Here is a 115,343-nt window from a genome sequence, read left to right as displayed (position 1 = left end):
GAAAAGATGGCTGATCACGAACGGATATTTCGCGACCATGGACGATACTCGTCCGCTGTTCAAAGGCTGGATGGCGGTTGAAGGATCGCGCATCGCGGACATGGGAGAAGGGGAGGCGCCTGCGGAGTGGCTGGAGGCTGCCGCCGAAACGGTGGACGGCCAAGACTTGCTGTTCCTGCCCGGGCTGGTCAACACGCACGGACACGCCGCGATGTCCCTTCTTCGCGGCTATGCGGACGATCTGGCGCTGCAGGACTGGCTGCAGAACCATATGTGGCCGATGGAAGCCAAGTTCACCGGTGACGACGTATACTGGGGCAGCGCCTTGGCCGCGGCGGAAATGATCAAAACCGGAACGACGACGTTCCTGGATATGTACGACCACATGCACCGGGTCGGCGAAGTCGTGGACCAGTCCGGCTTGCGCGCCGTGCTGACGCGCGGCATGATCGGCATGGTGCCGGAGGACGTCCAGAAGGCGAAACTGCAGGACGCCGTCACCTTCGCCCGCGAATGGCACGGCGCCGCCGACGGGCGCATTACGGTCATGATGTGTCCGCACGCGCCTTACACGTGCCCGCCCGATTTCATCGTGAAAGTCGTGGAAGCCGCGCATGAATTGAACCTTTCCCTGCACACGCACATGTCGGAAACGAGGTTCGAAGTCGAGCAAAACGTCCGAGATTACGGGGTGCGCCCGCCGGAGCATTTGGACCGTCTCGGCTTCTTCAGCCGTCCCGCGCTCGTCGCCCACGCCGTCCATCTGACGGACGAGGAGATCGCCCTTCTGGCGGAACGGAACGTCGCCGTCTCGCATAACCCGGTCAGCAACCTGAAGCTGGCTAGCGGAGTGGCGCGCGTGCCGGAACTTCTCGCGGCTGGCGTGACCGTGGGTCTCGGGACGGACAGCGTGGCAAGCAACAACAATCTGGACCTGTTCGAGGAGATCCGCCTTGCCGCCCTGCTTCATAAAGGCGTCACCGGGGACCCGACCGTCATTCCGGCCGCGGAGGCTCTCCGCCTCGGCACGACTTACGGTGCCCGCGCGCTCGGCTTGGAAGGGCAGACCGGCATCTTGAAGCCCGGCATGAAGGCCGACTTCATCGCGGTATCGACGGCGCAAACCCATTTCGTGCCCCGCACCGACTTGATTTCCCATCTTGTTTATGCAGCGTCGGGCTCCGACGTGAAGCACGTTTGGGCGGACGGCCGGCAGCTATTGCGGGGCGGCGAGCTGCTTACGCTCGATGAGGAAAGGATTCGCTACGAAGCGCAAGCCTGCTTCGAGAGGCTCAGGGGATGAGCCTCAGCCGAACGGAAAGCAGGCGCAGGCTGACTTCCCTCTCCATGGGAAAGTGGGTCGCCGCGGGCATCGTTTTCGTCGCGCTGCTCGTCCTGGCGTTCGTCCTTTACGTCCGAACGGCGGATTCGAGTTATCGCGCGGATGAACGGAGAGCGGTCACCATCGCCAAAGTCCAAGGCGGGTTGACCGATATCGACCAGGCCGTCTGGTATACCTGGGATGACTCGCTGTGGATCGTATCCGGCCAAGACAAGGACGGCCAGTCGTGGATCCTGTGGGAACGCAGCGACGGCATCGTCAAAGAGAAGGCGTCCGACGGCTATACCGAATCGCGAATCCGGGAACGATTCGCCGCCGATCGGCCCGCGGCGGTGCCGCTTCGCGTCCAGCCGGGCTGGTTCGGCGGTATGCCGGCGTGGGAAATCCGCTATCGCAAATCGCCCGCTTCGGATCAGCAGGGCATCGATTTTTATTCGTTTAAAGAAGGTGCTTTACTGAAAGCCTACGATCTCCCCGGCAATTAAAGGGGAAAGAGGCCGTATGATGCTGAGATTGCCGCATTTCACCCTTTCGAAGGGAGCGAAATGCGGCTTTTTTGCATACGGATATGCTTGCTAACTATCTATCAAATCGTCTATCAAACTTTATAGCAAAAATGAGAATACTTTCATGACACCGGACGTTTAAGATGACGTATAATAGGTTATACAAACGATCTGCCGCCGGCCGTAACCGATATCCGCCCCTCCTTTCGACGGGGCGTTTTTCATTGGCGTTCTTGCCAAGCTTTTGATCACCAAACCGGCGGTTAAAACTGATATACTCGTTGCTATACGCTTGCGTTTCTATTCGTCATTTAACCATGATCGTACTTTCCTATAAATACAGCAAAAATATGAAGGAGGACAACGCGATATGAAAATCAAAATGGTGCCGCTTGCGATTACGGCCGCGCTGTCGGCGTCGCTCTTGTTCGGCGGATGGATCACGTACCGGCATTACGGCGTCGAGCAGCCGCTGGACCGCGTGGCGGAATCGGTTAACGGCGTCCAATCGGCCGCGGCTTCCATGACGTCCGGCCAAATCGTCCTTAACGTGAAGTTGAAACCCGACGCGGACCTCGCCGAAGTCTACCGCAAGGTCAAGGAAGAAGGCGCCGGCCAAATCGGCGGCAAAAAGCTCGAGTTCAACGTGGAATCGGAAACGTCCGATCAGCTCGAGAAAGCCTGGAGCTATTCGCTGTTCGATGTGGCGCAGGCCATGGAAACGCGCCATTATTCCGAGATTCGGGATGCCATGGACAAGCTGTCCGCACGTTTTCCGGGCGTGACCGCGACGACCGACATGGACGATGACAACGTATATATCCGGCTCGTGGACGGGAAAACGGCGAAGTTCGTCGTGCTCCCTCGCGAGGCGGCAAGTTTGGGGGTATGGCCGAATGCGTAAGCTGAAAACATACGGGAAAGAAATCGCCATCGGCTTCGTTCCCGTTTTCCTGTTATTCCTGATGTACGTCGGGGTTTCCCCGATGCCCATCATCACCTTATTGCTCGTTTCCACTGCGCTGTTCTTCCTTACGAAGGCGCGCGGAGGCATCGCCGTCGGCGCGATGAACAAGAAAAGCGCCGCCAAGGTGCCGACTTTCCTCTCCTTCGACGATATCGGCGGACAGGAACAAGCGAAGAAAGAATTGACGGAAGCGCTCGAATTCATGGTCAAACGCGAGGAAATCAAGAAGCTGGGCATCCGCCCGCTGAAGGGCATTCTGCTGACCGGGCCTCCAGGGACCGGCAAAACGCTGCTCGCGAAGGCGGCGGCGCATTTCACGAAGTCCGCGTTCGTGGCCGCATCCGGCAGCGAATTCGTTGAAATGTACGTCGGCGTCGGCGCCAGCCGGATCCGGGACCTGTTCAAGGAAGCCCGCGCCCAGGCCGCGAAGCTGAAGCTCAATTCCGCCGTCGTCTTCATTGACGAAATCGACGGCATCGGCGGCAAACGCGACGGCGGTCAGCATCGGGAATACGACCAAACGCTGAACCAGCTGCTTACCGAGATGGACGGCATCCAAGGCAACGAAAACATCCGTATTCTGCTCATCGCGGCGACGAACCGGAAAGAGCTGCTGGATCCCGCATTGCTCCGTCCCGGCCGTTTCGACCGTCATATCCAAGTCGATCTGCCGGACAAGAAAGGCCGCGAGCATATTCTGCAGCTTCATGCCCGCAACAAGCCTCTCGAAGAGGGCGTATCGCTCGACCGGGTGGCGGAGGAAACGTTCGGCTTCTCCGGCGCCCAATTGGAGAGCGTCATGAACGAAGCGGCCATCTATGCGCTGCGTGAAGAACGCGAGCAGTTGAGCCAGACGGATTTGACGCAAGCGATCGACAAAGTCATGATGGGCGAGCGGACGGACCGGGAGACGACCCGGGAAGAACGCGAGCGCGTCGCCATGCACGAGCTCGGGCACGCCATCATGGCGGAGGTTCTCCGTCCCGGCAGCGTCGCGCAAGTGTCGCTTACGCCGAGGGGCCAGGCGCTGGGCTATGTGCGCCACCACCCCCGCAAGGACAGCTACCTGTACACGAAACAGACGCTGGAGGATCAAATCATGATCGCCCTGGGCGGAGCCGCGGCCGAGGAATTGATTTACGGCGGACGCAGCACCGGCTCGAGGGGGGACTTCGAGCAGGCGACCGGCATCGTGAAGACGCTGATCGAATCCGGCATGTCGGAGCTCGGCATCATCCATCCGCAAGCGTTGACGCAGGTAGAATGGGCGAAGGAGAACGCCAACATTTTGAACGGGTTGATGGACCGTACGCGCAAGCATCTGGGAGAGAACCGCGCGAAGTTCGACCAGTTGCTGTCCATCCTTGTGAAGGAAGAGACGCTGTCGGGAGACCGGCTTCGCGAATGTTTGGCCGTCTCTCCGGCGAATCCCGTCGCCTCTTAAATTTTGCCTAAAGGGCCTTCCCAAACCGATGGGAAAGGCCCTTTTTTTCGCGGATTTCAGGTATAGTATCGAAAGGACGGCAACTTTCCCGCTTGGCATGCGTCCGAATGATTGAACCGGATCCGATTTCGGATCGTCTAAGGAATTGAGGTGCTGGGCTTTGAACTCCGAGACGAATATGGACTACTTGAAATACATGGTGGAAACGGACGACCCGAAGGCGCTGCTGGAAGAGCTGATGACCGCCTACGGCAAGGAAGTTTGGAATTACGCGTACAGCATCACCCGCAAATGGGATATGGCCGACGACATCAGCCAGGAAGTGTTCATCAAGGTTTACCGGCACATTCACGCTTTCCGGCGGGACGCCTCCGTCAAAACTTGGCTGCTTACGATAACGCGCAATACCGCGATCGATTTTCAGCGTTCCGCATTTTTACGCAAGGTGACGTTATCCGATTGGCTGGAGGAGAGGGGAGAGAACCGTTCGGTCGAGCAGGAATCGATGGAAAAATGGGCCATGAGCGAAATGTGGGACATGGTGCTTCAACTTCCGGCGAAATACCGGGAAGCGATCATCCTGTTCGCCCACCATCAACTTTCCATGAAGGAAATGGCCGACGTTCTCGGAGTCACGGAAGGAACCGTTAAATCCCGGTTGTTCCACGCCCGCCAAAAACTAGCCAAGATGAAGGAGCAGAGCGAACATGGACCTAAGTGACAAGGAACTGAAGGAACAGCTGGGACGTGACCCGTTCGCGCGGGCCGGATTCGATGAAGAGCTGAAAAAGAAGATCCGGGAGCGCATCGACGCGGAACGGGGCGGACGAAGGTCTCCGCGCCGGTTCGCTTGGCGCCTGCCCGCGGCGGCATTCGCATCGTTCGCTTTGATCCTTCTCGGGATTTGGCTGTGGAACGGCCCGTTGGAGCGGGGGCGGCAGTCGGAAGAAGCGATCGCGTCGCCGGTACAGGCAAGCACGCCGGTGCCTACTGCGCTCGCGTCGCCCAAAGCTACGCCATATGCTCTCCTCATCGGACTTCGGACCGACCGCAAGGAATCGGGGTCCTTCCCGACGAGCCGCTACCGGACGGTGCTGGTGGCCCCGAAGGGCAGCGATCCCGACGAGCTTGGCTTGATGGCGAACACCGCCGGATTGTACATGCCGTATGGGCAAAATTTTTGGCATATCGCCGCGGTGGAATCGGCGGACGGCCGGCAAACGCTGCAAGCGACCCAGGCAACGAACCGGAAATCGACCAAGCTCGATGCCGCGGTCGCGGTGCCCGATTATCTGCTCTCCGAACGGGTTCTCTACGCCGGCAACGCCTACTTGGCCGTGGAATCTACCGTCAAAGACGGACAGGGAGCACCCGCCGTCAACTGGTGGGTCAAACATATCAACCAGATCAACTTGAAGGCGAAGACGGCTGCTTCGGAACCGCATACCGCCCTCCGCGACTTGTTTCCGAATGCCGAGCCTTCGGTCGCCGGCGTTCAGCAATGGAGCGTGAGCAGGAATCCGGGACAATGGGTAGCGGTATCCAAGACGGTCGACGGTCTGCCCTCGGCATTGCCGTCGCAGCTTGTCCAGCACGACGTGCTTACGATGTCCTGGGAGGATATCCAGGCGATCGAGCCCGGCGCACAGGACGCGTTCACTTACGGCAACGTGCTGGGCGTCGTGACGGGCCGTGAAATCCGCGTTCATGCCGTGCGGGAAGGGAAGTCCGTTTCGCCGGACACGGTCAGCATTCCTCTCGGGGCAGGAGAATCCGTAGTGATGGTCCAGTGGGCGCAAGACGGGTACGTCCAGCGCTGGATTACCTACATGAGAGGGCTTTAGGTCCATCATTTCGCATGTCAAAGAATCGTCCGGGGCTTGCTTGGCCTCCGGACGATTTTTGTCGTTGAACCGCCGCGCGCTCCATTACCGTGTGACTTCCCGTTATGATAAGATGGGAATATCCCGTTTACGGAATGGTTTAACGTCGCAGGGGGAGGACGAACAACATGTTTCGCACGATCGGAGTCGTAGGCGCGGGCACGATGGGCCGGAGCATCGCCGAGATGCTGGCCGTCAAGGGATTGGACGTGCTTCTCGTCGAGAAGTCCCAGGAGCATCTGGAATCGGCGCTGGAGATGCTGGAAGCGAGCCTGGACCGCCAAATGGAAAGATGGGCGATCACGGCCGCGGAGAAGAAGCTGATCCTGAACCGCATACATAAGCAAAAATCTCTGCAGGATCTCGGAGAATGCGATCTGGTCATCGAGACCGTCAGCGAGGATTTGGATCTGAAAAAACAAGTGTTCGAAGAGCTCGACCGCTTTTTGCCGGAGACGTCGGTGCTCGCCAGCAACACGTCGACGCTTAGTTTAACGGAGCTGGCCGGCGTCACGCAGCATCCCGAGCGGGTCATCGGCATGCATTTCGTCTATCCGGCGTTCCGGGTCGACGTGGTGGAAATCATCCGGGGGCTGCAAACGTCGGACGACACGTTCGACAGAACGAAAAGCTTTACCGAAATGGTCCTCGACAAAAAAGGGGTCATGGTGTACGAGTCCCCGGGCTTCGTCACGACCCGGCTCATCTGTCTGTTGATCAACGAAGCGCTGCATCTGATGGAGGAAGGCGTCGCGTCGCCGGAAGACATCGACACCGCGATGCGGATCGGCTATCAGTTCGAGCGCGGCCCGCTCGAGATGGCGGACCGGTTCGGCCTTGATTCCGTTTTGGCCGCGCTGGAACGGATGTTCCGGGAATACGGGGAGCTCAAATACCGTCCGTCATTCCTGCTTAAGAAGAAGGTGCGCGCCGGCCAGCTCGGCGTCAAAACCGGGGTCGGCTTTTTCCAATACGGCAAGGACGGTGACAGGCTCCCATGAAGGTATTGGTCATCAACTCGGGAAGCTCCTCCTTGAAATACCAGCTCTATGACATGGAAGACGAGTCCGTCATGGCGAAGGGCCGGGTGGAACGGATCGGCATGGAATCGTCCATCTTGTCCCACGAGGTGGAGAACAAGCCGGAGATCCGCGAAGTCAGCGAAATCCTCGACCACACGACGGCCGTCCGGAAAGTGCTCGACATGCTGACGCACCGGGATTTCGGCGTGCTCGGTTCGATCCGCGAAATCCAAGCCGTCGGGCACCGGGTCGTGCACGGAGGCGAGTCGTTCGGCGAGTCGGCATTGGTGACGCAGGAAGTGAAGCTGGAGATCCGCCGGCTGTTCGATTTGGCGCCGCTGCACAATCCGGCTCACATGACGGGGATCACCGCCGTTGAGGCGAACCTCCCGGACGTCCCTCAGGCCGTCGTATTCGATACGGCGTTTCACCAATCGATGCCGCCGACCTCGTATTTGTACGCGATCCCCACGGTACTCTACAGGAAGCACAAAATCCGCCGTTACGGCTTCCACGGCACCTCCGTGGATTACGTCGTCCGAGGCGCGGCGGAGCTGCTCGGCCGGCCGCTCGCGGACCTGAAGCTGGTCGTCTGCCACATCGGCAACGGCGCCAGCTGCACGGCCGTGCTCCACGGCAAATCGTACGACACGAGCATGGGCATGACGCCGCTTGAAGGCTTGATGATGGGGACCCGCAGCGGCGACCTGGATCCGGCCGTCGTTCCGTTCACGATCAACAAGGAAGACCTGACGCTGAACGAAGTGAATTCGATGCTGAACAAGCACAGCGGCCTGCTCGCGGTTTCCGGCGTCAGCAGCGACATGCGCGAGGTCGTGCAGGCGATGAACGAAGGCAACGAGAGTGCGAGGCTCGCCTTCGAGATGTACGCCTACCGCATTCGCAAATACATCGGCGCATACGCCGCCGCCATGAACGGCTTGGACGCCGTCGTGTTTACCGCGGGCGTCGGGGAAAATTCCGACGTGCTCCGCAAGCGGGTATGCGAAGGCCTGTCTTTCTTCGGTCTCGCGCTCGACGAACAGCGCAATGCGGAACGTTCCGGCGAGCCGAGGAAGATCACGACCGATGACTCTAAGGTGGCTGCGCTGGTCGTGCCCACGAACGAGGAACTGCTGATCGCCCGCGACACCTACCGTCTGGTGCGGCAATCCTGAGGCGGTTTCGCGAAACGACATTACGGGAAGGGGAAAATGAATATGCAAAATAAAGTCACGATTTCGGAAGTCGGCCAACACGTCGGAGAATCGGTGACGTTCGGCGGCTGGCTGACGCGCCGGCGGTCCAGCGGCAAAATCCAGTTTTTGCAGCTTCGCGACGGAACCGGCTTCATCCAGGGCGTTCTGGTCAAAGAAGAGGTATCCGAGGAAGCCTGGGAGAACGCGGGCAAGCTGACGCAGGAAAGCTCCCTGTACGTGACCGGCGTTGTCCGCGAAGATCCGCGGAGCAAATCCGGGTACGAGCTGTCCGTCACGGGAATCGAAATCATCCAGATCACGCAGGATTATCCGATTACGCCCAAGGAGCACGGCGTCGATTTCCTGATGGACCATCGCCACCTGTGGCTGCGCGCGCCGAGGCAGCGGGCGATCATGCGCATCCGCGCCCAAATCATTTCCGCCATTCAGGAGTTTTTCGACCGGAATGGCTTCACGCTCGTCGATCCGCCGATTCTGACGCCATCGTCTGCGGAAGGGACGACCGAGCTGTTCCATATCAAATATTTCGACGAGGACGCCTACCTGACGCAGAGCGGCCAGCTTTACATGGAAGCCGCGGCGATGGCGCTCGGCAAGGTGTATTCGTTCGGCCCGACGTTCCGCGCGGAAAAGTCCAAAACCCGCCGCCACTTGATCGAGTTTTGGATGATCGAACCGGAAATGGCTTTCGTGGACCACGAAGAGAACTTGAGGGTGCAGGAGCAGTTCGTCTCGCACGTGGTCGGCAAGGTGCTCGAGAACTGCCGTCCCGAGCTGGAGACGCTGGAGCGGGACATCTCCGCGCTCGAACGCGTGAAGCCGCCGTTCCCCCGCATCACGTACGACGAAGCGATCAAGATGCTCGGGGAGCTCGGCATGGAGCTGCCTTGGGGCGAAGATTTCGGCGCGCCGCACGAAACGGCGCTGGCCGAGAAATTCGACCGGCCGCTCTTCATCACGCACTATCCGACGGGCATCAAGGCGTTCTATATGAAGCCCGATCCGTCCAGGCCGGAAGTGGTCCTGTGCGCCGACATGATCGCGCCCGAAGGCTACGGGGAAATCATCGGAGGCTCGCAGCGGATCGACGATCCGGGATTGATGGAGGAACGCTTCAAGGAGCATGAACTGTCTCCGGAAGCCTACCAATGGTATTTGGACCTGCGCCGTTACGGCACCGTGCCGCACTCCGGATTCGGATTGGGCTTGGAAAGAACCGTATCCTGGATTTGCGGCTTGGAGCACGTGCGGGAAACGATCGCGTTTCCTCGGATGCTTTACCGCTTGTATCCGTAATAAATTCCCAACGAACACGAATAAGACAAAGGAGGCGGAACAATGGACGATCGGGGAGGTATCGCGCGCGGCTTGGCCGAAGCCTATATGGACGGCGCGGCCAGCATTCCGTATGCGCTGCTCAGGACATACCGGGCTCTCAAACTGAGCGACACGGAAGTGATGCTGCTGATTCAGCTCCTGGCTTTCCGCCAATTGGAGCAGATCGAATTTCCGACGATGGAACAGCTGCAGGAGCGTCTCGGATCCTCGCCGTCCGTCGTCGGCCAAGCGATGCAGAAGCTCGTGAAACAAGGGCTCGTCGGCATCGACGAAATGGTCGACCCGGTGACAGGCGTCCAGTCCGACCGCTATAACCTGTCCGGCCTGTTCCAGAAGATCGGCGCGCTCCTCGCGGCGGGAGAGTTCCCGCTGCGTACGGGCGGGGGCGACGCCTCCGCGTCGCCGGATTCTCTTGATGCCCGCCATGCCGCGCGTCCTCCCGTGTCGAAGACATCCGTCTTCGGGGGAGCGACGAACCTGTTCGCGGTGTTCGAGCAGGAATTCGGCCGGCCGTTGTCGCCAATGGAGGTCGAGACGATCAACGGGTGGCTGGACAAGGACGGCTACGACGAAGATCTGGTGCTGTTCGCGCTGAAAGAATCGGTGTTCGCCGGCAAGCTCCATTTTCGGTATATCGACCGGATTTTGCTGGAATGGAGCCGCAACCGCGTCTCCAACGTCGAGGAAGCCCGCGCCCATACGCAGAAATTCAGAACGGGCAAATAAGCCCTCAGACAACGAATTCCTTGCTCCGAGCGAGCAAGGAATTTTTTTGCGGGACGGACGTAACATTTGGACGGGTGCGTCGTATTTATTGTAAGAGGATTCCAACTCAAGGCGAAAGAGGCGGGTGGGCGCATGTTCGGTAACGATCCGGGTTTCGGCGGCTTTGACGGCGGTTTCGGAGCGATGGGGACGATCATTCCTTTGTTTTTCATTGTCGTGCTCGGGATTATCGCGTTCAGCGCGATCCGGGGAATCGCCCAGTGGAACCGGAATAACGCGCAGCCGGTGTTGACCGTGGATGCCCGATTGGTCAGCAAAAGGACGCATGTGTCCCATCACCACCATAGCGACGGAAACGATTCCTTTCAGCATTCGACGACCTCCAGCACGACGTACTACGCGACGTTCGAAGTGCAGAGCGGGGACCGTATGGAATTCCGCATAAACGGAGCCGAGTTCGGCATGCTGGCCGAAGGCGACAACGGCAAGCTTTCGTTTCAGGGAACGCGTTATCTGGGGTTCAGCCGAGCGCAGCGAAGCGAAGCCTATTGAAATGTAAATGAAAAAACCGCCCTTTCGCCATGCGGCGAGGGGCGGTTTCGTTGTTTTACAGGGCTTTGCCGGATTTCAGCAGCTCCCAGCGGTACGCATACTCGAACAGGAACTCGAACGCTTCGAGATGGCGTTTGGCGGCGAAGGCGTCTTCGCCCCAGGCGTAGATCCCGTGTTTGCGCAGGAGAATGCCGGGAATCCGCGGATCGAGCTTTTCGGTGATTTCGGGTACGATGCGGGGAACGTCCGCGAAGTTGCTGACGATCGGTATCTGGATGACGGCTTCTTCGTCCCAAATGTTGAACGCCTTGATCAGCTCGACACCTTCCACGGGCACGTGGCGGCGTTCCCAGAACCATTCGGAGACGAGGTTGTTGAACACCGTGTGCGTATGGAAAATGGCGCCGCAGCCCGTTTTGCGGTAAATCTCGCAATGGATGACCGTTTCCGCGGACGGCTTCAGGCGCGTCGTCTCGCAAGGCTTGCCTGCCTGGTCGACGAACAGGAAATCTTCCGGCGTCGACTTTGATTTGTCTTTGCCGCTGGCGGTGACGGCGAAATGGAACGCGTCCGGGCGGTATTCGCCGACGCGCATCGACAGGTTGCCGCTCGTGCCGGCGAACCAGCCGCGGGAGGCGAAGTCGGCCTTGATGGCCGACAATTCGCCGATCACGCGCTGCTTCTCTTCGAGCGGGATGTCCGCGAAGCTCATGAGGACAGGCCTCCTTGGTCCAAATGTCGGATGATGTCGTGGAACGTTTCGAACGCGATATGCGGAAGGCCCAGTTCGCGGCACTTCTCCGTCAGGTGCGAACGCGAGAAGACGAGATCCGCCAGCTTCGCGCCGGCGAAATCGGTAATGCTGTCGCCGATGAGGATCCGGTAGTACTCATCCCGCGGGAACCGGCGGATGACCGTCGTTTTGCACATGCCGCAGTCGTTAGCGCATTCGTCGTCGCACGCGTGCGGCCACAGGATTTCGATATTATCGCCTTCGAAGCTGCTGCCGTTGCAATAAATGTGGTCCGCCGGAATGCCGAACGGCTCCAGCAGCGGATACACGAAGAAGTCGATGCCGCCGCTCGTCACGTAGAAGGGCACGTCGTGCTCCTTGCACCAGGCCAGCAGCTCGGGAAATCCGGGACGGATGCCCGCCGTCTCGAGGACGAAGGAACGGATTTCCTCTTTCTTGGAGGAGGGCAGCAGGGCGAACATTTCCCCGACACCTTGGCGGATGGACTTGGTCCCGCTGACGATGTCGTCGATGATGGGCTTCACCCCGGGCGGTTCGAACTTCTGCATGATCGCGACGATGTTGTCGCTTAACGTGATCGTGCCGTCGAAATCGCAAAATAAGACCGGCGGGCGGGGGAACAAGGTGATCTTCGATGTCGATCCGTTCAAGATGTGCGTACCCCCCAGCGCTCGATGGCGGCTTTCAGTTCCTCATGGCCGGTTTCGGCCGCATAATCTTCGAGCGAGGTTCCGCGCAAGACGGCGTCGACCGCCTGCCGGAACGCTTTGCCTCCCGCGGCCGCGCCGCCGGGATGGCCGTGCACGCCGCCTCCGGCATTCACGACGACCTCCGGTCCGAAGTCCTTCAGGATGAGAGGGACGAGACCCGGATGGATGCCCGCGGACGGAACCGGGAACGCCTTCTTATGCGGAAGCTTGTCGCTGAGCAGGGCGTCGCGAACGGCCAGGTTTTCTTCCTTCGGCATGACGACGGAGCCGTAGGGCGAAGGGAAGAGGGATAAGTCCGCTCCCGCCATGCGTACCAATTTGCCGAGCAGCAGAGGCGCGGAGATGCCGTAATGCGGCGACGGATACATGGCGCCGGCCATCGCCGGATGCGCGGCGATCGGCACGGGAATGTCCGGATCGGCGGCCAGTCCCGCGAGCGCGTCGAAGCCGTAGGCGAGCACGTTGAACAGAAGGCCGTTGGCCCCGGCTTCGACGGCCCGTTTGGCGTTGTCGCGCAGTTCGTACGTCGGTCCCGTAAGGTTCGTGAAGTAGATGAGCTTCTGGCCGGTTTGCTGCTCCGCTTCACTCGCGGCGCCGATACAGGCGGGAACGCGTTTCTCCAGCGGGGACAGCGGGTTCTCGAACAGGATTTCGTCGTCCTTGATCAGATCGACGCCGCCGAGCGCTTGCTGCAGGAATTGCTCCCGCAGGTTGGGCAGGTCGTATCCGATGACGGATTTGAAAATGCTCATGACGAGCGGCCGGTCATGGACGCCGAGGAGGTCCCGGACGCCGGCCGCGCCGAATTTCGGTCCCGGCAGCGCCTGCAGGAATTCGGCGGACGGCTGCACGTCGAGCAGCTTGATCCGTCCGTCCATCGACAGCTTGCCGAAGACGGTCACGAGAAACGCCGGCAGGTCGCGGCTGAAATTCAGGTCAGGGTAAGCGATCGTGATGTCCGCATAACGCGTGCCCGGTTCGCCGCTGCCGTCATGAACGTCCACGGAGACGACTTTGCCGAGATACTTCTCCATTTGCTGCTTCGCGACTTCCGGCAATTCGGTCCAGCTGCCGACCGTCAGGCCGACGGCGATGCCCGTCGCTTTCTTGTCGAAATCGGCCTTATCGTCATACAGACGGTAGGTCGCGGTGCTGTAAGCACTGTTGCTCATCGGAATCCCTGCTTTCTTATTCGCTGCGGGCGAGGGGGAGGGCGGCTTCCATGCGGATCGCTTCGCCCATTTCTTTGGCCCTTTCCGCGCAGCGGAGAATGGCGGCATTCATGCCTTCCTGATAATGGAACCGTTCCAGCGTTTCGATGGCGGCTTGGGTCGTGCCGCCGGGCGAGGTGACCTTCCGGCGCAGGTCCGCCGGGTTTTCCCCGGTGCGGCGCACCATTTCCGCGGCGCCGAGCACGGTTTGCACCGTCAACTCTTTGGCGGCTTCCGCGGTAAGACCCAGATCGATTCCGGCGTCAATCATCGCTTCCATCAGATAATACACGTACGCGGGGCCGCTGCCCGATACGCCGTTGACGGCCTCGATCAGCGGTTCCTCCACGACGGCGGTAATGCCGATCGCTTCGAACATGGCGAGCGCGAGCTCTCGCTGGTCCGCCGTAACGGCGGGGGAGAAGCTGATTCCCGTGGCGCCGAGGCTGATCATGCTCGACGTGTTCGGCATCGTACGGACGATAGCCCTGCTGCCGCCGAGCAGCGATTCCATCGTGCCGATCGACAGTCCGGCGATGGCGGATACGATCAGCTGCTCCGGCCGGAGCAGCGGGGCGAGCGCGCGCAGGGCATTCGCCGAGTCTTTCGGCTTCATGCCGAGCACGATGACGTCGGCGTTATGCAGGGCGTCATGTTTCGCCTGCTCCTGCACGGCCGGAATCACGCCGTAACGGCGATGAAGCTCCTGGAGCCGCTCCGCGTTTTGGCGGTTCATGACGGTGATGCGGTCCGGGCTCGCGAGGCGGGCCTCCGTCAATCCGCGAAGGATCGCTTCGGCCATGGAGCCGGCTCCGTAGAAACACAGGTTTACGTTCCCCAGCGGGGAGGCGGAAGTTCCGTTCAATTTGTCCAATCTCCTTAGTTGCGGATCTGGCCGTTGCCCACGATCCGGTACTTGGTCGAAGTCAGCGCCGGCAAGCCCATCGGACCGCGGACGTGAAGCTTCTGCGTGCTGATGCCGATCTCGGCCCCGAAGCCGAATTCGAAGCCGTCGGTGAAGCGGGTCGAGACGTTATGGTAGACGGCCGCCGCGTCGACTTCCTGCAGGAAGCGTTCGGCGTTCGCCTTCGTTTCGGTGACGATGCATTCCGAATGTTTCGTGCCGAACCGGCGGATGTGGGCGAGAGCTTCTTCCAGGCCGTTCACGATTTTAACGTTCAGGATGTAGTCGTTGTATTCCGTGGCGTAGTCTTGCTCGGTCGCTTCGGCGATGCCCGGCACAAGCTCGCGCGTCTTGTCGCAGCCGCGCAGCTCGGCTCCGGCATCCCGGAACTTGGCGGCGAGCGAAGGAAGATGGTCGCGGGCGAAGGTTTCGTGCACGAGCAGCGTCTCCATGGAATTGCAGACGGACGGGCGCTGCATTTTGGCGTTCAGCGAGATCGCTTCCGACATGGCGGGCTCGGCCGTATCGTCCAGGAACGTGTGGCAAATGCCCGCTCCCGTCTCGATCACGGGCACCGTCGCGTTCTGTACGACGTTCTGGATGAGGGAAGCGCCGCCTCTCGGAATGACGACGTCGAGCAGACCGTTCAGCTTCAGCATTTCGTCCACGGAGCTGCGGTTCGGGTCCTCGATCAGTTGGACCGCGTCCGAAGGGATCTCGGTTTTCTCCAGCGTCTCCCGCATGATCCGTACGATGCTGCGGTTGGAGGAGAGGGCGGAGGAGCCGCCGCGCAGCACGACCGTATTGCCGGTTTTCAGGCACAGGGCGGCGGCGTCGACCGTGACGTTCGGGCGGGCTTCGTAGATCATGCCGACGACTCCGAGCGGAACGCGCCGTTTCTCGATCTGCATGCCGTTCGGCCGGTCGAAGCTTTCGAGCACGTCGCCGACCGGATCCGGCAGCGCGATCACTTGGCGTACGCCTTCCGCGATGCCGGCGATTCGCTCCTCCGTCAGCTTGAGCCGATCGAGCAGCGAAGCGGAGGTGCCTTGCTCGCGGCCGCGGGCCAAATCTTCCTCGTTGCTCTCTATGATCTCCCGAGAGCGGGCAATCAGCGCATCGGCGATTGCGGCGAGAGCTTCGTTTTTCGCCTCGGTGGTCAAACGGGCCAGTGCGGCCGCCGTATCTTGCGCCGCCTGCGCTTTGGTACGGACTTCACTCATGGGAACCAGCCTCCTTCAAAATAGGGGTCGCGACCCATTCGTCGCGGTGGATGACTTCCACGCGGGTCACCTCGACCCGCTTCATCGCTTCTTCGGTGCCCAGCCGGGCGACCGCGGTAATTTGCCAAGCGGCGTAGTGCGTGACGCCCCGCCCGAGCGTGCGGCCGTCCGGGCCCGCGACCTCGACGACGTCGCCCGGATGGAAGTCGCCTTCGACGCCGACGATGCCGGCGGGGAGCAAGCTCTTCCCGCCTCGGAGCAAAGCCGTTTGGGCGCCTTCGTCGACGATGATCCGACCTTGGGGCACGGAGAGGAACCCGATCCAGTGCTTCTTCGCCGAGAGCGAGTGCAGGGAAGAGGAGAAATACGTGCCTTTGCCATCCCCGCGGACGGCTGCGGCCAGGTCGCCCGGCTCGGCGACTTTGCCGACGAACGTCGGGATGCCGCCTTGCATGGCGATCCTCGCGGCTTCGATTTTGGAACGCATGCCGCCGGTGCCGACGGAGGAGCCCGCTCCGCTCGCGATGCGGTAAAGTTCGTCGGAAATGACGTCGACCCGGCCGATTTTGACCGCGTCCGGCGCTTTCCGGGGATCCGCGGAATACAGGCCGTCCATATCCGTCAGGATATACAGCCCGTCGGCCTTCACGAGATTCGCGACGAGCGCGGACAGCGTGTCGTTCTCTCCGAATTTGAGTTCGTCCACGGCGACCGTGTCGTTTTCGTTGAAAATCGGAATCACGCGCTGTTTCAGGAGCTCCTCGATCGTCCGCTGGGCGTTTTGCGCCCGGCCCCGGTTGCCGAAATCCGGCCGGGTGAGGAGAATTTGAGCTACCGAGATGTCTTGCTTGCCGAAAGCTTCGTGGTAGGCTTGCATCAGCAAGGCTTGACCGACGGCGGCCGCCGCTTGTTTCTCGTGCACGAGCTTCGGCCGCGCCGCGTAGCCGATTCGCCGGAACCCGGCTGCTACTGCGCCCGAAGTGACGAGCAGCACATGGTGTCCCGCCTCATGCAACGCTGCCAGCTCATCCGCGAGAAAGCGGACCTTGCCGTTTTCCAATCCGCCTTCTTCGGCCGTCAGCGAGCTGCTTCCGATTTTGACCACGATCCGTTGCCCCATAACCGTAAACCGCCTTCCGTCAGACAATATAAAAAGCCCCCGTCCGATAAAGGACGGAAGCTCGGCTTCCGCGGTACCACCTTCATTGACGGCCGGCGCGATCCGCGCGCGTAAAGCCGTCCTCTCGAACCCTGGTAACAGCAGGGACTGTCCGGTTTATCGCCGGCCGCTCGGGGGTGGGGGAGGCGGGGGTCAACGTAAATTCTCTCAGCCTTCGGAATTTACTCTCTGATTTTGCCCGGATCCGCTTGTTGGTCCCGTCAACGCGTTTTCCTCAGAATACCATGCGCCGCAAGCCTTGTAAAGAAACAGGCTGGCCTATTGCGTTGACGGCATTCCATCCTGCTTAATTTACGAATATCTTGTAGAGTTTTGTCTAAAGAAATCAAGTATAATTCGATAATAAATGGTTTTATGAAGCGAGGCCCTGATGGAATCCATGAAAAAATACCAGGATGCGTTATTCCGAAACATAGAAACTCAACTTGCCGAGTGGTTGGAGAGGGACGGCGGTACCGCGGCGGGTACGGAAGTGAGGCGGTTCCTCCATTCGGTGGCGGGGACCGCCGGCACGATCGGGCTGCCGGAATTGTCCGAGACGGCGGCGGCCCTGATGCGCCAATGCGAGGAAGAGGACCGGGAAGTTTGGCCCCCCTCGCAGCTCCGGCCTTTTTTAAGGGCAATCGCCGAGTTCGTCTATCGTGCCCGGGAAGCGGAGGATACGGCCGATTCGTCGGACGGCAAGCCTTCGAAGCCGTTGGACCCGGACGCTCCCCTTGTCTTGGTTCTGGACGACGATTATGCCTTCGTCGCCTTCCTGAAAGACGGGCTGGAGCAGCAAGGTTACATGGTCATGAACGCCTCCCGCTCGGAGGAAGCCGTCCGCTGCATGCATCAATATCAGCCGGACGCCTTGATCGTGGATCTTCACCTTCGGGAGGGGAGCGGCTTCGAGGTGCTTCGGGAGCTGGAAGAGAAGATTTCTTCCCTGTTCATCCCGGTCACGGTCGTCAGCGCGGACGATACGCGGTCGAACCGTCTGGAAGCTTTCCGGCTCGGAGCCGACGATTTCGTGGCCAAGCCTTTGGATTTCGAAGAGTTGACCGGACGGCTATCGCGTCAACTCAAAAAGAAAGCCGCCATCGATCGCCTTGCCGTTCGGGACGAATTGACGGGAGCTTACCGCCGGGCCGAAGCGGAAAATATCTACCGGGAATTTCTCGAAGAAGCGATAAACCGTTCCGGCACGTTTCAACTGGCGGTCTTGGACATCGTCGGTTTGGGGCAAATCAACGCGGAAAGCGGGTTCCGGCAAGGAGACCGGCTTCTGGCTTCGTTGTCGGACATGCTGTTCTCCCGCTTGAGCAGCCGGGACCGGCTGATCCGTTACGGAGGAGGAAGGTTTCTCGTCGTATTCGACGGATCCGCCGAGCGGGGACAACCGTTCGAACCGGAAAGCTGGCTGAGGGATTTCGAGAGAGGGAGCGAGATTCCCGTGCGGTTAGCTTCCGGCCGGATGACCGTTACCCAAGCGGACGCATCCTTTGAGAGGTCCGTTACGGAAGCGATGAGGATCATGCAAGCAGCCCAGTCGGAAAGGATTCCGGCAGGCGAAGGCCATCCCGGGAGCGGCCTTGGTGCGCATGCGTCAGCCGTCAGGGCGGTGATCGTGGACGATGACGCGATCGTCCGTACGATGCTGGCGGAACACGTCAAGCCTTGCTTTCCGCCGGAACTGACCGTGGACATCCGCGTGTTCAAGGACGGGGAGGAATTCATGAACGACCCTTGGTCCAGGGATTCCGTGCCGTGTTTGGTCATTCTGGACCGCATGATGCCGAGAATGGACGGCATCGAAGTCCTGCAGCGGCTGCGGCAGTCTCCGGACTCCGGCCGTTTCACCGTTCTTATGCTCACGAACAGGAAGTCGGATTCCGATATCGTCCGCGCCCTCGAGCTCGGGGCCGACGACTACGTTACGAAACCGTTCAGCCTGAAAGAATTGGAGGCGAGAATCCGGCGTCTCTCGGGGAGGATGGTTTCCAGATGAACCTCACCGTCGCTTTGCTTCTTCGGGCAGTCCTTTTCCTAGCGGCATTGCTCCTCCTGACCTTCGGGTATCTGGTGGTAAGGAAAGTGTTCGAGAACTTCAAGGCGAAAAGGATTGCCGAAATGAAAGAAACCTACATGCAGCCCGTTTACGGCTATATACGGACCGGAAACGAGTCGAGGATGGTCCATTTCAACGGCGGACGCTGGAAAGAGGAAGCCATCGAGGAGATTCTCCTGCAATGTTCGAGGTTATTCCGCGATGAGGAAACCGGAGACCGCATTCGGGAGTACGCGGAACTGCATTTGATGCGGCGTTACGCCAAACGCTTGTCGAGCCGGCTCTGGAGTCATCGCGTCAATACGCTTCACCGGCTCGAGAGATTCGATTTGAAATCCTCCGCGCCCGTACTGACGGACATGTACCTCCTGCCTCGCACGACGATGCAAGAAAAATACGCGATTTTGAAATTGTTGGCCTGCTGGGGAGTGGAAGGAACGGTTGACTTGCTTGGGAGACTTGACGGTAAACTTCCCGATTTCGAGCAGCGGCTGATCCTCTCGCGAATGTCGGATCGCCTGTTCCGACAGACGGTTTTAAGGCTGGGCGAGCTGCCCGTTTCCTGGAGATACACGGCGATTGACGTGATCGGGTTATTCCGGAGAACGGAATACGGACCGGAATTGGACGGGTTCGCGGATTCGGCGGACGGGGAAACGAGAGTCCGGGCGCTGAAGGCGTTGAGCCAATTCGACGTCATCCGGCCGAAAAAAGAATATTTGATCCATGCGGCTGCCGAAAGCTGGCAGGAGAGAATGATGGCGGCCAAGCTGTTCGGAGCCATCCGAAACCGGCAGTTCGAGGACGTCCTCGTCGGTCTGATGGGGGATCCCGTTTGGTTCGTGAGATCGCAGGCCGCGCAATCCCTCGCTTCTTATCCGCAGGGGGCTGAGGTATTGAGGGAAACCGCGGCGTCTTCGGACGATCGGTTCGCCCGCGAGATGGCGCTGGAGTGGCTTGAGAGGGGAGGAGACCGAGGGTGAGCTGGGGAAACGCGCTCAGGGATTTGGTGGTCTTTTCCGGTTATGTCGTCATGATTTATATGGCGGTCGTATTGTTGTGCTATACGGCGTTTTTCGCGATTTCCTTCTTCCATCTTCTTCGGATCCGCCACTTGGACGAGAGCATGGCCTATGAGGAGATGCTGAACCTGAGTTATACCCGTCCGGTTTCCATCCTCGTACCGGCGTACAATGAGGAAGCCGGCATCTACGGCAGCGTTCGTTCGCTGCTCGGAATCGAATATCCGGAATTCGAGATCATCGTCATCAACGACGGCTCCAAAGACGGCACTTTACAAACGATGATCGAGGGTTTCCGGATGGAACCCGTACACCGGGCCGTCCGCATGAGACTGCAGACGGAGAAAGTCCGGGCCGTCTACCGCTCCGCGCTGTACGACAATTTGTATTTGATCGATAAGGACAACGGCGGGAAGGCGGATGCCCTCAACGCGGGAATCAATTATGGTTCCTATCCGTATTTTTGTTCCCTGGACGGCGATTCCGTTCTCGAACGGCACTCTTTCTTGAAAGTCATGAAGCCGATCCTCGAATCCGGAGAGGAAGTGATCGCGTCCGGAGGCAGCATCCGCATCGCCAACGGCTGCAAAATCGAAAGCGGCGAGGTCGTCGAGGTCGGCCTCTCCAATCGACCGCTGGTCGTGATGCAGGTCATCGAGTATCTCCGGGCGTTTCTGCTGGGACGGATCGGCATGAGCCGCCACAATCTCCTGCTCATCATTTCGGGGGCGTTCGGCGTTTTCAATAAGCATTGGGTCATCGAGGCCGGAGGTTACCGGCGGCATACCGTCGGCGAGGATATGGAACTGATCATCCGGCTTCACCGGTTGAATAAAGACCGGAAGCTGAACAAGCAAATCATTTACGTGCCGGATCCGGTGTGCTGGACGGAAGCGCCGGAATCGGCCACGTACTTGAGGAGACAGAGAAATCGTTGGCATCGCGGACTTCTGGAAAGCTTGCTGCTGCACAAAAGCATGCTGTTCAATCCGAAATACGGCATGGTCGGCTGGTTTTCTTTGCCGTATTTCCTTTTCGTCGAGCTGCTGGGGCCGATCGTGGAGGCGCTCGCTTACGTCGTGCTGGTCGTGACCTTGTTCATTTCGGAAGTGTACTGGGAGTTTACGGCTCTTCTGTTGCTGCTCGCGTTGTTGTATGGGTCCATGTTCTCGATGGGGGCGGTTCTGATGGAAGAGTGGAGCTTGCGCAAATATCCGAAAGTGCGCGATTTGCTTCGTCTCTTCCTGTATGCGGTGACCGAATCGTTCTGGTACCGTCCGCTGACGGTCTGGTGGCGGTGCGAAGGCTTGTTCCAGTGGGCGGTCGGCCGAAGAGGATGGGGTGACATGAAGAGGAAAGGGGTGTCCTCATGAGAGCTTCCCGGCCCAAGGGGGTCCGATTGCGGTTTCGCTATCTCATCCTGGCGGCAGTCGCGGCCGGTGCGGTCGCGATACTTGCGATTGTTTGGTGGCTTGCCTTTCCGTCGGGAAAAGGACAAATCGCCGAAATCTGGAGTGACGGACACGTCAAGATGCCGGCCCGTGCCGATAAAGATTATTTGCAGGTTTACCGTCAGGGGAAGTGGGAGAATTTCCTGATCAAGGGCGTGAACATGGGCATCTCCAAACCCGGTTATTTTCCCGGGGAAGCAGCGATCACCAGAGAAGAATACGCCAGGTGGTTCGAACAAATCGGCTCCATGCACGCCAATACCATCCGGGTGTATACGATCCATCCGCCGGATTTTTACGAAGCACTCGCAGCCTATAACCGAAAAGCGAAGGAACCGCTCTACTTACTGCAAGGCGTTTGGACGGAAGAAGAAGCGTTGGCCGCATCCGGCGACGCTTTCGATGCCAAAGTCCAGGAAGATTTCCACGCGGAAATCAAACGGACCGTTGATCTTATTCACGGAAACGCGGACCTGCCGGCGCGTCCCGGACATGCTTCCGGAGCTTACCGGGCGGACGTGTCGGCCTACGTGCTCGGTTGGGTGCTGGGGGTGGAATGGGATCCGGACATGGTCGCTTCGACGGATGACAGCCATGTGAGCGCGGAGCCTTATCAGGGACGTTATTTCCGCACGGAGAACGCAACGGCTTTCGAACGCTGGCTGGCGGACGCGATGGAAACGACCGCTGCCTACGAGAAAGACCGATACGGCTGGGAACGGCCGATCAGCTTCACGAATTGGGTGACCACGGATTTGTTGAAGCATCCGTCCGAACCTTCTCCCCATGAGGATATGGTTTCCGTCGATCCGAACCACATCGAATCGATGCCGGCTTTTGCCGCAGGGGAATTCGCTTCCTATCACGTCTATCCTTATTATCCCGATTTTTTCAATTTCGACCGAACCCTGAACGCTTACGTCGATTTCAGGGGAGAGAAGAACGGTTATGCAGGGTATCTGAACCGACTTCGGAAGGCACATGGAATGCCGGTTTTGATCGCCGAATTCGGAGTTCCTTCCTCGCGCGGAATGACCCACCGCAACGTGAACGGCCTGAACCAGGGGTTTCTGAACGAAAAGGAACAGGGCGAAATCGACGCCCGGTTATGGCAGGACATCGTCCATGAACGCATGGCCGGGGGACTCGTATTCACTTGGCAGGACGAGTGGTTCAAACGGACTTGGAACACGATGGATCTGGACGATCCGGACCGAAGGCCGTTCTGGTCCAATGCCCAAACGAGCGAGCAGCAATACGGACTGATGGCGTTCGATCCGGGCGAAGAGCCGGCTATCGTGTTGGATGGGGACTCATCGGAGTGGAAGAAAGCGGGGATCCCTTCCTACCCGGCTGGGGGAAACGACCGCGGGGTCCAAAGCTTCTCGGTAACGAGCGACGAGCGGTATGTCTACTTCTTGCTGAATTTCAATCCTGAAGCCGCGGGCAAAGCCGATGCCGCCATTTTGATCGATTCCGTCGCTGGACAGGGACAGAACGTATTGCCGAACGGCAGCGCCCTTTGGCCGGATGCGGGTATCGATTTCGCCATCGATATCCGGCAGGCGGGCGAAAGCCGTGTATGGGTCGACAGCTATTATGATCCGTTCGAATACCAATACGGCCATCTGCTCCATCTGATCGACGAACCCAAGGATGCCGGCCAACCCGGTAACGGGAGGTGGAACCCGATCCGCTTGGCCTTGAACAAACCTCTCGAAATCCCGGACCGCGAAGGCACCGACCGATATGTCCCGTTCGAAGCCTATGAAACCGGCAAGCTGAGATTCGGAAACGGAGATCCGAATGGCGCGGACTACGACTCGCTCGCGGACATTGCCGTCCGAGGCGGCACCATGGAAGTCCGGATTCCTTGGCAACTTCTGAACGTGAAGGATCCGAGTACGCGGCTGGTCATGGCGGATTTATGGAAAGAGGGGCTGGAAGGCAGCCGGAAGACGGACGGTTTCCGATTGGCGGTGGTGGACGGGAATGAGGTGCCGGCTGAGCGGAAGCCTGTCCTGTACCGTTGGGATACATGGGAACAGCCCCGGTACCATGAAAGATTGAAAACGTCTTACGGCATCCTGAAGGGCGAATTCGAAAGATCCGAAGCGGGGGAATGAAAGATGGCGAAATTGCTTGTAGCGGAAGACGAGCCCGTGCTGAGAATGCTGATCTTGGACACGCTGGAGGACGAAGGACACGACATCGATGTGGCCCATGACGGTCAGGAAGCGCTGGACAAACTCCTAGCGTCGGCTTACGATCTTGTCATTCTGGACAACATGATGCCGATCATGACCGGCATGGAGGTAATCGAACATCTTCGGGCACAGCCGGCCGGTTCCTCCACGCGAGTGCTGATGCTGTCCGCCAAAAATCAGGTAAGCGATAGAGAAAGAGTGTTATCCGCGGGAGCCGACGGTTTCATGCCGAAGCCGTTCAGCCCGATGGATCTAATCTCGAAGGTGGAGGAGCTGCTGGATGGCTAGCCTGTACCGTTGGATCCGGCAAAAAATCAACCGGCGGATCCAGGCGCTTTCTTATACGGGGATCGGATTGATCCTGATCGGGGCCGTCATGGCGCTGTGGAACACCTACCACACTTACAGCAGTTACGATTCGAAGATCCGGGATATCCGCGAGAGGCTTTCCCTGATGACGGAATTGGCTGCGGACTCGGAAGAAATCATCCTGCATTCCCGGGGTTATTACGTCTACCTCGATCCCAAGGAATACGACGCGATTTTCCAGTCCCGCACCCGGATGGAGCAAGACTTGGCTGGGTTGGAAAGCAAGAACCTTACGCCTGCGGAAGCCGATGCGGCAGCCCGGGTAAAGGCTTTTTTCAATAACTATTTTAAAGACACGCTGCCGCGGGCGGCGGAGTTCGCCCAGAATAGGGATTTCGAAGCCATAAAGAATCTGATTTATGCCAGCGGTTCCAATCCGGTCAACGAAATCTTGATGAGCGTCAAAAGTGCCCAAAACGCGTCTGAAACGCTGCTGGCTTCCGAAAGCGACAAACTGATGCGGCAGCTTGTCGACCAAGGCATTTTCCTGATCGCGTTCATTTTGTTGATTTTGGTGCTTTTGATCCTCGGCTCCCGGCAGCTGGGCAAGGATATCAGCCGTCCCTTGGCGGCTTTGTCCCAAGTGGCGGTACGGCATTCGGACGGTTCCGACATTCCCGATCCGCTGATCCGCAGAATGGATGAAATCGGCTCCCTCTCGCGCGTCCTGAAGGAGATGCTCCATCAAAACCGCGAGAACGAAGAGGAGTTAACGGCCCAGAACGAGGAGCTTTCCGCGCAGCAGGACGAACTTCAAGCCCAGCAATCGGAGCTGCAGGACGCGATTTCGAAAATGCAAGAGAACGAGGCATTCCTTCGCAAGTTGAACCGGTTTACCCGTTCCTTGTCCCAATCGTTCGACAAAAAAGAACTGTTGGCCAACATCATTCGCCAGCTAACCCAGTTGACCGGCATGGAGAAAGGTTTATTCGTGTCCATGGACGGCTCGGGTTCCTACGCCTCGTTCGGCATGGACGAAGAAGACGCGGAGTCGGCCGCACGGAAAGCGGCTTCCGGAGGTTTGGCACGTGCGTTCGAGACCAAGCTTCCTTACGCCAGGGAAAGGGATGCGCTGGAAGAGGAGCGGATTTCGCACAAGGGGCGGATGATCAGCTGCGATCTGTTTCTGCCGATCCTGAACGAGGAAAACGAGCCCGCAGCCGGCATCGTATTGACTCGGGTCGGGCGGGTCATCGAACCGAAGGAAATCGAGGATTTCATCGGTTATGCCACGCAAATCGCGCTCTCTTTAAGCAATCTGGCGTTGTATGAAACGGCTGAAGGGCAGCGGCGGATGATCAACAACATCCTCGATACGATCCATGAGGGCGTGCAAGTGATGGATGTATCCGGCAAAATCGTGCAAATCAACGCGACGATGTGCGAGCTGTTCGGCGTGAATCCGGCTGAAGTGGACTTGTCGACTTCCACGCCGGATACCTATCGGGCTTTCTTGTCGCGTCACGTGGAAGATCCGGATGCCCTTATCGGTTTTATCAGACAGGCTGCGGCGGGAGCCACGCCGGAGAAGTCGACGCGATACCGGATACTCGGCGAGCCCGGCAAGATCATCGAAATCTATGGCGAAAATCTGGTTCGCGGCGGCCGCATGACGGGGACGTTGTTCGTGCATCGGGACATTACCAAAGAGTACGAAGTCGACCGGATGAAATCGGAGTTCGTCAGCACGGTCAGCCATGAACTGCGGACCCCGCTCGCCGGCATACTCGGGTTCGCGGAGCTGATGCTTCACCGGGAGTTGAGCCCGGATCGGCAGCGGAAGTACGTCTCGACCATACACCTGGAAGCGCAGCGGCTTACGGATCTGATTAACGACTTCCTGGATTTGCAGAGGATTGAATCCGGCAAACAGGTTTATGACATGAAGCCCGTCGATTTGCCCGACCTTCTGAATGAAATCGTCCAAGTTCAGCAGGCATTGACGGATAAACACCGGCTGTCGTTCCGGGAGTCGGGCGGCACGGCTTTGGTGTCGGGGGACGCGGATAAGCTTCGCCAGGCGTTCGTCAATCTGGTCGGCAACGCGGTGAAATATTCGCCGGATGGCGGGTCCGTCGAAGTCTCGTGCCTCAGGCAGGGGAGCAGCGTCCGGGTGACCGTCCGCGACGAAGGCTTGGGAATCCCCGAGGAAGCGAAAGCGGACTTGTTCGCCAAGTTTTTCCGCGTGGACAACAGCGACCGGAGAAAAATCGGAGGGACCGGACTCGGATTGGCCATCGTGAAGGAGATCGTCGACGGGCACGGCGGCAAGGTGGAGGTCGAATCCGTCTTGGGCGAAGGAAGCACGTTCGCCGTAACGCTTCCCGCGGTATCGTGACATGAAAAAAGCTCCGCGCATTCAGAAAGAATGCGGCGGAGCTTTTATTTTAACGAGTGAACAGGCCTAACCGGCCGATGCGGGCAACTGCTTCTTGGAGTCTTTCCTCCGGCGCGAGAAGGCCCAGGCGAACGTAACCTTCGCCGCTCGAACCGAAGCCGGAGCCCGGGGCGACGACGACGTCCGCTTCCTCGAGCAGCAGGTTGGCGAACGACACGGAAGTGTAGCCTTCCGGTACGGGGAGCCAGCAGAAGAAGGAGCCGGCCGGCTTCTCCGCGCGCCAGCCGATCCGGTCGAGGGCCGCGTACAGGGCGTCCCGGCGACGCTCGTAGGTCGCCACCAGTTCTTTGACCGGCTGCTGGGTGCCTGTCAGCGCTTCGGCCGCCGCTTCCTGGATGCCGCCGAACAGGCTGCAGTAGTAATGGTCCTGGATCAGGTTCAGCATTTCGACGACCGCGGCGTTGCCGAGCGCGAAGCCGACGCGCCATCCCGCCATGTTGTACGTTTTCGAAGCGGTGTAGAACTCGACTCCGACTTCCTTGGCGCCCGGCGTTTCGAGGAAACTGACGGGCCGCTTGCCGTCGAAGCCGATCGCGCCATAGGCGAAATCGCTTGCGACTACGATGCCGTGTTTGCGTGCGAACGCCACCGTTTCTTCATAGAACTCGGGCGTCGCCGTCGCGGCTGTCGGATTGTTCGGGTAGTTGAGGAACATGAGCTTGGCGCGGCGAAGCGTCTCGGCATCCAGTAGTCCGTAGTCGGGCAGGAAACGGTTGGCCGCGGTCAGCGGCATGAACGCCATTTCGGCTTCGGCCAGCGCGACGCCGGACCAGTAATCGGGATATCCCGGATCGGGGACGAGGCAGACGTCGCCGGGGTTGAGCAGGCATTGGCTGATCTCGACGAGGCCGGTTTTGCCGCCGAAGAGAACGGCGACTTCCGTTGCCGGGTCGAGCTTCACGCCGTAATCTTCTTCATAGCGTTTCGCGACGGCTTCCTTGAGAAAAGGAAAGCCCCGGAACGGCGGGTATTTGTGATAAGCCGGATTGGCTGCGGCTTTCTGCAGCGTCTCCACGATGTGGGGCGGCGTCGGCAGGTCGGGATTGCCTTGACCGAGGTTAATGACGTCGCGGCCTTGCGCGATGCGCGCGTTCGCTCTGCCTACGAGAGCGGCGAAAAATTGTTCGGGCAGCGTCCGGAGACGGTCTGCCGGCTGAATGCGGAAAGACATGGGATGAAGTCACGCTCCGTTTGAACAGGTAATAGGTTGACTGTAGCATAACGGGTCCGGCGAGGGCAATGGATGCGTATTGCCGATCCGGTCCCGATGGGGTAGGATGTTAACATCTCAAGAAGTGTGACGGAGGGATGCGCAATGTCCGCAAACATACGTCTGGCGTTGATCCAGATGAACATAGAAGCGGGGAACCCGGAAGAAAATTTCGCCCGCATGGAGCGGTGGATGAAAGAGGCGGTCTCCCGCATGCCGAAGCCGGACGTGCTCGTGCTGCCGGAAATGTGGAACACCGGTTACGCGCTCGATCGGATCGGGGAGCTGGCCGACCCTTCGGGCGAACGGACGAAGGCCTTCTTTTCGGCGTTTTGCCGCGAGCATCAAGTGAACGTGCTGGCGGGATCCGTGGCCGAAAAACGCGGAGACGGGGTCACGAACACGATCCATGTGTTTGGACGGGATGGGGCGGAGCTCGGGGAGTATTCGAAAATCCACCTTTTCCAGCTCATGGACGAGCACCTGCATCTCCAAGCGGGCGATCAGCCCGGCCGGTTTGAGCTCGAAGGGATTCCGGCCGCCGCGATGATCTGCTACGACATCCGGTTCCCGGAGCTGGCTCGCAAGCTCGCGCTCGGCGGGGCCAAAATTCTGTTCGTGCCGGCGGAATGGCCGCATCCCCGCCTTCACCATTGGCGGACGCTGCTGCAGGCGCGGGCGATCGAAAACCAAATGTTCGTCGTATCCTGCAATACGGTGGGGATGAGCGGCGGCTCCTCGTTTTTCGGTCATTCGATGGTCATCGATCCATGGGGCGAAGTGCTGGCCGAAGCGGGGGAAGAGGAGACGATCCTGGAAGCCGAAATCGCGCTGGGTCTCGCCGACGAAGTGCGCGGACGCATTCCCGTATTCGCCGACCGCCGGCCGCATCTGTACGAGTAAAACAAAGCTGCCCATCGCCGTCGTTACGGCGGGGGCAGCTTTTTTGTGACACCCAGTATCGCTATTCGCCTCGACGCCGCCTTAGTCCAGCCAACCGTTGCGCTCCGCGATGCCGATCGCGTCGATCCGGTTTTTGGCCTCCAGTTTCTGGATCGCTTCCGACAAATAGTTGCGCACCGTGCCCGCCGACAAGTAGAGGCGCCCCGCGATTTCCCCGGCCGGCAAGCCTTCCCTCGCCAGCTTGAGCACTTCCTTCTCCCGTTCGGTCAAAGGGTTCTCGGAATTATAGAAAGAGAGGGCGAGCTCCGGACTGATCGCGCGTTTGCCGGCAAACACGCTGCGGAGGGACGCCGCCAATTCGTCGATCGGCGAGTCTTTCAGCAGGAAGCCTTTGACGCCGGCCTTCACGGCTCGCTGAAAGTAGCCGGCCCGCGAAAACGTGGTCAAAATCACGACGCGGCACGGGTTGCCGTCCGCCTTTAATTGCTCGGCGACGTCCAGTCCGGACATGAGCGGCATCTCGATATCCATCACGCACAGATCCGGCTGCAGCGTCCGAATCAGATGCAGCGCCTGTTCGCCGTTTTCCGCCTGGCCGACCACCTCGATGTCGTCCTCCAAGTCCAGAAGCGCGCTAAGCGCACCTCGCAGCATGCCTTGATCTTCCGCCAAAATCACTCTCATTGGACCGCACTCTCCTTTCCCGTGTTTTTCTCCACCCTTGGCACGGTAATACGCACCTCGGTGCCCTTGCCCGTAACGGCGGTCACCGTCACCTCTCCGTCCACCAGACGCAGCCGGTTCCGCATGCCTTGGATGCCGTTTTTCGTGCCGTCCCCGGCCAGAGCCGCAGAGGCTGCGCCGATTCCGTCATCCTTCACCGATAATAAATACCCATGGGGCGTTTCGCCCCACCCGATCGCGCAAGAATGGGCTCGACTGTGCTTGACCACGTTCGTCACCGCTTCCCGGAGGCACATGCCGAGCAGGTTGTCCACCAAGGGGGCCGGTGCCGGCACTTCCGTGTCTGCTCCAGTTTTCGCATCCAGCTCCAACTCGATGCCCGCAGCCGCGAGAATCTGCTTGGCGTGGCTGATTTCGTCCCGGACCGTGACCGCGCTCATGCCGGAGACGAGCTCCCGGACTTGCCGCAGCGCCGCCCGTGAGGTCATCTGCACGTCCCGGATTTCCTGCGCCGCCCGATCCGGGTTTTTCGCGATCAGCTTTTCCGCCAATTCGCTTTTCAGCGTGATGAGCGAAAGCGTATGTCCGAGCGTATCGTGCAAATCCCGGGAAATCCGTTCGCGCTCCTCGTTTTTGGACAGACGCGCGATTTCTTCGTTGGCGAGCACGAGTTTGTCCTTGAGCTCCCTGGAACGCCGGCCGAATCTCATGAGGAAGGGCATCATCAGCATGATCAGCATGGCCGGAGCCAACTGCAGCAATCCGTAAGAGTCGTTCCACAAGGCCGCGTGCCAGATAACGGCGGCGAACACGACCAGCATCCCCGTGATCGCGGCGGCCAACTGCCGCGAGTCCCGGAGCATGCCGATCATCGGGGACGGATAGAAGGTCAAATACAGGTAGCCGGGATCATATCGGAAAGAGTAATAGACGATGAGGGCGAACAGGACGAAGATCGCGAACAACCGGATTTTAGGACGAACGTATCCTACGACGTAAATGACGGCGAATCCGAGCAAAATCGGGAATCCCACCATCTGTTCTTGGAGGGGACGTTCGATCAGATCGCCGATCGGAAATGCCAAGTAAACGAGCCACACGAACGAAAACGCCAAAGGCGGCCCCTCCTGGGACCGCTTGAACAGTGAACGAAACATCAAACCGCTTCCTGTCTCTTCATGATATAGGACGATACTGCCATAAACACGATCACGTACGCAACCAGGATGCCGACGCCGGCCCAATCGATCGTCCCGCCGCCGACCAGGTTCCATGCTCCTTGACCCAGCCGGTACGTCGGGGTGAATTTCGCGATCGTCTGCATCGTGGACGACATGGAGCTGGACGGGAACCACAGGCCGCCGATGATCGAGAGCGACATGTACACGATCATGGCCAGTACCTGAACCGCGTCCGGGTTGCGCATCGAGCCGATCAGCGAACCGAGCGCCATGAAGGCGAAGCCGCCGATCCAAATCCACAGGCCGCTTTCGATCCACGTGGAAGCCGGCAAGTGGATTCCTTTGCCGAAGCCGCCCACGATGAACACGAGCAGGATGATGAAGAAGTTGATCAGACCTTGCGCCGCGATTTTAGAGACTACGTATGACCAGGAAGGAAGGGGAGTGATGCGAAGGAGGCGGATCCAGCCTTGGGAGCGTTCCTTCGAAATGCGTTGGGCGAACGAGGTCAGGCTGGCGCCGACAACGCCGTACACCGTCATGGACATCAAATAGTAGGCGGGCCAACTGACGTTTCCGATTTGCACGTCGTCGCCTACCGTGCTGGAGAAGATGAAGAAAAAGGCGACCGGCATGATGACCGAGAAAAACACGAAACGCCGGTTGCGGATCGTCCGCATGAGTTCGGCTTTGCATTGGGCCCAAGTGGCCGTCATCGTCGTATTCATCGTTTAACCGCTCCTTTTAAGCCGTTTGGGAGGATTGGACGAGCGCCTGGAAGGCATCCTCCAAACCGCCGCTTTGGATTTCGATATCCCGCATGTCGACGCCGCGCTCGATCAAGGTGCGGATCAGCCGGTCCGTATCTCCGCTGAAAAGCTTTACTCTGCGGCCGTTCCACTCCTGGTCCGCTATGCCTGGAAGGTTCCTCAGCGATTCTGCCGTCACTCCGGCACCGGCCGTGAAAGAAATGACGCGGCCCGTCGTGCTTGCCTTGATCTCGGCGGGCGTTCCGTCGGCGATCAGTTTGCCGTGGTTGATCACGACGATCCGGTCGGCCAGGCTGTCGGCTTCCTCGAGATAGTGGGTCGTCAGCACGACCGTTTTGCCCCGGGCGGCCATCGCGCGGATCGTGTCCCAGAACAGCTGCCGGGACGTGACGTCCATGCCGACGGTTGGTTCATCCAGGAAAATGATGTCCGGGTCACCCGCAGCAGCCATGGCGAAACCGAGCCTGCGCTGCTGGCCTCCGGAAAGGGCGGTTGCCATTTTATCCTTCTCGCCCGTCAGCCCGGAAATGAGCAGCAGCTGCTCGAGCGGGAGCGGTTTGCTGTAATAGCTTCTGAAAAGGTCGATCGTTTCCGACACTTTGAGGTTGTCGATGACGCTGATGTCCTGCAGCATGGCGCCGATCCGGTCTCTCACTCGGGCGTCGCGGGGCGAGCCGCCCAGCATCGTGACCTTGCCGCTCGTCGGCTGCTGCAAGCCGAGGATCATCGAGATCGTCGTCGTTTTGCCGGCCCCGTTCGGGCCGAGCAGCGCCAGCACCGTGCCGGCTTCCACCGTCAGCGACAGGTCGTCGACGGCTTTTTTTCCTTTGTACGTTTTGGTGACGCGTTCCAGTTGAATCGCTGTTTTCATCCGTTTCCACTCTCCGATTCGTTTTGCCGACCGGCGATTTCGTTTTCGATCTGAACTCATCATACCGCGCGTTCGGAATCGGCCATACCGATGAATGTAATCGGATCGGGATGATAAATGTCATGCATTTTATCAGGGATGGATTTTCGCAAGCGTTCGCGTGAACGTTTCGATGAAAGCTTCGGCCGCGTTGGACAGATACCGGCCTTTGCGGTAGGCGATGACTAGCGTGCGCGTCGGCTTGCCTTCGAGAGAGAGATAGACGGGCGCGCGTCCTTTCCAGTCGTTCCTCGTAATCATTCGGGGCACGAAGGCGATCCCCATGCCCGCCGCGACGAGCGCCTGAACCGTCTCGATATTGCCGCTCTCGAAGACGACGCGCGGATCGAAGCCGGCTTCCGCGCACAGCCGATGGGCGATGGCGCGGAAGCCTTGTCCTTTCTTCAATAAAATGAAGGGCTCGTCTTTCAAATCGGCGATCGGGATGGTGCGCCGCCCTCCGGCCTTTGCCGCGAACGGATGGTCCGGCGGCACCGCGAGACAGATTTCCTCTTCGATGACGGGCTGGTAGGCGAGGGCGGGATCGTCGATCGGCAAGGACATCAGGCAGACGTCGGTGCTTCCGTTTACGGTAAGCTCTTCGAGCTTTTTGCTCGTTTCCTCGATCAGCACCACTTCGATATCCGGATATGCGGCCCGGAACGCCGGAAGTACGTCGGGCAGGACATGGGCGCCGGTGACGGGAACGCTGCCGACGACAACGCGGCCTTTGCGCAGGTCGGCCAAATCCTCCATTTCGCGGCGCAGCTGCTCGGTCATGTCGACGATTTGCTGCGCGCGGCTCACGAACAACGAACCGGCGTGCGTCAGCTCGACCGAGTTCGTGCTGCGCTTGAACAGCAGGACGCCGAGCTCCTTCTCGAGCTTGGAGAGCTGCTGGCTCAGCGAGGGCTGGGCGATATGGAGCTTTTCCGCGGCGCGCGAAAAGTTGCGTTCGGCGGCGATTTGGATCGCATACATCAGTTGACGGAATTCCATAAGGGACAAAACCTCCGAATCATAGGTTGGGACTATTAACCTTATAGATATTATATCTTGGAACAATGAACAAGGAAATGCTATGATAGGTTCAATCTAAGAGATAACCTTATCGGGGTGAATTCACATGAGCAAACAAACGATGTTCGAAAAAATTTGGAACAACCACGTCATCGTGGCGGAAGAGGGCAAGCCGAGCATTTTGTACATCGACCTGCATCTCGTCCATGAAGTTACTTCTCCTCAAGCGTTCGAAGGCCTGCGCCTGAGCGGCCGCAAGGTTCGCCGTCCGGACCTCACGTTCGCGACGATGGACCATAACGTGCCGACGAAGGACCGCTTCAATATCGCGGATCCGATCTCCAAGCAGCAAGTCGACACGCTGACGAAGAACGCGAACGAATTCGGCGTCAAGCTGTACGACCTGAACACGATCGACCAAGGCGTCGTGCACGTCATGGGGCCGGAGCTGGGCCTTACGCATCCGGGCAAAACGATCGTGTGCGGCGACAGCCACACGTCGACCCACGGCGCATTCGGCGCGCTGGCGTTCGGCATCGGCACGAGCGAAGTCGAGCACGTACTGGCTACCCAGTGCCTGCAGCAAGCCAAGCCGAAAACGATGGAAGTCCGTTTCGTCGGCAAACGCCGCCCCGGCATTACGGCGAAGGACTTGATCCTCGGCCTCATCGCGAAATACGGAACGGATTTCGGTACCGGATATGTCATGGAGTACACGGGCGAAGCGATCCGCAGCCTTTCCATGGAAGAACGCATGACCGTCTGCAACATGTCGATCGAAGCGGGCGCCCGCGCCGGCCTCATCGCGCCGGACCAAACGACGTACGAATACCTGCGCGGCCGCGAATACGCGCCGCAAGGCGCCGATTTCGACCGCGCCGTCGAGCGCTGGTCGGCGCTGCTCACCGATGAGGGCGCGGTTTACGACAAAGTCGTCGAGTTCAACGTCGACACGCTCGTACCGCAAGTCACTTGGGGCACGAGCCCGGGCATGGGCACGGACATCACGTCCTCCGTCCCGGTACCGGAGCAGCTCCCTACCGAAAACGAGCGCAAAGCCGCTGCCGCGGCTCTCGATTACATGGGCCTGAAGCCGGGAACGCCGATGACGGAAATCCCGATCGACTACGTCTTCATCGGCTCCTGCACGAACGGACGCATCGAAGACCTTCGCGCCGCCGCTTCCGTTGCCAAAGGCTACAAAGTCAGCCCTAACGTCACGGCCATCGTCGTGCCGGGCTCCGGCCGCGTCAAGCTCCAAGCGGAGAAAGAAGGCCTCGACAAAATCTTCGTCGAAGCCGGATTCGAATGGCGCGACGCCGGCTGCAGCATGTGCCTCGCGATGAACCCCGACGTGCTTCAGCCGGGACAGCGCTGCGCCTCGACGTCCAACCGGAACTTCGAAGGCCGCCAAGGCCGCGGAGGACGCACGCACCTCGTGTCGCCCGAAATGGCGGCAGCCGCAGCGATCGAAGGACGTTTCGTCGACGTTCGCGATTGGAAAATCAAGTCCGAAGTGACGGCATAAGCGAGAGGAGAGACGAACATGCAACCATTCATCAAAATGACGGGTCTCGTCGCGCCGGTTGACCGGGTGAACGTAGACACCGATGCCATCATCCCTAAACAATTCCTCAAGCGCATCGAACGCAGCGGCTTCGGCCAATTCCTGTTCTTCGAATGGCGCTGGGACGAGAAGGGGAACGTCATTCCCGAGTTCAGCCTGAACCAGCCCCGCTACCAAGGCGCGTCCGTGCTGATCTCCCGCGCCAACTTCGGCTGCGGCTCCTCCCGCGAGCATGCGCCGTGGGCGATTCTGGACTACGGATTCCGCTGCGTCATCGCGCCGTCGTTCGCCGACATTTTCTACAACAACTGCTTCAAAAACGGCATCCTGCCGATCAAGCTCAGCGAAGAGCAGGTCGAAGAGCTGTTCCAGCGTACGGCCGCGAATGCCGGCTACGAGCTGACGATCGACCTGGAGAACAAGACGATCACGGACGGTGCCGGCCTGAACATCGCGTTCGACCTGGACGAACACCGCCGTCAATTCCTGCTGCAGGGTCTGGACGATATCGGCCTGACGCTGAAGCACGAAGACGCGATCACCGCGTACGAAGCGAAGCGCGCAGCCGCCGGCATCTAAGGCGCAGCCGTTTCGATTCGCGCAAACCGGGTACAAAACCGGGCCTTTTGACCCCGAAACGCCAAATTTCGGGTCAAAGGGCCTTTTTTCGTGCGAAAGTCGCAACTTTTGAAGATTAAAAACGTCTAATGGGACGTGGGACAAGCTGGAAAGGCGCCTCATTTCCCGGCAACGTCCGCGCCACACAAATTCACACCGAGGTGAAGCATGAAGAAGTGGATTTCCTTGTTGTTTGTCGCTGTCCTCGTGCTGTGCGTGAACGTCGGTTTCACGAGCGCAGCGGCCAAATCGACGTCGGCTGCGACTGCGGTGGTACCGAAATTGTTTCTGGACGGGAAGGCACTTGAGGCGAAAGCGCCGCCCGCCCTGGTCCACGCTTCGGTGCTCGTGCCGATTCGGACGGTCGCGGAAAATTTGGGCTACAAAGTGGGATGGGAAACCAAGACGAAATTGGTGACCGTCGAGCAAGGCGCGACGAAAATCCAGATGACGGTGAACAGTCAGAAAGCGACGGTCAACGGCAAATCAATTACCTTGACCGAGGCGCCGGTGCTGCAATCGGACACGACGCTGATTCCGCTCCGTTTCGTGGGCGAATCGCTAGGCCTGCAGGTGTTGTGGGACAACGCGAACAAGTCGGTATTCTTGTTCACGGATTCGTCGCAAGGCACGGTGAACAACAGCGGCGGCACAGGCTCGAATGCCGGCAACGGAACCGGCTCCGGTACGGGCGGCGATTCGGGTACGGAAACCGGGAACGGTACCGGAACGAACGGCGGCTCCCAGCCGGGAAGCGTTCCGGATGACGGAGGATTGATCGGCGTCGTCGACGGACCGGGCGGCAACGGCTCGGGAACGGTTGACGGAAGCGTCGGCTCGGGTACGACAAATGGAAGCGGTAACGGAAACACGGGAGACACGAACGGTAACGGCACGTCCGGTCCGGTCGCGGCAACCGCGTTATTGCACCAAATCCGTTATGAGCCGGACGCGTTGGTGGTTACATACGAAGGCGCGACCGCTCCGACGGCCACCGTGCTAAGCGGCCCGGACCGGATCGTCGTCGACATTCCGAAAGCGGATTTCGCTTCGGATTTCGCGGCAGGGACTTCACCCGGCGTCATCCCGGATTTCACGGTGGTGAACGCCGCAGCTCCGCTCTCCGGACAAATCGCGGAACTTCCCGCGATCGGTCATGAAGCGCTCGCGAAGGTGCGGTATTCCATGTATTCGGACAATCCGAAGACGGTCCGCATCGTGCTGGATTTGAGCCAGCCCTGGGGCTATGAACTGCAGAACACCGCTTCCATCGGTGAACTTCGGATCCAATTGAAGAAACCGACGACTCCCGTGAAATCGGGATACACGGTCGTTCTGGACGCCGGACACGGCGGCAGCGATCCCGGCGCGGGCAGCGTCACCGGCAAGTGGGAGAAGGAATTCACGCTGGCCGTGGTGCTGAAGGTTCAGGCGATCCTCGCTTCGGAAACCAAAATCAATCTGGTGCTGACGCGTTCGGGAGATACCTACCCGACGCTGGACGACCGCGTGAACCTGGCGAATTCGCTGAATGCGGATCTCTTCCTGTCCGTACACGGCAACAGCTACACGCCGTCTACCAATGGCACGGAAACGTATTACACGCGCGCCAACAGCCTCGCTTTCGCCAAGCTTCTGCACAAGAACGCCGTGGCGGCGACGGGCTTCAAGGACAACGGCGTACGCACCGCGAACTACAGGGTCATCAAGGCGACGACGATGCCGGCGGCTTTGCTGGAAGTCGGTTATCTGTCCAACGCCTCCAACGGCAAAGCGATGTATGACGATGAGTTCCAGAATCGGGTCGCGGCGGCGATCGCGGCTTCGATCAAGCAATATTTCAATTTACCGTAATATCCAACCGGCCCTCTTCGGGGGGCCGGCATGTCCGTATTAGGGGAGAGGAATGTTGATGGCAAAGAAACCTCGCATCAAACAATGCGTCTCGGCCGTCGCGCTGACGGCGCTCGTGTGGACGGGGTCGATCTGGACGACCGGAACCGCATTCGCGGCCACCAATCCGTTCAACGACGTCAAAACCGGACATTGGGCGGAGAAGCACGTATCGAAATTGTTTTTGCAAGGAATCATTTCCGGCAAAGGCGAAGGGAAGTTCGACCCCAGCGGCAACATCCGGCGCGAAGACGCGGTCATCGTCGCCCTGCGTTTTTTGGGATTGGCGGACCAGATCGACAAGAACGGATCCATCGCGTTCCCCAGTACGTTCCAAGTCGACGACTATGCCAAGCCCTATGTCATGGAAGCCTTTAAACGCAAAATTTTGCTGACCAACGAAGAATACGACCTCGCCAACTCGGAGAAGGGGAAGTCCTGGGGACAAGCGAACGCGAGCCGCGAATGGGTTGCCCGCCTGCTCGTCCGGGCGATCGGGAAGGAAGCCGCGGCGACGGAAAACTCCGGCAAGACGACGGCTTTCTCGGATGACGGTAAAATCGAATCCGATCTCAAGCCGTACGTCGTGACGGCCGTCAATGAAAAGCTCGTTTCCGGCGTCACCACGACCACGTTCGAACCGAAATCCCCGATCAACCGGGCATCGCTCGCGACTTTGTTCAGCAAAGCGGAATCCAAAGTGAACGTCGCTTACAACGGTCAAGTCAGCGGCGTCCTGTTGGCGATCGCCGCGGACAAGCTGACCGTGCTTCATGAGGACGGTTCGCTGCATGATTATCCGGTGTCGGCGAATACGATGTTCGCCCGGTTCGATTCGGACAAGCCCGGCACGCTCGCTTCCTTGAAGCTATACGGCAAGGCGACGCTGATCCATGGCGCAGACGGCAACATCTCCTACGTGGAACAGACGGACGACAATACCTACATCAAAACCGTCGACGGCGCGTTCAGCAAAGTCAATACGACGGACGGAAAAATTTGGCTGGACCTCGGGGACAGCATCGCATCCTACGACTACGACAAGTCCGTGGCGCCGGTCGTGACCGACGCAAACGGCAATACGGCTGCGCTGAAGGACATTCCGGTCGGAACCGCCATCAGCCTGAAAGTGGACACCATCCGCACGACGGGCAAAGTCGTGGCGATTACGATCAAGCAATCCGTCGTCAATAAAACCGGCCATGCCGTAGTGACCGCATGGAATCCCGCTTCTAACGCGCTGACGGTGAGCGACGTGTCGACGGGCGCTTCCGAGCAGCTCAGCGTTTCGCCGACGGCGACGTTCAAGCAAAGCGGCGTTTTCGTGACGCCGGACGTGCTGAAGGTCGGCTACACGGTGGATTACGAGGTGAAAGCCGGCGTCGTGACGAGCCTCTCGTTCGCCAAGCCGGCGTTGACGACCGTCGCGGGGAAATTCCTCGCGGTGGACAAGAGCAATAAGACGATTCAATACTATGTGGGCAGCGATCTGATGGTGAAGCTGTACACCGACAACGTCAAGGTGAAAATCGACGGCATGACCGACGCGACCTTGGACGACCTGCAGAAGAACGACGATCTCACGCTGACGCTGGACGGCACCGACCGCGTTTCGCAAATCGTCGTTAACGGACGCAGCGTGCAGTATTTGACCGGCGTGTCCGTGGCGGGCTACCTCGCAGCGAATAAAACATTATCGCTTTACGATTCCGCGAATAAAGCTTATAACTTCGTTTTGAACGACAACGTCCGTTACGACATGAACGGCGTGCGTCTTGACGCGGCGCAGGCGGTCGCGCAGCTGACGGCGGGCAAGAAGGTCACGCTCGCCTACAGCGGTTCGAACGTCATTACGGTCTACTTCGTCGCCAAGTATTCCGGTACGGTGCTGGAAAACAATACGACGGCGACCACGAAGACGCTGAAGGTCCAAGTGGACCCGACTAACGTCGTTTCCGTGCCGTATAACTTCCCGTTCGTCGAGGTTTACGGATCGACCACGGCGACGTTCGCCGACGTGAAGGCCGGCGACCTCGTCACCGTTATCCTGAACGCGAACCAAGATCAAGTCCAAACGATCCAGGTTCATAAAACGGCGCAGCTCGAAGTGGCTTCGGTCGACATCGCGACTTCGAAAATCCGCTTCAAAAAGGCGGGAACGACGGCGACGGACGACTGGACGGTGACCTCTTCGACGGCGCTTCAGGATGCGAACGGCGCAACGGTTCCGCTGTCGCAATTCACGGCCGGCACGCTCGTCAACGCCACGTTCGCGGGTAAAACTTCGATTCTTAAAGTGAAAGCCGTCACGACGACGTACGGCCGGGTCGTTTCGGTAAACACGGCCAATGCCTCGGTGGACATCAGCCTGCCGAACGGCACGACCGTGACCCAAAACGTCGGAACGTCGCCCGTCATCGTGCGCGGAACGGCAACTTCCAGCGCGTTGTCCACGCTGCTTCCGGACGAGCGCGTCTGGGTTCGTCAGGACGAGAACGACCGGACCGTCATCGAAGTCGTTCCGGCGCTGAAGAAGGAGTTCTGGCAATACAGCGCCGCGCTGAACGCGATCCAGGTGTTCCATTCCACGACGACGGAAGAATACACCTACCCGGTGGATGCCCAGACATTCATCCATCAGGGCACGACGATTTTGAAGCCGAATCAGTTCGCCAACGGGGATTCGATCTCCATCTATATCCTCAAAGGTAAAGTCGTCGAAGTTTCCAAATAAGCGATTTTCCTGGGAGGCCGCCTGCGGGCGGCCTTCTTTGCGTTTTGCTCGCCGGCGGTTTCATAGGCGCAATGGTTATTGCGGGGAGGGAGAAGTTTCGGTACACTTGGGAGGAATTTGACGATGGGAGAGCTGGAACATGAATGCCGCCGCCATGAGGCAGACATTGGATACGATCGCCGAAATGTTTCCGGACGCGCGCTGCGAGCTGAATCACCGGAACCCGTTCGAGCTCGTGATCGCCGTCCTGTTATCGGCGCAGTGCACGGACGAAACGGTGAACAAGGTCACCGCGTCGCTGTTCGAAAAATATAAAACGCCGCAAGACTATTTGAACGTTCCGCTGGAAGAGTTGGAGAACGACATCCGCCGGATCGGCCTGTTCCGCAATAAAGCGGCGAACATCCAGAAGCTGTGCCGCATCCTCATCGACCAGTACGGCGGGGAGGTGCCGCGCGGCCACGAGCAGTTGACCGGACTTCCAGGCGTCGGCCGCAAAACGGCCAACGTCGTCGTGTCCAACGCGTTCGACGTGCCGGCGATCGCCGTGGATACGCACGTCGAGCGCGTTTCCAAACGGCTGGGCGCCGCGAAGCCGGACGATTCCGTGCTGGAAGTGGAGAAAAAGCTGATGAAGCTCGTTCCGCGGGACGAGTGGACGATTACGCATCACCGCCTCATCTTCTTCGGGAGATACCACTGCAAAGCGCAAAATCCGAAGTGCGAGGTATGCCCGCTGCTGGAACGGTGCAAGGAAGGCAAAGCCCGAATGAAAGCCGCCCTCCGCAAACCGCCGGCGAATAAGACGAAGAGGAGCGCTGCAACGTGACCCCACTCCAAGTGAATTCGGATCCGGACGCGAAAACCGGACGCACGGAACTCATCCATTTACGCGAGGCGTTCTCCCAAATGTCCCGATTCGCCCTCGCGTCGCAAGATCCCGAGCAAAGCGGCAAATTCTCCGAGCTCGCCGCAAAGCTGGATAAGGGCTGCCTGACGATCGCGTTCTGCGGCCATTTCTCGGCCGGGAAGTCGACGCTCGTCAACGCGATTTGCGGAACGAACCTGCTGCCGTCTTCGCCGATCCCGACCAGCGCGAACGTGGTGACCATCCGGAACGGCGAGCCTTCCGCTCGCATGACGTTCCGTGACGCAAGCGGCCATCAATCGCAGGAACGCGACATTCCGATCGAAGAGCTGCACGGCTTTGCCGTAGATGGCGAAGGCGTTGCTTCCATAGAAGTGTCGTATCCGATTCCGCTCCTCGGGGAGCGCCTGGCAATCGTTGACACGCCGGGAGTCGATTCCACCGATTCGGCCCACCGTGCCGCGACCGAATCCGCCCTTCATCTGGCGGATGCGGTTTTCTACGTGACGGACTACAATCACGTGCTGTCCGACGTCAACTTCCGCTTTTTGCGGAGCTTGGCGGAATGGGGCAAACCGACCTACGTCATCGTCAACCAAATCGATAAGCACCGCGAAAGCGAAGTTTCGTTCGAGGCGTTCCGAGACGGGATCGAGCATGCTTTGGCCGCTTGGAAAATCCATCCGGCAGGCCTGCTGTTCCTGTCTCTTCGCGTGCCCGGCCATCCGCTCAGCCAGTGGGAAGAGCTGAAGTCGATCCTCACGCGGCTGCAGCCGTTGCGTGAGGAGCTCATGGTCCGTTCCGCGGAGCGGTCGGCCCGTTATTTGGCGGATCGATTCCGTGAGACGCTTCGTACCGCGCACCGCGAGGAAAGGGAACGGCTGCAGGAGCGGATCGGCGAGACGGAGGAAGGCACGCCGGTATCGCTGGAAGAGTGGCGCCGCCGGCTGACGGGCGAAAAGGAAGCTTTCCGGGCGGCGCAGCAAGGGCATAAAGACGTGCTGCGCACCGAGCTGGACCGGCTGCTGGCGAACGCCAACCTGACGCCCGCAGAAACGAGGGAGAAGGCTGCCGATGTCCTGGAAGCCATGCAGCCCGGCTTTAAGGTTGGCTGGTTCGCGGGAGCGGCCAAAACCGAGGCGGAACGGGAACGTCGATTGGAAGTGCTGACCGACGATTTCAACCGGCAGTTGACCGCACATCTGAGCGGCCACGTCCGCGAGCTGCTTCGCCGCACCGCCCGGGAAACCGGCTGGGAAGGCGATGAGGTCGAATCCTCCCTTGAAGGATTATTCCGGACGGTAACGGCGGAATGGCTGCGTGCCCGCGTGAAGCCGGGCATCGGGGCGAACGGCCAAGCGGTGTTAACCTACGCGGCGGAGATCAGTGCCGACCTCAAAGGGCAATATCGGAAAGAAGCTCTCCAATGGTACGAAGAGCGGCTGGAACCGCGGCGCGCTCCCGATCGAGAGCGGGAAGAGCAGCGTCTGGAAGCCGAAATGGCGGAGCTTCGGGAACGCGAAGCCGCTGCCGCTGAATTGGCGGAGTTGGATCGTGCGGAGCAGGCCGAGCAGGAACGGCTTCTTGCGCTGCTGCCCGAAGGGATCGGCGGCGAAGCGTTGGCGCTGCCCGCGCCGAAGGAAGTAGACGGCGTGCCGCAAGCGCAGTTGGAACCGGCGGCCGATGAGGCAGCGCATACCGCGGAGCCTCAGCATGTGCACGAGGAAGGACGTGAAGCGGCGCTGCAAGAGCCAGAGCTGACGCTTGGCGCCACCGGCCCTGCGGCCGAATGGCTGGAGCGCGCGGCCGGCGCGCTGCGTGAGGTGCCCGCGCTCGCGAAAACCGCGGAAGGGCTGGCTGCGAAAGCGGCCCGCTTCCGCGAGCGGCGCTTCACGATCGCGCTGTTCGGCGCGTTCAGCGCCGGCAAGTCCTCGTTCGCGAACGCGTTCATCGGCCAGCCCGCGCTTCCGGTGTCGCCGAACCCGACCACGGCGACCATCAACCGGGTTGTCGCCCCGACGGCCGAGCAGCCGGACGGCACGGCCTTGATTACGATGAAGACGCCGGAAGCGATGCTGGGCGATCTCAAGCACTCGCTCCGGAGACTCGGCATCTCCGCATCGGAGATCGACAAGGCGGGAGATTCCGCCCAGTCGCTCCTGGCCATGGCCGAGCGATCCATCTCGGAAGAAGAAGTCCATCCGCGGGGAAAACCGCACCTCGCGTTCCTGCGCGCAGCCGCCGCGGGCTGGTCGGCATACGGAAACTTGCTCGGCACGCGTTTCACGGCGGCGGGGCAAGACTACCGCCGCTACGCCGCCGACGAGCAAGCCTCCTGCTTCGTGGCGGAAATCGACCTCGCGGTCGATGCGCCGCTCACCCGCGCGGGCGCCGTGCTGGTCGACACGCCTGGCGCGGACTCGATCAACGCGCGCCATACCGGCGTCGCGTTCGAATACATTAAAAACGCGGACGCGGTTCTGTTCGTCACGTACTACAACCATGCGTTTACGGAAGCGGACCGCCAATTCCTGAACCAGCTCGGAAGCGTCAAGGACGTGTTCGAGCTCGACAAAATGTTTTTCCTGATTAACGCGTCCGACCTGGCGTCCTCGGAAAGCGAGCTGGCGGCCGTGAAGGACCATGTCGCCGGCCAGCTGCTGAAGCACGGCATCCGCCATCCGAGACTGTTCGCCGTCTCAAGCCTCAACGGCTTGTCCGCGAAACGGGCGGGCGATTCCGATTTGTTGGCGTCTTCGGGCGTGGCGGCGTTCGAGGCCTCGTTCCGGCGTTTCGCCGAGCAGGAACTGGGCGAGATCGCTGGCGCTTCCGCTCGCAAAGAGCTCGAGCGTGCGGGACGCCAGCTGGAAAGCTGGCTGCAAGCCGTCACCGCGGACGCGGCGAGCCGGGAGGCCGAAGCGAAACGGCTGCTCGCGCAAGCGAAGGATTGGCGGGAGCAAGGCGCGGAGAATGCAGCAGCCGCGGCCATTCAGCCGCTGCTGCAGGAAATATCCGAGCAGATGTATCATTTGCGCCAGCGGGTATATTACCGGTTCAGCGAGCATTTTCAGATGGCGTTCCATCCTTCCGTCCTGCAAGACGACGGGCGGGACTTGAAAAAGCTGCTGACCGCCTGCTGGGAGGACCTGAAACGGAGCTTAGGCGAAGATTTGCAGCAGGAGCTGCGTTCCGCGGGTTTGCGGATCGAGGTGGCGCTGCAGAAAAGCGTGGACGACCGTATGGCCGCCGCTGCCGCGTCGCTCTCGTCGGAGGGCTTCTCGGCCGAGCCGGCTTCGCGGCCGGAGCTGGATTTCCCGTTGTCGGATCCTTTCGCAGACGGCCCGATCATGGAAAGCAAACAGCTATGGCAGGCCTTTAAGTCGCCGAAGCAGTTTTTCGAGAACGACGGGAGAACCGCGCTGCGGGACACTTCATCCGAGCTGCTGTTCCGATCCGCCGACGTTTGGCTCGCACGATCAAAAGAGCAATGGGACACCGTGGCGTCGCAGGGCTGCCGCAGCTCGCTCCGCGAAGCTTTCGCGGGTCTCGCAGCCGAGTTGGAAGCTTACGCCACCCACCTCGGCGCCGCGTCTCAGCCGGAAGGGCGCGAGCGCCTGGAGGGCCTGCGCGGATTTTGGCGCGAACTGATGGAAAGCGCGAACGAGCAAGAAGCGGCTGCGCGCTGAAAATACCCCTTTTTATCCTTTTAAGCGGATAAAAAGGGGTATTTACTTTGGAAAAATCCACCATGCGCCTGAATCGTTTGGAAATGGGGGGATTCGGGTACCATTTTCGATCATTTAAGAGATTACATGGGATCGTGTGGGAATAACCCCCTAATCTTCCGCCTGAACCCTCCATAACGAACCAGAACGAAATTGCCGCGCCTTCCGAATCGGGTTAAACTTCCGTGGTAACCAAATGAAGGAGGTTGGGTTTTGGACATCTTCCGAAGTCTGAAGGCTTACTACTGGCAAGACAAACCGTTTCTGCTCGGATCGATTTTGGGACTGGCGGCCGCGACGGCGCTCGGACTCGTCTATCCTTTGCTGCTCCGCAGGCTGATCGACGACATGATCCTTCCCGGTAAATATGAAGGCGTTCTCGCGCTTGCGCTGCTGGCGGTCGGAATCGTAGCGGTAAAAGCCAGTTGTCAATATATTCACGGATTTTGCGGAGGGCGCCTGGGCAACCGTTTAGCCTACCGCATGCGGAACGGCTGCTACGCCAAGCTGCAGGAATTGTCTTTCTCCTATTATGACACGGCCCGCACCGGAGATTTAATGTCGCGTTTGACGGCCGATATCGAGGGGATCCGCAACTTCATCGGCTTCGGCATGGCCCAGCTCATGAACACGACGTTCCTCGTCCTATTCGGGTTTACCGTCATGTTCTTCCTGGATTGGCAGTTGACGCTCGTGACGCTGTCGGTCATCCCGGTGCTCGGGTTCGTCGCGATCCGGTTCGAGCAGCAGATCCACCCGGTGTTCCGCGCCATCCGTTCGGCGATCGGCCGGTTGACGGTGAGCGTTCAGGAGAACGTGACCGGCGTTCGCACGGTGAAATCGTTCGCGCGGGAGCCTTTCGAAGTGAAGAAGTTTTCCGGCAACAACGAGGAGTACCGCGAGAAAAACCTGGAGATCGCTGGCGTCTGGGCCCGTTATTTTCCGGCCATGGAATTCATCGCGAACTTCAGCGTGGCGCTGCTGCTGCTCGTCGGCGGATGGCGGGTCATCCACCATCATATGACGCTGGGCGATCTCGTGGCCATGTCGAGCATGTTGGGCATCATCGTAGCCCCGCTGTGGACGCTCGGCTTCCAGATCAACGGCTACACGCAATCCAAAGCCGCGGGCGAACGCCTGCTCGAACTGCTGAACCAGCCGATCGCGGTACGCAATGCCGATCGCTGTCTCGAACTCGACCTATCGACAGGCGAAGGCCATATCCGCTATGATGACGTGAATTTCCGATACGCTTCGGGCGACAATCATCCGGCCGCGTTGAGCGGTTTCAATCTCGACGTTCCTCCGGGCTCGGTCATCGGCCTGCTCGGCGGAACCGGATCCGGCAAGTCGACCGCGGTCAGCCTGCTCCTCCGCGCCTATGACGTCACTTCCGGTTCGATCACGCTGGACGGCGTCGATATCCGCCACATCGATTTGGAAAGCCTGCGGCAACATACGGCGATCGTTTTCCAGGAATCGTTCCTGTTCTCGACGACGATCAAGGAAAACATCGCTTACGGCTGCCCGGACGCTTCGATGGAAGAGATCGAAGAAGCGGCGCGACTGGCCAAGGCGGACGGGTTCATCCGCGAGCTTCCGGAAGGTTACGAGACGGTCGTCGGAGAGAGGGGCATGGGGCTGTCCGGCGGCCAGAAGCAGCGGATCGCCATCGCGCGGGCCTTCCTCCGGAAGCCGAAGGTGCTCATCCTCGACGACTCCACCAGTGCGCTGGACATGGAGACGGAACAGGAAATCCAGCAGTCGCTGCGGGAAGTGATGAAAGGCCGTACGACGTTCATCATCGCGCACCGGATATCCTCGCTCATGCACGCGGACGAAATCGTCGTGCTGGACCGCGGCCATGTCGTGCAGCGCGGCAAACACGACAAGCTGCTTCGTCAGCCGGGCTTATACCGGGAAACGTATAAAATCCAGTTCGCCGATCGCCCGGAGGAATTGGACCGGCTCCCGATCGATTCGGCATCCGTGCTGGGAAGGAAGGTGACGGGATGAGCCGGAAATTCGTTTACCAGGATGACGAACTGATCGCGAAGCCGTTCAACTGGAAGCAGATGGCCCGCATCCTCGGCTTCATCAAGCCGTACCGTTTCGATGTCGCCAAAGTCGCCGTCGTCATGACCGTGTTCGGCATGATGACGCGGCTGGCGATCCCGCTGCTGTTAAGCACGGCGATCGACCGGGCGATCCGGCCGGCGAACGGGGAGGGCAGCGTGTCGCTGCTCTTCGCCCTTGCGGCCGCGATGCTGGTCCTGTACGGGCTCAGATGGTGGTCGACGCATTACACGATCAACCTGACCAATACGATCGGGCAGAAAGTCATATTCGACCTGCGTTCCGCGCTGTTCCGCCATATCCAGTCGCTCTCGTTCCGCTTTTTCGATAAAAGGCCGGCGGGCTCCGTTCTCGTGCGGGTCACGAACGACGTCAACTCGCTTCAGGATATGCTTTCGAACGGCGTCGTCAACTCGATCATCGACATTTTGCAGTTGATCGGCATTACGATTATCCTGCTCGTGCTGAACTTCAAGCTGGGTCTTGCGGTTATGATTACCGTGCCGATCATGTTTTTCGTGTCCAGTTCGCTGCGGAAGCGGATCCGGCACGCCTGGCAGGTCGTGCGGATCAAACAGTCGCGGATCAACTCCCATCTGAACGAGTCGATCCAGGGCATCAAGGTGACGCAGGCGTTCGCGCAGGAGAACGAGAACAAAGCGTTTTTCGACGACATGAACAAAAGCAACATCCGGTCCTGGAACTACGCATCCGCGCTCAACCAGCTGTTCGGCCCGGTCATCGAAGTGACATCGGCGATCGGAACGCTGATTCTTCTGCTCTACGGCACGCACTTGATCCAATCCGGCGCGATGACGGTCGGCGTGCTCGTCGCGTTCGTCTCCTACGTCGGCAGCTTCTGGGAGCCGATCACGCGACTGGGCATGATGTATTCGCAGCTGCTCATTTCCATGTCCTCGGTGGAACGGATTTTCGAGTACATGGACGAGAAACCGGCCGTGCCGGAACGCGAAGACGCGATCCGAATGCCGCCGCTGGAAGGCGGAGTCCGTTTCGAAAACGTCTCTTTCGGTTATGAAGCCGACCGGCTCGCGCTACGCGGAATCGACCTCGACGTAAAGCCGGGCACTTCGGTCGCGTTGGTCGGGCATACGGGGTCCGGCAAGAGCACGATCGTCAACTTGCTATGCCGGTTCTACGACGTGACGGACGGCAGCGTCAAACTGGACGGCGTGGACGTCCGGGACGTGACCCTCGAAAGCTTGCGTTCGCAAGTCGGCATCGTGCTTCAGGACACGTTCATTTTCTCGGGCACGATCCGGGATAACATCCGCTACGGGCGTCCCGACGCGACGGACGCGGAAGTCGAAGCCGCCGCGCGTTCGGTGCTCGCTCACGATTTCATCTCTCAACTGCCCGACGGGTACGACACGCAGGTGCAGGAACGCGGGAGCGCCTTGTCCGTCGGACAGCGGCAGCTGCTGTCCTTCGCGAGAGCGCTGCTCGCGGACCCCAAAATCCTCATTCTCGACGAGGCGACCGCCAGCATCGACACCGAGACCGAGCTTCGCATCCAAGAAGCGCTCGGCACGCTGCTGCAGGGCAGAACGTCATTCATCGTGGCGCATCGCCTGTCGACGATTCGCCATGCCGACAACATCGTCGTGCTGGATCATGGCGTGATCGTAGAGCAGGGCAACCACGAAGAACTCATGAAACGTCCGGGACATTACCGGAATCTCGTGGACGCGCAGTACCGCTTTTTGACGGCCTAATGGAACAGTAACAAGTGCAAAAGTCCGTCCGACGACAATGTCGGGCGGGCTTCTTGATTTGAAAAATAATCCGGGAACCGTTATCGTGAAGACAAGCGGAATCGTTGGGTTCGATCGGACAGAGAGACGGAGAGGAAGAGGCGTATGAAGTCGACTTCGTGGTTATGGCGGTTCATCGGGACGGCAGCGCTGGCTTGCCTGATCGTGTTATTGGCCGGCTTCGGCTGGGCGTTGAAGGACCAATGGTATCCTTCGTCGGGGATGGCGGTTCCGGAGGCCTCTTTGCCGCCTGAGGCGAGCGGAGGATCCATAGAATCCAAACCTTCTCTGACGGTCGTGGCGCTCGGCGATTCCTTGACGGTCGGGACGGGTGACGCCACCGGGACGGGTTACGTCAAACGGACGGCGGACGAGCTGGCGAAAGCGATGGATAAACCCGTCCGCGTACTTAATAATTTGGCGATCGGCGGGCTGAGGGCCGACCAGCTTCTCCAAAGGCTCGGCGACAAAGGCTTCGTGAACGCGATCCGGCAAGCGGACATCGTGCTGCTCACGATCGGAGGCAACGATTTGTTCCAATTCGCTTCCGACAACGGTTCGATGGCGCAGGGAAGCGATATCGATCCTGCTTTGCTGAAGCTGCGGCTGCCGGAAGCGGAGAAACGCCTGCAAGGCGTGCTGGCTCAAATCCGCCGCGAGAACGGCAACGCGCGAATCGTTTACGTCGGGCTTTACAACCCGTTTTACGATTTGACGGATATACGCGCCGACGCGAGCGCCATCGTCCAGAGCTGGAACGAGTTCGCGCACGGGCTGGCGGTCGCCGACGGCAACGCGACGGTCGTGCCGACGTACGACCTGTTCGAGTCCGACATCGGCAAGTACTTGTCTTCGGACCATTTTCATCCGAACGAAGCGGGTTACGAGCGTATGGCGGATCGGATCGTGCAGGCATTACGATGACGGGCGGGAGGAGGCTCCATCATGGCGATCGGGAAACGGAATGACAACCGCGCGGCCGCGGACGATGGCGAAATCGTTCTGTCCGTGCAGGGCTTGAAAAAGAATATCGGCCGCAAGGAAATCATCCGGAACGTGACGTTCGACGTGCGTCCGGGCGAGATTTTCGGCTTCCTCGGCCCGAACGGCTCCGGGAAAACGACGACGATCCGCATGCTCGTCGATTTGATCAAACCGACGGCCGGCCGCATCCTTGTCTGCGGAGACGATGTCAACCGCGATCCGGAGCTCGCTCTTCGGCACGTCGGCTGCATCGTCGAAAACCCGGAAATGTACAGCTACATGACCGGCTGGGAAAACCTCGAGCACTTCGCCCGTATGCAGGCCGGCATCACGCCGGAGCGGATCGCGGAAGTGGTCGAGATCGTCGGCATGGACAAGCGCATTCACGACAAAGTGAAAACCTATTCGCTCGGCATGCGGCAGCGGCTCGGCATTGCGCAGGCGCTGCTCGGCAGGCCGAAGCTGCTCATTCTCGACGAGCCGACGAACGGCCTCGATCCGCTCGGCATTAAGGAGCTGAGGGAGTTCATCCGGCGGTTGGCCGACGGGGGGATGAGTTTGTTCATTTCGAGCCATTTGCTCAGCGAAATCCAGCTGATGTGCGACCGCGTCGCCATTATCGCGCGGGGAGAGGTCATCGCGGTCGGCGACGTCGATGAGCTCGTCTCGCAGGCGGATACGTACACGCTATGGCTGCTGGATCGGCCGGAGGAAGGGCGAGCCATGCTCGAGGCCGTGCCGGATATCCGGTTGGTCGACGAAAGCGGGCATCGCATCGACGAAGTCCATATCGCGGCGTTGCCGGGGGCGATCGTGACCGTCATGGACGAGGAGCGGATACCCGCGATGGTGGCCGGCCTCGTGGAAGCGGGCATCGGCGTGAAAGCCGTGCAGCGGGTCGCTCCGTCGCTCGAAGAGCTGTTCCTGGGATTAACGGAAGGGGAGGGGATCCGCTGACATGCTGCCCCTCATTCAGAACGAGACGATCAAAGTATGGAAGAAAAAACGTTTCGCCGTCGTCCTCCTCATTTTGCTGATACTCATCCCCGTTTTCGTCTACGCCCAGATGAAAATCGCGCAAAACAGCGCGGAGAAGTTCAAGGGAGATTGGCGGGCCGAGCTGCAGAACCGGATTACCGACAATACGCGGGCGCTCGGCAGCGACCGGATTCCGGAAGAATGGAAAAAATGGCGGCGCGCGCTCGTCCAGCAGCTGCAATATTATCTGGATCACGACATTAACCCGCAAAGCCCGAACGCCGTGACGTTCACGCGCGGTTTCATGGACAACGCGGTGACGATGTTCATCCCGCTCATGGTGCTGGCGATCGCTTCGGACCTCGTATCCGGAGAGCGTTCGACCGGGACGATCAAAATGCTGTTGACGAGGCCCGTGAAGCGATGGCGCATTCTCGCGTCCAAACTGGTTACGCTTACGTTATACGTTTCTTTGATCATCGTCTGTACGATCGCGCTTTGCTACCTCATTTCGGGGCTCGTGTTCGGCTACAAAGGGTGGGGCGAGCCGATCTTCGTCGGATTCCAGGTGAGCGGCGCGAACGTCTATACCGCGACCGTGCATGCGGTTCCGCAGTACCTGTACTTGCTCATGCAAGGCGGCTTGATCTGGTTCGCATCCATGGTGGTGGCGATCCTGGCCTTGATGGTATCCGTGCTCGTGCGCAGCACCGCGGCGAGCTTCGTCACGATGATGGCCGCGATCATCGCGGGCGCGATCCTCACGAACATGGCTTCCTCGTGGCACAGCGCCAAGTACCTGTTTAACGTCAACCTCGAACTGACGAGTTATTTGCAGGGAACGCCGCCGCCGATCGAAGGCATGACGCTCGGATTTTCCCTTGCCGTTCTAGGGATCTGGGCGCTTGCCGCACTCGGCGTGTCGTTTGCCGTCTTTACGAAGCAAGACATCTTGAATTAAAATGAGTCGAAGGTTAAGACAGTAGGGGGGCCCATCGGTGACCGAACAACTGGACCTGTTCGCGGAAAGCGCGGCGCAGGCGGGCACGGAATACGGAGCGGACGAGATTCAAATCCTCGAAGGTTTGACCGCGGTCCGTAAAAGGCCGGGGATGTACATCGGCAGCACGACATCCTCCGGCTTGCACCACCTGGTATGGGAAATCGTCGACAACGCGGTGGACGAGCATTTGGCGAAACACTGTTCCCGCATCGACGTTACCGTCCATTCGGACAATTCCGTCACCGTGGCGGACAACGGGCGGGGCATTCCGACCGGCATGCACAAAACGGGCGTGCCGACGCCCCAGGTCGTATTCACGATCCTCCACGCGGGCGGCAAGTTCGGCGGCGGCGGATACAAGAAGTCCGGCGGCTTGCACGGCGTAGGCGCTTCCGTCACGAACGCTTTGTCGGAATGGCTGGAAGTGGAGATATACCGCGAAGGCAAGATACATAAAATGCGCTTCGAAACCTGGATCGACGCCGAAGGCAAAGAACACGTCGGACAGCCAGTAACCGGACTGGAAGTGACCGGCAACACGAACCGGACCGGCACGAAAGTGACTTTCAAACCCGATCCCAAAGTGTTCCACGGCAATATCAGCTTGAGCCACGATACGCTGGCCGAACGGCTTCAAGAGATCGCGTTCCTGAACTCGGGGCTGCGCGTGACGCTGACGGACAAACGGTCCGGCAAGCAGGACGAATTCCACTACGAGGGCGGCGCGAGCCAGTTCGTCCAATATTTGAACGAAGACAAAACGGTGCTGCACGACGTCGTCCATTTCACGGCGGAAAAGGACGACATCGAAGTCGAGGTGGCGCTTCAATATAATGACGGGTACACGGAAACGCTGGCATCGTTCGTCAACGCGATCCCGACGCGCGGAGGCGGCACGCACGAGACCGGCTTCAAAACCGCGTACACGCGCGTCATGAACGAATACGCCCGCAAAACGGGGCAGTTGAAGGAAAAAGAGAAAAACCTCGAGGGCAACGACCTGCGGGAAGGCATGATGGCCGTCATCAACATCAAGATGTCGGACGTCGAATTCGTCGGGCAGACGAAGGACCAGCTCGGCAGCGCGTCGGCCCGGAGCGCCGTGGACGCCGTCGTCGCGGAGAAGATGGCCGTGTTCCTGGAGGAGAACCCCCAGGTCGGCGGCATGTTGATCCGTAAAGCGGTGCAAGCCTCCAAGGCGCGCGAAGCGGCCCGCAAAGCACGCGAAGAGGTGCGCAGCGGCAAGAAACGGAGCGAAAGCCCGAGCCTCGGCGGCAAGCTTTCTCCCGCGCAGTCGAAGGATTATACGAAGAACGAGCTGTTCATCGTGGAAGGCGATTCCGCGGGCGGCTCGGCCAAGCAGGGCCGGGATTCGAAGCACCAGGCGATTTTGCCGCTGAAGGGCAAACCGATGAACCCGGAGAAAGCGAAGCTGCTCGACATCCTGAAGAACGAGGAGTACAAAGCGATCATCTCCGCGATCGGAGCGGGCATCGGCTCGGAGTTCGACGTGGAGGAGTGCAATTACTCCAAAATCATCATCATGACCGACGCGGACACGGACGGCGCGCACATTCAGGTGCTGCTGCTGACGTTCTTCTATCGTTACATGAAGCCTTTGATCGACGCCGGCCGCGTGTTCATCGCGCAGCCGCCGCTGTACAAGATCACGCGCAAATCCGGCAAGCTCGAAACCGTCCGGTACGCCTGGACCGACGACCAGCTGCAAAGCTACATGAAGGAAATCGGCAAAAACGCCGAGTTGCAGCGGTATAAGGGACTCGGAGAGATGAACCCGGAGCAGCTGTGGGAGACGACGATGAACTACGAGTCGCGCACGCTGCTGCAGGTGCAGATCGAGGACGCAGCCAAAGCGGAGCGCCGCGTGTCGACGCTCATGGGCGACAAGGTCGATCCCCGCAAGCGGTGGATCATCGAGAATGTGGACTTCACGGAATATGAAGAGTGATCTCTTCGACTCCCATTTGAATGAATTCAAACCCATTTCCGCCTACCCCCTAAGTCCCCCTTCCCCGGAAGGGGGATTCCGAGGCGCTGCGCCCTCTGGACACCCGCTCTTTGGCTTTTGGAGCGTTGCTGGGGGAGCGCGGATTGGTGGGACTTAGAGCACAGAAACATATAACCACTTTAGTTCCGCTATTTCAGCTAAAATGGCGTGTCGAGAACGAATAACGGATCTCAGTTTCGCTAAAGTTACGCCGAAGCGTCGAAGGTTTAATTTAGTGACATGCAGTATCGTTATTTCATCGAAAGTACGGGGCAAAGTGGAAATAGTGACATGCAGTATCGTTATTTTGGCCGTTGAGCGTGTTTAGGCAAAAATAGTGATATCCAGTATCGCTAATGAGACATAAATGCGGGACTTTGAGAAAATAACGATACTCCGTATCGCTAATTCGGCGGAAGTCCGGGATTACGAGCAAGTCGCATGATTAACGTGAACGGTTGGTATGATGGGTCGCGAGGAGGTACGTGCTTTTGAGCATTCTTGAAAATTTCTTGCCCGCTTTCCTCGAGGAAGTCGTCGGGGACCGGTTCGGGCGGTATTCCAAATACATCATCCAGGACCGGGCGATTCCCGACGTCCGCGACGGCCTGAAGCCGGTGCAGCGCAGGATCCTGTACGCGATGTACGATGCCGGCAACACGCCGGACAAACCGTACCGCAAGTCGGCGAAAACGGTCGGGGACGTCATGGGTAACTACCATCCCCACGGGGATGCGTCGATCTACGAGGGCATGGTGCGGATGGCGCAGCCTTGGAAAATGGCGCATCCGCTCGTCGACGGCCACGGCAACTGGGGCTCGATGGACGACGACCCGGCGGCGGCCATGCGCTACACGGAAGCGCGCCTGTCGGCCATCGCGATGGAGCTCTTGCGCGACATCGAGAAACGCACGGTGCTGTTCAAGGACAACTTCGACAACTCGACCAAGGAACCGGTCGTGCTGCCTTCGCGTTATCCGAACCTGCTCGTGAACGGCGTCAGCGGCATTTCGTCCGGCTTCGCCACGGAAATCCCGACGCACAACCTGCGCGAAATCATCGATGCCTGTATCGCCGTCATGGGCAACCCCGCGATCACCGTTCCGGAGCTCATGGGCATCGTCAAAGGCCCCGATTTTCCGACCGGCGGCATCATCATGGGCGAGGACGGCATCCGCGAAGCGTATGAGACCGGCAAAGGCCGCATCTACGTCCGCGCGAAGACGGCCATCGAAGACGTCCGAGGCGGCAAGCAGCAAATCGTTATCACGCAAATTCCCTATCAGGTCGTCAAATCCAAGCTTGCGGTGTCCATCGACAACCTGCGTTTGGAGAAGAAGGTCGACGGCATCGCCGAGGTTCGCGACGAAAGCGGCCGCCAAGGCCTGCGCATCGTCGTCGAGCTGAAGAAGGACGCGGACGCCGAGGGGATTCTCGCCTTCCTGTTCAAGAAAACGGACCTGCAAGTAGCGTACAACTTCAACATGGTCGCCATCGTGAACAAGGCCCCACGCCAGCTCGGCATCAAAGCGATGCTGGAAGCCTATATCGAGCACCAGAAGGAAGTCGTCACGTTCCGCACGAAATATGACCTGGAAAAGGCCGAGGACCGCGCTCACGTGGTGGAAGGGCTCGTCAAGGCGCTGAACATCCTGGACGCCGTCATCGAGACGATCCGAGCCTCCAAGAACCGGCAAAACGCGCAGGACAACCTGACGGAGAAGTTCGGGTTCTCCGAGCGCCAAGCCGACGCCATCTTGACCTTGCAGCTGTACCGCTTGACCAACCTGGAAATTACGCAGCTGCAAAAGGAACTGGACGAAACGAACAAGAAAATCGCCCAGCTGCGATCGATCCTCGAAAATCCGCGCAAGCTGATGAAGGTCATCCAGGACGAGCTGACCGAGATCCGGGACAAATACGGGATCGATCGCCGTTCGGTCATCCAGGGCGAAGTCGAAGAGATCAAGGTGAATCTCGAAGTAACCGTGCCGGCAGAGGATGTGCTCGTGTCGATCAGCCGCGGCGGTTACGTGAAACGGACGAGCCTGCTGTCGTTCACGCGTTCGGGCGGCGAGATCGGAAGCGCCGGCGTCAAGGAAGGCGACGTCATCCGTTGGAGCCTGGGCGTCAGCACGGTGGATCCGCTGCTGCTGTTTACGCAGAAAGGGCAGTACTTCCTGCTTCCGGTCCATCAGATTCCGGAGTTTAAGTGGAAGGATACCGGAACGGCGATCGTGAACGTGCTTCCGTTGTCCAAAGACGATCGGATCGTCAGCGTCATCCCGGTGAAGCCTTCCGAGCTTGTCCCGCCGCCGGAAGGGCAGCCGGCAGACGCCGGCCCCGTACTCGTCTTCGTGACGAAGCGGGGACAAGTAAAACGTACGCCGCTTATCGAATACGCGACAACCCGTAACATGGCCATCGCGGCCTGCAAGGTGGGCGACGGCGACGAAGTACTGACCGTATTCCGTTCGGATGCGCCGGAAGACCTTCTTTTGGTTTCGGAGCAGGGGATGAGCATCCGGTTCGCCGAAAACGAAGTCAGCCTGCAAGGCCGGGTTGCCGGCGGGGTGCGCGGCATCAACCTGAAAGAAGACGACGCCCTGGCCGACGCCATCCCGGTGTCGGGTGACGAAGGAGAAATCCTGGTGCTTTCCGACCACGGTTATGCAAAACGAACGCTGCTGCTCGATTACCCGCTGCAAGGACGCGGCGGCAAGGGCATCCAGACGTTCGAGTTCAAGGAAGGCAAACGCGTCAAGCCGAACGGAACGCGCCTCATCGCCGCTTTCCTCGTGAAAGAAGCCGTCACGCTATTAACCGTGACGGCGGGAAGCGCGACCGCCGAGTTCCTGTCGGAAACGGCGCCGATCGACGACCGCAGGGCCCAAGGCAAAAACGTCGTGCCGACGGACAAGTCGGACGCCCTCGCGGAAGCCTTCAAAAAGCCTTTGCAGAGCCCCGAGCGCAAGGATTAATCAAAGGGGCCGTTCTGCGGATCCATCCGGTCGATCCACCGGAGAAGCATATCCAATACGACCCACAGAGGCACCGGCTCCTCCAGCCGGCCCAGCCACTGTGGGTCTTCGATTAAACCGGCGTCCAAAGCCATCTGGCCGATCATTTTGATTCGTTCATCGGGTTTTGACATGGCTGCCTCCTTGACCATCGGGTTACGATTTTCACCATGTTTTGCCACCAGTATATGTGATGGGCTGTCGCCTGGTTCGACTTTTTGCGGATTCATGTCGTAAATATTTAATTGCATTAAACTATCTTTCGACAATGCCCCTGAGTATAATAAAAGAGAAGGCAAGGTTCGGGAGGAGTGAGACGTTTCGATGGACACGGCGGCGGAATTTGTGAAAATCTGGATGAAGCTCACGAAAGAATGGAGCGCCCAGCTGGAGGAAGAGCTGGCTCCGCAATTGACGGCCGGGCAGCTGGAGGTGCTCGAGCTGCTGCTGGCGAAGGAGCCGATGAAGCCATCGGAGCTGCTGCCTTTTTTGGAAACGACGCCGGCGGCGATTACGACGCTGCTGGACCGGATGGAACGCGCGGGACTGGTCGAACGGAGACGCGACGAGGGCGATCGCCGCATCGTCTGGATCCATATGACGGCGCTCGGCCGCTCGGAAGTGGAACGCGGCTTGCGCGTAAGAGCGGGCGTCGCGGGACGTTCGCTGGAACGGATATCCGCTCATAACCGGCAGCTTCTCGTCTATTTGATCGGGAAAGTCGCAGGTACGAGGGAATCGGGAACGCCCTCGGCGGAGAAAGCCGGCGAGAAAAGCCAGGAAGCCGGCAAAGAAAAAGGCGCCTAATGCCTTGCGTCTCATCCATATAGATGAAAGCCCCGGGTAAACGCCCGGGGCTTTCATCTTATTTTGCAGAGGTTACTCGGATCCGTTCCAAGCACGCAAGAATCGCTTCCATGACGACGGAAGGCTCCGTTAATTGGGGGAAGTGCCCGCTTTTCGAAGCGATGACGTGCTCGCCGAAACGGGACAGCACGACTAGCTCCAACTGATTCTGCATTCGGTGCCTTCGGGCTTCGGGCGGCATGAATCGGTTTTCTTTCCCGCCGGTCACTACCCATACGGGTATGTCGGGAAAGTCGCCGCTCTCCCGGATTTGTTCCGCCGTTCTTTCCACGAAATGAACCTCGCCGAATTTCTTGTGCGGAGACAACGAATCGAACAGGGAGAGCAGTCTGTTGACGGCCTTTACGCCCTTGCCTTGATAGTCTTGAAGCGCAAGGTCCCGCGGATGGCTGGCTTCGAGGAAGACGACTCCAGCCGCTTCGGCGGGATGAAGGCGGGCGAATAATTGCGCGTATAGGCCACCCAAAGAATGGCCGACCAGCAAGTACGGAGGTTTGAAGCCGGTCATCGATAAGGCTTCCCGCAATGCTTCGACAATTGCAACGCCGTCTTGGGGGGATGCGGGTTTGTCGCTGCCCGCGACGCCGAACCGGTTATACGCGAATACCGATGACGCGGCGGAAAGAGCGGGCAGGACTCGCATCCAGCCTTCGATAGGTCCGGATCCGCCGTTGATCAGGATGATCGGCGGGTCGCCGGTTCCCGAGACGTGAATTTGTAACGATCCTTGTGAGGTCTTGATTTTGGATTTGGAAAAGGACATTGGCGGCACCCCTCAGCGAAACGTGATAACCCGTCATACGTGCTAGCTGATGAGCGGTTCCATTTCATGTAAAAAACGGCGGAGGACGAAGACATGAATGCCTGTCTTCATCCTCCGCCGTTTCGGAGGGATAATCGTTTTTTCATTGCTCGTAAGTGTGCAGATGCTGCTCGATGCCGGCCAGTTTCGCTTTCAAGTCCGCATAGTCGGCTTCCGTTAGGCTGGCGTCCTTACGTTCATCGAGCGTCTGTCGAATAGGAAGTACGGTATAATGGCGCTTGCTGCCGGAATTCTCGATATGCACAGCGGTCGGCGTTAGGCCGATCCGATCCCAGGTGGTCAATGAGGATCCGTCGGGCTGTCGTTTTTTAACGACATGCACGGAGAAGATGAGGCCGACGTCTTTCCAATCTCCGGATTGGTTGGAGACGAAGTTGCCGAGCGAGTAGATGACGACGCCTTTCCGGTTTTGTTTCAAGCCGCTTTCCGATGCGGGAACGCTCACGACGTCGTAAGGCTGCACGACATGGGGGTGGGAACCCAGAATGATGTCCGCCCCGGATCCGATGGCGGAGCGGACGATTTTGCGCTGCTGGTCGTTCGGCAGCCGCTCGTATTCCGTTCCGAAATGAAGCGATACCGTGACGACGTCCGCGCCGGCTTTTCTTAACTTCGCGATATCGCCGGCCATTCGTTTCGGATCGATGAGATTGACGGAGTAGGCTTTATCCTTGGAGATCGGAATACCGTTCGTGCCGTATGTGTAAGCCAGGAAGCCCATCCGGATGCCTCCGCGGTCAACGATCGCCGTCCGTTCGGCGTCCTTCGGCGACTCTGCGGTGCCGACCGGGATCAATCCGGCTTTGCGGACGTTGCGCAGCGTGCGCTGCACGCCGGCAAAGCCCCGGTCCATCGCGTGGTTGTTCGCCGTAGACACGAGATCGAAGCCGGCTTCGCGCAGGTCAACCGCTAACTGCTCCGGCGCGTTGAATTTCGGATAACCGGTAAATTTCAGATCGGCCCCGGCCAGCGGCGTCTCGAGGTTCCCGATGACCCAATCGCCCTCTTGGAATAAAGGAGAGACCCGTTCGAACCAACCTGAGAAATCGTACCGCTTGGTTGCGGCGTCCAAGTAGCCGGGAAGCTGCGGAGAGTGGACCATGATATCGCCGACGGCCATCAGGGTCGCTTCCTGCGTCGGCGGATCGGAAGCGAGCGAAGCTTGGCGTGCTGCGCGGTCCGGCGGGGAAGCGGACGTGAACGCCCCGGGAAGCGAAACGTTCAGGCACGCCGTCAGCAGGAGGACGCAAACGAGCGTAAGGAGCGCCGGAGTTCGGCGCAACGTTCGGCGTCCGTTTTTAAGCATTGCTCTCCCAACGGCCGAAGATCCCGCAAGGGAGAACCATGCCGCTGTTCGTGATGGGAAGCCCGATTTCCCCGCAATTCAAGCTTCCGCCGTGCTTACGCCGAAAAGCCATATGCAGCAGGTTGTTCAGGACCGTAGGCGAAATGCCCGTCGTGTAGGAATTCACGAGAACGAACAGAGGACGATCCGACAAGATGGAAGTACAGGATTCCAGGAACGGATACAGGCTTTCTTCCAGCTTCCAGACTTCTCCGCCAGGTCCGCGGCCGTAGGATGGAGGGTCCATGATGATCGCTTCGTACTGGCGGCCGCGCCGCTGCTCCCGTTCGACGAACTTGAATACGTCGTCCGTGATGTAGCGGATCGGGGCCTCCCCCAGGCCGGACAATTGGGCATTCTCTTTGGCCCATTGGACCATGCCCTTGGCGGCGTCCACGTGGCAAACTTCGGCGCCGGCCGCCGCGGAAGCGAGCGTAGCGCCTCCGGTGTACGCAAACAGGTTGAGCACGCGGATCGGCCGGCCGGCTCCGCGGATTTTGTCCATCATCCAGCTCCAATTGAACGCCTGCTCCGGGAAGAGACCGGTGTGCTTGAAGTTGGTCGGTTTGATGTGGAACTTCAGCGGTCCGTAGGAGATCTGCCAGCGTTCCGGAAGCGTGCGTTTAAACGTCCAGTTTCCGCCGCCCGACGAGCTGCGGTGATAATGTCCGTCCGCTTGCCGCCACATGCCGGTCTCGGCTTGAAGCGGCCAAATGATTTGCGGGTCGGGACGGCGCAGGACGATGTCGCCCCAGCGCTCCAGCTTCTCGCCGCCGCCGGTGTCGATCAATTCGTAGTCCTGCCAATCTTTTGCCATCTGGATCAAAGAGGTTTCATCCTTTTTACATTTATATAGGTTGCTTTATTTCTTGCTCCGAGCCGATTCCGCCGTCCGGACAGAACCGGTAGCCGAATCCGCGCACGGTTTGAATCCATAGAGGACGGGAAGGATCGTCTTCGACCTTCTTGCGCAGGTTGCTGACGTGCACCATCAAGGTCCGCGTGTCCCCCATGCTGTCGGATTGCCAGACGCGGCGGTACAGCTCGTCGAGCGGGAAGACGCGGTTCGGCTGTTTGGCCATGACGGCCAGCAATTCGAATTCCTTGACGGATAAAGGGATCCGCTCGCCGTTGCGCCGGACTTCCAAGCTTCGAAAGTCGATTTCCAAGCCGGGGAACGCAAGCGTCGGCAGTTGTTCGTCCTGGTTTTTCCCGTTCATCCTGCGCCGGCGGATATGCGCCCGGACGCGGGCGACGAGCTGGCTGGGACTGAACGGCTTGGTGATGTAATCGTCTCCGCCCTCGGAGAGTCCGGTGATAATGTCGTTGTCTTCGCCTTTGGCGCTCACGAACAGGATCGGGACGTCGGCGCATGTACCTGCGCGCAATGACCGGCACACTTCGATGCCGTCCGGTTTACCGAGCAGCACGTCGAGGATGATCAAATCGGGCGACAGGTCTTCGGCCATCCGGATGGCGTCGCGCCCGTTATCCGCCGTATGTACCGCATAACCATCTCTCTCCAAGTAAAGTTTGATCAATTCGGTAATTTCCGTTTCATCGTCCACAACCAGAATATCGGCTGTCGGCCCATTCACGTCGGTTTCCCCCAAACGATGGCTTTAAGCTCATGCTCTCAAGCTTCATCCCATTATAACGAAAGCGTTGACGTCGAATCAATGCGCCGTTACAATGACGTTCGAAAACAAAAAACGCGCGGAAGCGGCACGGAGCGGGAGGGAGTCACGGCCATGAGGCTGCAGTCGGGATGGAAAGCGAAATGGGGAGGACTGCTGCTGGCCGTCGTGTTGATTCTCCTGCTGGTGGACAGCTGCTCCGTTCGCGTCGATCGGCAGGCGCCGAAGGCCGAGGACGGCGTCTTAGACCTCTCAACCTGGGATTGGAGCCGCGATGGTGCGGTTTCCCTCGCCGGAACGTGGGATTTCGAGTGGCTGGGCTCGAACGGCGGCGGAGGGAAGAATGCGAAAACCTCTCTGGAAGTGCCCGGCATGTGGAGAGATAGGCGCGCCGGCGACGGAAGCCGGATTCCCGATGTCGGTTACGGGGAGTATCATTTGAAAATCCTGCATCCGGATTCGCCCGACTTGCTTGCCATCCGCGTACCGAACATTTCCACCGCCTATCAAATGTATATCAACGGAAAGCTCGTCCTATCCCGAGGACATGTCGGCCCCGATTCGACTCACACGACTCCTTACCAATTGCCGGGCACCGCTTATGTCACGGATCCGGGTCCAACGACGGACATCCGCCTCGTCGTCGCCAACTATCATCATCGGCTCGGAGGCATCCGCACGGACCTCATCATGGGGAGCGCGGAGCAGATCGACCGCCTGCAGTCCCGCAACGCCGCGCAGGAATTCATCGTGTTCGGCTGCCTGCTGATGATCGGACTTTACCATATCGGTTTGTTCGCGCTGAGGAGGTCGGAATCGGCGAACTTGTTTTTCGCGATGCTTTGCCTGCTTGTGGCACTCCGGATGGGGGTCATCGGGGAAGGGTTCCTCGTCCGCTGGTTCGATATCCTCGATTGGCAAACGTCGGTCCGGCTCGAGTATGCCGCCTTCGTGCTGAGCGGCTGGGCGGGACTGGCATACTACCATAAAATGTACCCGGACGAACTGCGCGGCAGGTGGGTCGCGGTGTCCGGCGCGTTCGCGGCCGTGTTGGCGGTTAGCGCTGCACTGCTGCAGACGATCGTGTTCACGTCATGGCTCGCGGTCTACCAAGTTTATTTGCTGACGAACTGCATCATCATCCTCGCGGGCTTGGTGCTGAGCGGATACCGGAAACGCGAAGGGGCCAAGCTGGCGCTCGTGGGCGTGGCCGGCATGGTGGCGGCGATCGTCAACGACATGCTGTTCTACAACGGCTGGTGGCGGTCCGTCGACCTCGTGCCGTTCGGGCTGTTGTTCCTGATCATCATGAACTCGTTCATTATCGCGATGCGGTCCTCCCGGACTTTCGAACGCGCGGAGCAGATGTCGGCCGAGCTGAAGGAATGGAACGACCGTCTGGAAGAGAGAATCGCGGAGCGGACGGAAGAGCTGAGTAAATCGTATGAAACGCTCGAAGAAACGAAAACGGGCCTGGAGCGGATGGAGCAATCCCGGCGCCAGCTCGTCAGCAACATCTCGCACGACCTGCGGACGCCCATTACGCTGCTGCAAGGGTATTTGGAAGCTTTAAGGGACGGCGTTATCAGCGACGACGCCCAGAGGGATTCGACGATCCGGCTGATGCTGGGGAAAGTGGAGGGGTTAAACGGTCTGATCCACGACCTGTTTGAGCTGTCGGTGCTGGAAGCCCGCCGCGTGGAGCTGTCCTGTATCAGCGTGACGCTGGAGGAGTGGAAGGAGCGGTTGAACGAACTTTATGAGTTGGATATGAAGGAGAAGGGCATGATCTTCTCCTGCGCGCTGGATGCGGAGGAAGACGCTTGCGCCAAGGTGCTGATCGACGCCCAGCGGATGGACCGCGTGTTCGCCAACCTGCTGTTCAACGCCGTCCGCTATACGCCGCAAGGCGGCCTCATCCGGATCGTCCTGCGCCGATTGCCGGATTTGGGGATGGCGGAAATCTCCGTGGAAGACAGCGGCTCCGGCATCGACCCCGACGATCTTCCGTTCATTTTCGACCGGTTCTACAAAAAAGACAAGTCCCGTCATTCCTCTTCCGGCGGAAGCGGACTGGGGCTTGCCATTTCTCGCGAGATCGTGGAACTGCACGGAGGGACGATCGGGGCTTTCAACCGGCCGGAGGGCGGGGGCGCTTTCCGAATCCGGCTTCCGATGTGGGAATCGCGGGGCGCCAAAATCCCTTCCTGACGGAAGGGATCGGCCGGGCTAACCGCCGCCGCTTCGTTCTTGGGGTTCTTGGCGGATCAAATCGCTCATTAACCGGATGGACTTTCTTCGTTGTTCCTGGTCCATGTGTTGGAGAAGGGACATGATTTCGCGGGTGTCTTGAGTGTCCGAAGTCTCGGATTTATGCTTGGAGGAGGTGCCTCCGATCATATAATCCAGCGAAACGTCGAAAAAAGCGGCCAATTTGATCAGCGTCTCGTACACGGGCTGGCGGTTATTGATCTCATAGTGGCTGTACGCCGACCGCGTAATGCCGATATGGCGAGCCACCTCTTCCTGAGAGATATTCCGCCGGAGTCGAAGTTCCCTCAGGCGTTCTCCCATGTTCATGTTCATGAGCATAACCCCTTGACACGAATTCAGGTTAACCCTATTTGTAATGTATGATACAAATTGTATCATGTCAAGCTTTTCGATACAAAATGTTTACGCTTACGTGACAATGCATGCCTGCGCGTGAGCCGAAGAAGAGTATAATGAAGCTAAACGCACAACGGACGGAGGACATGAGATGACGGTCGGTTCCGAAAACGATCTGATCGCGCTGAGGCGCATAGGTAAAATCGTTGCGATGGCGCGGGAGGAAATGCTGAAAAACGCGAGAGCGGGAATCACGACGGCCGAGCTGGACGAAATCGGCAAACGGGTGTTGGACCGGCACGGCGCGAAGTCCGCGCCGAATCAGGTGTACGGGTTTCCCGGGACGACCTGCATCAGCCTCAATCAAGTTGCGGCGCACGGCATCCCCGGAACGGCCAAGCTCCGGGAGGGCGACGTCGTCAACGTCGACGTGTCCGCCGAGCTGGACGGCTACTACGCGGATACGGGCGCGACGATCGTCGTGCCGCCCAGCCGTTCGGCACTGAAAGAGAAGCTGTGCGCGAGTTCGAAGCGGGCGCTCTTGAAAGCGATCGGGCAAGCGAAGGCCGGGACGAAAGTGAATCAGATCGGCCGGATCATCGAACAGGAGGCTCGCTCGGACGGATTCCACGTCATCCGCAACCTGTCGGGCCACGGCATCGGCAAAGCGCTGCACGAAGCGCCGGACAACATATTGAATTTTCGCGATCCGCGTGATAACCGGCTGCTGACCAATGGGCTGGTGCTGGCCGTGGAAACGTTCCTGACGACGGGCGCGGAGCTCGTCGATGAAGCCGACGACGGTTGGGGGTTGGTATGTTCCGACGGAAGCTTCGTCGCCCAGTTCGAGCATACGATCGTGGTGACGCGGGGAGAGCCTTTGATTCTGACGGCGATTTGATCAAGGAGGAAGACGCAATGAACGCGAAGATAACGAGCGCGGAGATGGCTTACAACGAGAGGGACGGTTATTTCGGCCGCGTCCGTTTCGAGGTGGAAGGACATAAGCAGCCGTACGAATTGACGCTGCAGAGCGACAAACGGATGGACGACTGGAACTATTCGTTGAATTTCCTCAGCGAATCGGGCGTCGAACAGCAAATCGAGGCGGTGGAACAGGCGATCGAAGAGAACGACGACTTTTTCGACGACCTGGTGGAAGCGGCCGTAAACGCAATGGAAGCCTGAACGGGGAGTTCAGGCTTCCTTCGTGCCGGATGGCTTGCCGCGTGCTCGCGGTCACCGTCCGTTGTTGATCCGTTGATGCAGTTCATGGATGACTTTCCGCCGGGGTTCGGGTTCGGGGGCGTGCCCGCGAGTCAATTCGAGCGCCCATAGGATGGCGCCGGCGGCCGGAGGCACATCCAAGATCGAATAGCGGCAGCTGTGCGTGGTCCATTGGGCCACGTATTTTTTGTATCGGTCGAGCAGAAGCGGGGTTTCGGCCTTCACCCACACCGATCCGGCCAGCACGATATCCACTTCTTCGCCGAAGTCCAAGCTGTTCATGCAGCCCGCGGTGGATCGGGCGAGCTGCTCGGCGGAACGGTCGACGATTTCCAGCGCCGCTCCGTCGCCGGCGTCGGCGGCAGCGAACAGGATCCGCATCAGCTCCGTGTTGGGAAGCGTCCGATTCACCACGCCGTCCAGCGCCGTCTCGAGGAAAATCTCTTGATCCTGAATGCCAAGCAGTGTCATTACCGATCCCGTCATCCCGGTTTTGGGTCCGAGCCGATAGAAAGAATCGTAAACGGCCCGAAGCACTTTTCGCGCCAAGAAATAGCCGCCTGCTTCATCGCCCGACAGTTCGCTGCCGACGCCGCCCACTTGGAGGCGCCTGCCGCTCGGGGAGATGCCCCCGGTGACGGTGCCGGAACCGTTGATGGAGCAAATCCCGCTTCCTGTCGGGCAACCCGCTTTAATGCCGAGGAATGAGTCGTTATCGACGGCGTAGAGGTTGAAGCCGATGCGCTCCAAGATCTCGCTCAGCCGTTTTTTCTGAGAAGGCACATCCGCGCCGGCCAATCCGAACGCGGCGGCTTTCACGTCTTCGATCGCAAGGCCGTTGCGTCCGAGCAGTTCCGAAATGTTCTCGTTCATGACGCGGTGCGCGCTGACGTAGCCGTCCGGAAACCTTTCGTGGCTGCACGTCCCGGCACGGATATGATCAATGAAGTTTCCTTTGATGTCGAATAAGAAGTAGTCGGTTTTGCTGTTGCCGCCGTCAACGCCGATGACGCAGTTTGGGTTCGCCATCTGCTTAGCGGGACGCCGAGTCGAAAAACTGGGGCAAATAAGCCTTGTGGGCTTCCTTCAATTCATGGAAACATGCGTACGCCGCATCGTAGTCGCCGACGAGCGGATTCATGAGCAGCGCGCGCATCGCCGCTTCCTCGCTGCCGGTAACGGCCGCGGCGACGGTTTCGCGTTCATACGCTTTGACCATGCGCATGTAGTCGATGATGTGCCGGTTGCGGAAATCGTTCACTTTGATCGGTTTGGCGCCGTTCTTGCCGACGACCGCGCAAACCTCGACGGCGTCGGTGTCTTCCATGAAATCCAGCGCGCCTTGGTTCAGGAGATTCACCACGTGAACCTCTTGTTTGTCGTTGTAGATGGCGTCGACCAGGCTGATCGCCACTTCGGAATAGTTGGCGCCGCCGCGGGAGGACAGCAGCTCCGGCTTGACGTGGAGTTCCGAGTCCGAATAGATTTTCAGAAGGTCTTCCTCGATCTGCATGCATTTTTCGCCTCGGGAAAGCTCAGCCTCTCGGACCATCTTCAGCTTCTTCTCTTTAAAATAGTAATATTCCAAATAGGAGGAGGGAATCGCCCCGACGAGCTGGATCAGCTCCTTGCTGAAGCCGCTGGACGGAATGTTCTTCATGGCCTCGCTGTTCAGACCCATTTGCAGCGCCTGCTGCAGATAATCCGTGCCGTCCTGTTCGATCGACGTAATCCAGCTGAGGTGGTTCAAGCCGACATAGGTGAAGTTAGCTCGTGGAAGCGATAGCGTTTCGCGGATGCTTTTAAACATGTTATACGGAACGTTGCAGAGGCCCATCATCTTGATGCCCCCGTGGTTGAGCAGGGCTTCCGTGTTGATGCCGGCCGGGTTCGAGAAGTTGATCAGCCAGGCGTCCGGACAAAGAGCCTTCATCCGTTCGGCGATATGGAGCATCACGGGGATGGTGCGCATCGCTTTGAAGAAGCCGCCGATGCCGCACGTTTCTTGGCCGATCAGCCCGTATTTCAGCGGGATTTTCTCGTCCAGTACCCGGGCCGGAAGCTTGCCGACGCGGATTTGGCCGAGTACGAAGTCGGCGCCCGCGAGCGCCTCGTCCAAGTCCTGGGTCATCGTCACGCGGCAGGGCACGTTCTCCGCCCGGATCATCCGCTCGCTCAGCCGGCCGACGACATCCAGCTTTCTGGCGTCGATATCCATCAATACCAGCTCGCGGATGGGCAGTACTTCCTTGCGTCTCAGGATGCCTTCGATCAGTTCGGGCGTATAGGTGCTGCCGGAGCCGATGATCGCGATTTTCAATTCCTTGTTCATGTGGGCCACCTTCCGTAGGATAAGCTGGGGGAAACCTTCTGAATTTGTCGCTATTATAGCACGCGCGGAGAAGGGGCAACAATAATATGCAGAAATAATATTTCAGTATGACGTAAATGCTTCGAAATAAAATTTCTAACTTATTGTCGCCAATCCACAAAAGCAAGCTTGTATTTTCGAGCGAATGGGCTTACTATTTAGGAAAAACGAGGATAAGTAGGGGAACGGCATGGCTATACATGACAATATCCTGATTAAAATCCGGGAGATGAAGGACAGCCTCACTCCCGTCGAGAGAATGGTCGCCGAATGCATCCTCGCCAACCTCGACGAAGTTCCCCATCTTTCGATCAAAAGCCTGGCTCAGCTCAGCAAGACGAGCGACGCGTCCGTGCTGCGGTTCTGCAAGACGATGGGCTACAGCGGCTACCGAAGCTTCATCGTCAGCATCTCGGCTTCCCTCGGTTCGAGGGAGGAAGAGCAGAAGGAGACGTACACGGACATCCAGCCGGGGGACGACCTCTCGATCATCGTCTCGAACATTTCCCGCAATAATATGAAGTCGATCGAAGATACCCTGAGCATCATCGACCGGAACGAAATCGCCAAAGCGGTGAAGGTGCTGCGCTCCAGCAACCGGATCGTGTTTTTCGGCATCGGGGCGTCCGGGCTCGTCTGCATGGACGCGGAACAGAAGTTCTCCCGCATCAATAAACTGTGCCACTCCTATACCGACGGCCACAGCCAGTTAACGGCCGCGACTTTGCTCGGCAGAGGGGACGTCGCGTTCTTCGTGTCCAACTCCGGCGATACCGTCGAAATTCTGGACGCGCTCGAGATCGCCAAGAGGAACGGCGCCACTTGCATCGCGCTGACCAAATACACGAAAAGCGAGCTGGCGGACAAGTCGAACATTCTTCTCAGCATTTCCACGCCGGAGCTGACGATCCGAAGCGGGGCGATGGGATCGAGGATCGCGATGCTGACGGTCATCGACATGCTGTTCGCGGGCGTCGCCAGCGCCGAATACCAGAACGTAAAAAAATATCTGTCGAAAACCCACAACATCCTGGCCGCGAAACATCGGAAATAAAGCGGCATCGACATCGGCCCGTTTGTCGGCCGGTGTTTTTTTGTGACTTTTCATGAAAATAAAAAACAGCAATAAGTTTTATAGTGAAATTTTATTTCAGAAACTATTGACGGGTGCGGCGGCGAAGCTTTAAGATAACTTCCAGAGAGAGATGAGACCATCTGTTGAAAGAAGGGTCGCAACCAAACACAGGGTAGGGGAATCGACATGAACGAATATCTCGCGGGATTGACGACGGAGGAGATCAATCAGGATACCCGGATGATCGACGAATGCTCCACGGAACAGATGCTGCAGCTGCTCAATCGCGAAGATGCTCAAGTTCCCGCCGCGGTTGCCCAAGAAATTCCGCAAATCGCGAAAGCGGTAGACGTCCTGCATCACGTGCTGAAGAACGGCGGCCGCATGTTCTACATCGGAGCCGGCACGTCCGGCCGGATCGGCGTCCTGGACGCTTCCGAATGCCCGCCCACGTTCGGCACGGATCCTTTGCTCGTGCAGGGACACATTGCCGGGGGAGACACGGCGCTTCGGGTGGCGGTGGAAGGATTCGAAGACAACGCGGAGGAGGGGATCGCTTTAATCGACAGATGCGGGGTGACGGACAAGGACGCCGTTATCGGCATTTCCGCCAGCGGCAGCGCCGCTTTCGTCATCGCAGGATTGAAGAGGGCTTCCGAAATCGGAGCCAGCACCATCGGAGTCGTGAACAACAAGAATTCCAAGCTGGAAGCCGTCTGCGACATCTGCATCGCCCCGGTCGTCGGACCGGAAGTCATCATGGGCTCCACCCGGCTCAAAGCGGGGTCCGCCCAGAAGCTCGTGCTGAACATGCTGTCTACGAGCACGATGGTGAAGCTCGGCAAGACCTACAACAATCTGATGGTCGACTTGAAAGCGAGCAACCAGAAGCTGCACGATCGCTCCTTGCGGATTATCAGAGCCGCGACGGGCGTGGATTTCGACACCGCCGCAGACTTCCTTGAAAGGGCTTCCACGAATTGCAAGCTCGCCATCATGATGATCAAAACGGGCCTAGAAGCACCGCAAGCAGAGCAAGCGCTGGATCAATGCGACGGCAACCTCAAAGCGGCAATAAATTCCTTTATGAAAGTTATTTAATCCGCTTGGCCGATCGCATCCCATACAATGAATTTGAGGAGGATCTTCATGAAAAGAAAAATGCGCGTAGCATCGCTCATTCTCGCCTTAACGCTCTCCGCCGGTTCGCTCGCCGCGTGTTCGTCCAAGAACGACGGTGGAACCGCTTCCCCTGCCGCTTCGGGCGCTTCGTCCAGCGCGGCAAGCGACGCGAAAGACACGATTACGGCACTGCTTCCTCCGGTTTCTCCTACTTACCAAGACAACTTCAAGCAAATGGAAGCCGATTTCAATAAGCAGTATCCGAACTTGACCCTCAAAATCGAGCCGGCCAGCTGGGAAGACATGACGCAAAAGCTCGACACGCAAGTCAACGCGGGCAGCCCGCCGGACATCGCCTTCATCGGCTCCGACGGAATATCGAAATACGCTCAGCAAGGCATGCTCATGGACATTACGGACTCGGCAACGACCGACATGGTCGAGGACTACGACAAAGCGCCGCTCGAATACATGAAGAACGGCAAAGGTCTCTACGGCTTCCCGGCTTACATGGAAGTGCACGCCCTCGGCGGAAACAAGCAATTCCTCGAAGCAGCGGGCATCGATTGGAAATCGATCCAGAAAAACGGCTGGACGTACGACCAGTTCCGCGAAGCGATCAAAAAAGGCGTCGTGAAAGACGGCGACAACTACAAGCGCTACGGCTTCGTATTCGCGACAGCGGGCGTTACCGGCAAAGACTACCTGAACATTCTCGCCAAGAGCGCGGGCATGCCGTCGGTGTTCACCCAAGACCTGAAATACGCTTACACCAGCAAAAACTTCCTTGAGCTTCTGAAAGACGTCCGTCAGCTGATCGACGACGGCTCCATGCCGAAAGAACTGAGCTCCATCGACGGCGGCAAACGCTGGAACATGTTCCTGACCGGCCAGACGATGATCACCGGCAAAGGCCTTGCGACCTTCGAAAACTCCGCGAAGAAGAACAACGCGAAGCTGGACGCCAAAGACGCCAGCGCCGTCAAGGACAGCATCAAAGTCGACTACATCGTGCTGCCGGTTCCGACGTTCTTCGGTCAGCCTGCGGTGTCCTACACCGTCGTTGACGGCTACGTTACCTTCCGCGGCAAGAAAGAGCCGACGGCCGAGCATAAAGCGAACGTCGTCAAAGCGGCTTACTTCCTGGCCAGCGGCAAAGTAGCGGCCACGACGAACAACGACCTGTTCGCCGCCCACATCACGAAGAGCGCCAAGAAAGAAGCCGAAAGCATGAAGATCGACCGCATGCCGGAAAACGTCGAAGCCGTTCAAACGATGCTGTCGCATGCAGCGCCTGCGCGTCCCGACATCCCGGTAGAGCTCGGCGCCAAAGCGACGAAGATCGAAACCGAAGTCATCGTACCGAAGCTGCAAGCGCTTCTGGCGAACGAAATTTCGCCGGACGACATGTACAAAGCGGTGAAAGACGCAGCTGTCGAAGCCTTCGGCGAAGACGGAATCGTGAAAGACTGATCGGCCGTCATTTTCGGATAGCCGCGTGCCCGGCATGCGGCTATCCGATATCTTTATAAGCACGCAAACCAACGGGGGAAGGAGGCCGGCAAGATGGCACAGCCAGCAGCGCAAGGAAAGAAGCTCAAAATGAAAGGCGACGGGGCATGGGGTTATGCTTTCATCGCCGTCGCCTTGGTCATTTACGCCCTATTCACGGCATACCCGGTCGTGAAGGCGTTTCTCGTCAGTTTTCAGGAATACAAACCGCTGGGCTCCACCTACGTTGGGTTCGACAATTACGTTTCGTCGTTTCACAGCGCGCTTTTTTGGAAAGCGATCCGGAATACCGTCGTGTATACGGTGCTGACCGTTCCGGTGGCCCTGGTGTTGTCCTTCGCCATCGCGATCATGATTCTCCCGCTGCGCAAATCGATGCAGACCGCGTTCAAAGCGATCTATTATCTTCCGGTCGTCGCTTCCGGCGTCGCTTTGTCGGTCGTCTGGCTGTGGATCTACGATCCGCTGCCCGCGGGCATTTTCAACCAACTGATCCATCTGTTCGGGGCGCATAACCAGAACTGGCTCGGCTCCAGCGCCACCTCGATGCTGTCGCTCGTCATCATGTCCTGGCTGTCCAGCCACGGCGCGAGCATCATCATCTACCTGGCCGCGCTGCTCGGCATCGACGAGAGCTATTACGAGGCCGCGGATATCGATGGAGCGACATTCTGGCAGAAGCTTTGGCACATCGTCATTCCTTGCTTGAAGCCGACGACGCTGTTCCTGCTCGTCACCGGCGTCATCGGATCGTTCCAGGTGTTCCAGAACGCGTACCTGATGACCGGCGGCGGTCCGGACCACGCGACGACGATGGTCGGCCTGCTCATTTTCGACAACGCCTTCAAATACTTCGAATTCGGCAAAGCCGCGGCACAATCGCTCGTGCTCGCGTTCATTATCGCCATCATCTCCTTGATCCAGTTTAAGTTCCTGGGCAAAGACGTGGAATATTGAGGGGAGGGGAGACACGGCTATGGCTCTTTACAACAACCACGCAGGCAATCGTTCGTACAAAAGGAATCTGCGCAACGGCATCATCATGGCACTGCTGCTCGTGTTCGCCTTGGCGACGTTGTTCCCGATCTATTTCATGGTGATTTCCACGTTCGGCGATCCCGTAGAGGCAGGCGCCGTGAGCTATTCGCTGTGGCCTGCGAAGTTCACTTTCGCTTCTTACAAGTTCTTTTTCGATTACAGCGAATATTCTTTCCGGTGGATCTGGAACTCGCTCATCGTCGCGGGCAGCGTCATGGTGTTCAACGTCATTTTCGCCACCATGGCCGGCTTCGCGTTTTCCAAATTGCGTTTTAAAGGCCGTTCCCTTCTGTTCACGATGCTTCTCGTCGCCATGATGATTCCGTACCAAGTGACGCAGGTGCCCCTCTACATCCTGATCGTCAACATTTTCGACATCCAGAATACGTACGGCGCGCTCATCCTGCCGGGTCTCGTGACCGTGTACAACATCTTTTTGGCGAAGCAGTTCATGAGCTCCATTCCGAACGAGATTCTGGAAAGCGCCAAGGTGGAAGGGGCGAACCAATTCCAGATTTATTGGAAGATCATCATGCCCCTGTCCAAAACGGTCATGGCGGTCATGGCCATCCTGACGTTTATGGACAGCTGGAATACGTTCTTCTGGCCGTTCCTCGTGACCAACACGATGGACATGCAAACGATCCAGGTCGGTTTGAAAAATTTCCGCTTCGCCAACACGACGTATTTCTCGCCGATGATGGCGGGAGCGACCGTATCGGCCTTGCCGATGTTCATTCTGTTCTTCAGCTTGCAAAAGTACTTCCTCGAAGGCGTCACCGTCGGCGCGGTCAAAGGTTGAAATGGGGACCGCGAACGTACGCCGGGAGGGCAGCCGATATGCCGTAGGGTTGATGTCGGGTACGTCCGTGGACGGGATCGATGCGGCTTTGGTCGAGATCGTCGGGAAGCCCGGCGCCCCGGACGGCGTGAAGCTGATCGCGTTCGTAAACACGCCGTTTCCGCCGGACGTCCGGCAGGAGATCTTTAAGCTGTTCGAACCGTCTTACGCGACAGTAGACCGGATCGGACGGATGAACGTGACGCTCGGCAAGCTTTACGCGGACGCCGCGTTGTCCGTGATCGGGCAGGGCGGGCTCGCGCCGGTTGACGTCTCGTTGATCGGCTCGCACGGCCAGACGATCTACCATGCCCCGGAAGATCGGTATACGGTCCAGATTGGGGAAGGGGCCGTCATCGCGGCCGAGACGGGCATTCCTTGCGTCTCCGATTTCCGCGTCGCCGATATCGCGGCCGGAGGGCAAGGGGCGCCTTTAGTTCCGTTTACCGAATATTTGCTTTATCGGGAAACGGCGAGGACGCTGCTGCTGCAGAACATCGGAGGCATCGGCAACGTGACGGTCATCCCCGCCGGATGCGTACCCGAGGACGTCTATGCGTTCGACACCGGACCCGGCAACATGTTGATCGACGGGGTCGTGTCTCGGCTTACGGACGGCGCAATGTCGATGGATGCCGGCGGGGCGATTGCCGCCAAAGGCACCGTGGATGATACGCTGTTCGAACGCCTGCGGCAAGACGCGTACTACGCGTTGCCGCTTCCCAAGTCGACGGGCCGTGAACGGTTCGGATCCGCTTACGTGGAAGAGTTGCTCCGTTATCGGAACGAGTCTGGCCTGTCTGCGGAAGATCTGGTTGCCACGGTCACTCGACTGACGGCATGGTCCATCGGAGACGCGTACGTCCGCTTCATCCGGAACCGGCAAGCCGCGGACGCCATGATCGTAGGCGGGGGCGGCAGTTACAATCCGATTTTGATGAGCTTTTTGAAGCAAGAGATGGAGCCGCACGGCGTGCAAGTGTTGACGCAGGAAGAAACGGGAGGCAACAGCGACGCCAAGGAGGCGGTGGCATTCGCTTTGCTGGCCGATTGCACGATGTCCGGCGTCCCGAACAATCTTCCTTCGGCCACGGGAGCGCGGCGGCAGGCGGTTCTCGGTAAAATTTCATACTGACGCGAATACCGGCGGAGGTGACGCAGCTATGTTGTCGACTTGGAAAGACGATTACCTGGGCGATGTAATTGAACTGTGGAACCGGGAAGCCGTGCGAGAGGGCTATAAAGAGATGACGGAAGAAAGCTTTCGCCGCGTCTTTTTATCCAGCCCTTATTTTGATTCCGCCAATACGTTCGTATGGACGGACGGGGAAGGCGGACCCGTGCAAGGCTTCGCCTGCGGCTGCTCGGGAGACGACCTGCCGCTCGGGGCAGACGCGGGATACGTCACGTGCGCCTTTCTCGAGGGTGAGGCCGGAACCGAAGAAAATTACGCGATCCTGCTGGACGCGATCGAGGCGCGTTTCCGGGAACTGGGGAAGAAGCAGGCGGAGGTCCTTTTCTTTAACCCGATGATGCTGCCTTGGTACATACCGGGCACGCCGAAGCACGAACACAACAACGCCCCCGGCGTGCCGGAAGGCAGTGAGCTTCACCGGGTACTGTTGAACCGGGGTTATGCGCAGCGGGCGACGCAGCACGCCATGTATTTGCCTTTGGACGGCTTCGCTATTCCCGAAGAGATCCGCGTCAAAGAAGGTAAAGCGCGGTCTGAGGGATATACGGTGGCGTTGCATGATCCGGAGCGGGTCCGCGGCGTGGAGCCGATGCTTGACGCGCTCGGCAATCCTCTCTGGTCGAGGGAAATCTCTCAGAGCGTGGCCGCCGGCATCCCCGTGGTGATGGCGGACTTCCGCGGCGAGGCGGTCGGCTTTGCCGGACCCGTCATCCGCCAGGAGAGCGGCAGGGGCTATTTCGCCGGGATCGGCGTCCGGCCCGAGCACGAAGGCCACGGCCTCGGCAGCATCCTTTTCTTCAAGCTGTGCGAAGCCTTCCGGAATATCGGAACCGAATACATGTCCTTATATACGGGAAGCACGAACCCGGCGATCAAAATTTACGAGAAAGCGTGCTTCCGAACCGTCAAAAAATTCGCCATCATGCGAAAGGAGTTTTAACTATGAGCGACAAGAAACTGACGATATTGGCGATCGGCGGACACGTAGGCGACGCCGAATTGACCGCGGGCGGCGTGTTGGCCAGCCATTCCCTGAAGGGGGACCGCATCGTAACGCTGGCACTGACGCCAGGCGAACGCGGCGTTCCGGCCGGACAGGACATGGGGGAATATAAGGCGCAAAAAATCCGCGAGGCGCATGCCTTCGCCGAGATGCTCGGCGGAGAAGCGATCGTGTTCGACGACAACGCGGACGGCGAGCTGCCGGACGACCAGGACATCCGCTTCCGCGTCGCCGACGTCATCCGCCGCGTGAAAGCCGACGTCCTGATCACGCATTGGAAGAACAGCATGCACAAGGATCACATGACGACCCATCGGATCGTCAACGACGCCCGCTTTTTCGCGGGTTTGGCTTCCTTCCAGAGGGAGCTGCCCGCATATTTCGCGTCCAAGCTGTACTACGCGGAAAATTGGGAGGACGCCGTCGATTACCGCCCGTACGTCTACGTGGACTTCGACCAGGAAGCGTTCGACCTGTGGGTTCGCGCCGTATCGCAGCATTGGTTCGTCACCGGCAGCAAATCGTTCCCGTACCTCGAGTACTATAAACATTTGGCCCGGGTCCGCGGCATCGAGGCCCGCAAGCAGTATGCCGAAACCTTCATGATCCCGGAAGAGACGATGCGTCTCCGCCAGACTTCGTTATGGTTCTGAACGGAGTCGACAATCTCGATCGGCACGCGTCGCTTTTTCAGGGGAAGAGGATTGGCCTCATTACTTCGCCGACGGGGCTGACGCGCGATTTCCGGTCCACGATCGAAGTGCTGCACGAACGATTTCACCTGGCTGCGATGTTCTCGCCCGAACACGGCGTCCGCGGCGACCAGGAAGCGGGTGGGCTCGTCGAAACGTACGGCGACCCGATTACCGGCGTGCCGGTGTACAGCTTGTACCGGAAAGACTCGAAACGGCTGACCAGCGAAATGCTGGAGCAAGTGGATATGGTCGTCTACGATATCCAAGACGTCGGCGTGCGCTACTATACGTTCATCTATACGATGCTGTATGCTTTGGAGGATTGCGCGAAAGCCGGAAAACCGTTCGTCGTGCTCGATCGCGCCAATCCGCTGGACGGCGTGACCGTCGAAGGCAACGTGCTGAAGCCGGGTTATCAATCTTTCGTCGGGAATTACCCGCTGGCAGTGCGATACGGCCTTACGGCCGGCGAAGTGGCCATGATGGCGAACGACGAAATGAACTGGAACGCCGAGCTGCACGTGATCCGCTGCGAAGGATGGGAACGAGGCATGCTGTTCCCGGGAACAGGCCGTTTGTGGGTTCATCCTTCGATGGGCATTCCGCGGTTCGAAACGGCGCTGCTGTATCCCGGAACTTGCCTGTTCGAGGGAACCAACCTTTCGGAAGGCCGAGGCACGACGTTCCCATTCGAGATGATCGGTGCTCCGTTCATCCGGGCGGATAGACTGGCGGAGGAAATGAACCGCAAACGGCTGCCGGGGGTGACGTTCCGCCCGGTTTACTTCAAACCGACGTTCTCCAAGTTCCAGGGCGAAGTTTGCGCAGGCGTGCAAATTTACGTCACGGATATCCGCGCCGTTCGTCCCGTAGAGACGGGAGTCACTTTACTTTATGCCATTAAAGATCTGCACGAACCGTTCGCCTTCTTGCCCCCGGTGAAGGAAGGCTCCCGGCCTTTCATCGACTTGCTGGGCGGCGACAACGTTTACAGACGGTCGGAGTCGTCGGACGTGCCGGCGATGCTCGAAGCTTTCCGCGAAGAAAGCCGGGCGTTCGCCGATCGGAAACGGCCATACCATTTATATCGGTAAGCGGAAGCTTAATAAGGAAGGGATCGAAGCATGAGATTCGTAGCCGGCTTGGACGGAGGCGGGACGAAGACCGCCGTGAAGGTGGCGGACGAGCAAGGGAACGTCGTCCACGAATTAACGCTGGGCTCGCTGAACTATAACGGCCAAGACGAGGAGACGATCCGGCGGACGATCCGCAACGTCTTCGAAAACATCGCCGGCGCGATCGGAGGCTTGGAACGGTGCGCGCATGTTTGCATCGGCGCCGCGGGCATCAGCAATCCGACGGTCGCGTCGAGGCTGGAGACAAGCGTTCGGGCCTGCGGTTATGAGGGGGCTTTGACGATAACGGGCGACCATGAAACCGCACTCGTAGGCGCGTTGGACGGCGGCTTCGGCATGATCCTGATCGCGGGAACCGGCTCGATCTGCCATGGACGCAACGCGGCAGGGGAAACGCATCGGACCGGCGGCTTCGGCTATCTGATCGACGACGAAGGCAGCGGCTACAGCATCGGGCGCGACTTATTATCGGCGCTGGTGCGGGCGGGCGACGGTCGGATCCCTCCGACGCCCATCACCGAATTGGTTTATGCTCAGCTGGGGATGGACAAAGTCCGCCAGGTCATCGGTTTCGTCTACGATCCCAAGACGGGCAAGAAAGAGATCGCGGCGCTCGCGCCATTGTTGACGGAGGCTTGTAAGATGGGCGACGCGGCGGCACTGGGCATCGCGCGAAAAAACGCGGCCTCCCTCGCGGAATTGGTCGCGCCCGCGGCGGAAAGGCTGTCCTTGCAGCGCGGAAATCTCGCGATCGCGGGCAGCGTGCTGCTGGGCAATCCTTATGTGCAATCCGCTTTCCTGGAGGCGCTCTCGAACCTTTATCCGGAGATGAACGTTTTCCCGGCCAAGAAGGATGCCGCCGGCGGCGCCGTACTGATGGCGCTGGAACGTCTGCATCATTCTTCGCCGAAATGACGCAAAAAGAGGGATACCGCAACGAAGGTTGCCGCATCCCTCTTTTTTAATGCCATTAAATATGATTTACATTTGAAATTCGCCGCTGTCGAGGTTGAATTGCCAGCCGACGCCGAATTTATCCGTCAAATTGCCGTAGCACTTGCTCCAGAACGTTTCTTGGATTTCCATGCCGACTTTGCCGCCTTCCTTCAGCTGGTTGAACCAGGAGACGAGCTCGTCCTTGTCTTTGCTGCTGACCGAAAGGCTGATGTTGTTGCCGATCGTGAACGTCATGCCCGGGAACGTGTCAGAGAACATCAGATTGCTTCCCGCGACGGAAAGCCGCGCGTGAATCACCAAATTCTTCGCTTCTTCCGGCAGCGGATGGTTCGGATCGGAAGGGGCATCCCCGAACGTCATGATATTCGGTTCGGTTCCGAATACCTTCGCGTAGTACTCCACGGCTTCCCGGCAATTTCCTTGGAAGTTCAGATAAGCTTCGACGGCCATGCGAACACTCTCCTTTTTTTACCAAAGTACAGGCCCATTTTATCATGCAGCCATCTCCCTGATCAATTCGCCGAGCGGGCAGCGGAAGGATTTCGGCCGTTCGTCGGGAATTCATGAATGGAGCAGATGCAGGCGTGATCCTGAAATAGGGAGGCTGGCAAAATGAAATTCGAAGCTGTCTTGGAATTGCACGGTAAAACCGCAACGGGGATCGAAGTGCCGCAAGAAGTTATGGCTGCGCTGGGGACATCCAAAAAACCTGCGGTTCGCGTCACGATCGGCGAATATGCTTATCGTACGACGATCGGCGTGATGGGAGGCCGTTATCTGATTCCCGTCAGCGCCGAACATCGTGCCGCGGCGGGTATCGCCGCGGGCGAAAAGGTTAAAGTGCAGCTCGAGCTCGATACCGAACCGCGCGAGCTTACCTTGCCGGACGACTTTTCAGACGCGCTTCATCGTGAGGAAAATGCCGAACGCTTCTTCAACGGGTTGTCTAACAGCAACAAAAGACGTTTCGTGCTTCCGATTGAGGACGCCAAGACGGCTGATACACGCCAAAAACGAATCGACAAAGCCATTCGACTGCTGAATGAAGGAAAACTCCAATAAATCTGCTGACATACAAGGAGAACAATGGGGATATCTCGCGAGCTTCAGCCCGCGGGGTATCCCCCTATTTGCTTTCCGCTTTTTAACCGGGTTGACGGATGGCGAACGGATGGTTAATATGATATTGCAATTAGTAGTTTAGTAAATTAGTAAATAAGTAAAACGAGAATGGAGCATGAAAATCATGAATATCCCTACGACCCTCAAACATAAACCCGTGATCGTATCCGAAAATTATGAGCAAGTGGACGGCCGTTATGCGCGGAACACGGATGCTAAGGGCTTATCCTTGGGATTGGCTCAATGGAACGATCGTGGCAAAGTCGATATCTCGGCCAAAGTATGGAGACACACCGGAGAGAAGTGGTCCAGACAGTCGGAGGAGCTGCCGATGCACCGCGTGCTGGACCTCGCGATTTTGATCTGCAGAAGCAATCTATATTTTCAGGATGCGTACCGTTTTCCGAAAATGTACGATCCCGACCACACGACGATCGATCGTATCGGGCTGCAAGGAGATGCCATGACCGTAGCCGTCTGCACGGAAAATCCGATGATCGACCATGACATTCAGCTTTTCTCCCAAGCGCTGAGCGACGACGGAGAAATGATTGGAGAACGGCTCCGCGTATTGTCCCGGCTGCTGAAGGAAATGGGTTATTAATGGCGTTAAAGAGGCGAATGAGATGAATGAATGGGAAGAGTACCGGCTGTCTTCCGGAAGACAGTTAACGGAGCAAGAAAAAAAGCTGGTTTGGACAAAACCGTTGTCCCATAAAGTAAGCGAGGAAGAATGGCGGATCTGCCGAGAGGTTAAACGCAACTGGAATCGCGGGGAAATGAAAATCGCCAATATCCTGTTGGAAGGCGACGCGGGCTCCGGTAAAACGCAGCTCGCGAAAGCATTGTCCGCGGACTTCGGATTGCCCTATACGAAGGTGACCTGCTTTGCGGATATGGACAAAACGGATGTGATCGGGGCGATTTTGCCGGTGATTTCACCGGAACGGTTGGAGAAAATGGAGCCCGCGGACGCCATCGTTTGGAAAGCTTTATACGAGAGCGACGGGTTCCGCAGCGCGACGGAAATCTTGACGGCAACGCTTGGGTTGACGCCGGAGCAGGCATCTCTGAAATTGAAGCAATTGGTGAACAAGGTGGAGCAAAAATCGGCGGACGAAGCGGTGGAGTATCGGTTTTACCCCTCCGAAATCGTGAGAGCTTATCAAAACGGCTACCTGCTGGAAATCCAGGAGCCGACCGTCATTCGGGATGCGGCGGTGTTAATGGCCCTCAATTCCGCGTTGGAGCCGGACGGCAGCATCAACCTTCCGACGGAAATCGTGCGAAGGCACCCGGACTTCATTGCGGTGATTACGACGAACCGCGGCTACGCGGGGACGAGACCGCTCAATGAGGCGTTACGCGACAGAGTACAGCATACGGAGAAGATGGACCTGCCGGCCAAAGAAACGATGATCGAACGCGCGATCGCCAAAACCGGTTATCAGGACGCCAAAGTGTTGGATCTTTTAGCGGATATGATCATCCTGTTGGACAAAACGGCACGTGCGCACGCGATCAAGGGCGTGGCGGGCATGCGTTCGTTTTTCTACTGGACCGACGCGGTATCGGCAGGAGCTTCCGCCAAGGAATCCCTCTACCATAAGGTCATCTACAAAATCACGACCGATCCGGACGAAATCAAAATATTGGAAGAAGCGCTGCAAAAACACGGATTGTTCGCAGGCTTGGATGACGTAGAGGCGGAAACGCTAAAAAAAAACGGATTTTTGATGCGGTAGAACTCAAAACATGGGGGCAAATCGACGAGCCCGACGTTGAACCGACCGACCCGGCCGAACATCCCGGCATCGTTCTGAAGAAATCGGCGGAGAGTGACGAAAGCTCTTCCAACGTCATGGACGATTCCACGAAAATGGAGAGTTCGGATTCTGGAGAGTACGGCACGGCCAAATACCATCAGGCGAATCCGGAAACCGTGCCGGAGGAAGCCAAACGCGAAGAGCGGGAGTTCCGCAAAAAGCTGAATTGGGACGCGCGATCCTTGGTGTCCGATTCCATCCACAAAGGCGTTAAACTCGTCGTTCATCGTCCGGATTTCGATGCCGAACATGAGCGGGAATACGATCGCCTGAGCCGTGATTTAATGACCGTCGTGCGGGAAATTGCCAGAAAGACGTTGCCGCTGTTGGAGCATGAAATTTCGTCGGAATTTACGAGAAATCAATATTGCGGAAGCAAATTTCAAGCGGACAGCGTGGTCAACCGAGACTTGCGGTATTTCACTAAGAAACGGCCGCCGACGGAGTCGCCCTCCCTAGCGGTCGGCCTGAGAGTAGACGAATGGCCTCCATGGCGGCTTTCGGGAGATTGGAGGCGGCCAAACGCGCCGTCATCGCGGTCTACGAGTTTTGCCGAATGTGCCATATTCCGATCCTGATCTACGGGGACACGGCGGACGTCTCCCCTTTGGAGCAAATGTCTATTTACGCCTATACCGACTGCGAGCGTATGGATGCCAACGATCGATTCCGATTGATGGGGATCCGCGCGAGAAGCAACAACCGGGACGGAATGGCGCTTCGAATCCTGGCGGACCGGTTATCGGCTTCGCCGCAGCACACGAAGCTGCTCATCAGCATCAGCGACGGGCAGCCCAAAGCGATGCCGGATTATACCGGCAACTACGCAAACGAAGACTTGAAACGCACGATCGCCGATTATGAAAGGAAAGGTGTCACGTTTCTTGCTGCCGCCATCGGGCAGGATAGGGAGGTTATCCAATCGATTTACGGAGGCGAAAGATTTCTGGATATCGCGGACCTTGACGGTTTTCCGGCGAAACTGGTTCGGTTGATCGCACGATACTTGTGAACCATGAAAAAACGTCGACCCCATTGGGAGTCGACGTTTTGCGTTCGTGTTGCATTAATGAGAGATATCCGCCCAAATCTCATCCTCCACGTCGAGCGTAATTTGGGAAGGGAAGACGCGCTGGCCATATTCGGTTTCCATATAGCGCACGATCGCTTCTTTCAAGTTCGCTTCGATCAGATAGCGGCTTCTTCCTTGTACCCATACCTCGGCGGAAAAGCCGGTGTCTTCGTCGTAGAGAAGCTCCACTTGGATCGACTCGACCGGCACCTGCTGCCGATCGGCGAGGTTAAGGCAGACGGCGTTGACGATTTCATCCATGGAAAGTCTGGTCATCGGACATTACCAGCGGCGCTCGTTCGGATAGTCCGTACGGTTCGGCGGATTGCGGCGCCTGCGCAGCGCGTCGAACACGGCCCGGATGATGGCGAACAGGACGACGATCGCGATCAGGTTGACCATGAAGCCGAAAATGTTGCCCATGAAGCCCATGCCGCCGAACATGCCGCCGAAGAGCATGCCGGCGAGGCCGCCGATCATCATGCCTTTCAGGAAACTGCCGCCGCTGAAAAAGCCGCGATTCGCCGTCGAAGCCGCGGCGCTTGTCGTACCGGTTTTGGACGTGGTGCCGCTATTGACCGAGCTCTGGGATTTGGAAGGCGTCTTCGTGAACGACTTCGTCCCGGAGCGGAACGAACGGGGTTTGGCATCCGCCGTATGATACAGCGGCGCGGTCACCGCCAGCGTGAACGTGAACAGACTGAATAGGAGCAAAGCTTTTTTCCACATGAACGTTGTTCCCCCTGTAGGAAGGTAATGTGATTGGATCTACCCGGTAATACGGACGTCCCTCGATCAGGTTTCATCGAAATTTCGGGATGCCGGTGCGGCGGATTTGCGTTATGCTGAATACGAACGGCAACCGACTTCCGAGGAGCTTTGGAATTCATGAACAGTATCGACCATTATCCCGAGTCTTATCTGGCGTATTTAGCCGAGTATTACGGCTCACGCGATTTCTTCGAGTGCCATGAAATCATGGAAGAATATTGGAAGGAACAAACCGGCTCCCGCTATGAAGGCTGCTGGCTGGTTTTCATCCGCATCGCCGTAGCCTGCTATCATGCCCGACGGGGAAACTGGGCCGGAGCCCGCAAAATGATGGCCAAAGCCGCGGCCGAAGCCGATCCCGTGCGGATGGAGGAGCTCGGCATGAACGGAGCGGAGCTGAAAGAACGGCTGCGAAAAACGGCGTCCGCATGGAACGCCGAGCAACCGCCTTCGTATACGGATTTCGAGTTTCCGATCGCCGATCCGTGGCTGCTCCAGCTCAGCCAACAGGCTTGCCTGGAACAAGGGTGGGAGTGGGGGACGCCTTTGGACCGACTCGGTCCCGATATCGTGAACCGCCACTTGACGCGAGACCGCACGCACGTCGTGGAGGCCCGCCGGCTGTCCGCGGAGCGCAAACGGCAGGCCAAAGAAAAGGAGTGAACCCGAGGGTTCACTCCTTTTCGCTTTTTGCACTTTATACGCGGGCAGTTTCGTTCAGGTGCTGAAACCCGTCGACGACGAGATCGAGTTTTCCCGTTTCCGGGTGGATGATCAAGCCGTGTACCGGCGTGCCGGGAGGAAGCAGCGGATGGTTGCGGACGATGTCCACGCTGTTCTCGACGCTTTCCCGCACGCTGTCGAAGCCTTGGAGCCAGCGGGTGAAGTTGACGCCGGAATGCCGCAGCGTATGGATGACGTCCTCGGAGACGCCGTGTCCGACCATTTTGCTCACGACGCCTTCGGGATCGATGCCCGTCATCCCGCACTCGTGGTGGCCGATGATCATGACTTCTTCGGCGTCCAGCTCATAGAGAGCCACGATGATACTCCGCATGATGTTGCCGAATGGAGCGGTGATGATCGCGCCGGCGTTTTTGATGATTTTGGCGTCGCCGTTTTTGAGGTTCATCGCTTTCGGCAGCAACTCGGTCAAACGGGTGTCCATGCAGGTGACGATGACGAGCTTCTTGTTGGGAAACCGCGTTGTCTTGTACTGCTCGTACTCTTTGTTTTCCACGAACTCTTGATTAAAGTTTAAAATTTCGTCGAGCTTCCGCATAGGGATTCCTCCTGACTTTTTGCGGCTTCCCGCCTTGCGGCGATTTACCGTCTATGGTCTTCCAAAACTAAGCGGGTCGTGTAGGTCTGGCTGTCGCTGGACAGCCGGAAGCTTTGCCGGTCGGGCAAGAAGGCGACGCGAAGCACTTCGTCGAAAAACACTTCGTGTTTCGGATCGTGCCACAAAGTGAGCGGCTCGCTGTCCGCCGCGACGTCGTCCGGTCCGGGTCCGTCGGAAGCCCATAACGCCGGCACGCCGTTCACGGCGCAGCCGCAGCCTTCCGTATCGTACACCAAGCGGAATCCTCGTATGTCCTGTCCGAATTTTTCCCGAAGCTTCTCTACCGATTCGGCGCTCCATTGTATTTTCATGTTGATAACCTCCCGGCTTCGCAGTCCTTCCGCTCCCGCGTCAAGTAAGTTGATTATAGATTTTACGGAAGGTATGATCAAGGGGAGGAACCAGTTGAAGGAAAGGGCGGATCCACTTGACGGAACCACAAACGCAGGCACAAGACGCGTTGAAGCGCTTCCGGAATTTGACCGGAAAAATCAAGCATTACGAGGAAATTCTCGGCGTCGCCTTCTGGGACATGAGAACCGGGGCGCCCCGCAAGGGCATCGACCTTCGCTCCGAGGCTTACGGCGATTTGGCCTCCGAATCGTTCCGCCTTTCGACTTCGGACGAGATGGGCGAGCTGCTGGCGCAGCTGACGCAGCCCGACACGCTGAACGGGCTCGGCAGGGTCGACCGCAGACTCGTCGAAGAAACGCAGAAGGAATACGAAAGAAACCGCAAGCTGCCGACTGAACTGTACCGCGAGTACGTCGTCCTGACCTCCCAATCCGAATCCGCGTGGGAGGGAGCGAAAGCGGACAACGATTTCCAGGGCTTCGTTCCTTATTTGGAAAAAATCATCGGTTATAACCGCCGCTTCATCGAGCTTTGGGGCGCGAAAGACACGCCTTACGATACGCTGCTCGACCTCTACGAGCCGGGCATGTTCACCGCAGACTTGGACCGATTGTTCGGGGAGCTCCGCACCCGTCTCGTTCCGCTCGCGGAAGCGATCTCGAGAGAGGGCGACCGGCCGGACACCTCGTTCCTGGTCGGGACGTTCGATAAGGAAGCGCAGAAAGCGTTCAGCAAGTTCATACTGAACGAGATGGGCTACGATTTCGATGCCGGCCGTCTCGACGAAAGCGTCCATCCGTTCATGACCGGTCTCAATCCGGGCGACGTACGCATCACCACCCGGTACTTGCCGGACGATATCATGAGCGCGCTGTTCGGTACGATCCATGAAGGCGGCCACGCGCTTTACGAGCAAAATCTCGATCCCGAGCTGTACGGCACGCCGCTGTGCACCGGAACCTCGAACGGCATCCACGAGTCGCAGTCGCGCCTGTGGGAGAACATGGTCGGGCGCAGCCGCGAGTTTTGGCATCGGTACTTCCCCGAACTGAAGAAGCATTTTCCCGGCAAGTTCGAGAACGTATCCGCTGAAGCGTTCTACCGGGCCATCAACGTGGTGGAGCCTTCCTTGATCCGCATCGAAGCGGACGAATTGACCTATAATCTCCATATCATGATCCGCTATGAGATCGAGAAGATGCTATTCAACGAAGGGCTGTCCGCCCGAGACCTGCCGGAAGTTTGGAATGCCAAATACAAGGAAGCGCTCGGCGTCGTGCCGCCGAACGACTCCCAAGGCGTGCTGCAGGACGTGCATTGGTCGGGCGGGGCGTTCGGTTACTTCCCGTCTTACTCCTTGGGCAATATGTACGCCGCGCAGATCATGGACGTGGCGCGCGTCAAGCTGCCTTCCCTCGACGAGCAGATCGGAGCGGGCCAGCTGCACCCGCTCAAAGGGTGGTTGACGGAACAGGTCTACCGTTACGGCAAGTCGCTGCGGCCGGCCGAGATCATCCGGAACATCAGCGGGCAAGAGCTTCAATCCTCTTACCTGTGCGATTATCTGGAACGGAAGTACAAAGACATCTACAGATTGAAATAAGGCTGCGCCTTCTGATGAAACGCCTGCTTCGGCAGGCGTTTTTTTGATTGCGCTGAAACCGCTTAAAAAAGTCGCGTTTTAGGACTAAAGATAGAAGGGGAATGTTGGAAAGTGTCGAATATTACGGTAGATCACTAAAGACAACAAGAATGGGGATGCATCGATGACTGGTCAAACACAGCAAGAAAGCACATCGTTTTTCAAGAGAAGGCCTTATGCATCGCTAACACCGAAAGAGCAAGATCTCCATCGCAGGAATTTCGTCGTTCTGATCGCGATGGCCATAACCACGCTGCTGATCGTGGCGAGCATGGCGACGATGACGACGGAGAAGATGGAAGCGGGTTCGCTGCTCGTCCTGATTTATCAGCCCGTTACGATGTTGATTTTCGCGGGAATTTTCTACTTGCGCAAATTCATTCCGGCTATGAGCTATTATGCGGTCGTCGTTTCGATTGTTTCCACGTTCAGCACGATCCTTATGACCCCGAATTTGAACAACGTGTTTACGATTTACTACCTGCTCGTGCTCTGCCTGATTTTCATGAACTTGCCGCTCCTGCTGATCGGTACCGGCGTCGGTCTCGTGCAGTTGATCACGATCCTGTTCGTACAGAAAGACAAGCTGCAAATCCCGGACGAAACGGTCACGACCTACATCATTTATTACATACTCATCTCCATGTTGTTCTTCTGCCTGTATGCCGTGTCGAGGCAAATGCTGAAAGGCATGATGCAGGCGCGAAGCGAATCGGAGAAGCTGCTCGAGCAGCAAAGCGCGCAAAAGCAAGCCATCTTGGCCAACGTCGCGTCGATCACCGAAGTGATGAACGGCATCGCCAATACGAGCGAAGAAAATAACGCTTCTTTCGACGAGATGAACACGGCGTTCCAGGAGATCGCCTCCGGCGCCGGCTCTCAGGCGGACGCCACCGTATCGATCAGCGAGTCCATCTCCCGCATGAACGGCCTGGTGGACAAGGTTGCCCGCTCGAACGAGACGCTGCTGGCGAAAGCCGAAGAGACGTCCTCGCTATCGGGCGAAGGCGAGAAGAGAATGGATCAGCTGTCGGAGTTCAACCAAGGCTTCAAGGCGGAAATGCAAGGGATGCTCTCCGAGTTCACCGAATTGATCGGCCGCCTGGAGGAGACGGGGAAGTTCAGCGACACCATTCAGGAGATCGCCAACCAGACGAACTTACTGTCGCTTAACGCGAGCATCGAAGCCGCCCGTGCCGGCGAGCACGGCAAAGGCTTCGCCGTCGTGGCCAGCGAAATCCGCAAACTCGCGGACATGACCGCGCGCTCCGCCGAGCAGATCTCCGCCCAGCTCGCGGAGTTCCGCGACCAAACCGGCCTGACGCGCGGCAAGATGAGCGCCACCGCCGAGCGCATGGTGCAGACGGAAGAAATGACCGGACTGACGATCCAAGCGTTCAAATCGATTTCGGACGCGGTGCTGCAGCTTCGGGAGCTGACCTCTTCCCAGAGTGCCGTCATGGAAGAAATCCACGATTCGTCGGGAAAAATCGGCGATTCCACCAACCATTTGGCGTCCGTGAGCGAACAGGCTTCCGCGACGTTGGAACAGCTGTCCGCGACTTTGCAGACGTTGTCCGATTCCAACCGGGCCAGCCTGGGAGGCATACTCGAAGCGAAAACGTCGCTCGCGAAAATCGCCGAATGAACCGTACCGCCGCAGCTCTCCGTACCCGGGGAAAAGCGGCGGTTTTCTTTTTGACGGGCGGAGGAGGAATTGTTACGATTTGGAAGACGTCGGATGGGGGTGTGTGCGATGGAAAGTCGGATACGGGGTTATTTGGGTTTCCGCGTGATCAAAACCGCCGCGGCGGCGCTCGCCGCAATCGTGACGGCGACGGCGCTCGCGGTCGACAATCCGCTGTCCGCCGGTCTTCTCGCGATATTGGGCGTGGAGACGACGAGGTGGAGAGGGCTGCGGATCGTGTTCGCGAGATTCGCGGCTTCGCTGGTGGGACTGCTGCTGGCCATGGTCTTGTTCCGGCTGATCGGTTTCCATATTTGGGTCCTATCCCTTTATATCCTGATCGGGTTTCCGCTGCTCGGCCGTTTCGGCTTGAAGGACGGCATCGTGACCGGATCGGTGATCGTGTTCCACCTGTTCGCGAAGAAGGAAGTGAGCCTCCAGGCTTTCGCCGGAGAGCTTTGGCTGCTGCTGATCGGACTTGGCTGGGCGACCGTCTTCAACCTTGCTTATATGCCGAAAGAAAGCAAGAGGCTCTCCGAGCTGCGCCTGCTGACGGAGGAGTCGATGGCGGCCATTTTCGCCCAATTGGCCCGGCATTTGCGCGACCCGCAGACCGTGTGGGCGGGGACGGAGCTGATCGAGGCGGACAACGCGATCGAGCGGGGAATCGAGACGTCCGCAAGAGCACGCGAAAACAGGCTCATTCCGCAGGACGAGCCTTGGCAGCTGTATTTCCATATGCGCCGCGACCAGTTGGACTCGGTCAAGCTGATGATGGAGTCGGTCGCTTTCGTTTCCAGCAAGGTGCCGCAGGCGGAAATGATCGCCCGGCTGTTCGACCGGCTGTCCCAAGACGTGAAATCGGAATTTTACGAGGGAGAGACGGAGAGGATGCTGGACGAGCTTGAAGCCAGCTTCCGCGGCATGGCGCTTCCCGCGACGCGGGACGAATTCGAAACGCGCGCCGCCCTGCTCCAGCTTTCAAGGGAACTAAGGCGCTGCCTGGCGATCGCCAAACGCGCCAAAAGGCCGAAGTCTTCTTCCGCTCCGGCGATCATACAATGAAGCTTGAGGGATTCGTGCACGGATACATTTTTGTCACTCTAGACGAATGTCCTGCATAGACTTTAAGTGAATTGATCGCATGGAGGAGGTCTATCGAATGGCGCTTGCGGATAGACGGCTGCAGCGGAGGGAAATCATCACGAAAGCGGTTTGCGGCAAAGGCCGGAAGTATTCGACGGTTACCCACACTGTCAAGCCGCCGCACCATCCTTCCAGCATTCTGGGGGCATGGCTCATCAATCACCAGTACGAAGCGGTAAGATCGGGGGACGGCATCGAAGTCATCGGGTCCTACGATATTAACATCTGGTATTCGTACAACAAAAACTCCCAAACGGACGTGGCGAAGGAGACGGTTTCCTACGTCGAACTCGTGCCGCTTTCGTATGTGGATCCCAAGCACCGCCATGCCACGGAAGAGGTCTCCGCGGAAGCCACCCAGGAGCCCAATTGCGTGGAAGCGACCATCGGCAGCGGCGGATCGACCGTCATCATCCGCGTCGAACGCGAGTTCGCGGTGGAAATGGTGGCGGAAACCAAAGTGAACGTCCTGGTGGATCCGACCGCGTACGACGACGACAAGGACCATGATTTCGGACTGGGTGACGGGGATTTCGAGGATCTCGATTCCGACTTGTTGGAAGACGATCTGTAACCCGCCGTCCGGGCCGGTACTTAAGCTTATGTCGAAGCGGGTGCGAAGTCGAGGGCGGATGCCCTTTGGGGACGTCGGGAACGGCCCATTTTTCGCGGAGCCTGCCGCAAATGGGATTCCGTTCGGGATGCAAAAAGGGAAGGGTCATTCGGCTTCGGCGTACAACCGCCGGCGGGACGGCCCTTCCCGTGTTTTTCTGCGGGGGTGGTGCAATGGAAGGGACCGTGCGGGCGGGCGTTAAGGACGGGCTGACCGCGGGCGAAATCGCGAGGCGGCTGGATCGGGAGGGCATCCCGGCATTCAGCGCGCGGGACGATGGGGACAAACGCAGGTTTTCGGTCACCGCGTATGACTTGGAGGTAACCGACGTTCGGCGAATCTGGCCGTCGGCGGGCGGGCGCACGGAAGCCCGGCGTTTCGAGCCGGATGACCGACTTCGGCGGATCGTCGCGCGCGCCGCCGTAAAGGCGCTGTACGTGCTCGGGCTGGATTTCGGACAAGTGGAAGTTTCGGCGGACGGAAGCGGACGGCCTTCGATAGAGGCGGTTACCGGCGTCATGCGACCGACTCCGGGCGAAGGGGCGGAGCGGACCTCTCGTATCCGGGCGGATAAATCGGCGCGGGAAGCGGAAGAGAGGGCCGGCGGCGTAAGCGTCCTGCTGGGAGCGGACCCCGAATTCTTGCTGCTCGCGCCGAACGGCAAAGTCGTGCCCGCTTCCCGGTACCTGCCGACGGAGGGGCTCGCCGGCTGCGATTCGGTCGTGCGGCGAGGCATCCGGCTGTGGCCGCTCGTCGAGCTGCGCCCGGATCCGGCGGGAGAGCCGGCGGCCCTGACGGAGTCGATCCGCCGGCTGTTGGCCGCGGCGAACCGGAAATTCGGCCGCGAGCCGCTCACATGGCTGGCCGGCGCCTGGCCGGTGCCGGGGCTCCCGCTCGGCGGCCACATCCATATCAGCGGCGCAGCGCCGACGGGCGAGCGGCTGCGGGCGCTCGACAATGCCGTGGCGCTGCCGCTACGGCTGCTCGAGCCGGACGGCGCCGCGGCGAGAAGGCCGCGGTACGGGGCGCTGGGCGATTTCCGCAAGCAGCCGCACGGCGGCTTCGAATACAGGACTCCGCCCAGCTGGCTGGTGTCCCGGCGTTTGGCGCGCGGCGTGCTTTCGCTGGCCAAAATCGCGGCGGAGCACGCGCGCGAGTTGGCCGATCGCCGGCCTTTGGACGATGAAGCGCTTCGGGACGCGTTTTACGGCCCGGACCGGGATTTTCGCCTGAGAGAAGCGGCCTTGCGCTTTTACGGGGAAATCCGGCGCACGGCGGGGTACGGGAAATTCGCCTCGGACGTGGACTTCGTGTTCGGCGCCGTGGTCGAAGGACGCCGCTGGGACGAGACCGCCGACCTCCGCCCGAAGTGGGGGATCGCGCGGCGCTGATTCTAGCAATCCGTGCCGCTGCCCTTTATTTTTTGCTATAATGGTCGATGTCATCCCTGACAATCTTTCTTCCTCAATCGGAGGCTCGACATGGCCGGATATACCCCCATGATGGAACAATACTTATCCGTTAAGGCGGAAGCGCGGGACGCGCTGCTTTTTTTCCGTCTCGGCGATTTCTACGAAATGTTTTTCGAAGACGCGCTGACCGCTTCGCGGGAGCTCGAAATCACGCTTACCGGGCGCGGAGCCGGGATGGAAGAGCGGGTGCCGATGTGCGGCGTCCCCTATCATTCCGCGGAAGGATACATAGCGAGGCTGATCGAAAAAGGCTACAAAGTCGCGATTTGCGAGCAAGTGGAGGATCCGAAGGCGGCCAAAGGCGTCGTGCGCCGAGAGATCGTTCGCATCGTGACGCCCGGCACCGTCATGGATACGAAGGCCGCGCAGGAGGCGGCGAACAACTTCATCGTCGGGGCCGCCGAATCCGGAGGCCGGTTCGGCCTCGCCGCCTGCGATCTGACGACGGGCGAACTTTACGTCACTTCGTTCGCCGCCGCGCGCGAAGCGGTGAAAAACGCGCTCAACGTCTATAAACCGGCGGAAGCCGTCGGAGACGAAGCGGCCGTCCGGCTGATCCGCGAGGAGTCCGCCGCATCGGGCCGCACGATTTTGTGTACGGAACGGAGCGATTACGACGCCGCCTTGCTGGCGAACCAATTTCCGAACGAGCGGTGGGCCGCGCACGAGGACGTCCGGAAAGCCGCGGTCGCACGGTTGATCGGTTACCTGGGCGAAACGCAGAAGCGCTCGCTCGGCCACCTGCGGACCGTGAAAGCCTACGAGCCGGAATCCTACATGGCGCTGGACGCGTTTACGAGGCGCAACCTGGAGCTGACGGAAACGGTCCGCGACCGCTCGCGCAAAGGGTCGCTGCTCTGGCTGCTGGACCGCACGCGCACGGCAATGGGCGCCCGACTCCTCAAACGTTGGGTCGACCAGCCTCTGCTCGACCGGGATGCGGTCGACCGCAGGCTCGACGCCGTCGAAGCGCTTCACCGCGATTGGATGCGGCGGGAGGGGATCCGAGAAGAGCTTCGGGAAGTGTACGACCTGGAGCGGCTCGTCGGCCGGATCGCCTACGGCACGGCCAACGCTCGGGACCTTAACGCATTGAGGGCGACGCTGGAACGGGTGCCGGCCCTTCAGAGTCTGTGCCGCGACTCGGGCGCGTCTCCGCTCGCCGCGATCGCCGACCGAATGGACGCCTGCGCGGACGTCGCGGAAGCGATCGGATCGGCCATCGCCGACGAGCCGCCCGTTTCCGTCCGCGAGGGCGGACTCATCCGGCCCGGCTTCGATCCGAAGCTGGACACGCTGCGGGAAGCCAGCCAGAACGGCAAGCGATGGATCGCCGAATTGGAACGGCAGGAGCGGGAAGCGACCGGCATCAAGTCGCTCAAGATCGGCTTCAACAAAGTGTTCGGCTATTATCTGGAAGTGACGCGGGCGAACCTCGGCGCGCTCCCCGAAGGCCGTTACGAACGCAAGCAAACGCTGGCCAACGCCGAGCGGTTCGTCACGCCCGAGCTGAAAGAGAAGGAAGCGCTCATTCTCGAAGCGGAAGAGAGCATGGTCGACCTCGAATACGAGACGTTCGTCCGTCTTCGCGACGGCATCGCCGCGCAAATCCCGCGGCTGCAGCAGCTCGCGGAAGGGCTTTCCGCCCTGGACGCCTTGCAATCGCTCGCCGAAGTGTCCGCAGAGCGCAGGTATACCCGTCCTTCCTGGAGCGAGGGATACGACCTTCACATCGAAGACGGCCGCCATCCCGTCGTCGAAGCGGTGTCCGAGAGCGGCAGCTTCATCGCCAACCACTCCGCTTTGACGCGGGACAACTCGATCCTGCTCATCACCGGTCCCAATATGGCCGGCAAAAGCACCTACATGCGGCAAGTGGCGGTCATCTGCATCATGGCGCAAATCGGCTGCTTCGTTCCGGCCAAAAGCGCGTCCCTGCCGCTCGTGGACCGTATTTTCACGCGGATCGGCGCGGCGGATGACCTCGTCGGAGGTCAAAGCACGTTCATGGTCGAGATGAAGGATATTCAAGTCATGACGGAGCAGGCGACGGAACGCAGCCTCGTCATCATCGACGAGCTCGGCAGGGGAACCTCGACCGAAGAAGGCATGGCCATCGCGCAAGCGGTGATCGAATACGTTCATGATCACATCCGCTGCAAAGCGCTCGTCTCGACGCATTTCCACGAGCTCGCCCATTTGGAAAACTCGCTCCGCTCGCTCAGCAACGGCTGTATGGCCGTGAAGGAAAGCCAAGGCGGCGTGACGTTCCTCCGCAAGCTGGTGCCGGGAGCCGCCGATTCGAGCTACGGCATCTATTGCGCGCAGCTCGCCGGCTTGCCGGACACGATCGTCAGCCGCGCGTACTCGCTGATCGAGAGCGCGCAGCGGCCGGCCGCCGCAACCGTCTGTGAGACGGCAGCCGCTTTCTCGCCCGTGCCCAATCCGGAAGCGGCGGTCGTACAGCTGTCGATGTTCGCGGAATCGCCGGCCCCGGAGAAACCGAAAAAAAGCAACTCTCCGGCGCAGGACAAAGTGCTCGAGAAGCTCCGGCGTCTCGACATTATGCGGATGACGCCTCTGCAAGCGATGGAATGGTTGAACGACGCCAAAAACTTATTAACGGAGAGCGGGGAACCTTCATGATTCGCGGGAGAACGATCCGCCGCGCGATCGCGGCGCTGCTGGCCGCCCTCTTACTGTCCGGGGCATGGGCGCCGTCCGTCTCCTGGGCCGAAACGAAGGAGCAGTTGAACGAAGTCCGGCAGATTCTTGAGGAATACCATCTCAGCAAGCCGGACGACAAAGACCTGAACCAGACCGAAATCGACAAGATGGTCGAGTCCCTGCACGATCCGTATACGCAATACTTCGACGATGAGGAATGGAAAAGCTTCGCCTCCGACTTGGAACAGAATTTCACGGGCATCGGCATCGTGCTCGTCCAGGAGAACGGGCGCATCTATATCGAAGAAGTCATTGCGGGCAGCCCGGCGGAAAAGGCCGGCTTCCAGGCCGGCGACGTGATTTCGTCGGTGAACGGGAAATCCGCGAAAGGCTTGTCGATCTCCGACCTGCAGGGCAAGCTGCGGGGTATCGCCGGAACCTCCGTCACGGTAGGCGTCGACCGGAACGGCAAGATGCTGACGCTCACGGCGGTGCGCCAAGCGCTGCAGCTGCCGGCGGCTTCCGGGCAGATGATGGGAGAAGGCGTCGGGTATCTGGCCTTGACCGGTTTCACGACCGATGCCGGCACGCAATTCGCGAAGCAGCTGGATAAGCTGGAGAAATCGGGCATGACTTCGCTCGTGATCGACTTGCGCAACAACGGAGGCGGCTACGTCACCGCGGCGCAGAAAATCGCCAGCTTATTCGTCAAAAACGGGGTGCTGGCCCATTTGAAGGACCGGGACGGCAACGACGACCCGCTTCCGCTGAGCGGCGGCGGCAAGCCGTATCCCGTGACGATCCTGGTCAACGGATACTCGGCCAGCGCTTCCGAGCTGCTTGCCGGAGCGCTGCAGGATTACGGGGTCGCGAAGCTGGTCGGCACGAAAACCTACGGCAAAGGCGTCGTCCAGTCCATCATTCCGCTGCAGAGCGGCGGCGTGATCAAAGTGACGGTACAGGAATATTTCACGCCCAAAGGTCGCAAGGTCGATAAAACGGGGCTCCAGCCCGACCAAGTCGTCGAAGGGGCGGAAGAGCAACTGATCGAGGCTTATCGCGATTCCGGCGGCACGCAGTTGTCGGCCAGCGTGGGCAAAGGGACCGTCGTCATCAACGGCGTACGGACTACGCACCCTTATGCGGCCGTACAGCAAGGAAACCGCTGGTATGTCAGCTTGCGGCTGGCTGCGGCCCTGACCGGCGCCAGCGTGGGTTATGAGGCGAAAACGAAAAGCGTGACAGTCAGCCGAGACGGGAAAGCATTTCCGTTGAAAAACGGCGACGGCCGTCTGATAAACAAGAACGGTTGGAATTTGGTCGATTTGTCCGTCATGGAGCAATGGTTCCCTAGCCTGACCGGGGGCGCCGTAGACGGCGTATTGAAGCTTTCCGTCCGCTGAGCGCAGCACAGAAAGGAGATCCGCGAAGATGGGTATCATCCGTCCGTTAGACGAACATTTGGCGAACCAAATCGCGGCGGGAGAAGTCGTGGAGAGGCCGGCGTCCGTGTTGAAGGAATTGGTGGAAAACGCCGTCGACGCCGGCAGCGCCCGCATCGAGATCACGGCGGAGGAAGGCGGCCTGACGCTTCTGCGGATCCAGGACGACGGCGCGGGCATCCAGCCGGACGACATGCTGACGGCTTTCCAACGCCACGCGACGAGCAAAATCGCGAGCGCCAAGGACCTGTTCCAGATCGAAACGCTCGGGTTCCGCGGCGAAGCGCTTCCCAGCATCGCGGCCGTCGCCAAGGTCCGTTGCGTCAGCGCCACGGACGACGGCGGGCTGGCGCGCTTCCTCGAGATCGAAGGAGGAGCCGTCAAAGCCGAAGGAGAGACGAACGCGAACCGCGGTACGGAAATGACCGTGCGCGATCTGTTTTACAACACGCCCGCCAGGTTGAAATACATGAAGACGATCCAGACCGAACTGGGGCATCTGTCCGACGTCGTATACCGGCAAGCGCTGGCCCGCCCGGACATCGCCTTCACGTTCCGCCACAACGGAACCGTGCTGCTGCGGACGTCGGGCACCGGCGATCTGAAGCAGGTCGTCGCCGCCATCTACGGTACGGCCGCGGCGAAGGCGATGGTCGAGCTTCATTCCGACGATCCGGACTATTCGCTGACCGGCCTTACGGCGATGCCGGTGGAAACGCGGGCGAACCGCAACGCCGTCACGATCCTGGTCAACGGGCGCTACGTCCGCAGCCAGGCGGTCGTGCAGCCGCTGCTTCAGGCGTACCACACGCTGCTGCCGCTGCACCGGTATCCGCTCGCCGTATTAAACTTGCGCATGCATCCCGGCTTGGTCGACGTCAACGTGCATCCGGCCAAGCTGGAAGTGCGTTTCAGCAAAGAAGCCGAGCTCAGGGCCTTCATCGAGGAGACGGTGAAGCGGGCGGTCAGCGGCCAAGCCTATATCCCGTCCGGCACGTCCGTGCGCACGGCGAAGCCTTCGCCTGCCTGGGTACAGGATCAAATCCGCTTCCAGCTGCCTCCGACGGATACGGAGCCTGAGTCGCGCGGATCGGCATCAGCCACGGCGCCTTCGCCGACTGGGGCGCCTTCTTCCGCAGGGTGGCCGGCCAAGGAGTCGAAGGCGGCTTACGAGCCTTCGGTTCGTCAACCGGCGGCTTCTTCGGCACAGGCCTTCTCGCAAACGGCGGCGACGAAATCCGAGTCTTACTCTTCCTCCGGGAAGGGCGGCGGCTTCGCCGCTCCTTCACAGTCCGCGTCACCCGCCTCGGAGAAAATTCCCGAGTCCGTGTGGCAGGCCGCGTTCGCATCGCCGGAAACGCCGGACCAACGGGAAGCGAAACCCGAGTTTCCCGAGTTGAGCTGGATCGGGCAGCTGCACGGCACGTACATCGTGGCGCAGAACGAGAACGGCTTGTACCTGATCGACCAGCATGCCGCCCACGAGCGTATCCATTACGAATTTTATTACGATAAATTCGGCCGGCCGGAGGAAGCGAGCCAAGAGCTGCTTTTCCCCGTGACGATGGAATTCGCGCCGGACGAATTCGCGCTGCTGCGGGACAGGCTGCCCGCCTTCGCGAGCGCGGGCGTATATTTGGAAGAGTTCGGTGGCAATACCTTTATCATACGCGCGGTGCCCCACTGGTTTCCGGATGGAGACGAGGCGGACGTTGCGCGGGAAATCGCGGAGTGGGTGCTGCAGGAGCGCAAGATCGATCTGCACGCCCTCCGGGAAAAAGCGGCGATCCTATGCTCCTGCAAGGCTTCGATCAAAGCAAACCAGGCGCTGACGCGGGAATCCGGGGAAAAGCTGCTCCAGCGGCTCGGACAATGCCGCCAGCCTTACACCTGTCCGCACGGCAGGCCGATCGTCGTCAGCTTCAGCACCTATGAATTGGAGAAAATGTTCAAGCGGGTGATGTCTTGATCGTCACGACCGCCGAAAAACCGGCCTCCGGTTTGACGGAGAGGGCTCTGCTGCTCGCGAAGGAGCTTGGCGCGTCTTGCGTGCCCCGGCGCAGGGACACGCTGCGCGGCTTGCTTCGGAAGCATGGCGCCGATGGCGTGCTGGTCGTGTCCGCGGACGGGCTTCGATACGTCTCCGGGGACCAGCCGCCGCTGTTCTTTCATCCGAGCATGGGCCTGATCCGCGTCAAACGGCTGCTCGCGGGCGAGTCCGACGCGATGGTCTCCGTCTCCGGCGCGGCACCGGGCGATTCCGTACTGGACTGCACGGCGGGACTCGCCTCGGACGCTCTCGTGTTCAGCCATGCCGTGGGTGCCGAAGGACGGGTTACGGCGATCGAGGCCTCGCGGCTTTTGTACGTCATCGTCCGGGAAGGGCTGAACGCCGCGGACACGGGCGTGCCGGAAGCCGACGAAGCGTGCCGCCGCGTCGAGCTCCGGCACGGGAACCACGCGGAAATGCTGCTCGGCATGCCCGACCGTAGCGTGGACATCGTTTATTTCGACCCGATGTTCGAGCGGCCCGTCGAAACTTCCGCGTCCCTGCAGCCCCTGCGATCCCATGCGTTTCACGAGCCGCTCTCCGAGGAGACGGTGCGGGAAGCGAAGAGGGTGGCGCGGAAATCGGTCGTCCTGAAAAACACGAGCGGCAGCGCCGAATTTGCGCGCCTCGGGTTCGCCCCGGCGCGCGTTTCCACGTCTGCCGTTTCCTATGGAGTGATAAGGATATGACGCTGCCGGAAACAGATAACCGGCCGCCGCTGCTCGTGCTCGTGGGCCCGACCGCCGTCGGCAAAACCGAGCTCAGCCTGCGGATCGCCAAAGCCGCCGGCTGCGAGATCATCAGCGGCGACTCCATGCAGGTATACCGCGGCATGGATATCGGAACGGCGAAGCTCCCGTTGGAGGAGCGGGAGGGCATCCCGCACCATCTCATCGACATCCTCGATCCCGAGGAGCCTTTCTCCGCGTCGATTTTCCAGCGGCTTTGCGAGGAGAAAATCCGCGAGATCGTCTCCCGCGGCAAAATCCCCTTCATCGTCGGCGGCACCGGTCTCTACGTGGAGTCGGTCTGCTACGGGTTCACGTTCCAGGGCGAGTCCGGGGATGAGGCGTTTCGCGCCCGGATGCAGGCGTTCGCCGATGAACACGGAGCCGAAGCGCTCCATGCCCGGCTCGCCCAAGTCGACCCGGGTTCCGCGGCCCGGATCCATCCGAACGACGAGCGCCGGGTGATCCGCGCCCTCGAGGTGTACGAGACGACCGGACAAACGCTGAGCGAGACGCAGGAGCAGACGCGCGGCGCGCGCAAGGAATCCCCGTACCGGCTTTGCCTGATCGGATTGACGATGGACAGGGCGGAACTCTACCGCCGCATCAACGCGCGGGTTGACGCCATGATCGAAGAAGGACTCGTCGGCGAAGTCAAGAAGCTCATGGAAGCCGGCGTTCCCCGGTCGGCCGTTTCGATGCAGGGGCTCGGCTACAAGGAGATCGCGGCTTACCTGGCAGGAGAGACGGACCTGCCGGCTGCCGTAGAGCTTCTGAAGAGGGATACGCGCCATTTTGCCAAACGCCAGCTGTCCTGGTTCCGCCACATGCAGGACCTCGTTTGGGTGGAGAAGGACGCGGAGGGAAAAAACTCCGATCTTTTCAATTCGATTTGTGCTATAATAGCAGGAAAGTTTCTTCTCGATCTTGAATATATTCGTTGAGGAAATCTTTATCCGGCAATTCCATATAACGCGATTTTCACTATGGCGATGGGGGTTTTGAACCGATGAACAAATCCATCAACATCCAGGACACCTTCTTAAATCAACTTCGCAAAGACAGCATCCCGGTCACCGTTTACTTGACCAACGGGTTTCAAATCCGCGGCGTCGTCCGCGCTTTCGACAACTTCACCATCGTCATCGACAGCGAAGGGCGGCAGCAGATGGTTTACAAACACGCCATCAGCACGTTCATGCCGCAGCGCAACGTATCCTTGATGCAGCAGGAAACGACCGCCGAGGCTTGATCCCTCGGGCGCGTCGGGCGGGAATCGCGAAACCTTTTACCCTCGCCATTCGTTTAACAGAATAGAGACCGGCCGGAGCAACCCTCGTGAGCGGGTTGTTCTCTTTTTGCCGGGACCTTTTTAGGCTTGGGGTTTCAGGGTATGTTAGCTAGAGAGAGAGTAAGTGGAGCAGAAGGGGGAAACTACCATGCAGGAAAAACCTTCAACGAGCCGAGCCCCCAGGAGCGGCGGCCAGGAAGGAAACCGGGGAGGCGGCAATGCCAAGCGTCCTCCGCGCAAGCGCAGCAAGAAAAGAGCTCTGATCTGGCTGTTCTTCGTCGTGCTGCTGGGCATCGTTTGCGCCGTCGTGGGCTATTTGCTTATTATTTTGAACGGCGAGCGCATCTTGAGCCAGAACCTCAATAAGTTGAATCTGGACTCCGCTTCCGTCATCGTGGATAAGAATGACAAACAGGTCGCCAAGCTCTACGTTTCGGAAGGCAACCGCGAATTCGTCGCCATCAACGATATTCCGAAAATGGTGAAGGACGCCTTCGTCGCGACGGAGGATAAACGGTTTTATGAGCACGGCGGGGTCGATTTGTTCGGTATCGGGCGCGCTTTGGTCAAGGACGTCGTCTCCAGAAGCGCCGTGGAGGGCGCGAGCACGATTACCCAGCAGGTCGCCAAGAACATTTTCCTGAATTCGGACAAGACGCTGTTCCGCAAAGGAACGGAAGCCTCGATCGCGCTCGCGCTGGAGCGCCATAAGAGCAAAGACGAAATTTTGGAGCTGTACCTGAACCGGATTTATTTCGGCAAAGGCCAGTACGGGATCAAAACCGCGGCCAAGTACTACTTCAATAAGGACATCACGAGCAAGGATCCGAAGCAGCAGCTGGAGCCGTGGGAAATCGCCACGCTGGCGGGGATCCCGAAAGCTCCGGGCACCTACAACCCGATCTCGAACCCGGAGAAGTCCAAGGAGCGGCGGGCCGTCGTTCTCTCGCTCATGCAGGATCAGGGACTCATTACCGCGGAACAGGCGGAGGCGGCGAAGAAGGTCGATTACAATCCCGACGTGGTGCCGAAAAGCAAGCAGCAGTACCAATCGTATATCGATTACGTCGTGGACGAAGCCAAAGCCGTTACCGACCTGAGCGAGGAAGAGCTTCTGAGCGGCGGCTACACGATCAAGACGACTATCGACACGAAAGCGCAGAAAGCGATGGAAGACGTCTACAAGGACGACAGCAACTTCGAGAAGAGCAAGGACGAAATCAAAATCCAGAGCTCGATGGTCATCATGGACCAGCACGACGGCTCGCTGATCGCGATGATCGGCGGACGGGATTACGAGAAACAAGGCTGGAACCGCGTCACCAAGCAGCGGCAGCCGGGCTCCTCGTTCAAGCCGATCTCCACGTACGGTCCGGCGATCGAGACCGGCGACTACTTCCCGTGGTCCATCCTGCGGGACGACAAGACTTGCTATAACGACGGCAAGTACTGTCCGACGGACTCCAATAAGACGAAATACATCGGCCCGGTCGCGATGACCCAAGCCGTCAAGGAATCCCGTAACCAACCGGCCGTTTGGCTGCTTAACCAGATCGGCGTCAAAAAAGGCCTTGATTTCGCCTCGAAGCTCGGCATCGATCTCGACAGCAAACAGGACCGGAACCTGGCGATCGCGCTCGGGGGCCTCACGCACGGCGCATCGCCTCTGGAGATGGCGCGGGCGTACAGCGCGTTCGCGAACGGCGGGACGCTGATGGACCCGCATTCCATCCTGTCGATCACGAACAGCCGCGGGGAAGTCGTGTACGAATTCAGTCCCCCGAAAGCGAAGCGGGTCATGTCGCCCCAAACGGCTTATTACGTGACCCAGGTTCTGCAAGGGGTCACGCAGACGGGCGGAACGGGCGTTCGCGCCCAAATTCCCGGACGCACCGTCGTCGGCAAAACCGGCACGACGCAGCACGGCATCAAGGGGCTGCCGGTCAATGCAGGGGGCAACCGCGACGTATGGTTCGTGGGCTACACGCCGGAATTGACGGCCGCCGTTTGGGTGGGATACGACAACACGGATAAGAACCATCTCGTGCAGCAGAGCAGCGGCCAGGCGGCCGCCTTGTTCTCCAAGGTCATGTCCAAAGCGCTCGAAGGGAAGAAAAAGCAGTCGTTCCCGAAACCGGAAGGCGTCATCGACGGGAAACCGCTGGCTGCCGTCACGGGATTGACGGCAGCTTACAACCCGGACACCGTGTCCGTCTCGCTCAACTGGAGCGCGCCGAATGCTCCGGAAGGCACGACATTCCGGGTGTACCGGAAGTCTCAGGCTGACGCCGATTTCGCGAAGCTCGCCGAAACGGCCGATCCCGCGTTCGACGATTTGGCGCTGTTGCCGGATCAGACCTACACGTATTACGTCACGGCTTACGATCCGAAGTCGCAGCAGGAAAGCGAGCCTTCCGAACAGGTGACGGTCAAGGTCGTCTCCGGAGCGGAGACCCCATCTCCTTCGCCTTCGGAATCGCCCACGCCCGGCGGAGATACGGGTCAAGACGGCACCGGCGGAACCGACGAGGGCGGCGGGGGTGGCGGGGGTGGCCAGGAATCGCCAAGCCCTTCGCCTTCCCAGAGCCCGTCGCCATCGCCGAGTCCATCGCAATCGCCGTCGCCGTCGCCTTCCGAGACGCCGGCCGACAATCCTTCTCCGTCGCCGAGCACGAAGACGGCCGGGACGCTGCCCGACAGCCCGGAGCCAAGCGCATCCGCCAGCCCGTCGTCCAGTCCGTCCGCCAGCCCCTCCTCAAGCTCGGCTTCGGACCCGGAGATCCTTCCGTCTTCTTCACCCGAATGAAACCCAGCAGAACCCGGCATCTCGGATGCCGGGTTTTTCGTTTTGCTGCGATGGCGGTTGGCGTGCGGCTGCCGCGCCAAGCCGCGGAAATCGGCAAACTGGTGGGCGGCGTCAGATTGTGGTAAGCTTTGGTTATATGTCGAGACTGACCGGCGCACCTTTCCCGCTCGCGGGATTCCGCCGGACGGAAAGGAACGTCCTCCCATGAAACGTAAATTCTCGGACCGGGCCAATTGGCGCCGCATTTTGAAGAAGAACTACGCCTGTTTTCCGATGGACGATCCGCACTTCCGCGGTTTCGTGACGCTGTACCGGATCCAGGAGCTCCGCGACCCGCTGTGGAAGGAATACAACGGCCGGAGGATGTGCCTCGCGGACAGGGGCTACTTGTGGATGCAGCATTTTCCGAAAGGCGAGCATTTCGTCGTCACGACGATGTTCGACCCGCAAGGCAACGTGGTCCAGTGGTACATCGATATTTGCAAAACGCAGGGGCTGACCGACCAGCAGGTCCCATGGTTCGACGATCTCTATCTCGATATCGTCATGCTGCCGACGGGAGAGCTGCTGCTTCTGGACGAAGACGAGCTGGAGGAAGCGCTGGACGACGGCATCATTTCGCAGAAGGATTCCGACATGGCCCAGCGTACGGCGAACCGGCTGCTGGAATTGATCCGGAACAAGAAGTTCCCTTATTTCGATATGAGCATCCGCCATCGCAAAATGCTGCTGGAAAAGCTGGGATGGGAGAAAGGGACCTCCATCGGATGATGTTTCCCGCGAAAGGCAAGGCGTTTTCCATGTTGGACAAACGTCCCCGGAGACGTCCGCTGCGCATCGCCTTATGGGCGGCGTGCGCGGTTGCCGCGCTGCTTCTGTTGTGGTGTGCGGGCTTGTACCGGCAGATCGTGACGTTCGAAGGCGTTGACGCGGCCGGACTGGGGAAACGGGCGGATGTCGGAGTCGTGCTCGGCGCTTCTTTGTGGCAAAATAAGCCGAGCCCCGGTTTACGGGAGCGGCTGGATTATGCGATCAGCCTTTACGATGCCGGCGTCTACTCCCGGATCATCGTGACCGGCGGGCTTGACGCGGGCGGTGCGACGATCACGGAAGCCGAGGGCATGAGGGATTACCTGGTGGAGCAGGGCGTTCCGGAAAAAGCAATTCGTCTGGACGCAACCTCCCGCAGCACGTACGAAAACCTGGTGAACGCGAAAGCCATCATGGCGGCCGAGGGCTGGCACACGGCAGTGATCGTTACGCATTCCTATCACGGGGCGAGAGCCCGTGATATCGCCGACACGCTTGGCATGTCCGCGATCGTCAGCGTCACGGATTCCAAAGTCATGAACATGGCGTACCATGAGACGAGGGAAACGCTGGCGTTCGTGAAATGGCAGCTGACGAAGCTCCGGCTCGCGATCGGATGACTAGGCGGCCCGTACCCGGAATACATTGGTTAGGGCGGAGGCATGAACGGTTCATGCGCACCGACTACGGCCTTCCGGGGTGAACGCGATGAACGCGAGGGCGGGTAAAGAAAACGTGAGGGAAGCGGGGTCCGCCGCGATGCGGCCCTCCAGGCAAATCAACATTATCCTTCGCAAAACCGAATCGGACGGCGGGGCTGCGGCCCAGGCTTCCGGCTCTTATGCGGACGGCGCCGGGGCCTTGAAGGCGCTGCCCCAGAACGGTCCATGGGCCGAATGGCAGCGAGAGCTCGAACGCATGGTCGGCTTGGAGAACGTCAAGGAGCTCGTGTACGAAATCTACGCGCTTCTTCAAGTTACGCAGCTCCGCCACGAAGCGGGCCTTCAGGCACATTCGCACGTATACCATATGATTTTCAAAGGAAACCCCGGCACCGGGAAAACGACGGTCGCGCGGCTGCTCGCCCGGCTGTTTCAGGGGATGGGACTGCTTGCCAAAGGGCATCTCGTCGAAGTCGAGCGCGCCGATCTGGTCGGGGAATACATCGGGCATACCGCGCAGAAAACGCGCGACCTGGTCAAAAAAGCGCTCGGCGGCGTCCTGTTCGTCGACGAGGCTTACAGCTTGGCCCGGGGCGGGGAGAAGGATTTCGGCAAAGAAGCGATCGATACGCTCGTTAAAGCGATGGAAGATTATAAAAACCAATTCGTCCTCATCCTGGCCGGGTATACTTTGGAGATCGAGGGCTTTTTGCTGACGAATCCCGGGCTGCCGTCGCGTTTCCCGATCCAGATGGAATTCCCGGATTATTCCGTGGACCAATTGATCCAGATCGCGGAGGGCATGGCCAAAGATCGGGACTACGCCTTGCTTCCCCAGACGCTGTTCAAGCTCAGGGAGCTGCTGGTGCAGGAAAAAGCCGAATCGATCTACCATTTTAGCAACGCCAGATACGTCCGCAACGTGATCGAACGCGCCATCCGCTACCAGGCGGTTCGGCTGCTGTCGCAATATCCCTCGGGTTCCCCCGGGAAACAGGAGCTCATGTCCCTGCGGCCGGAGGACGTGCGGGGTTTGTAAAGCGTTGACGGGCGAAAGGCAGCGAAGAGAGGAATGCGCATTGAGACAGAACGGCTACGACACGGGCGCCGGCGAAGCCGAAAAGGCGATCGTCGTCAGCCTCGTGACCGATATCGTCAAACGGTCCGGAGGAGATCCGGGCCACTCGCTGCAGGAATTGATCTCCTTGGCCGAGACGGCGGGCGTGGAAGTGGTCGCCACTTTAACGCAGAACCGCGACGTGCCGGATTCCAAATGGTTCGTCGGCAAAGGCAAAGCCCAGGAAATCAAAGCCGCTGCCGCGGAGACCGGGGCCGTAACGGCGATATTCGACCAGGAGCTGTCCGGCGCCCAGGTTCGGAACCTGGAGGAAGAGCTGGATCTGAAGATCATCGACCGGACGCAATTGATTCTCGATATTTTCGCGGGACGCGCCAAAACGCGGGAAGGAATCCTGCAGGTCGAGCTGGCGCAGCTGTCCTATCTGCTTCCGAGGCTGTCGGGACAGGGCATCAACCTGTCGCGCCTCGGCGGCGGCATCGGGACGCGAGGTCCCGGGGAGACCAAGCTGGAGACCGACCGGCGGCACGTCCGCAACCGGATTTCCGAGCTGAAACGGCAGCTTGAAGCCGTTATGCAGCACCGTACCCTGCACCGGGAGCGCCGGCGCAAAAGCGGCGTCGTGCAGGTGGCGCTCGTCGGCTACACGAACGCAGGCAAATCGACGCTGCTTCGGCAGTTGACGCTCGCGGACGTCCTGGCGGAGGACAAACTGTTCGCGACGCTGGATCCGACCTCGCGCGCGCTTCGCCTGCCGAGCGGCAAGGAAGTCGTGCTGACCGACACGGTCGGCTTCATTCAGCACCTTCCTCACGATCTCGTCGCCGCTTTCCGGGCGACGCTCGAGGAAGCGAACGAGGCCGATTTGCTGCTTCACGTCATGGACGCGTCCTCGCCGATGAGAGACCGCCAGAAACAGGTCGTGGAGGAAGTGTTGGAGGAGCTTGGCGCGGCGGGCAAACCGATGCTGAACATATGGAATAAAATCGATAAGGTATCCGCCGCTTCAATGTCCTTGCTGGCCGGAGGGCCGGATACGATCCGCATGAGCGCGTTCAGCGAGCGGGATTTGGCCCGCTTGCTCGAGGCGATCGAGGACAAACTGCTTGGCGACTGGTGCACGCTCCGCATTCCGGCATCACGCGGGGACTTGGCCTCTCTCGCTTACCGCGTCGGAGAGGTCACGGAATCGCAAGCCGACGAAGATTGGCTTCTGCTCACGGTTCGGCTCAATCAGGCCGACATGGAGAAGTGGGGATATCCTTTGGAGCCTTACCGGATGGAAGAATCCGGCGGGCTGGAACTTTAACCGCAACGAGAGGGAGCTGCAACGGTTGATGACGGGGTTGGAAGCGCAATGGGAGCGATGGGCGGCGAAAGCGGAAGAGACGGCCGGCGAACGCCTGCGGTCCGTCGACGCGATCGTCGAGAAAAACCAGGAGAAGGTTATCCGGGCTTTTCAGAAACAGAAGGTGAGCGATTACCATTTCGCCGGCTCGACCGGATACGGATATAACGACCGGGGCCGCGAGGTGCTGGATCTCGTCTACGCCGACGTTTTCGGGGCGGAGGCGGCGATCGTGCGCCCGCATCTCGTGTCGGGGACGCATACGATTTCGGCGGCTTTGTTCGGCTGTCTGCGGCCGGGCGACGAGCTGCTGTTCGTCACGGGCAGCCCGTACGACACGCTGCACAAGGTCATCGGCAAGCCGGGCGACGGAACGGGTTCGTTGTCGGATTGGGGTATCGCATGCAAAACGGTTCCTTTGCAGAATGACGGTTCCATGGACTGGGACGGCGTCGCCTCGGCGGTCTCCGAGAAAACGAAGGTATTCGCCATTCAGCGTTCCAGGGGATACGATTGGCGGCCTTCCTTTACCGTCGCTCAGATCGGGGATATGGTCCGCCGGATCAAATCGATCTCGCCGCACGGCATCGTTTTCGTCGATAACTGCTACGGGGAATTTACGGAGGACAAGGAGCCGCCGGAAGTCGGGGCGGACCTGATCGCCGGCTCGCTGATCAAAAATCCGGGCGGGGGCCTGGCTCCCAGCGGAGGTTACATTGCGGGCCGCGCCGATCTGGTCGAACTGGCGGCGTACCGGATCACGGCGCCCGGCATCGGCGGGGAAGTGGGCGCGATGCTCGGGACGACACGTTCGCTCTATCAAGGGCTGTTCCTCGCGCCGCTGCTCGTCGGACAAGCGGTCAAAGGGAGCATTTTCGCGGCCGCCGTGTTCGAGCAATTGGGCTTCGAGACGCATCCGCGCTGGCAGGACGAGCGGACGGATTTGATCCAGGCGATCCGGTTCCCGGCCGCCGAGCCGCTTATCGCGTTCGTGCAGGCGGTGCAGAAAGCGGCTGCGGTCGACGCGCACGTCGTGCCGGAGCCGTGGGACATGCCCGGGTACGAGCATCCGGTCATCATGGCGGCGGGCACGTTCATCCAAGGGGGCAGCCTTGAGCTGTCCGCGGACGCGCCGATCCGCGAACCCTATATCGCTTATATGCAAGGCGGGCTCACCTATGCCCATGTGAAGCTGGCGGTACGCCAAGCGTGCTTCGATCTGGCTGCCAAAGGGTATGTGAAAGGGTAGCCCGACGTTCGGAAATCGACAAACACCGCCGAGTCAGTCCGTTAAATAACCTTACATTCCTTGACACGTTTATGTAGGAAGGCTAAAATGAAAGTGATTTCAAATCCTACAAAGTCCCCATGGAAGGTTGATACGACATGGCTGGCGATGAAATACGCAGGAATATGGCGCTGTTTCCGATCGGGATCGTCATGAAACTGACGGACCTGACGGCTCGCCAAATCCGCTATTACGAGCAGCATGAACTGATCCAACCCGCTCGGACCGCGGGCAACCAAAGGCTCTTTTCCTTTAACGACGTAGAGAGGCTGCTGGAGATCAAAGCGCTGATCGAGAAGGGCGTGAACATCGCCGGCATCAAGCAGGTGATGAACCCCGTCGGAGACGGTTCGGACGAACCGACCGTGATCAACGAGCAATCCGAGGTCAAACGCAGGGAAATGACCGATTCCCAGCTGCACCGCATGCTGAAGCAGCAACTGATGACCGGCAAGCGGCCGGGCCAGGTATCGTTGATCCAAGGGGAGCTTTCCCGTTTCTTCAAGAGCAAGTAATAACGGCCGTGCCGTAAATCAAGGAGGCAGTCATGACCACCTTTACACGCGAAGACATTTTGCGCAACGCGAAGGAACAGAACGTTCGTTTCATCCGCCTTCAGTTCACCGATCTGCTGGGCACGATCAAGAACGTGGAAATCCCCCTGAGCCAGTTGGAAAAAGCGCTCGACAACAAAATGATGTTCGACGGTTCTTCCATTGAAGGCTATGTCCGGATCGAAGAATCCGATATGTACCTGTATCCGGACCTGAGCACCTGGGTCGTATTCCCGTGGGTGACGGAAGACCGGATCGCCCGGTTGATTTGCGACATTTACATGCCGGACGGCACGCCGTTCGCGGGCGACCCGCGCGGCATTCTGAAGCGCGCGCTGCAGGAAGCCGAAGAGATGGGCTTCACGGCCATGAACGTCGGTCCGGAGCCGGAATTTTTCCTGTTCAAAACGGACGACAAAGGCAATCCGACCACGGAGCTGAACGACCAGGGCGGATACTTCGACCTGGCGCCGACGGACCTGGGCGAGAACTGCCGCCGCGATATCGTGCTTACGCTCGAAGAAATGGGCTTCGAAATCGAAGCCTCCCACCACGAAGTGGCGCCGGGCCAGCACGAGATCGACTTCAAATACGCGTCGGCCATCAAGGCTGCCGACCAAATCCAAACGTTCAAGCTCGTCGTCAAGACGATTGCCCGCCAGCATGGTCTTCATGCGACGTTTATGCCGAAGCCGCTCTTCGGCGTGAACGGTTCCGGCATGCACTGCCACCAATCGCTGTTCCGCGGCAACGAGAACGCGTTCTTCGACGCGAACGACAAGCTGGGCCTGAGCACGACCGCCCGCCACTATATGGCCGGCATCCTCGCGCACGCCCGCGGCTTCGCTGCGATCACGAACCCGACGGTCAACTCCTATAAGCGGCTCGTTCCGGGCTACGAAGCGCCGTCCTACGTCGCTTGGTCCGCGAGCAACCGCAGCCCGATGATCCGCATCCCGGCTTCGCGCGGGCTCAGCACCCGCATCGAAGCGCGCAACCCGGATCCGGCAGCGAATCCGTACCTGGCGCTCGCGGTCATGTTGAAAGCCGGCCTCGACGGCATCAAGAACAAGCTGCCTCTCCCGGCACCGGTAGATCGCAACATCTACGTGATGAGCGACGACGAGCTGGCCGATTCCGGCATTTCGAGCCTGCCGTCCAACCTCATCGAAGCGCTCAAGGAAATGCTGCGCGACGACGTCGTGTGCGAAGCGCTCGGCGACCACGCTTTGAGCCACTTCTACGAGCTCAAGGAAATCGAGTGGGACATGTACCGGACGCAAGTCCACCAGTGGGAACGCGACCAGTATTTGACGATGTATTAATGGCATGAAAAATCCCTTGGCGCTCGAGCGCCAAGGGATTTTTGTTTGTTCGGGTGCTGTGGTGATGGCTCTGCTCCTAGGTTGAGGCGGCGAACGCTTGTTCGGGTGTTCGTATTCGCCTCGAAATAGCTTGCCACGTCCACTATTTCAGTCGTTTGACCGAGATTCCATCGATATATCCTCCCACGTCCACTATTTGAGTCGTTGTACCGCGAATCCCGTCAAAATAGCCTCCGCACGTGATGTTCATGCGGACGGTGGGGATAGGGAGCGGATGGTTACTAAACTGCGTGGGAGTACGTGCTGATCGCGGAATTATGCTACGCAGAGGTACTTAACGACGATCGAACAAAAATTGCGAAAAGCGAACATACGTTCAATCGTCGTTATACATGCCCCTAATCAAGACAAAACAAAGGTAACACACCGAAATAGAAATAACGCGGCACACGCGCTAATCAAGACAAAACCGAGGTAGCAAGCCGAAATAGCGCGCCACACGCGCTAATCAAGACAAATCCTAGGTAGACCGCTAAAATAGCGCGCCACGCGCGCTAATCAAACCAAAAACCGAGATAGACCGTCAAATTGCGCGCCACCCGCGCTAACTCACATACCCTATAGAACGAAAACTCCCGGCCGGCAACCCGGTCGGGAGTTTTCATTTGTAGGATGTAAGAAGCGGCCCGTCACATGAAGGAACGTATTAAGCCGATGACCTTGCCGAGGATGCTTACATGCTTCAGGCGAATCGGTTCCATGGTGGAGTTCTCCGGCTGCAGACGGATGTGGTCCCGTTCTTTATAGAACGTCTTGACGGTCGCTTCGTTCTCTTCCGTCATGGCGACGACGATCTCGCCGTTGTTGGCCGTCTGCTGTTGGCGCACGATGACGTAGTCGCCGTCATGGATGCCGGCTTCGATCATGCTTTCGCCCATGACGGAGAGCATGAACACGGGCTGGTCGCCAACCATCGTGACCGGCAGCGGGAAGTACTCTTCAATATTCTCCGTAGCGGTAATCGGTACGCCCGCGGTGACTTTACCGACGAGCGGGATCTGGCGGACGGTAGAGGTGAAGCCGAACACGGTTTCGTCATCGTCCAATATCTCGATCGCGCGGGGTTTGGTCGGGTCCCGGCGGATCAGGCCTTTCTTCTCCAGCCGGTCCAGATGGCCGTGAACGGTAGAGCTGGAAGCCAGTCCGACGGCTTCGCCGATTTCGCGCACGGAAGGGGGATAACCTTTCTCGCGGACTTCGTTCTTAATGAATTCGAGAATCGCATTCTGGCGATTGGACATCTTGGACACGTGTGCCCCTCCCTAAGACAAGTACATGATGACAAATTATAACACAGAACTCGAGTTCGCACAAACATTCGTTCTTCCGAACAAATGTTCCGAAAAAGCGTTGACTCAAACGTATGTTCGTGTTACGATCATACCAGAACAAACGTTTGGGGTGGAGATCATGGTACAATCTTGGGCATTGGGTTCACATACATCTTCCGTTACGGCCGTTCGCCGTTCGTCTTCTTCTAATCGGGGACAAGCTTCTTCTCGTCAAGGTTCCGGCCAACGCTGGCGCTTGGCCAGAATGATGTTCTTCGTACTGGCGTTCGCCATTTTGTTCAGCGGTTTCGCATTGGTGAAGACGTTCGCCTCCGAAGAGAACGTACAGCCGGCTTCGACCGCGGAGAAAGTGGTTTACGCCGACAGCGGCGATACGCTCTGGCACCTGGCGGCTACCTTAAAGAAGGATTCGATGGATACGCGCAAAGCCGTACGGCTGCTGATGGAACGCAACGACCTGCATGATCCCTCCCTGAAGAACGGACAAATGTTAATCGTTCCGAATGAAATGCTCCCTTAAGCGATGACGCGACAAGGCCGGCATGGGATATTCCCGTGCCGGTTTTTGCATTTTGTTCACCTTGACAGAGGGGGACGTCAGTGGCAAAGTAGAAGGGATACAGGAGAGGAGGGTTCCCATGGAAAAATTGATCGCCAGGATCAACGAACTGTCACGTAAACACAAAACGGTCGGGCTGAACGAATCGGAGCTCGCCGAGCGGGATCGTCTTCGTAAGGAATATTTGCAAGTTTTCAAGAACAATTTTAAACAACAGCTGGACAGCATCGAGTGGACGGATGAGAAACCGTCGCTGCCCCACTGACGTATAGAAGCTTGAGAAGATGATATAGGTAGGCAGGCTTCGGTCGAGAAGACCTGCGAACAGGAGGAACGTCATGTCCCGCTCTTGGGAACGAATGGTTCAACGCAATGCTAAGAAAGTGGATAAACGCCGCAAAAAAGAAGGCAAGCCGTCTCTGTCGTCGAAAACCGCGCAAGTGGAGAAATTTTCGGGCCGCAACTTCATTTTTCCCGCGCTGCTCATCTTGTTGATGGTATTCTACGTCGTCGTGTTCGCTCCTTGGGCGACTGACGTAAAGCAAGACACCACGATGTTCTGGGTGACGTTGGGCTGTTATGCGCTGCTGGCGCTTTTCTATTTTATGCGCCGCCCGTACCTGGGCGTGACCCGAGATACGTTGGAGACCCGCAAGTTCACGGGTTATCGGACGCTTCGTCCGGGCGACATCCGCAAGATCGTCCTGTCCCCGGGTTACGTCGTGATCGAGCCGGCCAAAGGCACGAACTGGGTTTTCTCGAAGTTCATCAACAGGTTCCCGATCGATACGATGGGAGAGCGCCTGAAGTCGTTCGCTGAAGCGAACCGCGTGGAGTTGGAAGTCAAGCAAAAGTGAGGAGTCGGAAAGATGACGGTTAAAGCCGTTCTGTTTGATTTGGACGATACGCTTCTATGGGATGAGAGAAGCGTCAAAGAAACGTTTGAAGCGGTGTGCTCCGAAGCGGCCAAGCAGGTACCGGCCATTCATCCCCAAGAGCTGGAAGAAGCGGTTCGGCGCGAAGCCCGCGCCTTGTACCAATCCTATGAGACGTTCCCGTTTACGCAAATGATCGGGATTAATCCTTTTGAAGGACTCTGGGCCCGCTTTACGGGCGGCAAGCAGGAAGAGTTCCGCAAGCTGGAGCGCCTGGCTCCGGGATACCGGACGGAAGCGTGGACGAGAGGGCTGAGCGCGCTCGGAGTGGACAACCCTGAGCTCGGATTCCGACTGGGGGAAATGTTCTTCTCCGAACGCCGGAACCGGCCGATCGTTTACGAAGAAACGTTCAGCGTGCTGGACAGGCTGAAAGGGAAGTACAAGCTGCTCTTGTTGACGAACGGTTCGCCCGATCTCCAGCAAGAAAAGATGGACGGCGTACCGGAGCTGGCCGGTTACTTCGACCATATCGTCATTTCCGGGGATTTCGGGGAAGGAAAACCGGCACCGTCGATTTTCCGGCACGCCATGGAACTGCTCGGTATCGAAACGCATGAAGGCATCATGGTAGGGGACAAGCTCACGACCGACATTCTCGGCTCCAACCGGGTCGGCATGAAAAATTTGTGGCTGAACCGCCACGGCGTCAGCCGCGACGACAGCATCGTGCCTGCTTATGAAGCCGCGGACCTGGAGCCCTTATTCCGCATCATCGAATCCTAAGCGAACATAAAAAAGGTTGAGCGATCGAGAGCGCTAACGCTCCGGCTCAACCTTTTCGTTTGTTTAATGACGTTAATCGTTAAGCTTTCACGAACGAAGGATCGTCATAAGGCTCCGCGATCCAGCCGTCTTTCTCAATGAAGAGGCGTACGGCGACGATTTTGCGGTTATCCATGAGCGTGAAGAAGTGCGGCTTGTTTTCCGGCACCGAAATGACGTCGCCGGCGGTCAGTTCGACATCGAAATAGCCGACGTCGTCTTTGCCCTTGATGATGAAGATGCCGCGCCCTGCCGTGATGGCGCGGATTTCGTCCTCGGTGTGCGTGTGCACGGCTTCGAACTTTTTGAGCAGCTCTTCGATGTTCGGAGTCGCCTCCGACAGCGTGATGATGTCCCAAATTTGATAGCCGCGGCGAGCCGCGAGATCCCGGATTTCAGAATCGTAAGTTGCCAAAATTTCGGCTTTCTCTTCATCGGTCAACGTGAACTTCTCCCGAAGCGGCTCCGGAAGTTTGTCCGTGTCCCAGTGTTCGTAAAGCACTTCTTGGCTTTCCAGGAAAGCCTTCACTTGCTCTTCGCCCGCAATGCGTTCGTTCGTGTTGCGAATCCGAACCTCTGCCATCGTGATCCCTGCTTTCGTTTTGGAATCGGCTTATTCGCCGTTCGGTCTTGCCCGCAACCTTGATTATAGTGGAAATCCGCCGCCTTGTCGACATCAATTCCTAGGTGTTCAGTAGGAATTAAGATCGTTTTTCTTTTCAAGCATTTTCAATTCTGATACACTAAAACGAAACCATTCGGATGGATGCTGGCTCGGCAGGAAAGGACGAACCCGGAACATGCGCAAAACCCCTTTGAAAGATCTTTTGCAAGAGCGGATTCTCATCTTGGACGGTGCGATGGGCACCATGATTCAACAGGCGGATCTTACGGCTGAGGATTTCGGCGGCGAGGCGCTGGAAGGCTGTAACGAAATGCTCGTGCTCACCCGTCCGGACGTCATTACCGGTATTCACGAGGCCTATTTGGCCGCGGGTTCCGATATCATCGAAACGAATACGTTCGGCGCGACCAGCGTCGTGCTGGCCGAATACGACATACCCGAAAAAGCGAGAGAGCTGAACTTGGAGGCCGCCCGTTTGGCGCGGGAAGCCTGCGATAAATTTTCGACCCCGGATAAGCCGCGCTACGCGGCAGGCGCCCTTGGCCCGACAACCAAAACGCTGTCGGTTACCGGCGGCGTTACTTTCGACGAGCTGGTGCGCAGCTACCATGAGCAGGTCATCGCCTTGATCGAAGGCGGCGTCGATTGCATCCTGATCGAAACGAGCCAGGATACGCTCAACGTAAAGGCGGCCAGCATCGGCGTCCGCAACGCGTTCGCGGAAACGGGCCGCGAGCTGCCGATCATGATCAGCGGCACGATCGAGCCGATGGGCACGACGCTCGCCGGACAGAATATCGAGTCTTTCTACATTTCTCTCGAGCACTTGAACCCGGTATCCGTCGGTCTGAACTGCGCCACGGGACCCGAATTCATGCGCGACCATATCCGCACGTTGTCCGGCATCGCGAAATCGGCGGTCAGCTGTTATCCGAACGCCGGATTGCCCGACGAGAACGGCCAGTATCACGAATCGCCGGAATCGCTCGCCCGCAAGCTGCGGGGATTCGCGGAGCAAGGATGGATTAACGTCGCCGGCGGCTGCTGCGGCACGACGCCCGCACACATCGCAGCGATGGCGGAAGCGATGAAGGACGTGACTCCGCGCCGGATTGAAGGAGAGCATCCGCCGGCCGTGTCCGGCATCGAGACCGTCTACATCGAAGACGCCAACCGGCCTTACATGGTCGGCGAGCGGACGAACGTGCTCGGCTCCCGCAAATTCAAACGGCTCATCGCCGAAGGCAAATACGAGGAAGCGTCCGAAATCGCCCGCGCCCAGGTCAAGAACGGAGCGCATGTCATCGACGTTTGCTTGCAGGACCCGGACCGGGACGAAACGTCGGACATGAAAGAATTCCTGGCCTTCGTCACCAAGAAGGTCAAAGTCCCGCTCATGATCGACTCGACGGATCCCAATGTCGTGGAAATGTCGCTGAAATACATTCAGGGCAAATCGATCATCAACTCGATTAACCTGGAGGACGGGGAAGAGAAGTTCGAACGCGTCGTTCCGGTGCTGCACCGGTATGGAGCGGCCGTCGTCGTCGGAACGATCGACGAACGCGGCCAGGCGATCACCCGGCAAGACAAGCTCGAGGTCGCCATCCGTTCGCATGACCTGCTCGTGAACAAATACGGCCTGCAGCCGGAGGACATCATTTTCGATCCGCTCGTGTTTCCTGTCGGCACCGGCGACGAGCAGTACATCGGCTCCGCGAAGGAAACGGTCGAAGGCATCCGGCTCATTAAACAAGCGCTGCCCAAGTGCCAGACGATCCTCGGCATCAGCAACATCTCGTTCGGCTTGCCCGAAGCCGGCCGCGAAGTGCTGAACTCCGTTTTCCTCTACGAGTGTACGAAGGCCGGGCTGGACTACGCGATCGTCAACACCGAGAAGCTGGAGCGGTACGCTTCGATTCCGGAAGAAGAGCGCCGTTTGTCCGAGGAACTGCTCTACAACACGAACGACGGGACGCTGGCGGAATTCGTCGCGGCTTTCCGCGAGAAGAAAGTCGAGAAGAAGCAGAAGGCCGTGAACCTGCCGCTCGAAGAGCGGTTGGCCAGCTATGTAGTGGAAGGCAGCAAGGAAGGGCTCATTCCCGACTTGGATGAGGCGCTCGGCAAGTATCCGCCGCTCGAAATCATCAA

General features: G+C 59.0%; 103 protein-coding genes (3 of these 103 running past the window's edge). 76 read left to right on the top strand and 27 right to left on the bottom strand.

From position 1 onward, the window contains the following. Positions 1-2: a 2-nt sliver of a redox-sensing transcriptional repressor Rex gene (locus EAV92_RS08965; RefSeq protein WP_123040762.1), read on the top strand. It extends 655 nt beyond the left edge of the window; a 2-nt sliver of its 657-nt coding sequence is all that appears in the window; the start codon falls outside the window, past its left edge; its stop codon straddles the left edge of the window (only 2 of its three bases are visible, at positions 1-2). Then, positions 1-1,303, top strand: the 3' portion of a protein-coding gene (locus EAV92_RS08960) for an amidohydrolase (protein WP_123040761.1). The gene continues 2 nt to the left of window position 1, outside the view; 1,303 of the gene's 1,305 nt are visible here — the last part of the coding sequence; its start codon straddles the left edge of the window (only 1 of its three bases is visible, at position 1); it ends in the stop codon at positions 1,301-1,303. The genes EAV92_RS08965 and EAV92_RS08960 overlap by 4 nt, the downstream gene beginning before the upstream one ends. Beyond that, the gene (locus tag EAV92_RS08955; protein ID WP_123040760.1) at positions 1,300-1,827 is read left to right on the top strand and encodes a cell wall elongation regulator TseB-like domain-containing protein; all 528 of its coding nucleotides are present in this window, start codon (positions 1,300-1,302) and stop codon (positions 1,825-1,827) included. The genes EAV92_RS08960 and EAV92_RS08955 overlap by 4 nt, the downstream gene beginning before the upstream one ends. 391 nt (positions 1,828-2,218) lie before the next feature. Then, positions 2,219-2,752: a hypothetical protein gene (locus tag EAV92_RS08950; protein ID WP_123040759.1), complete on the top strand. Its 534-nt coding sequence runs from the start codon at positions 2,219-2,221 to the stop codon at positions 2,750-2,752. 1 nt (position 2,753) lies between these two features. Next, positions 2,754-4,259 (top strand): AAA family ATPase, encoded by a 1,506-nt coding sequence (locus EAV92_RS08945; RefSeq protein ID WP_123043649.1) that lies wholly within the window; start codon positions 2,754-2,756, stop codon positions 4,257-4,259. A gap of 160 nt (positions 4,260-4,419) precedes the next feature. Continuing rightward, a complete protein-coding gene (locus EAV92_RS08940) occupies positions 4,420-4,980 on the top strand; it encodes an RNA polymerase sigma factor (protein WP_241158487.1) in 561 nt (186 codons plus the stop codon). Beyond that, the gene (locus EAV92_RS08935) at positions 4,967-6,103 is read left to right on the top strand and encodes a hypothetical protein (protein WP_123040758.1); all 1,137 of its coding nucleotides are present in this window, start codon (positions 4,967-4,969) and stop codon (positions 6,101-6,103) included. The genes EAV92_RS08940 and EAV92_RS08935 overlap by 14 nt, the downstream gene beginning before the upstream one ends. Before the next feature lie 167 nt (positions 6,104-6,270). Then, a complete protein-coding gene (locus tag EAV92_RS08930; protein ID WP_123040757.1) occupies positions 6,271-7,143 on the top strand; it encodes a 3-hydroxyacyl-CoA dehydrogenase family protein in 873 nt (290 codons plus the stop codon). Next, positions 7,140-8,342, top strand: a complete 1,203-nt coding sequence (locus EAV92_RS08925; protein WP_123040756.1) for an acetate/propionate family kinase — start codon at positions 7,140-7,142, stop codon at positions 8,340-8,342. Before EAV92_RS08930 ends, EAV92_RS08925 begins: the two co-directional genes overlap by 4 nt. A 42-nt stretch (positions 8,343-8,384) precedes the next feature. After that, entirely contained in the window at positions 8,385-9,680 is a 1,296-nt protein-coding gene (asnS, locus tag EAV92_RS08920; RefSeq protein WP_123040755.1) for an asparagine--tRNA ligase, read from the top strand. Between the two features lie 42 nt (positions 9,681-9,722). Next, on the top strand, positions 9,723-10,448 hold the full coding sequence (locus tag EAV92_RS08915) for a DnaD domain-containing protein (protein ID WP_123040754.1): 726 nt from the start codon (positions 9,723-9,725) through the stop codon (positions 10,446-10,448). A 132-nt stretch (positions 10,449-10,580) separates the two neighbouring features. Then, complete coding sequence (locus EAV92_RS08910; RefSeq protein ID WP_123040753.1) at positions 10,581-11,000, top strand: DUF2500 domain-containing protein; 420 nt, start codon at positions 10,581-10,583, stop codon at positions 10,998-11,000. Between the two features lie 55 nt (positions 11,001-11,055). On the opposite strand, the gene mtnB is transcribed toward EAV92_RS08910, so the two are convergent. From mtnB to proB, 6 genes are read right to left on the bottom strand one after another with little or no spacing between them, the layout of a single operon-like run. Further along, on the bottom strand, positions 11,056-11,712 hold the full coding sequence (mtnB, locus tag EAV92_RS08905; RefSeq protein ID WP_123040752.1) for a methylthioribulose 1-phosphate dehydratase: 657 nt from the start codon (positions 11,710-11,712) through the stop codon (positions 11,056-11,058). Further along, positions 11,709-12,404 (bottom strand): 2-hydroxy-3-keto-5-methylthiopentenyl-1-phosphate phosphatase, encoded by a 696-nt coding sequence (locus EAV92_RS08900; protein ID WP_420888810.1) that lies wholly within the window; start codon positions 12,402-12,404, stop codon positions 11,709-11,711. Before EAV92_RS08900 ends, mtnB begins: the two co-directional genes overlap by 4 nt. Further along, the gene (locus EAV92_RS08895) at positions 12,401-13,636 is read right to left on the bottom strand and encodes a 2,3-diketo-5-methylthiopentyl-1-phosphate enolase (RefSeq protein WP_123040751.1); all 1,236 of its coding nucleotides are present in this window, start codon (positions 13,634-13,636) and stop codon (positions 12,401-12,403) included. The genes EAV92_RS08900 and EAV92_RS08895 overlap by 4 nt, the downstream gene beginning before the upstream one ends. A gap of 16 nt (positions 13,637-13,652) precedes the next feature. Further along, complete coding sequence (gene proC, locus EAV92_RS08890) at positions 13,653-14,540, bottom strand: pyrroline-5-carboxylate reductase (protein ID WP_277424226.1); 888 nt, start codon at positions 14,538-14,540, stop codon at positions 13,653-13,655. A gap of 14 nt (positions 14,541-14,554) precedes the next feature. Continuing rightward, entirely contained in the window at positions 14,555-15,802 is a 1,248-nt protein-coding gene (locus EAV92_RS08885) for a glutamate-5-semialdehyde dehydrogenase (RefSeq protein ID WP_123040750.1), read from the bottom strand. Then, the gene (gene proB / locus EAV92_RS08880) at positions 15,795-16,922 is read right to left on the bottom strand and encodes a glutamate 5-kinase (RefSeq protein ID WP_123040749.1); all 1,128 of its coding nucleotides are present in this window, start codon (positions 16,920-16,922) and stop codon (positions 15,795-15,797) included. The genes EAV92_RS08885 and proB overlap by 8 nt, the downstream gene beginning before the upstream one ends. Positions 16,923-17,352: 430 nt before the next feature. Between proB and EAV92_RS08875 the strand changes: the two genes are divergently transcribed. From EAV92_RS08875 to EAV92_RS08850, 6 genes are read left to right on the top strand one after another with little or no spacing between them, the layout of a single operon-like run. After that, positions 17,353-18,972: a response regulator gene (locus tag EAV92_RS08875; protein ID WP_123040748.1), complete on the top strand. Its 1,620-nt coding sequence runs from the start codon at positions 17,353-17,355 to the stop codon at positions 18,970-18,972. Beyond that, a complete protein-coding gene (locus EAV92_RS08870; RefSeq protein ID WP_123040747.1) occupies positions 18,969-20,015 on the top strand; it encodes a HEAT repeat domain-containing protein in 1,047 nt (348 codons plus the stop codon). Before EAV92_RS08875 ends, EAV92_RS08870 begins: the two co-directional genes overlap by 4 nt. Before the next feature lie 50 nt (positions 20,016-20,065). Beyond that, positions 20,066-21,427, top strand: coding sequence for a glycosyltransferase family 2 protein (locus tag EAV92_RS08865; RefSeq protein ID WP_123043645.1), 1,362 nt, complete (start codon positions 20,066-20,068; stop codon positions 21,425-21,427). Positions 21,428-21,453: 26 nt separating this feature from the next. Further along, complete coding sequence (locus tag EAV92_RS08860; protein WP_241158486.1) at positions 21,454-23,631, top strand: hypothetical protein; 2,178 nt, start codon at positions 21,454-21,456, stop codon at positions 23,629-23,631. A gap of 3 nt (positions 23,632-23,634) precedes the next feature. After that, positions 23,635-24,000 carry a response regulator transcription factor gene (locus tag EAV92_RS08855; protein ID WP_123040746.1) on the top strand — a complete coding sequence of 122 codons (366 nt, stop codon included), beginning with the start codon at positions 23,635-23,637 and terminating at the stop codon, positions 23,998-24,000. Further along, positions 23,993-26,419, top strand: a complete 2,427-nt coding sequence (locus tag EAV92_RS08850) for an ATP-binding protein (RefSeq protein WP_123040745.1) — start codon at positions 23,993-23,995, stop codon at positions 26,417-26,419. Before EAV92_RS08855 ends, EAV92_RS08850 begins: the two co-directional genes overlap by 8 nt. Before the next feature lie 49 nt (positions 26,420-26,468). On the opposite strand, the gene EAV92_RS08845 is transcribed toward EAV92_RS08850, so the two are convergent. Then, the gene (locus EAV92_RS08845; RefSeq protein ID WP_123040744.1) at positions 26,469-27,650 is read right to left on the bottom strand and encodes a pyridoxal phosphate-dependent aminotransferase; all 1,182 of its coding nucleotides are present in this window, start codon (positions 27,648-27,650) and stop codon (positions 26,469-26,471) included. A 144-nt stretch (positions 27,651-27,794) separates the two neighbouring features. On the opposite strand from EAV92_RS08845, the gene EAV92_RS08840 reads away from it, so the two are divergent. Beyond that, positions 27,795-28,592, top strand: coding sequence for a carbon-nitrogen family hydrolase (locus EAV92_RS08840; RefSeq protein WP_123040743.1), 798 nt, complete (start codon positions 27,795-27,797; stop codon positions 28,590-28,592). Between the two features lie 81 nt (positions 28,593-28,673). Here EAV92_RS08840 and EAV92_RS08835 read toward each other — a convergent pair whose 3' ends face one another. The 5 genes from EAV92_RS08835 to EAV92_RS08815 form a co-directional block, all read right to left on the bottom strand. After that, positions 28,674-29,276, bottom strand: coding sequence for a response regulator transcription factor (locus EAV92_RS08835; RefSeq protein WP_123040742.1), 603 nt, complete (start codon positions 29,274-29,276; stop codon positions 28,674-28,676). Then, positions 29,273-30,391 carry a sensor histidine kinase gene (locus tag EAV92_RS08830; RefSeq protein ID WP_241158485.1) on the bottom strand — a complete coding sequence of 373 codons (1,119 nt, stop codon included), beginning with the start codon at positions 30,389-30,391 and terminating at the stop codon, positions 29,273-29,275. The genes EAV92_RS08835 and EAV92_RS08830 overlap by 4 nt, the downstream gene beginning before the upstream one ends. 41 nt (positions 30,392-30,432) lie before the next feature. Beyond that, positions 30,433-31,185, bottom strand: coding sequence for an ABC transporter permease (locus EAV92_RS08825; protein WP_123040740.1), 753 nt, complete (start codon positions 31,183-31,185; stop codon positions 30,433-30,435). A gap of 16 nt (positions 31,186-31,201) precedes the next feature. Then, on the bottom strand, positions 31,202-32,098 hold the full coding sequence (locus EAV92_RS08820; RefSeq protein WP_123040739.1) for an ABC transporter ATP-binding protein: 897 nt from the start codon (positions 32,096-32,098) through the stop codon (positions 31,202-31,204). Positions 32,099-32,230: 132 nt separating this feature from the next. Next, positions 32,231-33,136 carry a LysR family transcriptional regulator gene (locus EAV92_RS08815; protein WP_123040738.1) on the bottom strand — a complete coding sequence of 302 codons (906 nt, stop codon included), beginning with the start codon at positions 33,134-33,136 and terminating at the stop codon, positions 32,231-32,233. 127 nt (positions 33,137-33,263) lie between these two features. Between EAV92_RS08815 and leuC the strand changes: the two genes are divergently transcribed. From leuC to gyrA, 13 genes are all read left to right on the top strand, one after another. Continuing rightward, positions 33,264-34,685, top strand: coding sequence for a 3-isopropylmalate dehydratase large subunit (leuC, locus tag EAV92_RS08810; RefSeq protein ID WP_123040737.1), 1,422 nt, complete (start codon positions 33,264-33,266; stop codon positions 34,683-34,685). 18 nt (positions 34,686-34,703) lie between these two features. Then, complete coding sequence (leuD, locus tag EAV92_RS08805) at positions 34,704-35,303, top strand: 3-isopropylmalate dehydratase small subunit (RefSeq protein ID WP_123040736.1); 600 nt, start codon at positions 34,704-34,706, stop codon at positions 35,301-35,303. Positions 35,304-35,510: 207 nt separating this feature from the next. Further along, positions 35,511-37,196 (top strand): N-acetylmuramoyl-L-alanine amidase family protein, encoded by a 1,686-nt coding sequence (locus EAV92_RS08800; protein ID WP_123040735.1) that lies wholly within the window; start codon positions 35,511-35,513, stop codon positions 37,194-37,196. A 58-nt stretch (positions 37,197-37,254) separates the two neighbouring features. Beyond that, positions 37,255-39,969 carry an S-layer homology domain-containing protein gene (locus EAV92_RS08795; protein WP_164472700.1) on the top strand — a complete coding sequence of 905 codons (2,715 nt, stop codon included), beginning with the start codon at positions 37,255-37,257 and terminating at the stop codon, positions 39,967-39,969. Between the two features lie 139 nt (positions 39,970-40,108). Then, positions 40,109-40,798 carry an endonuclease III gene (gene nth, locus EAV92_RS08790; protein ID WP_123040733.1) on the top strand — a complete coding sequence of 230 codons (690 nt, stop codon included), beginning with the start codon at positions 40,109-40,111 and terminating at the stop codon, positions 40,796-40,798. Then, entirely contained in the window at positions 40,795-44,523 is a 3,729-nt protein-coding gene (locus EAV92_RS08785) for a dynamin family protein (protein WP_123040732.1), read from the top strand. Before nth ends, EAV92_RS08785 begins: the two co-directional genes overlap by 4 nt. Before the next feature lie 252 nt (positions 44,524-44,775). Then, positions 44,776-46,578, top strand: a complete 1,803-nt coding sequence (locus EAV92_RS08780; RefSeq protein ID WP_123040731.1) for an ABC transporter ATP-binding protein — start codon at positions 44,776-44,778, stop codon at positions 46,576-46,578. Next, positions 46,575-48,374: an ABC transporter ATP-binding protein gene (locus EAV92_RS08775; RefSeq protein ID WP_123040730.1), complete on the top strand. Its 1,800-nt coding sequence runs from the start codon at positions 46,575-46,577 to the stop codon at positions 48,372-48,374. Before EAV92_RS08780 ends, EAV92_RS08775 begins: the two co-directional genes overlap by 4 nt. A gap of 144 nt (positions 48,375-48,518) precedes the next feature. Next, entirely contained in the window at positions 48,519-49,337 is an 819-nt protein-coding gene (locus EAV92_RS08770; protein ID WP_123040729.1) for a GDSL-type esterase/lipase family protein, read from the top strand. A 21-nt stretch (positions 49,338-49,358) separates the two neighbouring features. After that, entirely contained in the window at positions 49,359-50,354 is a 996-nt protein-coding gene (locus EAV92_RS08765; RefSeq protein ID WP_123040728.1) for an ABC transporter ATP-binding protein, read from the top strand. A 1-nt stretch (position 50,355) separates the two neighbouring features. Next, positions 50,356-51,336 carry an ABC transporter permease gene (locus tag EAV92_RS08760; protein WP_123040727.1) on the top strand — a complete coding sequence of 327 codons (981 nt, stop codon included), beginning with the start codon at positions 50,356-50,358 and terminating at the stop codon, positions 51,334-51,336. Between the two features lie 37 nt (positions 51,337-51,373). Next, on the top strand, positions 51,374-53,347 hold the full coding sequence (gene parE, locus EAV92_RS08755; RefSeq protein WP_123040726.1) for a DNA topoisomerase IV subunit B: 1,974 nt from the start codon (positions 51,374-51,376) through the stop codon (positions 53,345-53,347). Positions 53,348-53,877: 530 nt separating this feature from the next. Then, positions 53,878-56,367, top strand: coding sequence for a DNA gyrase subunit A (gene gyrA, locus EAV92_RS08750; RefSeq protein ID WP_123040725.1), 2,490 nt, complete (start codon positions 53,878-53,880; stop codon positions 56,365-56,367). Here gyrA and EAV92_RS24515 read toward each other — a convergent pair. Then, positions 56,364-56,540, bottom strand: coding sequence for a hypothetical protein (locus EAV92_RS24515; RefSeq protein WP_164472699.1), 177 nt, complete (start codon positions 56,538-56,540; stop codon positions 56,364-56,366). The genes gyrA and EAV92_RS24515 overlap by 4 nt on opposite strands. A 190-nt stretch (positions 56,541-56,730) precedes the next feature. Between EAV92_RS24515 and EAV92_RS08745 the strand changes: the two genes are divergently transcribed. After that, a complete protein-coding gene (locus EAV92_RS08745) occupies positions 56,731-57,213 on the top strand; it encodes a MarR family winged helix-turn-helix transcriptional regulator (protein ID WP_123040724.1) in 483 nt (160 codons plus the stop codon). 58 nt (positions 57,214-57,271) lie between these two features. On the opposite strand, the gene EAV92_RS08740 is transcribed toward EAV92_RS08745, so the two are convergent. From EAV92_RS08740 to EAV92_RS08725, 4 genes are all read right to left on the bottom strand, one after another. Then, on the bottom strand, positions 57,272-58,036 hold the full coding sequence (locus EAV92_RS08740) for an alpha/beta fold hydrolase (RefSeq protein ID WP_123040723.1): 765 nt from the start codon (positions 58,034-58,036) through the stop codon (positions 57,272-57,274). A gap of 142 nt (positions 58,037-58,178) precedes the next feature. Continuing rightward, entirely contained in the window at positions 58,179-59,378 is a 1,200-nt protein-coding gene (locus EAV92_RS08735; RefSeq protein ID WP_164472698.1) for a CapA family protein, read from the bottom strand. Between the two features lie 16 nt (positions 59,379-59,394). After that, a complete protein-coding gene (locus tag EAV92_RS08730; RefSeq protein WP_420888824.1) occupies positions 59,395-60,258 on the bottom strand; it encodes a class I SAM-dependent methyltransferase in 864 nt (287 codons plus the stop codon). A 31-nt stretch (positions 60,259-60,289) separates the two neighbouring features. Beyond that, a complete protein-coding gene (locus EAV92_RS08725; protein ID WP_123043642.1) occupies positions 60,290-61,039 on the bottom strand; it encodes a response regulator transcription factor in 750 nt (249 codons plus the stop codon). 153 nt (positions 61,040-61,192) lie between these two features. Here EAV92_RS08725 and EAV92_RS08720 point away from each other — a divergent pair, with 153 nt between their 5' ends. Beyond that, positions 61,193-63,289 (top strand): sensor histidine kinase, encoded by a 2,097-nt coding sequence (locus tag EAV92_RS08720; RefSeq protein ID WP_164472697.1) that lies wholly within the window; start codon positions 61,193-61,195, stop codon positions 63,287-63,289. Positions 63,290-63,307: 18 nt separating this feature from the next. On the opposite strand, the gene EAV92_RS08715 is transcribed toward EAV92_RS08720, so the two are convergent. Continuing rightward, positions 63,308-63,664, bottom strand: coding sequence for a helix-turn-helix domain-containing protein (locus tag EAV92_RS08715; RefSeq protein ID WP_338134409.1), 357 nt, complete (start codon positions 63,662-63,664; stop codon positions 63,308-63,310). A gap of 175 nt (positions 63,665-63,839) precedes the next feature. Here EAV92_RS08715 and map point away from each other — a divergent pair, with 175 nt between their 5' ends. Both map and EAV92_RS08705 read left to right on the top strand, forming a co-directional pair. Continuing rightward, positions 63,840-64,589 (top strand): type I methionyl aminopeptidase, encoded by a 750-nt coding sequence (map, locus tag EAV92_RS08710; RefSeq protein WP_123040719.1) that lies wholly within the window; start codon positions 63,840-63,842, stop codon positions 64,587-64,589. A gap of 17 nt (positions 64,590-64,606) precedes the next feature. Continuing rightward, the gene (locus EAV92_RS08705) at positions 64,607-64,876 is read left to right on the top strand and encodes a hypothetical protein (protein WP_123040717.1); all 270 of its coding nucleotides are present in this window, start codon (positions 64,607-64,609) and stop codon (positions 64,874-64,876) included. 51 nt (positions 64,877-64,927) lie between these two features. Here the strand turns inward: EAV92_RS08705 and EAV92_RS08700 are convergent, their stop codons facing one another. Beyond that, positions 64,928-65,944 carry an N-acetylglucosamine kinase gene (locus EAV92_RS08700; protein ID WP_123040715.1) on the bottom strand — a complete coding sequence of 339 codons (1,017 nt, stop codon included), beginning with the start codon at positions 65,942-65,944 and terminating at the stop codon, positions 64,928-64,930. Positions 65,945-65,948: 4 nt separating this feature from the next. Next, the gene (locus EAV92_RS08695; RefSeq protein ID WP_123040714.1) at positions 65,949-67,247 is read right to left on the bottom strand and encodes a 6-phospho-beta-glucosidase; all 1,299 of its coding nucleotides are present in this window, start codon (positions 67,245-67,247) and stop codon (positions 65,949-65,951) included. Positions 67,248-67,476: 229 nt separating this feature from the next. On the opposite strand from EAV92_RS08695, the gene EAV92_RS08690 reads away from it, so the two are divergent. The 10 genes from EAV92_RS08690 (at position 67,477) to EAV92_RS08645 (ending at position 77,818) form a co-directional block, all read left to right on the top strand. Continuing rightward, on the top strand, positions 67,477-68,340 hold the full coding sequence (locus EAV92_RS08690) for a MurR/RpiR family transcriptional regulator (RefSeq protein WP_123040712.1): 864 nt from the start codon (positions 67,477-67,479) through the stop codon (positions 68,338-68,340). 207 nt (positions 68,341-68,547) lie between these two features. Further along, positions 68,548-69,462 (top strand): N-acetylmuramic acid 6-phosphate etherase, encoded by a 915-nt coding sequence (murQ, locus tag EAV92_RS08685; protein WP_123040711.1) that lies wholly within the window; start codon positions 68,548-68,550, stop codon positions 69,460-69,462. 48 nt (positions 69,463-69,510) lie between these two features. Continuing rightward, complete coding sequence (locus EAV92_RS08680; RefSeq protein WP_123040709.1) at positions 69,511-70,956, top strand: ABC transporter substrate-binding protein; 1,446 nt, start codon at positions 69,511-69,513, stop codon at positions 70,954-70,956. Between the two features lie 93 nt (positions 70,957-71,049). After that, complete coding sequence (locus EAV92_RS08675; protein WP_123040708.1) at positions 71,050-71,952, top strand: carbohydrate ABC transporter permease; 903 nt, start codon at positions 71,050-71,052, stop codon at positions 71,950-71,952. 19 nt (positions 71,953-71,971) lie between these two features. Further along, positions 71,972-72,835 (top strand): carbohydrate ABC transporter permease, encoded by an 864-nt coding sequence (locus EAV92_RS08670; RefSeq protein WP_123040706.1) that lies wholly within the window; start codon positions 71,972-71,974, stop codon positions 72,833-72,835. A gap of 1 nt (position 72,836) precedes the next feature. Further along, positions 72,837-74,009, top strand: coding sequence for an anhydro-N-acetylmuramic acid kinase (locus tag EAV92_RS08665; RefSeq protein ID WP_123040704.1), 1,173 nt, complete (start codon positions 72,837-72,839; stop codon positions 74,007-74,009). A 28-nt stretch (positions 74,010-74,037) separates the two neighbouring features. Further along, a complete protein-coding gene (locus EAV92_RS08660; RefSeq protein ID WP_123040703.1) occupies positions 74,038-75,009 on the top strand; it encodes a GNAT family N-acetyltransferase in 972 nt (323 codons plus the stop codon). Between the two features lie 2 nt (positions 75,010-75,011). Beyond that, entirely contained in the window at positions 75,012-75,725 is a 714-nt protein-coding gene (locus tag EAV92_RS08655) for a PIG-L deacetylase family protein (RefSeq protein ID WP_123040702.1), read from the top strand. Continuing rightward, positions 75,716-76,861 carry an exo-beta-N-acetylmuramidase NamZ family protein gene (locus EAV92_RS08650; protein ID WP_123040700.1) on the top strand — a complete coding sequence of 382 codons (1,146 nt, stop codon included), beginning with the start codon at positions 75,716-75,718 and terminating at the stop codon, positions 76,859-76,861. The genes EAV92_RS08655 and EAV92_RS08650 overlap by 10 nt, the downstream gene beginning before the upstream one ends. Positions 76,862-76,891: 30 nt before the next feature. Next, positions 76,892-77,818, top strand: coding sequence for an N-acetylglucosamine kinase (locus EAV92_RS08645; RefSeq protein ID WP_123040699.1), 927 nt, complete (start codon positions 76,892-76,894; stop codon positions 77,816-77,818). Between the two features lie 66 nt (positions 77,819-77,884). On the opposite strand, the gene EAV92_RS08640 is transcribed toward EAV92_RS08645, so the two are convergent. Beyond that, positions 77,885-78,310: a VOC family protein gene (locus EAV92_RS08640; protein ID WP_123040698.1), complete on the bottom strand. Its 426-nt coding sequence runs from the start codon at positions 78,308-78,310 to the stop codon at positions 77,885-77,887. Between the two features lie 162 nt (positions 78,311-78,472). Here EAV92_RS08640 and EAV92_RS08635 point away from each other — a divergent pair, with 162 nt between their 5' ends. The 5 genes from EAV92_RS08635 to EAV92_RS24845 all read left to right on the top strand — a co-directional run bounded on the left by EAV92_RS08635 (position 78,473) and on the right by EAV92_RS24845 (position 81,820). Next, entirely contained in the window at positions 78,473-78,922 is a 450-nt protein-coding gene (locus EAV92_RS08635) for a YdeI/OmpD-associated family protein (protein ID WP_123040696.1), read from the top strand. A gap of 184 nt (positions 78,923-79,106) precedes the next feature. Next, positions 79,107-79,586, top strand: coding sequence for a DUF6530 family protein (locus EAV92_RS08630; protein WP_123043640.1), 480 nt, complete (start codon positions 79,107-79,109; stop codon positions 79,584-79,586). Between the two features lie 22 nt (positions 79,587-79,608). Further along, positions 79,609-80,727 carry an AAA family ATPase gene (locus tag EAV92_RS08625; RefSeq protein WP_123040694.1) on the top strand — a complete coding sequence of 373 codons (1,119 nt, stop codon included), beginning with the start codon at positions 79,609-79,611 and terminating at the stop codon, positions 80,725-80,727. A gap of 134 nt (positions 80,728-80,861) precedes the next feature. Next, positions 80,862-81,386 carry a hypothetical protein gene (locus EAV92_RS24850; RefSeq protein WP_241158484.1) on the top strand — a complete coding sequence of 175 codons (525 nt, stop codon included), beginning with the start codon at positions 80,862-80,864 and terminating at the stop codon, positions 81,384-81,386. After that, on the top strand, positions 81,365-81,820 hold the full coding sequence (locus EAV92_RS24845) for a cobaltochelatase CobT-related protein (protein ID WP_241158483.1): 456 nt from the start codon (positions 81,365-81,367) through the stop codon (positions 81,818-81,820). The genes EAV92_RS24850 and EAV92_RS24845 overlap by 22 nt, the downstream gene beginning before the upstream one ends. Before the next feature lie 54 nt (positions 81,821-81,874). Here the strand turns inward: EAV92_RS24845 and EAV92_RS08615 are convergent, their stop codons facing one another. Together EAV92_RS08615 and EAV92_RS08610 are read right to left on the bottom strand one after the other, a co-directional pair. After that, a complete protein-coding gene (locus tag EAV92_RS08615; RefSeq protein ID WP_123040693.1) occupies positions 81,875-82,156 on the bottom strand; it encodes a DUF2653 family protein in 282 nt (93 codons plus the stop codon). A gap of 6 nt (positions 82,157-82,162) precedes the next feature. Next, on the bottom strand, positions 82,163-82,609 hold the full coding sequence (locus tag EAV92_RS08610) for a hypothetical protein (RefSeq protein WP_206424295.1): 447 nt from the start codon (positions 82,607-82,609) through the stop codon (positions 82,163-82,165). A gap of 159 nt (positions 82,610-82,768) precedes the next feature. Here EAV92_RS08610 and EAV92_RS08605 point away from each other — a divergent pair, with 159 nt between their 5' ends. Then, on the top strand, positions 82,769-83,314 hold the full coding sequence (locus EAV92_RS08605) for a DUF309 domain-containing protein (RefSeq protein ID WP_123040692.1): 546 nt from the start codon (positions 82,769-82,771) through the stop codon (positions 83,312-83,314). A gap of 34 nt (positions 83,315-83,348) precedes the next feature. Here the strand turns inward: EAV92_RS08605 and EAV92_RS08600 are convergent, their stop codons facing one another. After that, positions 83,349-83,933 (bottom strand): beta-class carbonic anhydrase, encoded by a 585-nt coding sequence (locus EAV92_RS08600; RefSeq protein ID WP_123040690.1) that lies wholly within the window; start codon positions 83,931-83,933, stop codon positions 83,349-83,351. A gap of 44 nt (positions 83,934-83,977) precedes the next feature. After that, positions 83,978-84,304: an iron-sulfur cluster biosynthesis family protein gene (locus EAV92_RS08595; protein ID WP_123040688.1), complete on the bottom strand. Its 327-nt coding sequence runs from the start codon at positions 84,302-84,304 to the stop codon at positions 83,978-83,980. Positions 84,305-84,420: 116 nt separating this feature from the next. Here EAV92_RS08595 and EAV92_RS08590 point away from each other — a divergent pair, with 116 nt between their 5' ends. From EAV92_RS08590 to glnA, 19 genes are all read left to right on the top strand, one after another. Further along, complete coding sequence (locus tag EAV92_RS08590) at positions 84,421-85,950, top strand: carboxypeptidase M32 (RefSeq protein ID WP_123040686.1); 1,530 nt, start codon at positions 84,421-84,423, stop codon at positions 85,948-85,950. Between the two features lie 163 nt (positions 85,951-86,113). Then, positions 86,114-87,637, top strand: coding sequence for a methyl-accepting chemotaxis protein (locus EAV92_RS08585; protein ID WP_123040685.1), 1,524 nt, complete (start codon positions 86,114-86,116; stop codon positions 87,635-87,637). A gap of 108 nt (positions 87,638-87,745) precedes the next feature. Further along, entirely contained in the window at positions 87,746-88,741 is a 996-nt protein-coding gene (locus EAV92_RS08580) for an aromatic acid exporter family protein (protein WP_164472696.1), read from the top strand. Between the two features lie 97 nt (positions 88,742-88,838). Beyond that, a complete protein-coding gene (locus EAV92_RS08575) occupies positions 88,839-89,396 on the top strand; it encodes an outer spore coat protein CotE (RefSeq protein ID WP_123040683.1) in 558 nt (185 codons plus the stop codon). A 212-nt stretch (positions 89,397-89,608) separates the two neighbouring features. Then, the gene (locus EAV92_RS08570) at positions 89,609-90,826 is read left to right on the top strand and encodes a putative amidoligase domain-containing protein (RefSeq protein WP_164472695.1); all 1,218 of its coding nucleotides are present in this window, start codon (positions 89,609-89,611) and stop codon (positions 90,824-90,826) included. Positions 90,827-90,916: 90 nt separating this feature from the next. Continuing rightward, positions 90,917-93,553 carry a DNA mismatch repair protein MutS gene (mutS, locus tag EAV92_RS08565; RefSeq protein ID WP_123040680.1) on the top strand — a complete coding sequence of 879 codons (2,637 nt, stop codon included), beginning with the start codon at positions 90,917-90,919 and terminating at the stop codon, positions 93,551-93,553. Next, positions 93,550-94,977, top strand: coding sequence for a S41 family peptidase (locus tag EAV92_RS08560; RefSeq protein WP_164472694.1), 1,428 nt, complete (start codon positions 93,550-93,552; stop codon positions 94,975-94,977). Before mutS ends, EAV92_RS08560 begins: the two co-directional genes overlap by 4 nt. Positions 94,978-95,005: 28 nt before the next feature. Continuing rightward, a complete protein-coding gene (mutL, locus tag EAV92_RS08555) occupies positions 95,006-96,985 on the top strand; it encodes a DNA mismatch repair endonuclease MutL (RefSeq protein WP_123040676.1) in 1,980 nt (659 codons plus the stop codon). Then, complete coding sequence (locus tag EAV92_RS08550) at positions 96,982-97,755, top strand: class I SAM-dependent methyltransferase (RefSeq protein ID WP_123040674.1); 774 nt, start codon at positions 96,982-96,984, stop codon at positions 97,753-97,755. The genes mutL and EAV92_RS08550 overlap by 4 nt, the downstream gene beginning before the upstream one ends. After that, positions 97,752-98,738, top strand: a complete 987-nt coding sequence (gene miaA / locus EAV92_RS08545) for a tRNA (adenosine(37)-N6)-dimethylallyltransferase MiaA (RefSeq protein ID WP_206424294.1) — start codon at positions 97,752-97,754, stop codon at positions 98,736-98,738. Before EAV92_RS08550 ends, miaA begins: the two co-directional genes overlap by 4 nt. Before the next feature lie 65 nt (positions 98,739-98,803). Further along, entirely contained in the window at positions 98,804-99,046 is a 243-nt protein-coding gene (hfq, locus tag EAV92_RS08540; protein WP_123040672.1) for an RNA chaperone Hfq, read from the top strand. Between the two features lie 187 nt (positions 99,047-99,233). Then, complete coding sequence (locus EAV92_RS08535) at positions 99,234-101,891, top strand: transglycosylase domain-containing protein (protein ID WP_123040670.1); 2,658 nt, start codon at positions 99,234-99,236, stop codon at positions 101,889-101,891. Between the two features lie 204 nt (positions 101,892-102,095). Beyond that, positions 102,096-102,662 (top strand): ribonuclease FAU-1 family protein, encoded by a 567-nt coding sequence (locus EAV92_RS08530; protein ID WP_123040669.1) that lies wholly within the window; start codon positions 102,096-102,098, stop codon positions 102,660-102,662. Further along, complete coding sequence (locus EAV92_RS08525) at positions 102,659-103,321, top strand: YdcF family protein (protein ID WP_164472693.1); 663 nt, start codon at positions 102,659-102,661, stop codon at positions 103,319-103,321. Before EAV92_RS08530 ends, EAV92_RS08525 begins: the two co-directional genes overlap by 4 nt. 88 nt (positions 103,322-103,409) lie before the next feature. Beyond that, positions 103,410-104,402: an AAA family ATPase gene (locus EAV92_RS08520; protein ID WP_123040666.1), complete on the top strand. Its 993-nt coding sequence runs from the start codon at positions 103,410-103,412 to the stop codon at positions 104,400-104,402. 40 nt (positions 104,403-104,442) lie between these two features. Further along, positions 104,443-105,750, top strand: coding sequence for a GTPase HflX (gene hflX / locus EAV92_RS08515; RefSeq protein WP_123040664.1), 1,308 nt, complete (start codon positions 104,443-104,445; stop codon positions 105,748-105,750). Positions 105,751-105,778: 28 nt separating this feature from the next. Next, positions 105,779-107,038, top strand: coding sequence for a methionine gamma-lyase family protein (locus EAV92_RS08510; RefSeq protein WP_123040663.1), 1,260 nt, complete (start codon positions 105,779-105,781; stop codon positions 107,036-107,038). 137 nt (positions 107,039-107,175) lie between these two features. Then, complete coding sequence (locus EAV92_RS08505; RefSeq protein WP_123040662.1) at positions 107,176-107,592, top strand: MerR family transcriptional regulator; 417 nt, start codon at positions 107,176-107,178, stop codon at positions 107,590-107,592. Between the two features lie 32 nt (positions 107,593-107,624). Next, positions 107,625-108,956, top strand: a complete 1,332-nt coding sequence (gene glnA, locus EAV92_RS08500; protein ID WP_123040661.1) for a type I glutamate--ammonia ligase — start codon at positions 107,625-107,627, stop codon at positions 108,954-108,956. A 689-nt stretch (positions 108,957-109,645) separates the two neighbouring features. On the opposite strand, the gene lexA is transcribed toward glnA, so the two are convergent. Continuing rightward, the gene (lexA, locus tag EAV92_RS08495) at positions 109,646-110,266 is read right to left on the bottom strand and encodes a transcriptional repressor LexA (RefSeq protein WP_123040660.1); all 621 of its coding nucleotides are present in this window, start codon (positions 110,264-110,266) and stop codon (positions 109,646-109,648) included. 160 nt (positions 110,267-110,426) lie between these two features. On the opposite strand from lexA, the gene EAV92_RS08490 reads away from it, so the two are divergent. The 4 genes from EAV92_RS08490 to EAV92_RS08475 all read left to right on the top strand — a co-directional run bounded on the left by EAV92_RS08490 (position 110,427) and on the right by EAV92_RS08475 (position 112,528). After that, the gene (locus EAV92_RS08490; RefSeq protein WP_164472692.1) at positions 110,427-110,828 is read left to right on the top strand and encodes a LysM peptidoglycan-binding domain-containing protein; all 402 of its coding nucleotides are present in this window, start codon (positions 110,427-110,429) and stop codon (positions 110,826-110,828) included. Between the two features lie 118 nt (positions 110,829-110,946). After that, the gene (locus tag EAV92_RS08485; RefSeq protein WP_123040658.1) at positions 110,947-111,132 is read left to right on the top strand and encodes a DUF896 domain-containing protein; all 186 of its coding nucleotides are present in this window, start codon (positions 110,947-110,949) and stop codon (positions 111,130-111,132) included. Positions 111,133-111,205: 73 nt separating this feature from the next. After that, positions 111,206-111,724, top strand: coding sequence for a hypothetical protein (locus tag EAV92_RS08480; protein WP_123040657.1), 519 nt, complete (start codon positions 111,206-111,208; stop codon positions 111,722-111,724). A 12-nt stretch (positions 111,725-111,736) separates the two neighbouring features. After that, positions 111,737-112,528 carry an HAD family hydrolase gene (locus EAV92_RS08475; RefSeq protein ID WP_123040656.1) on the top strand — a complete coding sequence of 264 codons (792 nt, stop codon included), beginning with the start codon at positions 111,737-111,739 and terminating at the stop codon, positions 112,526-112,528. A gap of 79 nt (positions 112,529-112,607) precedes the next feature. On the opposite strand, the gene EAV92_RS08470 is transcribed toward EAV92_RS08475, so the two are convergent. After that, positions 112,608-113,150 (bottom strand): 1,2-dihydroxy-3-keto-5-methylthiopentene dioxygenase, encoded by a 543-nt coding sequence (locus tag EAV92_RS08470; RefSeq protein WP_123040655.1) that lies wholly within the window; start codon positions 113,148-113,150, stop codon positions 112,608-112,610. A 217-nt stretch (positions 113,151-113,367) separates the two neighbouring features. Between EAV92_RS08470 and metH the strand changes: the two genes are divergently transcribed. Beyond that, positions 113,368-115,343, top strand: partial view of a methionine synthase gene (metH, locus tag EAV92_RS08465; RefSeq protein WP_123040654.1) — the 5' portion only. The gene runs 1,465 nt beyond the window's last position; only the first 1,976 of its 3,441 coding nucleotides appear in the window; its start codon is at positions 113,368-113,370; the stop codon falls past the right edge of the window.

Origin of the sequence: Cohnella candidum (assembly GCF_003713065.1) — a bacterium.
Lineage (GTDB): Bacteria > Bacillota > Bacilli > Paenibacillales > Paenibacillaceae > Cohnella > Cohnella candidum.
Note: the sequence above shows the minus strand (reverse complement) of the source record. Positions and strands in the feature narration are given on the sequence as shown.

Bases quoted from the DNA above. Each gene is read 5' to 3' on its own strand.
- EAV92_RS08955 (WP_123040760.1), top strand. From the start codon at position 1,300: ATGAGCCTCAGCCGAACGGAAAGCAGGCGCAGGCTGACTTCCCTCTCC.
- EAV92_RS08950 (WP_123040759.1), top strand. From the start codon at position 2,219: ATGAAAATCAAAATGGTGCCGCTTGCGATTACGGCCGCGCTGTCGGCG.
- EAV92_RS08935 (WP_123040758.1), top strand. From the start codon at position 4,967: ATGGACCTAAGTGACAAGGAACTGAAGGAACAGCTGGGACGTGACCCG.
- EAV92_RS08930 (WP_123040757.1), top strand. From the start codon at position 6,271: ATGTTTCGCACGATCGGAGTCGTAGGCGCGGGCACGATGGGCCGGAGC.
- EAV92_RS08925 (WP_123040756.1), top strand. From the start codon at position 7,140: ATGAAGGTATTGGTCATCAACTCGGGAAGCTCCTCCTTGAAATACCAG.
- asnS (WP_123040755.1), top strand. From the start codon at position 8,385: ATGCAAAATAAAGTCACGATTTCGGAAGTCGGCCAACACGTCGGAGAA.
- EAV92_RS08915 (WP_123040754.1), top strand. From the start codon at position 9,723: ATGGACGATCGGGGAGGTATCGCGCGCGGCTTGGCCGAAGCCTATATG.
- EAV92_RS08910 (WP_123040753.1), top strand. From the start codon at position 10,581: ATGTTCGGTAACGATCCGGGTTTCGGCGGCTTTGACGGCGGTTTCGGA.
- mtnB (WP_123040752.1), bottom strand. From the start codon at position 11,712: ATGAGCTTCGCGGACATCCCGCTCGAAGAGAAGCAGCGCGTGATCGGC.
- EAV92_RS08895 (WP_123040751.1), bottom strand. From the start codon at position 13,636: ATGAGCAACAGTGCTTACAGCACCGCGACCTACCGTCTGTATGACGAT.
- EAV92_RS08885 (WP_123040750.1), bottom strand. From the start codon at position 15,802: ATGAGTGAAGTCCGTACCAAAGCGCAGGCGGCGCAAGATACGGCGGCC.
- proB (WP_123040749.1), bottom strand. From the start codon at position 16,922: ATGGGGCAACGGATCGTGGTCAAAATCGGAAGCAGCTCGCTGACGGCC.
- EAV92_RS08875 (WP_123040748.1), top strand. From the start codon at position 17,353: ATGGAATCCATGAAAAAATACCAGGATGCGTTATTCCGAAACATAGAA.
- EAV92_RS08870 (WP_123040747.1), top strand. From the start codon at position 18,969: ATGAACCTCACCGTCGCTTTGCTTCTTCGGGCAGTCCTTTTCCTAGCG.
- EAV92_RS08865 (WP_123043645.1), top strand. From the start codon at position 20,066: ATGATTTATATGGCGGTCGTATTGTTGTGCTATACGGCGTTTTTCGCG.
- EAV92_RS08855 (WP_123040746.1), top strand. From the start codon at position 23,635: ATGGCGAAATTGCTTGTAGCGGAAGACGAGCCCGTGCTGAGAATGCTG.
- EAV92_RS08850 (WP_123040745.1), top strand. From the start codon at position 23,993: ATGGCTAGCCTGTACCGTTGGATCCGGCAAAAAATCAACCGGCGGATC.
- EAV92_RS08845 (WP_123040744.1), bottom strand. From the start codon at position 27,650: ATGTCTTTCCGCATTCAGCCGGCAGACCGTCTCCGGACGCTGCCCGAA.
- EAV92_RS08840 (WP_123040743.1), top strand. From the start codon at position 27,795: ATGTCCGCAAACATACGTCTGGCGTTGATCCAGATGAACATAGAAGCG.
- EAV92_RS08835 (WP_123040742.1), bottom strand. From the start codon at position 29,276: ATGAGAGTGATTTTGGCGGAAGATCAAGGCATGCTGCGAGGTGCGCTT.
- EAV92_RS08825 (WP_123040740.1), bottom strand. From the start codon at position 31,185: ATGAATACGACGATGACGGCCACTTGGGCCCAATGCAAAGCCGAACTC.
- EAV92_RS08820 (WP_123040739.1), bottom strand. From the start codon at position 32,098: ATGAAAACAGCGATTCAACTGGAACGCGTCACCAAAACGTACAAAGGA.
- EAV92_RS08815 (WP_123040738.1), bottom strand. From the start codon at position 33,136: ATGGAATTCCGTCAACTGATGTATGCGATCCAAATCGCCGCCGAACGC.
- leuC (WP_123040737.1), top strand. From the start codon at position 33,264: ATGAGCAAACAAACGATGTTCGAAAAAATTTGGAACAACCACGTCATC.
- leuD (WP_123040736.1), top strand. From the start codon at position 34,704: ATGCAACCATTCATCAAAATGACGGGTCTCGTCGCGCCGGTTGACCGG.
- EAV92_RS08800 (WP_123040735.1), top strand. From the start codon at position 35,511: ATGAAGAAGTGGATTTCCTTGTTGTTTGTCGCTGTCCTCGTGCTGTGC.
- EAV92_RS08795 (WP_164472700.1), top strand. From the start codon at position 37,255: ATGGCAAAGAAACCTCGCATCAAACAATGCGTCTCGGCCGTCGCGCTG.
- nth (WP_123040733.1), top strand. From the start codon at position 40,109: ATGAATGCCGCCGCCATGAGGCAGACATTGGATACGATCGCCGAAATG.
- EAV92_RS08775 (WP_123040730.1), top strand. From the start codon at position 46,575: ATGAGCCGGAAATTCGTTTACCAGGATGACGAACTGATCGCGAAGCCG.
- EAV92_RS08770 (WP_123040729.1), top strand. From the start codon at position 48,519: ATGAAGTCGACTTCGTGGTTATGGCGGTTCATCGGGACGGCAGCGCTG.
- EAV92_RS08765 (WP_123040728.1), top strand. From the start codon at position 49,359: ATGGCGATCGGGAAACGGAATGACAACCGCGCGGCCGCGGACGATGGC.
- EAV92_RS08760 (WP_123040727.1), top strand. From the start codon at position 50,356: ATGCTGCCCCTCATTCAGAACGAGACGATCAAAGTATGGAAGAAAAAA.
- EAV92_RS24515 (WP_164472699.1), bottom strand. From the start codon at position 56,540: ATGTCAAAACCCGATGAACGAATCAAAATGATCGGCCAGATGGCTTTG.
- EAV92_RS08745 (WP_123040724.1), top strand. From the start codon at position 56,731: ATGGACACGGCGGCGGAATTTGTGAAAATCTGGATGAAGCTCACGAAA.
- EAV92_RS08740 (WP_123040723.1), bottom strand. From the start codon at position 58,036: ATGTCCTTTTCCAAATCCAAAATCAAGACCTCACAAGGATCGTTACAA.
- EAV92_RS08730 (WP_420888824.1), bottom strand. From the start codon at position 60,258: ATGGCAAAAGATTGGCAGGACTACGAATTGATCGACACCGGCGGCGGC.
- EAV92_RS08720 (WP_164472697.1), top strand. From the start codon at position 61,193: ATGAGGCTGCAGTCGGGATGGAAAGCGAAATGGGGAGGACTGCTGCTG.
- EAV92_RS08715 (WP_338134409.1), bottom strand. From the start codon at position 63,664: ATGAACATGAACATGGGAGAACGCCTGAGGGAACTTCGACTCCGGCGG.
- map (WP_123040719.1), top strand. From the start codon at position 63,840: ATGACGGTCGGTTCCGAAAACGATCTGATCGCGCTGAGGCGCATAGGT.
- EAV92_RS08705 (WP_123040717.1), top strand. From the start codon at position 64,607: ATGAACGCGAAGATAACGAGCGCGGAGATGGCTTACAACGAGAGGGAC.
- EAV92_RS08700 (WP_123040715.1), bottom strand. From the start codon at position 65,944: ATGGCGAACCCAAACTGCGTCATCGGCGTTGACGGCGGCAACAGCAAA.
- EAV92_RS08695 (WP_123040714.1), bottom strand. From the start codon at position 67,247: ATGAACAAGGAATTGAAAATCGCGATCATCGGCTCCGGCAGCACCTAT.
- EAV92_RS08690 (WP_123040712.1), top strand. From the start codon at position 67,477: ATGGCTATACATGACAATATCCTGATTAAAATCCGGGAGATGAAGGAC.
- murQ (WP_123040711.1), top strand. From the start codon at position 68,548: ATGAACGAATATCTCGCGGGATTGACGACGGAGGAGATCAATCAGGAT.
- EAV92_RS08680 (WP_123040709.1), top strand. From the start codon at position 69,511: ATGAAAAGAAAAATGCGCGTAGCATCGCTCATTCTCGCCTTAACGCTC.
- EAV92_RS08675 (WP_123040708.1), top strand. From the start codon at position 71,050: ATGGCACAGCCAGCAGCGCAAGGAAAGAAGCTCAAAATGAAAGGCGAC.
- EAV92_RS08670 (WP_123040706.1), top strand. From the start codon at position 71,972: ATGGCTCTTTACAACAACCACGCAGGCAATCGTTCGTACAAAAGGAAT.
- EAV92_RS08665 (WP_123040704.1), top strand. From the start codon at position 72,837: ATGGGGACCGCGAACGTACGCCGGGAGGGCAGCCGATATGCCGTAGGG.
- EAV92_RS08660 (WP_123040703.1), top strand. From the start codon at position 74,038: ATGTTGTCGACTTGGAAAGACGATTACCTGGGCGATGTAATTGAACTG.
- EAV92_RS08655 (WP_123040702.1), top strand. From the start codon at position 75,012: ATGAGCGACAAGAAACTGACGATATTGGCGATCGGCGGACACGTAGGC.
- EAV92_RS08650 (WP_123040700.1), top strand. From the start codon at position 75,716: ATGGTTCTGAACGGAGTCGACAATCTCGATCGGCACGCGTCGCTTTTT.
- EAV92_RS08645 (WP_123040699.1), top strand. From the start codon at position 76,892: ATGAGATTCGTAGCCGGCTTGGACGGAGGCGGGACGAAGACCGCCGTG.
- EAV92_RS08640 (WP_123040698.1), bottom strand. From the start codon at position 78,310: ATGGCCGTCGAAGCTTATCTGAACTTCCAAGGAAATTGCCGGGAAGCC.
- EAV92_RS08635 (WP_123040696.1), top strand. From the start codon at position 78,473: ATGAAATTCGAAGCTGTCTTGGAATTGCACGGTAAAACCGCAACGGGG.
- EAV92_RS08630 (WP_123043640.1), top strand. From the start codon at position 79,107: ATGAATATCCCTACGACCCTCAAACATAAACCCGTGATCGTATCCGAA.
- EAV92_RS08625 (WP_123040694.1), top strand. From the start codon at position 79,609: ATGAATGAATGGGAAGAGTACCGGCTGTCTTCCGGAAGACAGTTAACG.
- EAV92_RS24850 (WP_241158484.1), top strand. From the start codon at position 80,862: ATGGAGAGTTCGGATTCTGGAGAGTACGGCACGGCCAAATACCATCAG.
- EAV92_RS24845 (WP_241158483.1), top strand. From the start codon at position 81,365: ATGTGCCATATTCCGATCCTGATCTACGGGGACACGGCGGACGTCTCC.
- EAV92_RS08615 (WP_123040693.1), bottom strand. From the start codon at position 82,156: ATGACCAGACTTTCCATGGATGAAATCGTCAACGCCGTCTGCCTTAAC.
- EAV92_RS08610 (WP_206424295.1), bottom strand. From the start codon at position 82,609: ATGTGGAAAAAAGCTTTGCTCCTATTCAGTCTGTTCACGTTCACGCTG.
- EAV92_RS08605 (WP_123040692.1), top strand. From the start codon at position 82,769: ATGAACAGTATCGACCATTATCCCGAGTCTTATCTGGCGTATTTAGCC.
- EAV92_RS08600 (WP_123040690.1), bottom strand. From the start codon at position 83,933: ATGCGGAAGCTCGACGAAATTTTAAACTTTAATCAAGAGTTCGTGGAA.
- EAV92_RS08595 (WP_123040688.1), bottom strand. From the start codon at position 84,304: ATGAAAATACAATGGAGCGCCGAATCGGTAGAGAAGCTTCGGGAAAAA.
- EAV92_RS08585 (WP_123040685.1), top strand. From the start codon at position 86,114: ATGACTGGTCAAACACAGCAAGAAAGCACATCGTTTTTCAAGAGAAGG.
- EAV92_RS08580 (WP_164472696.1), top strand. From the start codon at position 87,746: ATGGAAAGTCGGATACGGGGTTATTTGGGTTTCCGCGTGATCAAAACC.
- EAV92_RS08575 (WP_123040683.1), top strand. From the start codon at position 88,839: ATGGCGCTTGCGGATAGACGGCTGCAGCGGAGGGAAATCATCACGAAA.
- EAV92_RS08570 (WP_164472695.1), top strand. From the start codon at position 89,609: ATGGAAGGGACCGTGCGGGCGGGCGTTAAGGACGGGCTGACCGCGGGC.
- mutS (WP_123040680.1), top strand. From the start codon at position 90,917: ATGGCCGGATATACCCCCATGATGGAACAATACTTATCCGTTAAGGCG.
- EAV92_RS08560 (WP_164472694.1), top strand. From the start codon at position 93,550: ATGATTCGCGGGAGAACGATCCGCCGCGCGATCGCGGCGCTGCTGGCC.
- mutL (WP_123040676.1), top strand. From the start codon at position 95,006: ATGGGTATCATCCGTCCGTTAGACGAACATTTGGCGAACCAAATCGCG.
- miaA (WP_206424294.1), top strand. From the start codon at position 97,752: ATGACGCTGCCGGAAACAGATAACCGGCCGCCGCTGCTCGTGCTCGTG.
- hfq (WP_123040672.1), top strand. From the start codon at position 98,804: ATGAACAAATCCATCAACATCCAGGACACCTTCTTAAATCAACTTCGC.
- EAV92_RS08535 (WP_123040670.1), top strand. From the start codon at position 99,234: ATGCAGGAAAAACCTTCAACGAGCCGAGCCCCCAGGAGCGGCGGCCAG.
- EAV92_RS08530 (WP_123040669.1), top strand. From the start codon at position 102,096: ATGAAACGTAAATTCTCGGACCGGGCCAATTGGCGCCGCATTTTGAAG.
- EAV92_RS08525 (WP_164472693.1), top strand. From the start codon at position 102,659: ATGATGTTTCCCGCGAAAGGCAAGGCGTTTTCCATGTTGGACAAACGT.
- EAV92_RS08520 (WP_123040666.1), top strand. From the start codon at position 103,410: ATGAACGCGAGGGCGGGTAAAGAAAACGTGAGGGAAGCGGGGTCCGCC.
- EAV92_RS08510 (WP_123040663.1), top strand. From the start codon at position 105,779: ATGACGGGGTTGGAAGCGCAATGGGAGCGATGGGCGGCGAAAGCGGAA.
- EAV92_RS08505 (WP_123040662.1), top strand. From the start codon at position 107,176: ATGGCTGGCGATGAAATACGCAGGAATATGGCGCTGTTTCCGATCGGG.
- glnA (WP_123040661.1), top strand. From the start codon at position 107,625: ATGACCACCTTTACACGCGAAGACATTTTGCGCAACGCGAAGGAACAG.
- EAV92_RS08490 (WP_164472692.1), top strand. From the start codon at position 110,427: ATGGTACAATCTTGGGCATTGGGTTCACATACATCTTCCGTTACGGCC.
- EAV92_RS08485 (WP_123040658.1), top strand. From the start codon at position 110,947: ATGGAAAAATTGATCGCCAGGATCAACGAACTGTCACGTAAACACAAA.
- EAV92_RS08480 (WP_123040657.1), top strand. From the start codon at position 111,206: ATGTCCCGCTCTTGGGAACGAATGGTTCAACGCAATGCTAAGAAAGTG.
- EAV92_RS08475 (WP_123040656.1), top strand. From the start codon at position 111,737: ATGACGGTTAAAGCCGTTCTGTTTGATTTGGACGATACGCTTCTATGG.
- EAV92_RS08470 (WP_123040655.1), bottom strand. From the start codon at position 113,150: ATGGCAGAGGTTCGGATTCGCAACACGAACGAACGCATTGCGGGCGAA.